This is a genomic window from Bradyrhizobium cytisi, assembly GCF_008123515.1.
Classification (GTDB): domain Bacteria; phylum Pseudomonadota; class Alphaproteobacteria; order Rhizobiales; family Xanthobacteraceae; genus Bradyrhizobium; species Bradyrhizobium cytisi.
In genome coordinates this window covers 1-112,427 of the sequence record NZ_VSSR01000032.1, presented here as the reverse complement: position 1 = coordinate 112,427, position 112,427 = coordinate 1, and the positions used below count along the sequence as shown (strand labels likewise).

Annotated in this window: 112 protein-coding genes and 1 tRNA gene (1 of these 113 running past the window's edge); 63 read left to right on the top strand and 50 right to left on the bottom strand. The window is 64.5% G+C overall.

The genetic code is table 11. The annotated features are described in order from the left end of the window. Together ggt and FXB38_RS20520 are read left to right on the top strand one after the other, a co-directional pair. Positions 1-1,369, top strand: the 3' portion of a protein-coding gene (gene ggt / locus FXB38_RS20525) for a gamma-glutamyltransferase (RefSeq protein WP_148752796.1). It extends 383 nt beyond the left edge of the window; the window shows 1,369 of its 1,752 coding nt (coding positions 384-1,752); its start codon lies off the left edge, out of view; it ends in the stop codon at positions 1,367-1,369. Positions 1,370-1,463: 94 nt separating this feature from the next. Then, the gene (locus FXB38_RS20520) at positions 1,464-2,759 is read left to right on the top strand and encodes an MFS transporter (protein ID WP_148752795.1); all 1,296 of its coding nucleotides are present in this window, start codon (positions 1,464-1,466) and stop codon (positions 2,757-2,759) included. A 20-nt stretch (positions 2,760-2,779) separates the two neighbouring features. Here FXB38_RS20520 and FXB38_RS20515 read toward each other — a convergent pair whose 3' ends face one another. Then, positions 2,780-3,445: a glutathione S-transferase family protein gene (locus FXB38_RS20515; RefSeq protein ID WP_148752794.1), complete on the bottom strand. Its 666-nt coding sequence runs from the start codon at positions 3,443-3,445 to the stop codon at positions 2,780-2,782. Positions 3,446-3,595: 150 nt separating this feature from the next. Between FXB38_RS20515 and FXB38_RS20510 the strand changes: the two genes are divergently transcribed. From FXB38_RS20510 to panE, 4 genes are all read left to right on the top strand, one after another. Further along, positions 3,596-4,192, top strand: a complete 597-nt coding sequence (locus tag FXB38_RS20510; RefSeq protein ID WP_148752793.1) for a DUF2239 family protein — start codon at positions 3,596-3,598, stop codon at positions 4,190-4,192. 93 nt (positions 4,193-4,285) lie between these two features. Further along, positions 4,286-5,635, top strand: coding sequence for an MATE family efflux transporter (locus FXB38_RS20505; protein ID WP_187435018.1), 1,350 nt, complete (start codon positions 4,286-4,288; stop codon positions 5,633-5,635). 90 nt (positions 5,636-5,725) lie between these two features. Beyond that, positions 5,726-6,340 carry a 2-hydroxychromene-2-carboxylate isomerase gene (locus tag FXB38_RS20500; protein WP_187435017.1) on the top strand — a complete coding sequence of 205 codons (615 nt, stop codon included), beginning with the start codon at positions 5,726-5,728 and terminating at the stop codon, positions 6,338-6,340. A gap of 91 nt (positions 6,341-6,431) precedes the next feature. Further along, positions 6,432-7,355, top strand: a complete 924-nt coding sequence (panE, locus tag FXB38_RS20495) for a 2-dehydropantoate 2-reductase (protein WP_148752790.1) — start codon at positions 6,432-6,434, stop codon at positions 7,353-7,355. A 38-nt stretch (positions 7,356-7,393) separates the two neighbouring features. On the opposite strand, the gene FXB38_RS20490 is transcribed toward panE, so the two are convergent. The 4 genes from FXB38_RS20490 to FXB38_RS20475 form a co-directional block, all read right to left on the bottom strand. Further along, positions 7,394-7,987 (bottom strand): c-type cytochrome, encoded by a 594-nt coding sequence (locus FXB38_RS20490; protein ID WP_148752789.1) that lies wholly within the window; start codon positions 7,985-7,987, stop codon positions 7,394-7,396. A 95-nt stretch (positions 7,988-8,082) separates the two neighbouring features. Beyond that, positions 8,083-9,351, bottom strand: a complete 1,269-nt coding sequence (locus tag FXB38_RS20485) for a PQQ-dependent sugar dehydrogenase (protein ID WP_148752788.1) — start codon at positions 9,349-9,351, stop codon at positions 8,083-8,085. Between the two features lie 343 nt (positions 9,352-9,694). Continuing rightward, entirely contained in the window at positions 9,695-10,681 is a 987-nt protein-coding gene (locus FXB38_RS20480) for an NAD-dependent epimerase/dehydratase family protein (RefSeq protein ID WP_148752787.1), read from the bottom strand. Between the two features lie 116 nt (positions 10,682-10,797). Further along, positions 10,798-11,484, bottom strand: a complete 687-nt coding sequence (locus FXB38_RS20475; protein WP_148752786.1) for a glutathione S-transferase family protein — start codon at positions 11,482-11,484, stop codon at positions 10,798-10,800. A gap of 106 nt (positions 11,485-11,590) precedes the next feature. Here FXB38_RS20475 and FXB38_RS20470 point away from each other — a divergent pair, with 106 nt between their 5' ends. Next, positions 11,591-12,163, top strand: a complete 573-nt coding sequence (locus FXB38_RS20470; protein WP_148752785.1) for a TetR/AcrR family transcriptional regulator — start codon at positions 11,591-11,593, stop codon at positions 12,161-12,163. A gap of 65 nt (positions 12,164-12,228) precedes the next feature. Here the strand turns inward: FXB38_RS20470 and FXB38_RS20465 are convergent. Continuing rightward, positions 12,229-12,303, bottom strand: a tRNA-Gly gene (locus tag FXB38_RS20465). 273 nt (positions 12,304-12,576) lie between these two features. Here FXB38_RS20465 and trxA point away from each other — a divergent pair. Together trxA and FXB38_RS20455 are read left to right on the top strand one after the other, a co-directional pair. Next, positions 12,577-13,500 (top strand): thioredoxin, encoded by a 924-nt coding sequence (gene trxA, locus FXB38_RS20460; RefSeq protein ID WP_187435016.1) that lies wholly within the window; start codon positions 12,577-12,579, stop codon positions 13,498-13,500. 33 nt (positions 13,501-13,533) lie between these two features. Next, complete coding sequence (locus FXB38_RS20455) at positions 13,534-14,211, top strand: LON peptidase substrate-binding domain-containing protein (RefSeq protein ID WP_148752783.1); 678 nt, start codon at positions 13,534-13,536, stop codon at positions 14,209-14,211. Between the two features lie 12 nt (positions 14,212-14,223). On the opposite strand, the gene FXB38_RS20450 is transcribed toward FXB38_RS20455, so the two are convergent. The 6 genes from FXB38_RS20450 to FXB38_RS20425 form a co-directional block, all read right to left on the bottom strand. Next, positions 14,224-16,725 (bottom strand): EAL domain-containing protein, encoded by a 2,502-nt coding sequence (locus FXB38_RS20450; RefSeq protein WP_148752782.1) that lies wholly within the window; start codon positions 16,723-16,725, stop codon positions 14,224-14,226. Between the two features lie 234 nt (positions 16,726-16,959). Next, positions 16,960-17,550 carry a cytochrome b/b6 domain-containing protein gene (locus tag FXB38_RS20445; protein ID WP_148752781.1) on the bottom strand — a complete coding sequence of 197 codons (591 nt, stop codon included), beginning with the start codon at positions 17,548-17,550 and terminating at the stop codon, positions 16,960-16,962. 82 nt (positions 17,551-17,632) lie between these two features. Further along, positions 17,633-17,911 carry a PepSY domain-containing protein gene (locus FXB38_RS20440; protein ID WP_187435015.1) on the bottom strand — a complete coding sequence of 93 codons (279 nt, stop codon included), beginning with the start codon at positions 17,909-17,911 and terminating at the stop codon, positions 17,633-17,635. Positions 17,912-18,120: 209 nt separating this feature from the next. Further along, positions 18,121-18,933 (bottom strand): SDR family oxidoreductase, encoded by an 813-nt coding sequence (locus tag FXB38_RS20435; protein ID WP_148752779.1) that lies wholly within the window; start codon positions 18,931-18,933, stop codon positions 18,121-18,123. Between the two features lie 3 nt (positions 18,934-18,936). After that, positions 18,937-19,734, bottom strand: coding sequence for a crotonase/enoyl-CoA hydratase family protein (locus tag FXB38_RS20430; RefSeq protein ID WP_148752778.1), 798 nt, complete (start codon positions 19,732-19,734; stop codon positions 18,937-18,939). A gap of 40 nt (positions 19,735-19,774) precedes the next feature. Beyond that, the gene (locus FXB38_RS20425; protein ID WP_148752777.1) at positions 19,775-20,125 is read right to left on the bottom strand and encodes a hypothetical protein; all 351 of its coding nucleotides are present in this window, start codon (positions 20,123-20,125) and stop codon (positions 19,775-19,777) included. A gap of 91 nt (positions 20,126-20,216) precedes the next feature. On the opposite strand from FXB38_RS20425, the gene FXB38_RS20420 reads away from it, so the two are divergent. Then, positions 20,217-20,747, top strand: a complete 531-nt coding sequence (locus FXB38_RS20420) for a TetR/AcrR family transcriptional regulator (RefSeq protein WP_187435014.1) — start codon at positions 20,217-20,219, stop codon at positions 20,745-20,747. A gap of 69 nt (positions 20,748-20,816) precedes the next feature. Further along, positions 20,817-21,014, top strand: a complete 198-nt coding sequence (locus FXB38_RS20415) for a Trm112 family protein (RefSeq protein WP_148752775.1) — start codon at positions 20,817-20,819, stop codon at positions 21,012-21,014. Positions 21,015-21,042: 28 nt separating this feature from the next. Here the strand turns inward: FXB38_RS20415 and FXB38_RS20410 are convergent, their stop codons facing one another. Next, a complete protein-coding gene (locus FXB38_RS20410) occupies positions 21,043-22,260 on the bottom strand; it encodes a ubiquinone biosynthesis hydroxylase (RefSeq protein ID WP_148752774.1) in 1,218 nt (405 codons plus the stop codon). 139 nt (positions 22,261-22,399) lie between these two features. Here FXB38_RS20410 and tesB point away from each other — a divergent pair, with 139 nt between their 5' ends. Beyond that, on the top strand, positions 22,400-23,263 hold the full coding sequence (gene tesB / locus FXB38_RS20405) for an acyl-CoA thioesterase II (protein ID WP_148752836.1): 864 nt from the start codon (positions 22,400-22,402) through the stop codon (positions 23,261-23,263). Between the two features lie 3 nt (positions 23,264-23,266). Here tesB and FXB38_RS20400 read toward each other — a convergent pair whose 3' ends face one another. Further along, positions 23,267-24,154, bottom strand: coding sequence for a DUF4339 domain-containing protein (locus tag FXB38_RS20400; RefSeq protein WP_148752773.1), 888 nt, complete (start codon positions 24,152-24,154; stop codon positions 23,267-23,269). 235 nt (positions 24,155-24,389) lie between these two features. Between FXB38_RS20400 and FXB38_RS20395 the strand changes: the two genes are divergently transcribed. The 13 genes from FXB38_RS20395 (at position 24,390) to FXB38_RS20335 (ending at position 37,831) form a co-directional block, all read left to right on the top strand. Continuing rightward, complete coding sequence (locus tag FXB38_RS20395; protein ID WP_008142802.1) at positions 24,390-24,728, top strand: P-II family nitrogen regulator; 339 nt, start codon at positions 24,390-24,392, stop codon at positions 24,726-24,728. A 137-nt stretch (positions 24,729-24,865) separates the two neighbouring features. After that, on the top strand, positions 24,866-26,167 hold the full coding sequence (locus tag FXB38_RS20390; RefSeq protein WP_148752772.1) for an ammonium transporter: 1,302 nt from the start codon (positions 24,866-24,868) through the stop codon (positions 26,165-26,167). Between the two features lie 41 nt (positions 26,168-26,208). Beyond that, entirely contained in the window at positions 26,209-26,523 is a 315-nt protein-coding gene (locus FXB38_RS20385; RefSeq protein WP_148752771.1) for an ArsR/SmtB family transcription factor, read from the top strand. A 41-nt stretch (positions 26,524-26,564) separates the two neighbouring features. Further along, complete coding sequence (locus FXB38_RS20380) at positions 26,565-26,915, top strand: SRPBCC family protein (RefSeq protein WP_148752770.1); 351 nt, start codon at positions 26,565-26,567, stop codon at positions 26,913-26,915. 40 nt (positions 26,916-26,955) lie between these two features. Next, complete coding sequence (locus FXB38_RS20375; RefSeq protein ID WP_148752769.1) at positions 26,956-27,558, top strand: ATP-dependent Clp protease proteolytic subunit; 603 nt, start codon at positions 26,956-26,958, stop codon at positions 27,556-27,558. A 393-nt stretch (positions 27,559-27,951) separates the two neighbouring features. Continuing rightward, positions 27,952-28,290, top strand: coding sequence for a P-II family nitrogen regulator (locus tag FXB38_RS20370; protein ID WP_027535364.1), 339 nt, complete (start codon positions 27,952-27,954; stop codon positions 28,288-28,290). Between the two features lie 38 nt (positions 28,291-28,328). Continuing rightward, positions 28,329-29,777: an ammonium transporter gene (locus FXB38_RS20365; RefSeq protein WP_148752768.1), complete on the top strand. Its 1,449-nt coding sequence runs from the start codon at positions 28,329-28,331 to the stop codon at positions 29,775-29,777. A 220-nt stretch (positions 29,778-29,997) separates the two neighbouring features. Beyond that, positions 29,998-30,402: a GFA family protein gene (locus FXB38_RS20360; protein WP_148752767.1), complete on the top strand. Its 405-nt coding sequence runs from the start codon at positions 29,998-30,000 to the stop codon at positions 30,400-30,402. Between the two features lie 306 nt (positions 30,403-30,708). Next, complete coding sequence (locus tag FXB38_RS20355) at positions 30,709-31,923, top strand: aminotransferase class I/II-fold pyridoxal phosphate-dependent enzyme (RefSeq protein ID WP_148752766.1); 1,215 nt, start codon at positions 30,709-30,711, stop codon at positions 31,921-31,923. A gap of 8 nt (positions 31,924-31,931) precedes the next feature. Further along, a complete protein-coding gene (locus tag FXB38_RS20350; RefSeq protein WP_148752765.1) occupies positions 31,932-34,403 on the top strand; it encodes a DNA translocase FtsK in 2,472 nt (823 codons plus the stop codon). 152 nt (positions 34,404-34,555) lie between these two features. Further along, positions 34,556-35,314 carry an outer membrane lipoprotein carrier protein LolA gene (locus FXB38_RS20345; RefSeq protein ID WP_148752835.1) on the top strand — a complete coding sequence of 253 codons (759 nt, stop codon included), beginning with the start codon at positions 34,556-34,558 and terminating at the stop codon, positions 35,312-35,314. A gap of 128 nt (positions 35,315-35,442) precedes the next feature. Then, the gene (xth, locus tag FXB38_RS20340) at positions 35,443-36,258 is read left to right on the top strand and encodes an exodeoxyribonuclease III (RefSeq protein ID WP_148752764.1); all 816 of its coding nucleotides are present in this window, start codon (positions 35,443-35,445) and stop codon (positions 36,256-36,258) included. Between the two features lie 16 nt (positions 36,259-36,274). Next, positions 36,275-37,831 carry a hypothetical protein gene (locus FXB38_RS20335; RefSeq protein ID WP_148752763.1) on the top strand — a complete coding sequence of 519 codons (1,557 nt, stop codon included), beginning with the start codon at positions 36,275-36,277 and terminating at the stop codon, positions 37,829-37,831. A gap of 42 nt (positions 37,832-37,873) precedes the next feature. Here FXB38_RS20335 and FXB38_RS20330 read toward each other — a convergent pair whose 3' ends face one another. Beyond that, positions 37,874-38,317, bottom strand: a complete 444-nt coding sequence (locus FXB38_RS20330; RefSeq protein ID WP_148752762.1) for a cyclic nucleotide-binding domain-containing protein — start codon at positions 38,315-38,317, stop codon at positions 37,874-37,876. Between the two features lie 58 nt (positions 38,318-38,375). After that, on the bottom strand, positions 38,376-39,062 hold the full coding sequence (locus tag FXB38_RS20325; protein ID WP_007598630.1) for a response regulator transcription factor: 687 nt from the start codon (positions 39,060-39,062) through the stop codon (positions 38,376-38,378). Between the two features lie 235 nt (positions 39,063-39,297). On the opposite strand from FXB38_RS20325, the gene FXB38_RS20320 reads away from it, so the two are divergent. Then, the gene (locus FXB38_RS20320; protein WP_246230005.1) at positions 39,298-39,834 is read left to right on the top strand and encodes a L,D-transpeptidase family protein; all 537 of its coding nucleotides are present in this window, start codon (positions 39,298-39,300) and stop codon (positions 39,832-39,834) included. A gap of 6 nt (positions 39,835-39,840) precedes the next feature. Next, the gene (locus tag FXB38_RS20315) at positions 39,841-40,614 is read left to right on the top strand and encodes a 2-keto-4-pentenoate hydratase (protein WP_148752760.1); all 774 of its coding nucleotides are present in this window, start codon (positions 39,841-39,843) and stop codon (positions 40,612-40,614) included. 139 nt (positions 40,615-40,753) lie between these two features. Here the strand turns inward: FXB38_RS20315 and FXB38_RS20310 are convergent, their stop codons facing one another. Then, complete coding sequence (locus FXB38_RS20310) at positions 40,754-41,443, bottom strand: YggS family pyridoxal phosphate-dependent enzyme (RefSeq protein WP_148752759.1); 690 nt, start codon at positions 41,441-41,443, stop codon at positions 40,754-40,756. Between the two features lie 104 nt (positions 41,444-41,547). Between FXB38_RS20310 and FXB38_RS20305 the strand changes: the two genes are divergently transcribed. From FXB38_RS20305 to holA, 4 genes are all read left to right on the top strand, one after another. After that, complete coding sequence (locus tag FXB38_RS20305; protein ID WP_148752758.1) at positions 41,548-43,245, top strand: diguanylate cyclase domain-containing protein; 1,698 nt, start codon at positions 41,548-41,550, stop codon at positions 43,243-43,245. A gap of 257 nt (positions 43,246-43,502) precedes the next feature. Next, positions 43,503-46,154 (top strand): leucine--tRNA ligase, encoded by a 2,652-nt coding sequence (leuS, locus tag FXB38_RS20300; RefSeq protein WP_148752757.1) that lies wholly within the window; start codon positions 43,503-43,505, stop codon positions 46,152-46,154. Next, the gene (locus FXB38_RS20295; protein WP_148752756.1) at positions 46,141-46,692 is read left to right on the top strand and encodes an LPS assembly lipoprotein LptE; all 552 of its coding nucleotides are present in this window, start codon (positions 46,141-46,143) and stop codon (positions 46,690-46,692) included. Before leuS ends, FXB38_RS20295 begins: the two co-directional genes overlap by 14 nt. 29 nt (positions 46,693-46,721) lie before the next feature. After that, on the top strand, positions 46,722-47,750 hold the full coding sequence (holA, locus tag FXB38_RS20290; protein ID WP_148752755.1) for a DNA polymerase III subunit delta: 1,029 nt from the start codon (positions 46,722-46,724) through the stop codon (positions 47,748-47,750). Positions 47,751-47,897: 147 nt separating this feature from the next. On the opposite strand, the gene FXB38_RS20285 is transcribed toward holA, so the two are convergent. From FXB38_RS20285 to hemJ, 7 genes are all read right to left on the bottom strand, one after another. Then, entirely contained in the window at positions 47,898-48,785 is an 888-nt protein-coding gene (locus FXB38_RS20285; protein WP_187435013.1) for a ParB/RepB/Spo0J family partition protein, read from the bottom strand. A gap of 154 nt (positions 48,786-48,939) precedes the next feature. Continuing rightward, the gene (locus FXB38_RS20280) at positions 48,940-49,794 is read right to left on the bottom strand and encodes a ParA family protein (protein ID WP_148752753.1); all 855 of its coding nucleotides are present in this window, start codon (positions 49,792-49,794) and stop codon (positions 48,940-48,942) included. A 25-nt stretch (positions 49,795-49,819) separates the two neighbouring features. Further along, on the bottom strand, positions 49,820-50,491 hold the full coding sequence (rsmG, locus tag FXB38_RS20275; RefSeq protein WP_430640181.1) for a 16S rRNA (guanine(527)-N(7))-methyltransferase RsmG: 672 nt from the start codon (positions 50,489-50,491) through the stop codon (positions 49,820-49,822). 111 nt (positions 50,492-50,602) lie between these two features. Further along, positions 50,603-52,507: a tRNA uridine-5-carboxymethylaminomethyl(34) synthesis enzyme MnmG gene (gene mnmG, locus FXB38_RS20270; RefSeq protein WP_148752751.1), complete on the bottom strand. Its 1,905-nt coding sequence runs from the start codon at positions 52,505-52,507 to the stop codon at positions 50,603-50,605. A gap of 278 nt (positions 52,508-52,785) precedes the next feature. Continuing rightward, on the bottom strand, positions 52,786-54,090 hold the full coding sequence (gene mnmE, locus FXB38_RS20265) for a tRNA uridine-5-carboxymethylaminomethyl(34) synthesis GTPase MnmE (protein ID WP_148752750.1): 1,305 nt from the start codon (positions 54,088-54,090) through the stop codon (positions 52,786-52,788). A 327-nt stretch (positions 54,091-54,417) separates the two neighbouring features. Continuing rightward, positions 54,418-55,683: a transcription termination factor Rho gene (gene rho, locus FXB38_RS20260; RefSeq protein WP_027535007.1), complete on the bottom strand. Its 1,266-nt coding sequence runs from the start codon at positions 55,681-55,683 to the stop codon at positions 54,418-54,420. A gap of 247 nt (positions 55,684-55,930) precedes the next feature. After that, entirely contained in the window at positions 55,931-56,365 is a 435-nt protein-coding gene (gene hemJ / locus FXB38_RS20255; RefSeq protein ID WP_148752749.1) for a protoporphyrinogen oxidase HemJ, read from the bottom strand. Between the two features lie 460 nt (positions 56,366-56,825). On the opposite strand from hemJ, the gene FXB38_RS20245 reads away from it, so the two are divergent. From FXB38_RS20245 to dnaQ, 4 genes are read left to right on the top strand one after another with little or no spacing between them, the layout of a single operon-like run. Then, positions 56,826-57,665 carry a pyruvate, water dikinase regulatory protein gene (locus FXB38_RS20245; protein WP_148752748.1) on the top strand — a complete coding sequence of 280 codons (840 nt, stop codon included), beginning with the start codon at positions 56,826-56,828 and terminating at the stop codon, positions 57,663-57,665. Positions 57,666-57,702: 37 nt separating this feature from the next. Next, positions 57,703-58,311: a Maf family protein gene (locus FXB38_RS20240; protein WP_148752747.1), complete on the top strand. Its 609-nt coding sequence runs from the start codon at positions 57,703-57,705 to the stop codon at positions 58,309-58,311. A 23-nt stretch (positions 58,312-58,334) separates the two neighbouring features. Then, entirely contained in the window at positions 58,335-58,934 is a 600-nt protein-coding gene (coaE, locus tag FXB38_RS20235) for a dephospho-CoA kinase (protein ID WP_148752746.1), read from the top strand. A 41-nt stretch (positions 58,935-58,975) separates the two neighbouring features. Beyond that, positions 58,976-59,695 carry a DNA polymerase III subunit epsilon gene (gene dnaQ / locus FXB38_RS20230; protein WP_148752745.1) on the top strand — a complete coding sequence of 240 codons (720 nt, stop codon included), beginning with the start codon at positions 58,976-58,978 and terminating at the stop codon, positions 59,693-59,695. A 9-nt stretch (positions 59,696-59,704) separates the two neighbouring features. On the opposite strand, the gene secB is transcribed toward dnaQ, so the two are convergent. Then, the gene (gene secB / locus FXB38_RS20225) at positions 59,705-60,190 is read right to left on the bottom strand and encodes a protein-export chaperone SecB (RefSeq protein ID WP_148752744.1); all 486 of its coding nucleotides are present in this window, start codon (positions 60,188-60,190) and stop codon (positions 59,705-59,707) included. A gap of 417 nt (positions 60,191-60,607) precedes the next feature. Between secB and FXB38_RS20220 the strand changes: the two genes are divergently transcribed. The 3 genes from FXB38_RS20220 to FXB38_RS20210 are packed head-to-tail and all read left to right on the top strand — an operon-like array spanning position 60,608 to position 63,415. Continuing rightward, the gene (locus FXB38_RS20220) at positions 60,608-61,312 is read left to right on the top strand and encodes a Tim44/TimA family putative adaptor protein (RefSeq protein WP_148752743.1); all 705 of its coding nucleotides are present in this window, start codon (positions 60,608-60,610) and stop codon (positions 61,310-61,312) included. Then, on the top strand, positions 61,290-62,825 hold the full coding sequence (gene mltA / locus FXB38_RS20215) for a murein transglycosylase A (RefSeq protein ID WP_187435012.1): 1,536 nt from the start codon (positions 61,290-61,292) through the stop codon (positions 62,823-62,825). Before FXB38_RS20220 ends, mltA begins: the two co-directional genes overlap by 23 nt. After that, the gene (locus FXB38_RS20210) at positions 62,822-63,415 is read left to right on the top strand and encodes a Smr/MutS family protein (RefSeq protein WP_148752741.1); all 594 of its coding nucleotides are present in this window, start codon (positions 62,822-62,824) and stop codon (positions 63,413-63,415) included. The genes mltA and FXB38_RS20210 overlap by 4 nt, the downstream gene beginning before the upstream one ends. Here FXB38_RS20210 and FXB38_RS20205 read toward each other — a convergent pair. Genes FXB38_RS20205 through hslV form a run of 5 tightly spaced genes read right to left on the bottom strand, consistent with a single transcriptional unit; the run spans position 63,412 to position 67,600 of the window. Continuing rightward, entirely contained in the window at positions 63,412-64,536 is a 1,125-nt protein-coding gene (locus FXB38_RS20205) for a hypothetical protein (RefSeq protein ID WP_148752740.1), read from the bottom strand. The two genes, FXB38_RS20210 and FXB38_RS20205, sit on opposite strands and share 4 nt — an antisense overlap. A gap of 28 nt (positions 64,537-64,564) precedes the next feature. Further along, positions 64,565-65,869: an ATP-dependent protease ATPase subunit HslU gene (gene hslU / locus FXB38_RS20200; RefSeq protein ID WP_148752739.1), complete on the bottom strand. Its 1,305-nt coding sequence runs from the start codon at positions 65,867-65,869 to the stop codon at positions 64,565-64,567. A gap of 52 nt (positions 65,870-65,921) precedes the next feature. Continuing rightward, positions 65,922-66,554: a DUF2585 domain-containing protein gene (locus FXB38_RS20195; protein WP_148752738.1), complete on the bottom strand. Its 633-nt coding sequence runs from the start codon at positions 66,552-66,554 to the stop codon at positions 65,922-65,924. Next, positions 66,551-67,036, bottom strand: a complete 486-nt coding sequence (locus FXB38_RS20190) for a GNAT family N-acetyltransferase (RefSeq protein ID WP_148752737.1) — start codon at positions 67,034-67,036, stop codon at positions 66,551-66,553. Before FXB38_RS20190 ends, FXB38_RS20195 begins: the two co-directional genes overlap by 4 nt. A 3-nt stretch (positions 67,037-67,039) precedes the next feature. Beyond that, positions 67,040-67,600 carry an ATP-dependent protease subunit HslV gene (hslV, locus tag FXB38_RS20185; protein WP_148752736.1) on the bottom strand — a complete coding sequence of 187 codons (561 nt, stop codon included), beginning with the start codon at positions 67,598-67,600 and terminating at the stop codon, positions 67,040-67,042. A gap of 192 nt (positions 67,601-67,792) precedes the next feature. On the opposite strand from hslV, the gene hisB reads away from it, so the two are divergent. The 7 genes from hisB (at position 67,793) to coaA (ending at position 72,535) form a co-directional block, all read left to right on the top strand. Continuing rightward, a complete protein-coding gene (gene hisB, locus FXB38_RS20180) occupies positions 67,793-68,386 on the top strand; it encodes an imidazoleglycerol-phosphate dehydratase HisB (protein WP_148752735.1) in 594 nt (197 codons plus the stop codon). 67 nt (positions 68,387-68,453) lie between these two features. Continuing rightward, positions 68,454-68,984 carry a DUF2628 domain-containing protein gene (locus FXB38_RS20175; protein WP_148752734.1) on the top strand — a complete coding sequence of 177 codons (531 nt, stop codon included), beginning with the start codon at positions 68,454-68,456 and terminating at the stop codon, positions 68,982-68,984. Beyond that, entirely contained in the window at positions 68,981-69,631 is a 651-nt protein-coding gene (gene hisH, locus FXB38_RS20170; protein ID WP_148752733.1) for an imidazole glycerol phosphate synthase subunit HisH, read from the top strand. The genes FXB38_RS20175 and hisH overlap by 4 nt, the downstream gene beginning before the upstream one ends. Then, positions 69,628-70,365 (top strand): 1-(5-phosphoribosyl)-5-[(5-phosphoribosylamino)methylideneamino]imidazole-4-carboxamide isomerase, encoded by a 738-nt coding sequence (gene hisA / locus FXB38_RS20165; RefSeq protein WP_148752732.1) that lies wholly within the window; start codon positions 69,628-69,630, stop codon positions 70,363-70,365. The genes hisH and hisA overlap by 4 nt, the downstream gene beginning before the upstream one ends. Before the next feature lie 3 nt (positions 70,366-70,368). After that, a complete protein-coding gene (gene hisF, locus FXB38_RS20160; RefSeq protein ID WP_148752731.1) occupies positions 70,369-71,145 on the top strand; it encodes an imidazole glycerol phosphate synthase subunit HisF in 777 nt (258 codons plus the stop codon). A 78-nt stretch (positions 71,146-71,223) separates the two neighbouring features. Continuing rightward, positions 71,224-71,550, top strand: a complete 327-nt coding sequence (locus FXB38_RS20155; RefSeq protein ID WP_148752730.1) for a phosphoribosyl-ATP diphosphatase — start codon at positions 71,224-71,226, stop codon at positions 71,548-71,550. A gap of 28 nt (positions 71,551-71,578) precedes the next feature. After that, positions 71,579-72,535 (top strand): type I pantothenate kinase, encoded by a 957-nt coding sequence (coaA, locus tag FXB38_RS20150; RefSeq protein ID WP_148752729.1) that lies wholly within the window; start codon positions 71,579-71,581, stop codon positions 72,533-72,535. A gap of 104 nt (positions 72,536-72,639) precedes the next feature. Here coaA and FXB38_RS20145 read toward each other — a convergent pair whose 3' ends face one another. From FXB38_RS20145 to FXB38_RS20135, 3 genes are all read right to left on the bottom strand, one after another. Next, positions 72,640-74,865: a PAS domain-containing hybrid sensor histidine kinase/response regulator gene (locus FXB38_RS20145; RefSeq protein WP_187435011.1), complete on the bottom strand. Its 2,226-nt coding sequence runs from the start codon at positions 74,863-74,865 to the stop codon at positions 72,640-72,642. 124 nt (positions 74,866-74,989) lie between these two features. After that, positions 74,990-75,460 carry a hypothetical protein gene (locus FXB38_RS20140; RefSeq protein WP_148752727.1) on the bottom strand — a complete coding sequence of 157 codons (471 nt, stop codon included), beginning with the start codon at positions 75,458-75,460 and terminating at the stop codon, positions 74,990-74,992. Between the two features lie 95 nt (positions 75,461-75,555). Next, positions 75,556-77,094: a YifB family Mg chelatase-like AAA ATPase gene (locus FXB38_RS20135; protein ID WP_148752726.1), complete on the bottom strand. Its 1,539-nt coding sequence runs from the start codon at positions 77,092-77,094 to the stop codon at positions 75,556-75,558. Positions 77,095-77,322: 228 nt separating this feature from the next. On the opposite strand from FXB38_RS20135, the gene FXB38_RS20130 reads away from it, so the two are divergent. After that, positions 77,323-77,568, top strand: a complete 246-nt coding sequence (locus tag FXB38_RS20130) for a PilZ domain-containing protein (protein WP_148738150.1) — start codon at positions 77,323-77,325, stop codon at positions 77,566-77,568. Positions 77,569-77,651: 83 nt separating this feature from the next. After that, positions 77,652-78,446: a tetratricopeptide repeat protein gene (locus tag FXB38_RS20125; protein WP_148752725.1), complete on the top strand. Its 795-nt coding sequence runs from the start codon at positions 77,652-77,654 to the stop codon at positions 78,444-78,446. A 45-nt stretch (positions 78,447-78,491) separates the two neighbouring features. Here the strand turns inward: FXB38_RS20125 and FXB38_RS20120 are convergent, their stop codons facing one another. The 7 genes from FXB38_RS20120 to rsmI all read right to left on the bottom strand — a co-directional run bounded on the left by FXB38_RS20120 (position 78,492) and on the right by rsmI (position 85,503). Beyond that, on the bottom strand, positions 78,492-79,781 hold the full coding sequence (locus tag FXB38_RS20120; protein WP_148752724.1) for a CpaE/TadZ family protein: 1,290 nt from the start codon (positions 79,779-79,781) through the stop codon (positions 78,492-78,494). After that, positions 79,778-80,512, bottom strand: coding sequence for a CpaD family pilus assembly protein (locus FXB38_RS20115; RefSeq protein ID WP_148752723.1), 735 nt, complete (start codon positions 80,510-80,512; stop codon positions 79,778-79,780). The genes FXB38_RS20120 and FXB38_RS20115 overlap by 4 nt, the downstream gene beginning before the upstream one ends. A gap of 55 nt (positions 80,513-80,567) precedes the next feature. After that, entirely contained in the window at positions 80,568-82,085 is a 1,518-nt protein-coding gene (locus tag FXB38_RS20110; protein WP_148752834.1) for a type II and III secretion system protein family protein, read from the bottom strand. 10 nt (positions 82,086-82,095) lie between these two features. Continuing rightward, positions 82,096-82,914 carry a Flp pilus assembly protein CpaB gene (gene cpaB / locus FXB38_RS20105; RefSeq protein WP_148752722.1) on the bottom strand — a complete coding sequence of 273 codons (819 nt, stop codon included), beginning with the start codon at positions 82,912-82,914 and terminating at the stop codon, positions 82,096-82,098. A gap of 283 nt (positions 82,915-83,197) precedes the next feature. Beyond that, positions 83,198-84,142, bottom strand: a complete 945-nt coding sequence (gshB, locus tag FXB38_RS20100) for a glutathione synthase (RefSeq protein ID WP_148752721.1) — start codon at positions 84,140-84,142, stop codon at positions 83,198-83,200. A 10-nt stretch (positions 84,143-84,152) separates the two neighbouring features. Next, a complete protein-coding gene (locus FXB38_RS20095; RefSeq protein ID WP_148752720.1) occupies positions 84,153-84,566 on the bottom strand; it encodes a YraN family protein in 414 nt (137 codons plus the stop codon). Then, complete coding sequence (gene rsmI, locus FXB38_RS20090) at positions 84,553-85,503, bottom strand: 16S rRNA (cytidine(1402)-2'-O)-methyltransferase (RefSeq protein ID WP_148752719.1); 951 nt, start codon at positions 85,501-85,503, stop codon at positions 84,553-84,555. The genes FXB38_RS20095 and rsmI overlap by 14 nt, the downstream gene beginning before the upstream one ends. A gap of 350 nt (positions 85,504-85,853) precedes the next feature. Between rsmI and FXB38_RS20085 the strand changes: the two genes are divergently transcribed. After that, positions 85,854-87,089: a penicillin-binding protein activator gene (locus FXB38_RS20085; RefSeq protein WP_187435010.1), complete on the top strand. Its 1,236-nt coding sequence runs from the start codon at positions 85,854-85,856 to the stop codon at positions 87,087-87,089. A gap of 114 nt (positions 87,090-87,203) precedes the next feature. Here FXB38_RS20085 and hemW read toward each other — a convergent pair whose 3' ends face one another. From hemW to rph, 3 genes are read right to left on the bottom strand one after another with little or no spacing between them, the layout of a single operon-like run. Beyond that, positions 87,204-88,388, bottom strand: a complete 1,185-nt coding sequence (hemW, locus tag FXB38_RS20080) for a radical SAM family heme chaperone HemW (protein ID WP_148752833.1) — start codon at positions 88,386-88,388, stop codon at positions 87,204-87,206. A 16-nt stretch (positions 88,389-88,404) separates the two neighbouring features. Further along, complete coding sequence (rdgB, locus tag FXB38_RS20075) at positions 88,405-89,040, bottom strand: RdgB/HAM1 family non-canonical purine NTP pyrophosphatase (RefSeq protein WP_148752717.1); 636 nt, start codon at positions 89,038-89,040, stop codon at positions 88,405-88,407. 11 nt (positions 89,041-89,051) lie between these two features. Then, positions 89,052-89,765: a ribonuclease PH gene (gene rph / locus FXB38_RS20070; RefSeq protein WP_148752716.1), complete on the bottom strand. Its 714-nt coding sequence runs from the start codon at positions 89,763-89,765 to the stop codon at positions 89,052-89,054. Positions 89,766-89,944: 179 nt separating this feature from the next. Here rph and hrcA point away from each other — a divergent pair, with 179 nt between their 5' ends. Continuing rightward, the gene (gene hrcA / locus FXB38_RS20065; protein WP_148752715.1) at positions 89,945-91,033 is read left to right on the top strand and encodes a heat-inducible transcriptional repressor HrcA; all 1,089 of its coding nucleotides are present in this window, start codon (positions 89,945-89,947) and stop codon (positions 91,031-91,033) included. Between the two features lie 98 nt (positions 91,034-91,131). Further along, entirely contained in the window at positions 91,132-91,752 is a 621-nt protein-coding gene (gene grpE, locus FXB38_RS20060; protein ID WP_148752714.1) for a nucleotide exchange factor GrpE, read from the top strand. Positions 91,753-91,834: 82 nt separating this feature from the next. Here the strand turns inward: grpE and pncA are convergent, their stop codons facing one another. Together pncA and FXB38_RS20050 are read right to left on the bottom strand one after the other, a co-directional pair. Beyond that, entirely contained in the window at positions 91,835-92,557 is a 723-nt protein-coding gene (gene pncA, locus FXB38_RS20055) for a bifunctional nicotinamidase/pyrazinamidase (RefSeq protein ID WP_148752713.1), read from the bottom strand. Positions 92,558-92,675: 118 nt separating this feature from the next. Beyond that, a complete protein-coding gene (locus tag FXB38_RS20050; RefSeq protein ID WP_187435009.1) occupies positions 92,676-93,617 on the bottom strand; it encodes a hypothetical protein in 942 nt (313 codons plus the stop codon). A 409-nt stretch (positions 93,618-94,026) separates the two neighbouring features. Here FXB38_RS20050 and dnaK point away from each other — a divergent pair, with 409 nt between their 5' ends. From dnaK to FXB38_RS20005, 8 genes are all read left to right on the top strand, one after another. After that, positions 94,027-95,928: a molecular chaperone DnaK gene (gene dnaK / locus FXB38_RS20045; protein WP_148752711.1), complete on the top strand. Its 1,902-nt coding sequence runs from the start codon at positions 94,027-94,029 to the stop codon at positions 95,926-95,928. Positions 95,929-96,171: 243 nt separating this feature from the next. Next, the gene (gene dnaJ, locus FXB38_RS20035) at positions 96,172-97,308 is read left to right on the top strand and encodes a molecular chaperone DnaJ (protein ID WP_148752710.1); all 1,137 of its coding nucleotides are present in this window, start codon (positions 96,172-96,174) and stop codon (positions 97,306-97,308) included. A 93-nt stretch (positions 97,309-97,401) separates the two neighbouring features. Beyond that, on the top strand, positions 97,402-98,001 hold the full coding sequence (locus FXB38_RS20030; RefSeq protein ID WP_148752709.1) for a class I SAM-dependent methyltransferase: 600 nt from the start codon (positions 97,402-97,404) through the stop codon (positions 97,999-98,001). A gap of 57 nt (positions 98,002-98,058) precedes the next feature. After that, entirely contained in the window at positions 98,059-98,637 is a 579-nt protein-coding gene (locus FXB38_RS20025) for an NADPH-dependent FMN reductase (protein WP_148752708.1), read from the top strand. Positions 98,638-98,643: 6 nt separating this feature from the next. Beyond that, positions 98,644-99,354, top strand: a complete 711-nt coding sequence (gene pyrF, locus FXB38_RS20020; RefSeq protein WP_148752707.1) for an orotidine-5'-phosphate decarboxylase — start codon at positions 98,644-98,646, stop codon at positions 99,352-99,354. A 22-nt stretch (positions 99,355-99,376) separates the two neighbouring features. Beyond that, entirely contained in the window at positions 99,377-99,688 is a 312-nt protein-coding gene (locus FXB38_RS20015; RefSeq protein ID WP_148752706.1) for a DUF1330 domain-containing protein, read from the top strand. A 116-nt stretch (positions 99,689-99,804) separates the two neighbouring features. After that, positions 99,805-100,620 carry a 4-hydroxy-tetrahydrodipicolinate reductase gene (gene dapB, locus FXB38_RS20010; RefSeq protein ID WP_148752705.1) on the top strand — a complete coding sequence of 272 codons (816 nt, stop codon included), beginning with the start codon at positions 99,805-99,807 and terminating at the stop codon, positions 100,618-100,620. A 25-nt stretch (positions 100,621-100,645) separates the two neighbouring features. Further along, complete coding sequence (locus FXB38_RS20005; RefSeq protein WP_148752704.1) at positions 100,646-101,269, top strand: 2,3-bisphosphoglycerate-dependent phosphoglycerate mutase; 624 nt, start codon at positions 100,646-100,648, stop codon at positions 101,267-101,269. A 112-nt stretch (positions 101,270-101,381) separates the two neighbouring features. Here FXB38_RS20005 and FXB38_RS20000 read toward each other — a convergent pair whose 3' ends face one another. Further along, entirely contained in the window at positions 101,382-102,278 is an 897-nt protein-coding gene (locus FXB38_RS20000) for a methylated-DNA--[protein]-cysteine S-methyltransferase (RefSeq protein WP_148752703.1), read from the bottom strand. Between the two features lie 54 nt (positions 102,279-102,332). Next, positions 102,333-102,866 carry a DUF2244 domain-containing protein gene (locus FXB38_RS19995; RefSeq protein ID WP_148752702.1) on the bottom strand — a complete coding sequence of 178 codons (534 nt, stop codon included), beginning with the start codon at positions 102,864-102,866 and terminating at the stop codon, positions 102,333-102,335. Positions 102,867-102,888: 22 nt separating this feature from the next. Between FXB38_RS19995 and nth the strand changes: the two genes are divergently transcribed. From nth to FXB38_RS19980, 3 genes are read left to right on the top strand one after another with little or no spacing between them, the layout of a single operon-like run. Beyond that, on the top strand, positions 102,889-103,692 hold the full coding sequence (gene nth, locus FXB38_RS19990; RefSeq protein WP_187435008.1) for an endonuclease III: 804 nt from the start codon (positions 102,889-102,891) through the stop codon (positions 103,690-103,692). Between the two features lie 37 nt (positions 103,693-103,729). Next, positions 103,730-104,863, top strand: a complete 1,134-nt coding sequence (locus tag FXB38_RS19985) for an HlyD family secretion protein (protein WP_148752701.1) — start codon at positions 103,730-103,732, stop codon at positions 104,861-104,863. Beyond that, positions 104,850-106,478, top strand: a complete 1,629-nt coding sequence (locus FXB38_RS19980) for an MFS transporter (protein ID WP_148752700.1) — start codon at positions 104,850-104,852, stop codon at positions 106,476-106,478. Before FXB38_RS19985 ends, FXB38_RS19980 begins: the two co-directional genes overlap by 14 nt. A gap of 6 nt (positions 106,479-106,484) precedes the next feature. Here FXB38_RS19980 and FXB38_RS19975 read toward each other — a convergent pair whose 3' ends face one another. The 3 genes from FXB38_RS19975 to FXB38_RS19965 all read right to left on the bottom strand — a co-directional run bounded on the left by FXB38_RS19975 (position 106,485) and on the right by FXB38_RS19965 (position 110,038). Then, positions 106,485-107,225: a sulfate transporter family protein gene (locus FXB38_RS19975; protein WP_148752699.1), complete on the bottom strand. Its 741-nt coding sequence runs from the start codon at positions 107,223-107,225 to the stop codon at positions 106,485-106,487. A 248-nt stretch (positions 107,226-107,473) separates the two neighbouring features. Beyond that, the gene (locus FXB38_RS19970; protein ID WP_148752698.1) at positions 107,474-108,889 is read right to left on the bottom strand and encodes an MFS transporter; all 1,416 of its coding nucleotides are present in this window, start codon (positions 108,887-108,889) and stop codon (positions 107,474-107,476) included. Between the two features lie 222 nt (positions 108,890-109,111). Continuing rightward, positions 109,112-110,038, bottom strand: coding sequence for a LysR family transcriptional regulator (locus FXB38_RS19965; protein ID WP_148752697.1), 927 nt, complete (start codon positions 110,036-110,038; stop codon positions 109,112-109,114). Between the two features lie 101 nt (positions 110,039-110,139). Here FXB38_RS19965 and FXB38_RS19960 point away from each other — a divergent pair, with 101 nt between their 5' ends. Together FXB38_RS19960 and FXB38_RS19955 are read left to right on the top strand one after the other, a co-directional pair. Further along, entirely contained in the window at positions 110,140-111,315 is a 1,176-nt protein-coding gene (locus FXB38_RS19960; protein WP_148752696.1) for a CoA transferase, read from the top strand. Continuing rightward, entirely contained in the window at positions 111,312-112,259 is a 948-nt protein-coding gene (locus FXB38_RS19955; RefSeq protein WP_148752695.1) for a hydroxymethylglutaryl-CoA lyase, read from the top strand. Before FXB38_RS19960 ends, FXB38_RS19955 begins: the two co-directional genes overlap by 4 nt. The last annotated feature ends 168 nt before the right edge of the window (positions 112,260-112,427 follow it).

Sequence of the window (112,427 nt, the reverse complement as noted above, 5' to 3'; positions counted from 1 at the left end):
CCTTGGACCCGACGGCAAGCCTGATCCCGCCAAGTCGCGCGATTCCGGACTTGGCATCGGTGTGCCCGGCACGGTCGCGGGCCTGGCGCTCGCGCTCGAGAAATATGGCTCGGGCAAGTTCGCGCTGGCGCAATTGCTCGAACCCGCGATCATGCTTGCGCGCGACGGATTTATCGTCACCGATGACATCGCCGATACCCTGCCGGGCTGGTACCCGCGGCTGGCACGCTGGCCGTCCTCGGCCAGGATTTTCGCAAAGCCGGACGGCGCGCCCTTTGGCGAAGGCGACAGGCTGGTGCAGAGCGATCTCGCCGACACGCTGGCGAGTGTCGCTACGCAAGGGCCGCGCGGCTTCTACGAGGGTCCGGTGGCGGAGAAGCTCGCCAAGGCGGTGTCCGACGCCGGCGGCATCATGACTGCCGCTGATCTGAAGGCCTATCAGGCTGTGATCCGCGCGCCGGTGCGCGGCAACTATCGCGGCTATGACATCGTCTCGATGCCGCTGCCATCGTCCGGCGGCGTCGTGCTGGTGGAATCGCTCAACATCCTGGAAGGCTTTCAGCTCGCCGATTTGAAGCGGGGCTCACCGGCATCGCTGCATCTGCTGATCGAAGCCATGAAGCGCGCCTATGCGGATCGCGCGCGCTATCTCGGCGATCCCGCCTTCGTCAATGCACCGATCGAAACGCTCACGGCGAAGAGCTATGCGGCCAAGCTGCGTGCGAACATCTCGATCGATCGCGCGACGCCGTCGAAAGAGATCGTTTCCGCCCCGCCCGCGCCGCGCGAAGGCAGCAACACCACGCACTTCTCCGTCGTCGATGCCAGCGGCAACGCTGTCAGCAACACCTATACGCTGAACTTCAGCTACGGCGTCGGCCTCGTCGCCGACGGCACCGGCGTGCTGCTGAACAACGAGCTCGACGATTTCACTGCCGCCGTTGGCGCCTCCAACGCCTATGGCCTCGTCGGCTACGAGGCCAATCTGCCCGGGCCCGGCAAGCGGCCGCTGTCCTCGATGTCGCCGACCATCGTGCTCAGGGGCGGCAAACCGGTGCTGGTGACGGGCTCGCCCGGCGGCAGCCGCATCATCTCGACTGTGCTCCAGGTGATCGTGAACGTGCTCGACTACAAGATGGACGTCGCGGCCGCAGTGGCCGCGCCGCGGCTGCATCATCAATGGCTGCCGGACGAGGTCCGCGTCGAGCGCGGCTTTCCCGACGATGTGCTGTTTGAGCTGAAGGCGATGGACCATCTCATCGTCGAGCCGATGGGACAGACCTCCGCCAACTCGATCCTCGTGACGCCGAACGGCCCCCTCGGCGCGCCGGATCCGCGCTCGCGCGGCGCGGAAGCAGCAGGACAGTAACGCTGTCCCTGCATGGTACGACCGTGCGCCGGCTTGCGCCCGGCGCCGCGCGTGCTACCACCGCCCGGCCAAAGACACTGCCGGGGAAACGCACATGACCACAGCCGATCCGACTGAGCGCATCGAACGCGCCGAGATCGAGGACACCAGCCTTCTCGCCTTCTACCGCGACATGAATGCGCCGGAGCGAAGGACGTTCTGGGCCTGCGCGGCAGGCTGGGCGCTCGACGGCATGGACTTCATGATCTATCCGCTGGTGATCGGCACCATCATCGCACTGTGGAAGGTCGATGCGGCCTCGGCCGGCCTTGCCGGCACGGTGACGCTGCTGGCCTCCGCCATCGGCGGTTGGCTTGGCGGTTATCTCTCCGACCATATCGGCCGGGTCAGGACGCTCCAGATCACCATCATCTGGTTCTCGTTCTTCTCGCTGGTCTGCGCGATCGTGCAGAATTTCGAGCAGCTTTTGATCGCGCGCGCGGTGCTTGGCCTCGGCTTCGGCGGCGAATGGGCCGCTGGCGCCGTGCTGATGGGCGAAGCGATCCGGCCGCAATATCGTGGACGCGCGGTCGGCTCGGTGCAATCGGGCTGGGCGGTCGGCTGGGGCCTTGCCGTGCTGTCGCAGGCGATCCTGTTCTCGGCTCTGCCGGCGGAAACGGCGTGGCGCTGGATGTTCGTGATCGGCGCGCTGCCCGCGCTGCTGGTATTCTATATCCGCCGCTCCGTCGCCGAGCCGGAGATCGCGGCGGAGGCCCGTGCAAAGCAGGCCGCGAGCGGCCATCGTCCGGCGCTCTGGGAGATCTTCTCCGGGCCGATCCTGAAGACCACCATTCTGGCGTCCCTGATGGCGACGGGCTGCCAGGGCGGTTACTACGCCGTCACGTTCTGGGTGCCGCAATTCCTGACCAAGGAGCGTCATCTGTCGATCGTCGGCTCGACCGGCTATCTGTCGACGCTGATCATCGGATCCTTCATCGGCTATCTCGTCGGCGCCTGGCTCGCCGACCGGATCGGACGGCGCAATCTGTTCCTGATCTTCTCGATCGGAGCGATGGCAATCGTGCTGCTCTACACGCAACTGCCGCTGACCAACGAGATCCTGTGGGTGCTCGGATTCCCGCTCGGCTTCTTCGCCTCGGGCTATTTCTCCGGCATTGGCGCGTTTCTGACCGAGCTCTATCCGACGCGGCTGCGCGGCTCCGGCCAGGGCTTTTGCTACAATTTCGGCCGCGGCATCGGCGCGCTGTTTCCATTCCTCGTCGGCGCTCTGTCAGCGTCGACATCGCTTGCCGATGCGATCGCGATCTTCGCGGTTGTGGCTTACGTGCTGTTCTTCGCCGCCGCCTTCGCGCTGCCGGAGACGCGTGGCCGCGTGCTGCACGCGGACTAGTGTTGGATCGGTGAGACCAACTACCGTCCCACCTGGTACGGCCCGCCCTTCTCGAGGGCACGCGCATAGGCCGGCCGCGCGTGGATGCGTTCAAGAAACGCCATGGCCTTGGGATGGCCTTGCTCGAGCCCGCCGCGCGCTTGCGCTGCTTCAAGCGGAAAGCTCATCTGGATGTCGGCTGCAGTGAATTCATTGCCGGCAAACCACTCGCTCTTGCCGAGCTCGCCTTCCCAATAATCCATGTGCTGCTTGAGCTGCGGATTGACCAGCGCGGTCAGCGCCTGGTTCGAGACCTTGCGCACCAGCGGGCGAAGCAGCGCCGGCGCGCGCTTCGGCATCAACGTGAACAGCAGCTTCAGCAGCAGCGGCGACATCGCCGATCCCTCCGCATAGTGCAGCCAATAGGTGAAACGCAGCCGCTCCGGCGTGTTCGGCGGCGGGATCAGCCGGCCGTTGCCGTAGGTCGCGATGAGATATTCGATGATCGCGCCTGATTCCGCGATGGTGTTACCGTTGTCGGTGATGACGGGCGACTTGCCGAGCGGGTGGATCGCGCGCAGCTCTTTCGGCGCGCGCATATCGGGCTGGCGCTGGTAGCGCACGATCTCGTAGGGCACGCCCAACTCCTCGAGCAGCCACAGCACCCGCTGCGAGCGCGAATTGTTGAGGTGGTGGACGGTCAGCATCGCGAGATCCTTAGGTTACTAGGCGTGGTCGGTCGGTCGCGTACCTGCCAGCCCGAGACCGCAATGTCGAGCCATCCGGATGGATGTTTTCATCCGGGTATATTGACCTTCGCAATTTACCCGGATATTAAAGCGGCCAACGTCGTCAATATGGCAATGATTTCAATGCAGAGAACTTTCACCGCCTTTCAGGGTCAGCGTCGCCTGGTGTCCGGGCCGGCAGGAGAGGTCGCGCTGGTCGTCAAGCGCGTGGCGCCACGGCCGGACGAGCCCATCATCATCTTCGAGGACGCCACCGGCAGATCGATCGACTTCGATCTTCGCGGCGGGGACCGCGAGGTCCTGGCGCGTCTGGCGAAGCTGATCCCGCCGCCAGTTGAGGAGACCGCTTCACCAACCGAACCGCGCGGCCGCGGCCGGCCGAAGCTCGGCGTGGTCGCGCGCGAGGTGACGCTGCTGCCGCGGCACTGGGAATGGCTCGGCGCGCAGCCCGGCGGCGCTTCGGTCGCCTTGCGAAAGCTCGTCGACGAGGCGCGACGCGCGAGCGGCGACAAGGACCGCGACCGGCAGGCGCGCGATGCCGCCTATCACTTCATGTCGACCATGGCCGGCAATCTTGCGCAGTTCGAGGAAGCCTCGCGTGCGCTGTTTGCGGATGACCGGCGGCGCTTCACCGGACTGATCGCCGACTGGCCGGCCGACATCCGCGACCACATCGTCAAGCTCGCCTACAGCGACCGCGCGTAAACCGCGCGCCGCTCTCCAACGACCCCATCGACAGCCAAGCCGCGCGTGCTGCGCGCGGCAACGGCTTTGCCCGCCCCGATGAAAGGCTCATCCATGTCCGCTCCAAAACCGCTCTGGAAAAGCTTCCTGCGCTTCCTCGCGCCATTGATGCTGAGCAACGCGCTGCAATCGCTGTTCGGCACCGTCAGCAATGTCTATCTCGGCCAGATGATCGGCGTCGACGCACTCGCCGCAGTCTCGACGTTCTTCCCGGTGTTTTTCTTTCTGTTCGCCTTCGTCATGGGCCTGAGCACCGGCGCCACCGTGCTGATCGGCCAGGCCTTCGGCGCGGGCGAGCACGGGCGGATCAGAATCGTGGTCGGCACGACGCTCGCAGTCGGCCTGCTGCTCTCGATGTCTGTCGGATTGGCCGGCGGCCTGTTCAGCCGGCAATTGATGATGGCGCTCGCGACGCCCGCAGACATTCTCGACCAGGCAAGCGCCTATGCCCGCATCATGCTGCTGACGATGCCGCTCGGATTCGTGTTCCTGCTGATGACGGCGATGATCCGCGGCGTTGGCGACGCAGTGACACCGCTGCTCGCGCTGGCATTGTCGACTGCGATCGGCCTGATCCTGACGCCGATGCTGATCCGCGGCGCATTCGGGCTGCCGGCGCTCGGCATCGCCAGCCCGGCCTGGGCGGCTGCGATCTCCAATGCAGTGGCGCTGCTCGCGCTGGCGGCCTATTTGCTGCGCAAGAAGCACGCGCTCGCACCGGACGTCGCACTGCTGCGCCATGTGAGGCTCAATCGTGCTGTGATCAGACAAATCCTTGGCATTGGATTGCCCAGTGCGGTTGGCATGGTCGTGATGGCGATCGCCGAACTGGTTCTGCTCGGCCTCGTCAACGGCTTCGGCTCGGACGCAACGGCGGCTTACGGCGCGGTCAATCAGGTGATGGGCTACACGCAGTTCACGGCGATGTCGATTTCGATCGCGGTCTCGATCCTCGGCGCGCAAGCCATCGGCGGCGGCGACCGGGCGCGGCTCGACGGTATCGTCCGTACGGGCCTTGCGTTCAACCTCGTCCTGACTGGCGGGCTCGTGGCGCTGATTTATCTCGCGCCGTGCGCCGTGCTTGGCATCTTCATCACCGACGGCACCGTGCTCGACTTGGCGAAGGGACTACTGTTCATCGCCTTGTGGAGCTCGGTGCCGTTCGGCCTTGCGACCACGTTTTCCGGCGCGATGCGTGCCGCCGGCGTTGCGCTGACGCCGATGCTGCTGTCGATCTTCGCCATTGTCGCGATCGAGCTGCCGGCTGCGGTGATCCTGAGCCGCACCGTGGGACTAAAGGGCGTGTGGGCGGCCTATCCGATCGTGTTCTGCGCCATGTTCGGTTTGCAGATGGGCTATTACCTGCTGGTGTGGCGCAAGAAGGCGATCCGGCGCCCGGTCTGATCAGCGAGATATTATGACCATCATTAAACGGTAGACCTGTGGCGCGCGCTGCGCCACAATGGGTGAAAAGTGACTTTAGGGAGAACGAATTTGACCCGCACAGCCCCGCAATTCCTGTTCGATTTCGGCAGTCCGAACGCCTATCTCAGCCATCTGGCGATCCCGGCGATCGAGCAGCGCATCGGCGTCAAGTTCGAATATGTGCCGATCCTGCTCGGCGGCATCTTCAAGTCGACCAACAACAGGTCGCCGGCCGAGACGCTCGCCGGCATCAAGAACAAGCGCGAATTCCAGCAGATCGAGACCGAGCGCTTCGTCAAGCGCTTCAAGGTCCAGCCTTACGTCTTCAATCCCAACTTCCCCGTCAACACGTTGAACCTGATGCGCACCGCGATCGCGGCGCAGCTCGAGGGCGTGTTCGAGACATATGTCGACGCCGCCTTCCACCACATGTGGCGCGAGCCGAAGAAGATGGACGACATCGAGGTCGCAGCCAAGGCGCTGGCGTCGTCGGGCCTCGATGCCCAAAAGCTGTTCGCCCGCGCCCAGGAGCCCGAGGTGAAAGGCAAGCTGATCAAGAACACCGAGGCGGCGGTCGGGCGCGGCGCGTTCGGCTCGCCGACCTTCTTCGTCGGCAACGAGATGTTTTTCGGCAAGGAGCAGTTGCGGGAGGTCGAGGAGATGGTGCTGGAAGGTGGCGAATAGCGAGTCGTGAAATTGTGACTCGTCATTTGCGGCCTCTCGCCCTATTCGCTATTCCCTACTCGCCATTCGCCTCGTTCAACGGAGCTTTACAATGCGTATCCTCGTGGTCGGCGCCGGCGCCATCGGCGGCTACTTTGGTGGCAGGCTGTTGCAGGCCGGCCGCGACGTCACATTCCTGGTCCGGCCGCGCCGCGCCAGCGAGCTTGCGAGCGCCGGTCTCGTCATCAAGAGCCCGAATGGCGACGTGACGCTGAAGAACCCGCCGACCGTGCAGGCCGAAGCGCTCAAGGAGATATTCGACGTCGTGCTGCTCAGCTGCAAGGCGTTCGACCTCGACGATGCCATCAAGTCATTCGCCGCCGCAGTCGGCCCGAACACCGCGATCATCCCGATGCTCAACGGCATGAAGCATCTCGACACACTCGATGCCAAGTTCGGCGAGGAGCGCGTGCTCGGCGGTCTCTGCGCCATCGCCGCGACCTTGAACGAGAAGCGCGAGGTGGTGCAGCTGCAGCCGATGCAGTCGATCAACTACGGTGAGCGCGACGGCAAATTGTCGGATCGCGTCAAGGCGATCGACGAAGCCTTCAAGAGCGGCATCGCTGGTGCCACTGCCAGCCAGAACATCATGCAGGACATGTGGGAGAAGTGGGTGTTCCTGTCCTCGCTCGCCGCAAGCACCAGCCTGATGCGCACCTCGGTCGGCAACATCCTCGCCGCGCCCGGCGGCCGTGACTTCTTGCTCGGCATGCTCGATGAAACCAGCTCGATCGCCACCGCGTCGGGCTACACGCCGGGCGGTCCGTTCTTCGAGCGCGTCAAGGGCAACCTTACCACCGAGGGTTCGCCGATGACGGCCTCGATGTTCCGCGACATCAAGGCGGGTCTTCCGGTCGAGGCCGATCATGTGATCGGCGACCTGATCGCACGCGCCGACGCCGCCAAGGTCCCGGTTCCGAAGCTGCGCATCGCGTATACGCATCTCAAGGCGTATGAGAAGCAGCGGGCGGGGTAAACTGCTGTCGTCCCGGACAAGCGCAGCGAAGCGGAGCGCTATTTGAAGTACGCGAGATAGTGCGAGACGGCGGTGATTTCCTCATCGCTCATGTGATAGGCGACATCGGCCATCGCGGCGACGCCGCCGCCGACGCGCTGGCTGGTCTTGTAGTCGTGCAGCGCCTTGACCAGATATTCCTCGCGCTGACCCGCGAGCCGCGCGACGGCCTTGGTGCCGGCAAAGCTATCCGTGTGGCATGAGGCGCAGCGGCGGCCGGCGGCCACTTGCGCGCCTTTTTTCGACAGGTCCGGATCCTTGTCGTCTGCTGCCTTCGGCGGCGTCATGGCCGCGAAATAGGCGCCGAGACTGCGAACGTCTTCGTTGGTGATCTCGGCGGCAATCGGCTGCATCTGCTCGTTCTTGCGCGAGCCGGCGCGGAAGAACACGAGCTGCCATTGCAGGAATTGGTCGGGCTGACCGGCCAGCGAGGGAATGTTCTCGGTCTGCGAGATACCGTTCTCGCCGTGACAGCCGGAGCAAACGGCAGCCTTCTCCTGGACGGCAGTATTGTCCGCGGCGCTTGCGGAAAGGGCGCCAAGCGTGAGGAGCGCAGCCGCGCTGATTGTGTGCGAGATGAACTGCCGGCGCATGGAAGGAATTCCGATCTAGGAACGACAGCGTGAGACTTTGAAATGAAAGAGGCTGCGGCGCCTCTCGGCCACCGCAGCCTCCTGGTCATGTCGCGCTACTTCTTGCTGTAGCTGATGCGATAGATCGCGCCGGCCCAGTCGTCGGCGACGAGGATCGAGCCGTCCTTGGCGAGGATGATGTCATCGGGGCGGCCGAGATAGCCCTGGTCGCCCTCGATCCAGCCGGAGGCGAACACCTCCTGCTTGGCGTTCTTGCCGTCGGGCCCGACGATCACGCGCACGATGCGGCCGCCCTGGTACTTGTGGCGATTCCAGGAGCCGTGCTCGGCGATCAGGATGTTGTTCTTGTATTCGGCGGGGAACTGGTCGCCGGTGTAGAACTTCATACCGAGCGGAGCGACGTGGGCGCCGAGATTCAGCACGGGCGGCGTGAACTCGGAGCATTTGTGGCCCATGGCGAACTTCGGATCGGGAAGGTCGCCCTGGTGGCAGTAGGGATAGCCGAAATGCTCGCCCATCTTCGAGATCATGTTCAGCTTGTCGGAGGGGAGGTCGTCACTGACCCAGTCGCGGGCGTTCTCGGTGAACCAGTATTTTCCGGTGCGCGGATCGACGTCGCCGCCGACCGAGTTGCGAACGCCGAGCGCATAGACTTCGGCATTGCCGGTCTTGGGATCGACGCGCCGGATCTGCGAGAGACTGGTCGGGGGAATGCCGACGTTGAAGGGCGGTCCGAACGGAATGTAGAACCAGCCGTCCTTGTCGGCCGCGAGGTACTTCCAGCCATGCGCGGCATAGGACGGCATGTCGTCATAGACGACCTTGCCTTCGCCGAGGTTGTCGAGCTTGTTTTCGACGTCGTCGTAGCGGATCAGCTTGTCGACCGCGATGACGTAGAGCGCACCGTCCTTGACGGCCAGACCGGTGGGCATGTTCAGCCCCTTGAGGATGGTCTTGACCTCTTTCTTTCCGTTGTTGTCCTTGATGGCATAGACGTTGCCGAGGCCAAACGAGCCGACGAACAGCGTGCCCTTGTCACCCCAGGCCATCTGACGCGCGGCCAGCACGCCGGAGGCGTAGACCTCCATCTTGAAGCCCGCCGGCAGCTTCACCTTCTTGATGATGTTGGCGAGCTCGGCATCGGAGGCGCCGGTCGGCGGACCCGAGGGCGGCGCGAGACCCTTCTGCGCCTCGTTCTCGTCGCCGAGGAACCAGTCATCCGGCGGATGGGTCCAGAATTCCTTGGTGCCGGATTCGTACTTCTTCAGCGGTTTGCTTTTGTCCTGTGCACTGCCGGCGCTGGTCCCGGCAAGAAGGGCAACCGCCGCAAGCGCCAACACGGATCGATGGATCATCGATTTCATCGCGTCACTCCCCTAAGGCAGCCGTCAGGGCTGCACGTTATTTTGTTCTGATAGTCGAGAGGCGAAGTTCGGAGTCTGTCAGAGAGGCAGACCCAAAAAGGTTAGCACATCTGCGACCGGAGAGAAGCGCGTCGCATGCGTTGCAGCTGCCCTCCGCGACGGCGACAAGCTCGCTGCAACGCGAAATCGAGATGGCGCATGCCTCTTTTGAGAGCAGCAGAATGGTCGACCAATCCAAAAACGCGAAAACAACCCCATGCACTGTAGAACGGCGGAAGCCAGACGATGCGCGGTGACACCGGCCACACGTCTGAAACATCGTGCGAATTGACGAAAGCGGCGACTATTTGGCGACGGGATACGGTCCATCGTCGAATGGCGTGTCGTGATAGCCCTTCGCTCCCACCTCGCGCGCCAGGGAGCTGCGGAAATCGGAGCCATCGCGCAGGCTGCGCAGCACATGGGCGAAATCGAATTCCGGATGCCAGCCCAGCTCGCGCCGCGCGCGATCGTTGACATAGACGCGGTCGATCCCGGGAAATAGCCGCCAGCCGCGCGTCGCATAGAGCTCGTCGCAATCCGGGTAGAGCTCGCGCACGACACCGGCCGCATCACGGGCGAGCGCCGCGAGATGGTGTTGTCCAAACGGGGTTGTAGCCGAGACGATATAGCGGGCGAACCCGATCTCCGGCGCGCGCACCGCGGCGAGCAGATGGGCGCTCACCGCGTCCGCTATATCCAGCCGTCTATAGAGCAGCTCGTTGGCTTGCGCATTGTCCAGCGGGTAGGCCGACCGCATTGCGGGATCGTCGTCGTCCTCCGGAAAGAACCGCGAGGTCCGCAACACCACGACCGGAAGCCGGCGCTCGCGAAAGAACAGCTCGCACATATTTTCCGCCATCAGCTTTGTGGTGCCGTAGATGTTCTTCGGGATCGCCGGCAGGTCCTCGGTGACCCACACCGCGGCCTGGCCCGCCTCCGGCCGGAGTTGCGAACCGAATGCACTGGTGGTGCTGGTGAAGACAAAGCTCTTCACGCCAGCCGCCGTGGCCGACTCGAGCAAATTGAGCGTGCCGGTGACGTTGGTGTCGACAAAGTCCTGCTTGCTGTGGGTCGCCACATGCGGCTTGTGCAGCGTCGCGCTGTGGATGACGGCGGTGACGCCGTCCATCTGCGCCCGGACGAAGCCGGGATCGACGATCGAGCCCACCACGTCGGTGAGGGGCGATGCCTTCAGGTCGACCCCGCGCGCAGATGACCCGCGACGCCGGAGCGTCCGGAGAATGGCCTCGCCGAGATGGCCTGCGCTGCCGGTGACCAGAATTGTCATTGCACCTCCCGAACGGCGTTCCGGCGGCACGCAGGGCGGGCTGAATTGGTCCAGCCCGCCTCACGCACCAGCCTGCCAACCGGCAATCGTTTGTGCCCGAAACTGCCGCCGGTCAATCACAGGCCGAGGCGACGCGCATCGTCGGCGAGAAACGCCTGACCGCTGCGATGCTTCACGCTGGGCAATTCGGCAACTCGTGCGCGCCAGGCGAGGAGGGCGTGAGAGTTTTCGGGAATGGTGAGGCCCGCGGCATCGGCGAACAGCAGACCGGCAAAGATGGTGATGTCCGCCATCGAGAACACCTCGCCGGCGATGTAGGGCTGCTGCCCCAGCACAGCGTTGAAATAGGTCATTCCCGCGCGAGCACGTTCGCCTTGCCGTCGTCCCCACTCGGCGCGGCCGGTCCAGTCGAGGCTCTTGAAGGCCTGAAGCTTCGGGCCGAGACCCGGTGTCGCATGATGGAAGTACTCGCCGACCGGATCGATCAGTTCGGCCTCCGCGCGCCGCTGCATCATATGGATCAGCCCTCTCTGTTTCGGCGTCGTGCCCGTCAGCGTCGGGTGGCCGTCCATGTGATCGAGATATTCGGTGATCGCCGTGGATTCCGAGATGAAGGTGCCGTCGTCCAGCTCAAGAACGGGCAAGACGCCCGAGGGGTTCTTTTGCAGGAACGCAGGGCTCTTGTGTTCGGCCCCGATAAGGTCGACCGGGATAAACTCGACCTGAGAGTCGAGCTGCTTTTCCGCAAGCACGATGCGGATGCGGGTGGGGTTGGGAAAGCCTGGACGATCATAGATTCTCATTTGTCACCTTTTATCTGTCTATCGATAGATAGGCTACTGAAAACGAATAGGCCCTTTTCATCGGGGCGGTCAACAGCTATCTATCGATCGATAGGTAATGAAACCGATGGCAAAAACCAAAACTGACATGCGGGAAGCCGTCCTGGCGGCGGCGCGGGCCACTGTGCAAGCGCGCGGATACACGGCGCTGAGCTTCCGCGAGCTGGCCAAGGAGGTCGGGATTAAGAGCGCCAGCGTGCACTACCACTTTCCCACCAAGGGCGATCTCGGCGTGGCCCTGGCGCGGCGCTACACCGAGGAGGGTGCCGCCTATCTGGAGGAGATTCTCGCCACGGCACCCGATCCGCGTACCTGTTTCGACCGCTACGTCGGGATCTTTCGTGCCGCGCTGGCCAACGGCAATCGCATGTGCCTGAGCGGCGTCATGAGCGCCGAGCTCGATGATCTCCCTGAAGAAGTGAGGCACGAGATCGATCGTTTTCCGCGCATGAATATCGCATGGATCGCGCGTGTGCTGGCAACCACCAAGCCATCTCCCAGCGAAGAGGAGAGGAACGAGCGCTCGATGGCGATTTATGCCGCGGTCGCAGGCGCACAGCTGATTGCGCGCGGTCGCAACGATATCTCGGTCTACGATCGCTCCATCGAGGCCTACCGCGTCTCGGGATTGATTCCCTGATCAGCAGCGCTCGAGACAGGCCGAAGCGAATTGCGCTTACGGGATTTTGGATGCTCTGGGAAAACTGGAGCGGGCGAAGGGGCTCGAACCCTCGACCCCGACCTTGGCAAGGTCGTGCTCTACCACTGAGCTACACCCGCATCCTGTGTCGGTCGCGTGACGCGCCGGCAACGGCTGTCGTATGCCAAAAGCGGAGGGCGAATGCAACAGCTACCGGCGGCATAGATTGGCTTTCGGAGCCCCAATATGAGCCCGAACCCGGCCGAATCGCCCCAAACCTCCCGGAACCGCCGAATCGACGCCGGTGGATTGAAATTCGGCCGACCCGGCCCAATTTTAGGGCCGACACCGAAGCATATGCGATGGCGACGTGCTAAAGACCCGCCATTCCAGACATCAGACGAGGGGATCCCGTGACGATCATCGACCAGGGTAACGGAGCCGCAGTCCCGGCTGCGGCCGATCTGATCAAGGACACCACCACCCAGACCTTCGTGAAGGACGTCATCGAGGAATCGAAGCGCCAGCCGGTGCTGATCGACTTCTGGGCGGAGTGGTGTGGTCCCTGCAGGCAGCTCACGCCCGTGCTGGAGAAGGCGGTCAAGGCCGCCAAGGGCAAGGTCAAGCTGGTCAAGATGAACATCGACCAGCATCCGGCGATTCCGGGCCAGATGGGCATCCAGTCGATCCCGGCCGTGATCGCCTTCGTCAACGGCCAGCCCGCCGACGGCTTCATGGGCGCGGTGCCGGAGAGCCAGGTCAATGCCTTCATCGAAAAGCTGACCAAGGGCGTCGCTGCGCCCGGCGAGCCCAACGTCGCCGAGATTCTGCAGGAGGCCGAGGCCGTTCTCGCCGAGGGCGACGCCGCAGCCGCCGCGCAGATCTACGCCGAAGTGCTCCGGTATGATTCGACCAACATCGCAGCACTCGCCGGCCTGGCAAAATGCTACGTCACCTCCGGTGCGATGGAGCAGGCCAAGCAGACGCTGGCCATGGTACCGGAATCCAAGCGCAACGATCCGGCCGTGAAGGCCGTGCAGGCCGCGATCGATCTCGCCGAACAGGCGGAACAGCTCGGCCCCATCACCGAGCTGGAACAGAAAGTCGCCGCAAATCCGCTCGATCATCAGGCACGCTTCGACCTCGCCACCGCGCTGAACGCGCAGGGCAACCGGGTCGCCGCCACCGAGCAGCTGCTCGCGATCGTCAAGCGCGACCGCAAATGGAACGACGACGGCGCCCGCAAGCAGCTGGTGCAGTTCTTCGAGGCCTGGGGCGGCACGGATGAGGCAACCGTCGAGGGACGCAAGCGCTTGTCGACGATCCTGTTTTCATAAGGAAAACGTGCCGGCGACGTCAGCGGGGACCAGATGCCGATCAACATCGAATATCGCGGGCCCGCCGACCTTCCGGAAATCATTCCGGTGTTTCCGCTGCCGGGCGCGTTGCTGTTGCCGCGCGGCCAGATGCCGCTCAACATTTTCGAGCCGCGCTATCTCGAGATGGTCGACGACAGTTTTCGCGATGGCCATCGCCTGATCGGCATGATCCAGCCTGATGCGGCGCATTCGCCAAAGAATTCCGACAGACCGGCGCTGTTCCGGGTCGGCTGCGTCGGCCGCATCACCCAGCTCGCCGAGTCCGGCGACGGCCGCTACATCCTCGAGCTCACCGGCGTCGCGCGCTTCAGGGTGCTCGAGGAGCTCGAGGTGCTGACCGCCTACCGCCAGTGCAAGGTCGATTTCTTCGCCTTCACCGACGATTTCACCGCGCGGATGGGCGAGGACGAGGTCAACCGCGAGGCGCTACTGGTGGCGCTGGCGGATTTCTTGAAGGCCAACAATCTCAAGGTCGACTGGGAAGGCGTCGAGAGCGCGCCCAACGAGGCCCTCGTCAACGCGCTGGCGATGATGTCGCCCTATGGCCCCGCCGAGAAGCAGGCGATGCTGGAGGCGCCCGACCTGAAGACCCGCGCCGAGATCCTGATCGCGGTCACCGAGATGGACCTCGCCAAGAAACGTACCTCGGGCGATCCGCCGCTGCAGTGACCGCCTGAATACTCACGCAGCACGGATGGCCGCCCTGGCACCTCGCCGCAGCATTTTCGCGACGCTGGATGCAGGCATCGGCCGGCTGAAATAGTAGCCCTGGGTTTCGACGCTCCCCTCTTCGCGGAGAATGTCCAGCTGCTCCTTCGTTTCGACGCCTTCGGCGGTCGTCGTCTTGCCGAGGCTGACTGCGAAACGAACCACCGCTCGCGCGAGGTGCTGCGCCTCTTCGCTCGCGCTGGATAGTTCGTTGACGAAGCTGCGGTCGATCTTGATCTTGTCGAATGGGAATCTCTGCAGAAAGCTCAGCGATGAATAGCCGGTGCCGAAATCGTCGAGCGCTACTCGTACACCGAGCTCGCGCAGTTGACCGAGTGCTGCGAAGACGGCTTCGCTATCATGCATGATCACCGTCTCGGTGACCTCGAGCTCAAGCCTGTGCGGCGCAACGCCCGAACCGGCCAGCGCGCCGATAACGACCGCGACAAGCTCCTTGCTCCTGAATTGAGCGGGAGACAGGTTGATCGCAATTCTGAGATCGGCAGGCCATTTGGCGGCTTCCGCACAGGCGGTCCTCAAGACCCATTCTCCCAGCGGCACGATCAAGCCGGTCTCTTCCGCAAGCGGGATGAATTCGCTGGGCATGACCAGACCTCGCTTCGGGTGATGCCAGCGTAGCAGGGACTCGAAGCCGCGGATCTCGCCGGTCGTGGCAACGACAAATGGCTGGTAGTGGAGCTCGAATTCACCGCCGGCAATCGCATCCCGCATGTCGCGCTCCAGGTTGCGTCGCGCATGCATGAGCTCGTCGAGTTCCGGCTCGAAGAAACGGAACGCGCCACGTCCGCCACTCTTGGCCGAGTAGAGGGCGAGATCCGCGCTCTTCATGAGCACGTCGGAATCATCGCCATCGCGCGGCGCGATGGCGATGCCAATGCTGGTGCCCACCGTGACCCGATGATCGCCGAGATCGAAGGGTTCGCGAAGCACCTTTATGATCCTTTCGGCAAGCGAGGCCGCCTCCACGGCCGGGTTGGTCACGTAGTCGATCACCGCGAACTCGTCGCCGCCGAGGCGGGCGATCAACGCGGTTTCCGTGGTGCAATCGCGCAAACGCGCCGCGACGGCGCGCAACAGGGAATCGCCCGCCGGATGTCCCAGCGTGTCGTTGACTTCCTTGAAGCGATCGAGATCGAGCATGAGCACCGCAAGATCGAGGCCGCCATTGCGCGTAACTGCGATGGCATGCTCCATCCGCTCTCTGAGCAGCACGCGATTCGGCAGATCGGTCAGCGCATCGTGTTGCGCCATATGAGTGATCTTGGCCTCGGACCGGCGTTGCTCGGTGACGTCAAGATGCGTCGCCACCCACCCGCCGCCGGCCATTGGCTGCCGCGTGACGCAGATCAATCGCCTGTCCGCGAACTCGTCGATCCTGCTCGAGACCGCATCGAACGGCAACGCGGCCAGTTTCGAGACGAATTGCTCGGCCGCGCCCTCGCTTGTGTCGCCCTTGAGGATACCGTTCACAATGCGATGCCGGATGATGTCGGTATGCGGTGTCCCCGTTCTCAGCAATTCCGGCGGCAGCCGGTAGAGCCGGGCATAACGCTCGTTGCAGATGACAAGTCGCTTCTCCGCATCGAACATGCAAACGCCCTCAACCATATTGTTGATGGCCGTATCGAGCCTGAGCTTCTGCTCCTGGAGCTCTCTTTGCGAACCTTCGAGTTGCTGCCGGGCGATCGAAAGCTGGCCGATGATTTCCTTGAATCTGCTCGTTCTGGTCGCAAGGCGCGAATCCGCCAGCACACCGACAAGGCTCATCCCGAGCACTGACAGGGCCACACCCGCGATTGCCACGGCGAGGAAGGCGGGAGAAAGCGACAAGGTATCGTTGTTCAGCGTCGGGTCCGGAACGATCTGCACGGCCCCCATGGCCGTGAAATGATGCGACACGATGGCGAGCGTCAGCAGCAATGCGGCGGCGAAGGTCCCCCACTTACCCTTGTGACCCAGGGCGATCGCGAGTGCAGCGTAGCCCAGCAACATGCCGAGGGCGATCGAGATGAACACCAGCCCGGGCGACCAGGTCACGCGACCCGGCACTTCGAGGGCCCACATGCCGAGATAGTGCATGCTCGCAATACCAGCGCCGATGATGCCGCCGCCGGCAGCCGCGCGCCATCGGCCGGAGTAGCTGACCGCAACGCCAAAACCGGCCGAGGTCAAGATCATCGCGGCCGCGAGCGACAGCCCTGTCAGCGCGATGCCGTAACCGGTCTGGACGCCAGGCTCGTAGGCGAGCATTGCAACAAAATGCGTAGCCCAGATTCCGTAGCCGATGGCGGCGCCTGCGATCGCAATCCAGATCAGCCGCCTCCTGGCTCGCGAGGCAATCGCGCGATGAAAGATACTGACGGCCACGATGCTTGCAGCGAAGCAAACCAGGCCGGCGAGCATGACAAGCCGCCAATCATGCTCGGCTGTGAGGCAGGTAAAAACGCGGAACATTGAAATCGCTCCCTCGTCAATGCTTCGACCATTGATCGGAGTGAGCTTTCGCCGCGTTAATTTTCCACAATGCCCGGTTGCATGCCTATCGTGAGGTAAACGTTGCCTGGCAAAGACGCCAATGGGCGGTAGTTCGGTGCGGGTGAGGGGTTCAGCTCCCGTGAAACTACGTGGCTTATATGCGCTGCGGGATAACGGCGGTGCAATCCTTCCGTCCAGGACAACACATCCCGCTCAGGGATGATGACGGATGCGTTTTCGTCCCGTGATCATCGCGCGAATCAGATTCTCGCGTTGGAGCATTCCCATCAGCGCTGCGCCGGCGACGTGCAGCACGACAAGGACCATGACGGCGTCCGACGCATAAGCGTGGGTGTCCTCGATCCACCAGACGCCGAAGAAGGTGACGGTCACCGACATCGCGCCCGTGATTGCCGAGACTGCGAGCGACAGCAGCAGCGCGACCAACATCAAGGTGCCGGCAGGATTGAGCCCGATATAGCGGCCGGTGATGCCGCGTCGCAGATTCCAGAGATAGAAGGGCGCCGCGCGGAGCCTGACACCAATCACGCGAAAGCGCGAATAGCGGCTTCCCCAGAATCCCCAGACCAGACGGAAGGCCAACAGCCCGATCACGCCATAGCCGACGATGCGGTGAAGCCCGTCATAGACGGTTGGCGTGAACCACGCGACCAGAACGCTGACCGCGAGGGCCCAGTGCCAGAGGCGCAGCGGAAGGTCCCAGACCTCGACCGTCCGCGAAGTGGCCTTGTCCGCGGGGGTCCTGTTGGACGCCCCGCTCGCTTCGGGTACCGCTTCGTTCATAAGCCTCGGTTCACCTTGCGCCGTTCACTTAACGCGGATCACTTGGCATCAGTTCACTTGGCATCAGATCACTTGGCGCAGATCACTTGGCAATCGTGTGCTTCAGGCTGAGATCTTCCGGGCTGTAGAACAGCTCGTAGAGCTTGCCTTCCTTGACGCCATAGACCTCATAGCACGAGCCTTCGATCTTGGAACGCCGCACCTCGTAGCCGGCCGCCTTGGCCTTGGCTTCGGCATCGCCAGCCGGCTTCCACGATGCCTTGTCGAGCTTGGTGCAGTTCTTGAAACCGTCGGCCATCGCCGCCGACCCCATGCCGATCCCGACCGTCAGTGCAATGGCAAGAACACGAATGACTCTCACGAATGTCTCCTCCTCTGTCGTGTGCGCGAAGCGCGCCCGAAGGAAACAAAGCATAGGATGAAGTCAACCGGGTTCGGATCGGCCCAGCGTTAGAGATATTCTAACCGTCGTCAAAACGTCAGCGCGCTCCGCGCGCAACGCTTATTTGGCCGCTCGCTGCGGCCTTACGCCTCACGGCTCGGATTCGTCCGCGAACGTGGCGAAGTTCGCTAGGCCGCATGGCGCGCGCCGGGATACTGGCGTCGCAGCCAGTCTGCCCAGGCGAGGCGCCCGCGCACGCCCTGACTGACGACAAAGCCCATGCGACGCGCTCTTGTCTCGGACATGGGTATCGGCAGGATTTTTCGATGCAGGCCTCGCGCATCCCGATACTGGCCGGCCAGCGCGGCGACGCTGAGATCTTCGGGACCGCCAATCTCCGCGCGCTCGCCGCGCGCCCCGTCGAAGGCGCATGCTACCACGTGATCGGCAACATCGGAGGCATCGACGGGATTGAAGGGCGTCGTCGGCATCGGCCACAGTGGAAGCCAAGCGAGGCCCGCAAGCATCTTGTCGAGCAGATAATAGAACGGCATCGCGCGAACGACGGACCACGACAGTGCGGAAGCGCGAACCAGCTGCTCGCCGGCGAGCTTGACCCGTGCATAGGGCAACGTGGCCTCGTCGAGCCCGACGATCGACACATGCAGGAAGTGCCGCACGGATTGCTCCTGGCAAAGCGACAGCAATCGCTCCGTTCCCTCGACATCCACGGCGGAAGGGGAACTGAAGAAATCGACCGGCCGAATACCGCCTCGCCGCGCGATCGGCGAATAGGTCGCCGCATTGATGACGGTGTCGACGTCACGCAACGCGTCCCGCAAGCCGGCGCCCGTGGCAAGATCGCCCCTGGTCCATTCGACGTCCGAGCGGGCCTCCGGTGATCTCGCAAACAATCGGACGCGATGTCCATCGCGAATGAGGCGATCGACGATCTCCCTGCCGAGATGGCCCGTGCCGCCGGTGACGAGTGTCAACGCCATGCTTCACCTCCATCGTGGTGCGCGGTTCTCAAGATTGCTGCTGACGGCCTCGACATGATTGGGGGTGCCGAGCAGCGCGGCCTGCTCGGCGGTCTCGGCGGCGAGGCCTGTGGCGACGTCCGAGGTCGCGGCGAGATTGAGGAGCCGCTTGGCGGCGCGGACAGCATCGGGGCTGCGGCTTGCGATCTCGTGCGCGACTGTCAAAGCGGCGGCCAGCGGATCGTCGGCAAGCCCTGTCGCAAAACCATAGGCCAGCGCTTCGTCAGCCGAAAACACGCGGCCGGTATAGGTCAGCTCGCGCACGACATCTTCGCGGGCGAGGTGGCGCATCAACTGCGTGCCGGCCATGTCAGGCACCAGTCCCCATTTGGCCTCGATGACGGCGAGCCGTGTCGCCGGCGCCAGATAGCGAAGGTCCGCGCCGAGCGCGAGCTGGAAGCCACCGCCGAAGGCGACGCCATGGACCGCGGCAATCACCGGCACTGGCAACTCGCGCCAGAGCCAGACGAGATGCTGCGCATAGTTTGCGATGCCGTGGCTTCGCTGTGTCAGGTCGGCTGACGGGATCAGCGAATCGCCTTTCGTCGTCGCCAGAAGCCGGTCCAGATCGAGGCCCGCGCAGAACGCCCGCCCTTCGCCGGAGAGAATGACGGCGCGGACCTCCCTGCGCGCACCGAGCTGCGTTCCGGCCGCGATGAGCGCCTCGAACATCGCGGGGTCGAGAGCATTCATCTTGTCCGGGCGATTGAGCCGGACATGGGCCACGCCGTCCACGATGGTCAGCCGAACACGATCTTCCATGACACCGCTCCACTCGAATGCGTGACCGGCCGTTCCGGCGTCAGTAGCCGGCCACCGCCATCACCACGACCACACTCAGCGCCATCCAGCCAAAGTGCCGGCCGCGTGTCGCCCATGCGTTGGCGCAGGCAGAGAAGCCGAACACGCAGACCATGGTGATGACGATCCAGCGGCGCGCCGGCGCGGACTCCATCCACGGCGTCGCGATCAGGAGCATGCCGCAGCCGATCCACGCGACCGTCGAGGCCTGCCAGACCAGGCGGATCAGGGTGCGGAGCCGCGGTGGCTCGATCGTGGCGCGGGGAAAGACCTTGGTCTCGCCGAGGATGCCGTGGACGAGGGCCACCAATATGGCGAGGATTCCGGCGCACTGGAGCAAGAGATCACGCATCGGGGCCTCCATACATCTGTGTACGGTGAGATAGGCGCTGGCGCGACACCTGTCAATACACTAGTGTATGGTAAAAATTTCGGAACCTGACATGACCGACCAGCTCCGCGCCGACGACTGGATCAAGGAGGGCCTCAAGGCGCTCACCAAAAGCGGCTTCACCGCGCTGAAGGCCGATCCGTTGGCAAAGGCCATCGGCGTTTCCCGCGGCAGTTTTTACTGGCATTTTGCCGATCTCGGCGCGTTCCATGCGGCCGTGCTGAAACGCTGGCGCGAGATCGCGGCCGAAGAGATCATCGCTGGTGTCGAGGCCGACACCGACGAGGCGCTGACGGCGCTGCTGCGCAGGACTTTTGGCGCCCGGCTCGATCTGGAGCGCGCGGTGCGCAACTGGGCGGCGTTCGATCCGGCGGCGCAAGCGGCCGTCCGGGCCATCGACCGCCGCAGGCTCGACTATATCGAGGCGCTGCTGCAACGACGCGGATTCTCCGCGGCAACCGCGCAAGGACGAGCGCAGATCCTGTACTGGACCTTCCTCGGCTTCGCGCTGTCGGGCCCGCCGGTGCCGCCCGCGCGGCTCCAGGGCCTGCTCGACGAGATCCAGAAGATGATTTCCACCTGAACGCTCCGGCCGCCGCAATGGGCGGAGGCGATTTTCTATGCTACATGCAACCGATCGCCGGAGATCCTGATGAACGCGCCCACCGAACGCCCCGAACCTAGCGTCGATCCAAAACTGCTGGAGATCCTGGTCTGCCCGCTGACCAAGGGCCCGCTGGAATTCGATTCCGCCAAGCAGGAGCTGATCTCGCGCAGCGCCAGGCTCGCTTACCCGATCCGCGACGGCATCCCGATCATGCTGCCGGAAGAGGCGCGCAAGATCGATTGAGGATAGCGAACAGGGAATGGCGAGTAGCTCACAGCGCCTCGCCCTTCAGCAACTTCGGTATCTCACCCGTCAAGCCCGCCGCCTGGCGGATGAAGAGATTTTTCAGCGGCGGGGTGCGGTCGACGATGCCGAGGCCGATGTCGCGCAACGAGCGCAGCAATGTCGACTTGTTCGAGAACAGGAAGTTGAGCGAGTTGGTGGCGACGCCCATCGCCATGGTGTCGAAACGGCGCCAGCGCTGGTAGCGATCGAGCACGTCGGCGCCACCGAGATCCATGCCGAGCCGCGCGGCATCGACCACGACCTCGGCCAGTGCGGCGACATCCTTCAGCCCCATGTTGAGGCCCTGTCCGGCGATGGGATGAATGACGTGCGCGGAATCGCCGACCAGCGCCAGGCGCTCGGCCACGAAGGAGCGCGCCACGAAATAGGACAACGGGAACGCGCGCGGCTTGTCGAGCGCCTTCACCTCACCGAGATGCAAACCAAAGCGCTGCTCGAGCTCGCCGTGAAACTCTTCTTCGCTTAAGCCAATGATGCGCGCGGCCTCTGCGCGGCGCTCGGTCCACACCAGCGACGATCGCTTGCCGGTCAACGGCAGGATCGCAAACGGACCCGCGGGCAAAAAGTGCTCTTCGGCGCGGCCTTCGTGATCGCGCTCGTGGCCGACGGTGACGACGATGCCGGATTGATCGTATTCCCAGCCATGGGTGGCGATGCCGGCGCGCTCGCGCAGCTTTGACTTGGCACCATCGGCCGCGACCAACAGGCTTGCGGCAATCCTGCTGCCATCGCCGAGCATGACGTCAATGCCGCCGGCGCTGGTATCGTACGACGCAACGGTCGTCGCGCGAAGATCGATGCCTTCAGCTTCGGCGCGGACAACCAGTGCATCGATCAGGCGGCGGTTCTCGACCATGTGCGCAAAGGGCTCGCCGGGCGCGACATCGCCGGCGAAATTCAGGAATGCCGGACGCGTGGCGTCCTCGAGCTTGGAATCGGTGACGACCATGTCGAGGATCGGCTGGGCCTCAGCCTTGACATCGTCCCAGGCGTCGAGCGCCTCGAACAGCCGGCGGCAGGCCGCGACGATGGCGGTCGCGCGGGGATCGCGGCTCGGCCGTGTGGCGAGCGCGGGGTCGGCGACGATGACGGGAATCTCGGATCCGAGCCCTTGGCGCAGCGCCAGCGCGAGCGCCAGGCCGGCAAACGCGCCGCCGCCAATGACTATGCTACTCTGTGACATACAAAAAATTCCCGGCCAATTCTTGGACTTGCTAGCAGACTTGAGGTGGGCGAAACAGTGCGGTGAAACAAGGGCGGAACGCCCCATTGTGTCATTCCGGAGCAGCGAGCCGGCACTGACGATGCGAAAGCTGAATCCGATGTCCAAAGGCCTGATCGACCTGATCTCGATCCTCGATCTCGAGCAGCTCGAGGTGAACTTGTTCCGCGGCAACAGCCCGAAGACGAGCTGGCAGCGGGTGTTCGGCGGGCAGGTGATCGGACAGGCGATGGTCGCGGCCTGCCGCACCGTCGAGGGCCGGCTGCCGCATTCGCTGCATTGCTATTTCATCCTGCCGGGCGATCCGCAGATCCCGATCATCTACCAGGTCGAACGGCTGCGCGACGGCAAGAGCTATTCGACGCGCCGCGTCACCGCGATCCAGCATGGCAATGCGATCTTCTCGATCATGGTGTCATTCCATGCCGAGGAGGAGACCGCGTTCGACCACCAGGAGAAGATGCCCGAGGTGCCGCCGCCGGAAAAGCTGACGGCGGAGGAGGTGGCAAAGCAGCCGATGTTCCGCGAGATGCCGGACTTCATCCGCCGCTACTACGAATCGGATCGCCCGATCGAGCTGCGCCCGGTCGAGCTCGGCCGTTATTTCGGCCAGAAGATAGAGGACGGCCGTATCCATGTCTGGATCAGGACGGCGGCGACGCTGCCGGACGATCCGGCGCTGCACATGTGCGCTCTCGCCTATGCCTCGGACTTCTCGCTGCTCGACGCCATCATGGCGCGCTACGGCCGCACGCTGTTCGACAAGCGCATGATGCCGGCGAGCCTCGACCACGCGATGTGGTTTCACCGCCCGTTCCGCGCCGACGAATGGCTGCTCTACGCGCAGGATTCGCCGAGCGCCCAAGGCGGCCGCGGCTTGACCCGCGGCTCGATCTTCAAGCCCGACGGCACACTGGTCGCCTCCGTCGCGCAGGAAGGCTCGGTGCGCGAGCGGAGGAGCTGATCGCTAGAGCGACCCGCGCGGCGCGAGCTCGGTCTGGGATGCGAACCAGTTCATGATCCAGCGATAGACCCACGGGATCGGGATGATGAAGCCGCACAGGATCGCCGCCACGATCCCGCGCCAGAGAATCCCGAGCCCGCTGCCCCTGAAGATGATCTCGCGCCGCGTGCCCTGGATGTTGCGATAGACCCAACGCAGCTGGGCTGCGGCGACCCAGGCCCATCCAATGATGGTGATGATGGAGATCGCGAACAGCAGGTTCCAGCCGATATAGCCCAGCACCGAACCGGTGAAGCTCAGGCCGACCGGCTGCCCGTTGGAGGCGATGTTCGCGACCATCCATTTCAGCAGCATCCAGTAGAGAACGATCTGGGCGATGTAGAGTGCCGTGCTCAAAATCTGGATGCCGGTGTAGCCGACGACAATCGCCAGAACGATGAAGCCGAAGAACCACGGCACGATCGCCATGGCAGTGCCGGTGAAGGAGAGGTTCGGCCGGCCCGGGACCCTCACGCAGGACACGATCCATTGCGTGTACCAGACGAACAGCCACGGAATCGGGATGATGAAGCACGAGCCGATCAGCATCACCAGCGTTCGCCAGGTGAAGTCGAGGATACCGAAATCGACCGACAGCGATCCGCCGGCAGCGCTACCCGCACCGGTATAGCCACCGCCGCCCATCATCGGCGGCCCTCCGGCCGGAGTGATCGGCGGCGCGCCGCCACCAATCAATCCCGGAATTTCGGCCGCCTTCTGCCAGCCCGCCATGCCCTCGGACCACACCAGCGTATCGCCGCGCACGACGCCCTGGGTAATGAGGTCGCGGAACTGTCCCTCCGGGTAGGGCCCCTGCTGCTTGCCTTCGGATGCGTAGAACCAACTCGCCATGACGCGCCCCCCAAAATACTTTTGTACCGCTGGGCAGGTGCGGGTTCACCACATCCATGCCAAAAATGCATTGTGAAGGATGAACGGCTGCCCTGTACAGAGGCGGCCGTTCACACCTCCGAACGTTTTTCCGCTTCAACCTGCAAGTTTTTTGTGCCATTTGCCCGGAAAGATGCCAAATTGACGCAGCGCCGGGGACATACGGCGCGGCGCATCCCGGGAAACAGGCCTGACCATGAAACTTGTCGTCGCGATCATCAAACCTTTCAAGCTCGATGAGGTCCGTCAGGCCCTGACGGCGATCGGCGTCCACGGCATGACCGTGACCGAGGTGAAGGGCTATGGCCGCCAGAAGGGTCACACCGAGATCTATCGCGGCGCGGAATATGTCGTGAACTTCCTGCCGAAGCTGCGGATCGAGATCGCGGTCGCCTCCGACGTCGCCGACAAGGCGGTCGCCGTGATCACCGCGACCGCCCGCACCGGGCAGATCGGCGACGGCAAGATCTTCGTCACGCCGATCGACCACGCGCTGCGCATCCGCACCGGCGAGACCGACAGCGACGCGCTCTAAACTTCTTGTCTTGACGCGTTTTCTTCACGCGAACCGGTATCCACTTCGCTCGAAAACGCTCTGATACAGCCTTGTTCGATCGCACCGGGCAACGATGCCACAGCGTGCGACGTCAATTGATGCCCGGGGGGAATGACATGGCGGGATTGTTACGCCGCGCAGCTGCTATGGCTGCGCCGATCGGATTTGCTTTGGTCATGGCGTCGCCGGCGCACGCCGCAGGCTCCGAGATCAACACCGCCGACACTGCCTGGATGATCGTCGCCACCGCGCTGGTGCTGATGATGACGATCCCAGGGCTTGCGCTGTTCTATTCCGGCATGGTGCGCAAGAAGAACGTGCTCGCGACCATGGCGCAAAGCCTTGCCGCGGTGACGATCATCTCCATTCTCTGGGTCGCGTTCGGCTATTCGCTGTGCTTCGTCGGCGGCGGGCCGTGGATCGGTTCACTCGACCGCTGGTTCCTCGCCGGCATGACCATGGACAGCGTCAACCCGGCAGCGAAGACGATCCCGGAAGCGCTGTTCATGCTGTACCAGATGACGTTCGCCATCATCACGGTGGCGCTGGTGGCGGGCTCGGTCGCCGACCGGATGCGTTTCTCCGCCTATCTGCTGTTCTCGGTCGCCTGGTTCATCTTCGTCTACATTCCACTGGCACATTGGGTGTGGGGCGGCGGCTTCCTCAACAGCATGGGCGTGCTGGATTTCGCCGGCGGCCTCGTCGTGCATCTGTCGGCCGGCACCGGCGGCCTCGTGGCGGCGAAGGTGATGGGACGCCGGCACGGCTACGGCACCGAAAATCTGTCACCGTTCGATCTTTCGCTCGCGGTGATGGGCACCGGCCTGCTGTGGGTCGGCTGGTTCGGCTTCAACGGCGGCTCGGCCGGTGCTGCCAATTCGCGCGCGGTGATGGCGATCATCGCGACGCATCTGGCGGCCTGCTCCGGCGCGCTGACCTGGGGCGCGATCGAATGGTCGACGCGGCGCAAGCCCTCAGTGCTCGGCATGATCTCGGGCGCAGTGGCAGGCCTCGGCACCATCACGCCGGCTTCCGGCTTCGTCGCGCCGTGGCACGGCATCGTCATCGGCATCGCCGCGGGCGGGATCTGCTACTGGGCCTGCACGTGGCTGAAGCACCGCTTCGACTACGACGATTCGCTCGACGTGTTCGGCGTCCACGGCATCGGCGGACTGACCGGCACGCTGCTCGCCGGCGTGTTCGCGACCAGCGCGATCGGCGGCACGGCCGGCCTGCTCGAGGGCCATCCGCAGCAGCTGCTGATCCAGCTTTACGGCGTCGCCGTCACCTTCGTCTGGTCGGCGGGCGTGAGCTTTGTCCTGCTCAAGCTGGTCGGCCTGTTCGTGCCCCTGCGCGTGTCGCGCGAGCACGAGCTCGAGGGCCTCGATATCTCGCAGCACGGCGAGGCGCTTCAGTAATCGGGCTTGCGCAACACATAAGTACGTGCTTATGTGTTGGCATGATCGAAGCCGATATCTTCAAGGCGCTGGCCGACCCGACCCGCCGTAAAGTCTTTGAGAAGCTCGCTGGTGGCAGCCTGAATGCCAGCGCTTTGCGCGACGGCTTGGAGATCAGCCAGCCGGCGATGTCGCAGCACCTTTCGGTGCTGCGCGCGGCTGGCCTGGTGCGCGAACAGCGGCAGGGCCGTTTTGTGAATTACGCAGTCGACCCGGACGGGATCGTGGCCATCGGGGCATGGCTTGCGCGCTACCGCGCCTACTGGCCGAAGCGCATGGAAGCACTCGCCGATCTCCTCAAGGACATGGATCAATGAGGACTTGGATCAATGATTTGGATCAATAAGGACCTGGTTCAATGAGCGACGCAGCAAAGCCTGATCCCTCCGACGCAGACCTTGTGCTCGAATATGACTTCGATGCACCGCCGGCAAAGGTCTGGCGCGCCGTGACCATTCCGGCCTTGCGCGAGCGCTGGCTGCCGGATTGCGACCTTGCGGGCGCCGAGCCGGAATCTACGATCGCAGGCGAAGAGGTGCGCTATCGGCTTCGTGATTCAGAGCCGCCGTTTCGCGAGAGCCACGTCATCTTCCGGATCGAGCCGAACGAAGACGGCGGCACCCGCTTCCGCATTATTCAGCAGGCCTGCGATGTAACGCTGCCGCAGCCGGCCAACAGCAATTGCTGCCTGATGCGCGCGGCGGCCTAACAACAAAAGACTTCATCACCTGCAGACATGGAGGTCGCCGATGCGCGACATGCTTCAGCTCGTCCCTATGGTTGTCGAACAATCCGCCCGCGGCGAACGATCCTTCGACATCTATTCGCGGCTCCTGCGCGAGCGCATCATCTTCCTCAACGGCGAGGTCAATGATGCGATGTCGGGACTGGTCTGCGCGCAGCTGCTGTTCCTGGAGGCGGAGAATCCGAACAGGCCGATCAATCTCTACATCAACTCCTATGGCGGCGTGGTCACCAGTGGCCTCGCCATGTACGACACCATGCAGTTCGTCAAGGCGCCGGTTCATACGCTGTGCATGGGCACTGCGCGCTCGATGGGCTCGTTCCTGCTGATGGCCGGCGAGCCCGGTCACCGCGCCGCGCTGCCCAATGCGAGCCTTCACGTGCACCAGCCGCTCGGCGGCTTCCAGGGCCAGGCGTCCGACATCCTGATCCATGCCAACGAAATGCAGGAAACCAAGCGGCGCATCACCCGGCTCTACGCGCAGCATTGCGGGCGCTCCGAGGCGGAGGTGGAACGGACCCTGGACCGCGACCACTTCATGACCGCGCAGCAGGGGGTCGAATGGGGATTGATCGACCGGGTCTTTGCGGAGCGCGAGCCGGCCTGACGGTCCAGGTCGGTTGCGCGTATCCCGTGAGCATGCCGGGAGCCGCTTCGATATTTCACAGCACGGCGACGCCCTTCCGCTAGCATCTTCCGTAGTCAGTTACCTCTCAGCTGCCCGACGCGTGAGCAGCAAATGTGTCGACAGCCTGTCATGCCTGCTTTTTGATCAGGCCTGACCAGGGATTGAGCGCGACGTAATGGCGCACTGCACCGCAATGCCCGCCAAACGCGAAAAGCCCCGCTTTCATAGTCCGTTAGGCAAGCCGCCCGATCTGGCACGGCATTTGATTCTAACGGTCCTGGCTGTGCCCGCGTAGTGAACTTCTCCCTCGTGGCGAACCAGTCGAGAAACGCCCGGCCACGTCCGGACCGGGCCCAAGCGGGGATAGGACCCATGAAAATTGTTATGGCGATTATCAAGCCATTCAAGCTGGAAGAAGTCCGTGACGCCCTGACCGCCATTGGCGTTCACGGTCTCACGGTGACGGAAGTCAAGGGATATGGCCGCCAGAAAGGCCATACGGAAATCTACCGCGGCGCCGAATATGCCGTGAGCTTCCTGCCCAAGATCAAGATCGAAGTCGCTGTCGCCTCCGAGCAGGTCGACAAGACCATCGACGCCATCACCTCGGCTGCGAAAACCGGACAGATCGGCGACGGCAAGATCTTCGTCATCAACCTCGACCATGCGGTCCGCATCCGCACCGGCGAGGCCGACGCCGCGGCCCTTTGATTTCGCGCTCAACCAAAATTCAATCAGGAGTAAATGAAATGACGTTTAAGCGTCCCTATGGCGCGGGATTGGCGGCTCTCGCAGTCGGCCTGTTCGCTGCGACCGCAGCCTATGCCGAGCCAACGGTCAACAAGGGGGATAACGCCTGGATGCTGACATCGACAGTGCTCGTGCTGTTGATGACGATCCCGGGTCTCGCGCTGTTCTACGGCGGCCTCGTTCGTTCCAAGAACATGCTCTCGGTCCTGATGCAGGTGTTCTACACCGTCTGCATCGTCACCGTGATCTGGGCCGTGTACGGCTACAGCCTCGCCTTCACCGGCGGCTCCGACTTCATCGGCGGCTTCTCCAAGGCCTTCATGATGGGCGTCACCACCGACTCGAAGGCCGCGACCTTCTCGGTCGACGCGAACATCTCGGAGCTCGTCTATGTGTGCTTCCAGATGACGTTCGCGGCGATCACGCCCGCCCTCATCGTCGGCGCCTTCGCCGAGCGCATGAAGTTCTCGGCGATCGCCCTGTTCATCCCGCTCTGGGTCACGCTGATCTACTTCCCGATCGCGCACATGGTCTGGTACTGGCCCGGCCCGGACGCGATCCAGGATGCAGCCAAGGCTCTCGCTGCCGCGGCTGATGGCGCAGCGAAGACTGCGGCTCAGGCCAAGCTCGACGAGATCAACGCCGACGCCGGCTGGATCTTCAAGAAGGGCGCGATCGACTTCGCTGGCGGCACCGTGGTGCACATCAACGCCGGCATCGCAGGTCTCGTCGGCGCGCTTCTGATCGGCAAGCGCACCGGCTACGGCAAGGAGCTGATGGCTCCGCACTCGCTGACCATGTCGATGATCGGTGCCTCGCTGCTCTGGGTTGGCTGGTTCGGCTTCAACGCCGGCTCCAACCTCGAGGCCAACGGCGGCGCAGCCCTCGCCATGACCAACTCCTTCGTCGCCACCGCAGCCGCAGCGCTGTCGTGGATGTTCGCGGAGTGGATCGTGAAGGGTCATCCGTCGGTGCTCGGCATCATCTCCGGCGCTGTCGCGGGCCTCGTGGCCGTCACGCCTGCCGCCGGCTTCTCCGGCGTGATGGGTGCGATCGTCCTCGGCCTCGTGGTCGGCGTGGTCTGCCTGTTCTTCTGCACCGTGGTGAAGAACGCGCTCGGCTATGATGACTCGCTCGACGTGTTCGGCGTGCACTGCATCGGCGGCATCATCGGCGCCCTCGGCACCGGCATCCTGGTCAATCCGGCTCTCGGTGGCGCGGGCATCATCGACTACACCGCGATCCCGCCCAAGGTTGCCGATTACGACTTCGCGGCGCAGATGATCTCCCAGATCGAAGCCGTCTGCACCACGCTGGTGTGGTCGGGCGTCGGTTCGGCGATCCTCTACAAGGTCGTCGATGTGATCGTTGGCCTCCGCGCCAATGTCGAGAGCGAGCGTGAAGGTCTCGACATCACCGACCACACCGAGCGCGCCTACAACATGTAACCAGTCCTCCCGGACGCGATCTCTCCTCGGGGATCGCGTCCACAACTACGGTTTGGGCACATACCCGGCAATGCCCCGACCGTTGAGGGGCTCCAGCGCAAGTTGGAGCCCCTTTTTTTGGCGGGATTCTTTTTGACTGCGCAAGGAAGAAAAGGATTGCCATTCCAGATTGCCGGCGCAGAAATAACGACCATAACGAACAACAAAACGGGAGGTCGTCATGCGTTTGGCAGGCGGATGTTATTGCGGCGAAGTGCGCTACGTGGCCGAGGGCGATCCGATGATGCAGGCCCAATGTCACTGCCGCGAGTGCCAGTACATTTCGGGCGGCGCGCCCAACACCTTCATCGCGATGCCGGCGGCCGGCTTTAGCTACATCACCGGCCACCCCAAGCAGTTCACCCGCAAGGATCTGGAGCGCGCCGTCACCCGTGAATTTTGCGCAGAATGCGGCACCCATCTGGTGACCAAGGTTCCGGGACTGCCGGCCGCGATCCTCAAGGTCGGCACACTGGACGAACCCAAGCAGTTCCATCCCCAGATGGCGATCTACACCTGCGACAAGCAGGAGTTCCACGCGATCCCCGCGGGCATGGCGACGTTCGAGAAGCTGCCAGCGCACTGAACGGGCCTATGTCGGGAAACTCGTCATGCCCGGGCTTGTCCCGGGCATCCACGTTCTTGGTGCGGCAGGAAAGGCCGTGGATGGCCGGGACTAAGCCCGGCCATGACGTCGCGTCCCGTGTGACGAGAAGCGGGGGCCCTGAGCACCATGCATCCCGTTGTTATCCGGCCTCATTATTCCCGCTCTGGACGGGTCGGCCTGCCGATGGTTAATCGCGTCTTAACCTCGCCCTATCTATGGTGAACTGAACCGCTTTCCCGCCGGCATATCCATGTGCCGGCCGTTCCAAGAGTGCTGGCGCCCAGAATGGCTATGACCGCTTCATCCCGTGCGCCGCTAGCCGGTGGAAGCTCCGACGACGAACGCTCGCCCTTCGTCCGGCTGAACGAGCTGTTGGCGCCGCACCAGCCTGGCAAGCCCTTGATTTCGCTCGCAGTCGGCGAACCCCAGCATCCGGTGCCTGACTTCGTCGGTCCGGTGCTGGCCAAGCACATCGCCGATTTCGGCCGTTACCCGATGAACCAGGGCACCGAGCCGTTCCGGCAGGCAGCGGGCGCCTGGTTGTCGTCGCGCTTCAAGCTGCCGCGACCGCTCGACCCCAAGAGCGAGATTCTCGTCCTCAATGGCAGCCGAGAGGGGCTATTCCTCGCCGCGATCGCAGCAGCGCGCTATGTCGGCCCGCGTCCCGGCAAGCCCGCCATCCTGATGCCGAACCCGTTCTATCCGGTCTATGGCGCCGGCGCCGGCGCCGCGGCCTGCGAGCCGGTCTATCAGCCGACCACCGTCGAAAACGGCTTCCTGCCCGATCTCGACGCCATCGACGAAGCGACGCTCGCGCGCACGGTGGCGTTCTATCTGGCGTCACCCGCCAATCCGCAGGGCTCGGTCGCGTCGCGCGATTATTTCACGCGCCTGAAGAGCCTCGCCGATCGCTACAACTTCGTGATCCTCAGCGACGAGTGTTACTCCGAGATCTACACCCGCGAAGCACCAGGCAGCGCACTCGAATGCGCGGGCCCCGATTTCACCCGCGTGGTCGCGTTCCAGTCGCTGTCGAAGCGCTCCAACCTGCCGGGCTTGCGGGTCGGCTTCGCTGCCGGCGACAGGAAGTTGATCGGCATGTTCCTGGAGCTGCGCAACATCGCGGCGCCGCAGGTGCCGGTGCCGCTTCAGCATGTCGCGACCGTTGCCTATGGCGACGAGGCGCATGTCGAGGAGAACCGCAGGCTCTACCGGATCAAGTTCGATCTCGCCGACCAGATCATCGGCAATCGTTACGGCTATCGCCGGCCCGACGCCGGTTTCTGCGTCTGGCTCAATACGTCCGAGATCGGCGACGATGTCTCCGTGACTCTCAGGCTTTTCAGGGAAGCCGGCGTGCGCGTGGTGCCCGGTTCCTATCTGGCGCGGCGTCAGCCCGACGGCTTCAATCCCGGTGCCGGCTACATTCGCCTGGCGCTGGTGCAGGATAGTGAGACCACGGCGCAGGCGCTGCACCGGCTGGTCGAAACTCTGGGTTAGGCGGGCCCATGAGCATGTCGGCAATCGAACGTGTCATTCCCCTGGTCGGCCATCTGCCGCCCTCGATCCGCGAGGCGCTGAGCCGGCGCGTGCGCGAGCTCACCGGCTTCGGCCTGATCACGCTCTCGGGCGTCGCGTCCGCCGCGCTGATGACCTGGTCGGTGCAGGACCCGAGCCTCAGCCACGCGACCTCGCGGCCGATCCACAACGTTCTCGGCTATGCCGGCGCCATCGGCGCCGACCTCGCGATGCAGATCCTCGGCCTCGGCGCGATCATGCTGATCCTGACGGTTGCGGTGTGGGGCTGGCGCATGATGACCCATCGCCCATTCGATCGCGAGGCGCTGCGGCTCGGCTGCTGGATTCTCTGCACCGTGATCGCGGCAGGCTTTGTCAGCTGCTGGCCGCATGGTGGCGCCTGGCCGCTGCCGACCGGGCTTGGCGGCGTGGTCGGCGATGCGCTGGTGCGCGCACCCGCGGTGATCTTCGGGCCGCCCGGCGCAATCTATCGCATGGTGCTCGGAATCATCCTGTTCGTCGCGCTGGCTGCGACCTTCCTGATCGCCTGCGGGCTCGGCGCACGCGAGCATGACGAAGAGCTCGCGGAGATCGAGGACGACGACAAGCCGCTCGACGGAGACGAGGAGAGCGATCGTGGCTCGGTGTCGCTGGGCTGGCTGTTCCACGCGCTGATGAGCACCAAGGCGCGGTTGATCTGGCTATTCGGCGCGGCCTATCGCTCGCTGGTCTCGAGCGGATCGAAGACCAAGGCAGTTTCGTTCAGCCGGCAGGAACCCAATCTCGGCGGCCGCGCCGCGCCCCCGATCTCACCGCAGTCCGCGGACGAGGATTACGACCACGAGCACGAAGAAGAGGAAGACGAGGAGGAGGAAGAGGAAGCGCCCGCGCGCGCGTCGCGCAAGAAGGCTGCACCGAAACCCGCGTCCAGGAAATCCTCCGACAAGTTCGAGCTACCGTCCGTGTCCGTTCTGGCTGCGCCCAAGGCCGGCGATCGCCAGCCGCTCAGCAAGGCCGAGCTGGAAGCCAATTCGCGTGCGCTCGAGGGCGTGCTGCAGGATTTCGGCGTGCGCGGCGAGATCGTGAAGGCCAATCCAGGTCCGGTCGTCACGCTGTACGAGCTCGAACCGGCACCCGGCATCAAGTCGTCGCGCGTGATCGGGCTAGCCGACGACATCGCGCGTTCGATGAGCGCATTGTCTGCGCGCGTCGCCGTCGTTCCCGGTCGCAATGCCATCGGCATCGAGCTGCCGAACGCGCATCGTGAAAAGGTCTATCTGCGCGAGCTGCTGGTTGCCAAGGAGACCATCGACACGGTTGCAAAACTGCCGCTCTGCCTCGGCAAGACCATTGGCGGCGATCCCGTCATCATCGACCTCGCGCGCACGCCGCACATGCTGATCGCCGGTACCACCGGCTCCGGCAAGTCGGTCGCGATCAACACCATGATCCTCAGCCTGGTCTATCGGCTGCGCCCGGATCAGTGCCGGCTGATCATGGTCGATCCGAAGATGCTCGAACTCTCTGTCTATGACGGCATTCCCCATCTGCTCACTCCCGTCGTGACCGATCCGAAGAAGGCGGTGGTCGCGTTGAAATGGGCCGTGCGCGAGATGGAAGAGCGCTACAAGAACATGGCCAAGCTCGGTGTGCGCAACATCGACGGCTACAACACGCGCCTGGGCGAGTTGAAAGCCAAGGGCGAAGAGCCGACGCGTACCGTGCATACCGGCTTCGACAAGGAAACCGGCAAGGCGATCTACGAGGAAGAGAAGCTCTCGCTCGACCCGCTGCCCTACATCGTCATCATCGTCGACGAAATGGCCGACCTGATGATGGTCGCCGGCAAGGACATCGAAGGCGCCGTTCAACGTCTCGCGCAGATGGCGCGCGCCGCCGGCCTGCATGTGATCCTCGCGACGCAGCGTCCGTCGGTCGACGTCATCACCGGCACCATCAAGGCGAACTTCCCGACCCGCATCGCCTTCCAGGTCACCTCGAAGATCGACAGCCGCACCATTTTGGGCGAGATGGGCGCTGAGCAGCTGCTCGGCCAGGGCGACATGCTCTACATGGCCGGCGGCGGCCGCATCAGCCGCGTGCACGGCCCCTTTGCCTCGGACGAGGAAGTCGAGAAGGTGGTGCGCCACCTCAAGACGCAGGGCCAGCCGGAATATCTGGAAGCGGTCACGGCCGAAGAGCCGACCGAGGACGAGGACGGCGCCGTGTTCGACGCCAGCGGCATGGGCGCGGATGGTGGCGGCGACCTGTTCCAGCAGGCCGTTGCCATCGTCAAGCGCGACCGCAAGGCCTCGACCAGCTACATCCAGCGCCGCCTGCAAATCGGCTATAACCGCGCCGCATCGCTGATGGAGCGCATGGAACTGGAAGGCATCGTCGGACCCGCCAATCACGCCGGCAAGCGCGAGATTCTGGTCGAGGAAGAAGACAGCCATATGTGAGGCAAGCCGCCTCAAAATCCTATTTCACGCAAAAACGTTATCTGCTTTTGCCCGAAATCACGCTAAAACGACGCCCAGCCACACAGGACGACGCGTTGACCCAACATCCGGACATTCGATTCGCCGCCTCTTTCGCTGCGCGCAGCGCGCGCGTGGCGGGCGTGCTTCTCGTCACCGCCGCGATGGTGACCGCGGCGTCGTTTGCACAGACCGTGCCCGTGCCGAAACCCGCGCCGAAGGGCCGCGACGCTGCTCCGCCGTCGGGCGGACCGTCGATCACGGGCGCGACGCAGGCGCCACCGAATCCGGTCATTCCCGATCCGCGCCGCAACGTACCTAGCAGCATCTTCCAGACCTTCGATGCGAACCAGAAGGCGCAGGCGGCCAAGGTCAGCGCCTATCTGTCCTCGCTGTCGACGCTGGTCGGGAATTTCGTCCAGGTCGGCCCCGACGGCAGCAAGACGCAGGGCGATTTCTACATCCAGAAGCCCGGCAAGATGCGCGTCGAATATGATCCGCCGAGCCCGATCGACATCGTTGCCGATGGATCCTCCCTCGTGGTGCGGGACCGCAAGCTCGCGACGCAGGACGTCTATCCGCTGTCACAGACACCGCTCCGCTTCCTGCTATCCGATCGCATCGACCTGATGAAGGACACCAACGTCGTCAGTGTCACAGCCGACGACCTCTTCATCAGCGTCACCATCGAGGAGAAGCAGGCGCTGGTCGGCACCAGTCGCCTCTTGCTGATGCTCGGCGCCAAGGACGGCCAGTTGAAGCAATGGACGGTGACCGATCCTCAGGGCTACGACACCACATTCGCGGTTTATAATCTGGACACGAGCAAGAAGCTCGATCCCAGTATGTTCAAGATCGACTTCACCAATTACAGCGTGCCGTCACCGGGGTAAATCCCGTGGTGCCGTAGGGTAGGCAAAGCGAAGCGTGCCCACCATTCGATCCAAACCCAGAAAAGACGGTGGGCACGGCGCTTTGCGCCTTTGCCCACCCTACGAGAGCTTGCTAAGACGCAATTCTCATGCGTCTTTCCCTGACAACCTGGAACATCAATTCGGTGCGGCTGCGCATCGATCTGGTCGCGAAGCTTCTCAAGAGCGAGCGGCCGGACGTGCTGTGCCTCCAGGAGACCAAGTGCATCGACGACGCCTTTCCACTGAAGCGCTTCAAGCGGCTCGGCTACGAGCACGTCGCGTTGAACGGGCAGAAGGGCTATCACGGCGTCGCCATCGTCTCGAAGATTCCGTTTGAGTCCACGGACATCCGGACCTTCTGCGACAAGCTGGATTCGCGTCATATCTCGGTGTCGTTCGGCGAGAAGGCCAACATTGCAAAGCCGCTGGTGCTGCACAATTTCTACGTGCCCGCCGGCGGTGACATTCCGGACCCCGCGCAGAACGAGAAATTCGACCACAAGCTCCGCTTTCTCGATGAGATGAAGGCGTGCGAACCGCTGCATCCGCGCGGAGAGGATCGCCACATCCTGGTCGGCGATCTCAACGTCGCGCCGCACGAGAACGACGTGTGGTCGCACAAGCAGCTCCTGAAGATCGTCTCGCACACGCCGATCGAAACCGAAAAGCTGCAGGCCGCACTGCGCGCCGGCGAATGGGTCGACGTCGCGCGCGACCGCATCCCGCCGTCGGAAAAGGTCTATACGTGGTGGAGCTATCGTTCCGCCGACTGGACCGTCGGCGACCGCGGCCGCAGGCTCGACCACATCTGGGTCTCGCGCGCGCTGAAGGACGCTGTCAGCGATTTCAAAATCCTGCGTGATGCGCGAAGCTGGGAGCGACCGTCTGATCACGTGCCGGTGACGGTGACGCTGGACGTTTAGGCCTTCGGAGACGAGGATGGGCACGCTCGCGCCGTCAGAGCACTCAGAACCACCGGTTCGCGCATGGTGGAATTCGCGTTTCGTCGTGCCGGGATTGATGTTGCTGAGCACGATGCCCTTCTGGTTCGTGCACACGCCGCCGCTGATCGATTTCCTGGCCCATATCGGCCGCTACCATTTGCAGCTGCATCTGGCGGACTCGCCGGCGCTCCAGCAGAACTGGGATTTTCACTGGCAGCTGGTCGGCAATCTCGGCGTCGAATTGCTCATCGCTCCGCTGGCACCGATGCTCGGCGTCGAACGCGCCGCCTGGCTGATTGCGCTGGCGCTTCCGCTCCTCATGATCTCTGCGATCGGGCGTATCAGCCGGGCGCTGCATGGGGAGCTTACGCTTTTTGCCCTCGCGGCCGCATGGTTCGCGATGTCCTATCCGTTCCAGCTCGGATTCGTGAATTATTGGCTTGGCTGCTCGCTCGCGTTTCACGTTTTCGCATCCTGGGTCGAGACGACAGGGAAGAATGGCTCGGTGCTGCGCGCCGCGCTGTTCGCTGCGGCCGCCTCTCTGGTCTGGCTTGCCCACGCTTATGGCTGGGTCGTTCTGGTCGTCCTCGTCGGTGCCTTTGAGCTCTGCCGCGGCTGGAATCGCGCCCCGGCAGCGTGGCCTTCCATGGTGATGGTCATCCTGCGACGCGCCTGGCCCATCATGATTCCTGCCGTGCTCATGATTGTCTGGCGGCAAGGCAATGGCGCCGCCTTGACGGGTCATTTCTTCGACATCGGCACGAAGATCCTTGGACTGGTATGGACGCTGCGCGACCAGAATGTCTGGCTGGATACGCTGAGCCTGCTGTTGGCGATTGGCCTGCTGTACTTTGGAATCCGCAGCCGCGCCGTCAGGGTGAACCCGCCACTGCTGGTCGGAGCAGCGAGCTTCCTCGTGCTGATCCTGCTGATGCCGGGCGAGATGTTCGGCGCGGTCTATGCCGATGTCCGGCTGTGGCCCATCTTTTTCATGATCGGCCTCACCGCCATCGCGCCCACCGACGGCTTGCAGCGCGGCTCCGCCGTCATTGCCGGCACGGCGCTGACGGTTTTTGCGATACGGATCGTCGCCATGGCTGTCGGATTTGCGGCCTATGATTCCGGTTACGCGCAACATTTGCAGGCCCTGAAGGACGTCCCGCGCGGCGCGAGCATCGCGGTCCTGACAAGGCCGCCGACCTGCGAGCAATGGCGCGCACCGCGTGTCGCGCATCTGGGGTCGCTCGCCATCGTCCGGCGGGACGCCTTCGTCAATTCGCAATGGGATGCATCGGGTGGTCAACAGCTGCTGACACCCCTCCGTGCGCGCGGCACCGCGTTCAACGCAGATCCGTCTCAGTACATCGAGGTCGTCCCAGGCGACTGCGACGGCGATCTGAGCACTACGCTTGCGCAAAGGATCGCGCAGATTCCGCGCGATCGCTTCGACTATGTCTGGTTGCTCGACGTCGATGCGTCGCACCTGGCGGTTATGCCGGGACTGCGGCGGCTTTACCAGGACGACCGCAGCGCGCTGTATGAATTCGACTGAGGATGAAATCTGCGGGGCAGGGCCCGGCGAAATCCGCCGCGCTCAAGTGCTCAGCTTCGCACCGGCCATCAAGATATCGCTCGCGATCTGGCTGGAGCGAACCGCGAACTCGTCGCGAAGGCGGAGTGCGGCGGGAGGGTCGCTTTCGAGCACGCGCTGAAACAGGCTGCGCGCGACGCGGATGACGGAGGAATGCTCCAGCGCAACCGCGCCCGAGGGCCGCTTCATCGGCACGACCAGCGCGAGCTCGCCGATCAGCGTGCCGGGACCTGCGATCATCTCGGCGCCGGCGCCGTCATCGACGCGAAAGGCGCCGCGCTGGACCACGAAGCCGGCGTCGGCATCGTCGCCGAGATTGAACAGGATGTCGCCGCGGACGAAGTCACGCTGCTCGGAGCCGATCGCCAGCATGCGCAACGAGGCGTCTCCCAACAGGCGCAGTGTCGGGACCCGCTCGAGCAGCGCTACGTCGTCGTCGATTGACATTCAGATCCGAGGCTCAAGGGCACGCGATCTAAAACGATTCGCACGCCCCCCAAGCGTATCACGGCACCAGCTTGTAGCCACCGGCTTCCGTCACCAGGATCTCCGGATTGGCGGCGTCCTTCTCGATCTTCTGGCGGAGACGGTAGATGTGGGTTTCCAGCGTGTGGGTGGTGACGCCGGAATTGTAGCCCCAGACCTCCTGGAGCAGGGTCTCGCGTGAGACCGGCATCTGGCCGGCCCGGTACAGGAAGCGCAGGATCGCCGTTTCCTTCTCGGTGAGGCGGACCTTGCGCGCATTGGCGGCGGTCAGCATCTTGGAGCCGGGGCGGAAAGAGTAGGGGCCGACCGAGAACACCGCGTCCTCGCTGGCCTCGTGCTGGCGCAGCTGGGCGCGAATGCGGGCCAGCAGCACGGCAAAGCGGAACGGCTTGGCCACATAATCGTTCGCGCCGGATTCCAGCCCTAAAATCGTGTCGGAATCGGTATCATGCCCCGTCAGCATGATGATCGGCGCCTTGAAGCCGCCCTTGCGCAGCGAGCGGACAACTTCGCGACCGTCGGTGTCGGGAAGGCCGACATCCATCAGCACGAGATCGGGGGCGTTGGCCTTTGCGGCGCTGGCGCCCTTGGCGCCAGTGTCGACGGCTGAGGCTTCAAATTCTTCGTGTAGCGATAGTTGCTCCACCAACGTGTCGCGCAGATCGGTATCGTCATCCACGATCAGGATCTTGCGGGCATTGGCCATAGGGGATCATCCTTTTGGGGTCGACCGGGCGCGCATGCATGCCGCACCCAGCCGTGATGGGAAGTTTAAAGGTTGCCGTTTTTATTGTTGTTCGTGTTGAAGTAGTGGGCTGTTACCGATTCACAAGCCGGAATTACTCTAACCCAGAATAGCAGGGCGGACTGATGAATGTCCTGTAATGAATTCGACACTGCCCGTTCACATGAAAAATGACGCCAGTTCAAGCGCTTATCTTATGAATCGACGCTCCCGGCAGCTCTCGGCGATCCGCGTTAAGCCTGCCGCCGGCAATCCGCGGCGGGGCTGGCTGACAGCCGGACAGCTGACGATTCCGGTGGCGCTGGGCCGCGGCGGCATTCTGGCCAACAAGCGCGAGGGCGACGGTGGCACCCCCAGGGGCCATTTTCGGCCCCGACAGTTGTGGTGGCGGGGCGACCGGCACAGCCGGCCGCAGACTTTTTTACCGGCGCGAACCATCGGCGACGCCGACGCCTGGTGCGAAGATCCCGGCGATCGCCACTACAACCAGTGGATCCGGCGCGGGGAGGGCGAGGGCGGCGACCGGCTCAAGCGCGCCGACCAGCTCTATGACTTCATCATCGAAATCGACCACAACACCCGGCCGCGCATCGCCGGCCGCGGCAGCGCGGTGTTCCTGCATCTGGCGCGCGACAATTTCGGCCCGACCGCGGGCTGCGTCTCCATGACCAAGGCGGCGATGCTGCAACTGCTGCGGCTGATAGGACCAAGAACAAAAATCATCATCGGGTGAGGACACATGCTCGACCAGGATCAGATCGCCGCCGCCTCGCAGGTCCTCGTCCAGCATTGGCGTGACGGCAGCAAGCTTGACGCGCTCGAGACGCGGCTGCGGCCGCAGAGCCGCACTGACGGTTACGCCGTGCAGGCCGCGCTTGGCGGTCGAGTGTTCGGCTGGAAGATCGCCGCGACGAGCGAGGCCGGACAGAAGCACATCAATGTCGCAGGCCCGCTGGCTGGTCGCATCATGCGCGACACTGTCATCGCCGATGGCGGCACCGCATCGATGAAGGGCAACGCGATGCGCGTCGGCGAGCCGGAATTCTGCTTCCGCATGGGACGCGACCTGGCGCCGCGACCGGTGCCTTACAGTATCGACCAGGCGCTTGCCGCCGTCGACACGCTGCATCCCGCGATCGAGATCCCCGATTCGCGCTTCGCCGATTTTGCCAGCGCCGGCGAGGCGCAGCTGATCGCCGACAATGCCTGCGCGCATCTGTTCGTACTGGGTGCCGCGACATCAGCCAATTGGCGCGCGATGGATCTCGTCGAAGAGCGGCCGCAGATCACGTTGCGCGGCGAGCGCTATGTCGGTCACGGCAAGAACGTGCTCGGCGATCCCCGTGTTGCACTGACCTGGCTCGCCAACGAGCTGCGCGGACTCGGCATCACCTTGCGGGCAGGGGAGGTGGTGACGACAGGCACGTGCCATCCGCCACTGCCGATCCAGGCCGGCGATCACTTTGCGGTGGATTTCGGCGTGCTGGGGGAGGTGTCGGTGAGGCTCGCGTAGGTGCGGCGTACTCCGCCGTCGTTGCGAGCGCAGCGAAGCATTCCAGAATCTTTCCGCGGAGGGACTCTGGATTGCTTCGCTGCGCTCGCAATGACGAATGAGAGAGCTCGTGTTGGCTCCCGGCCCTCGCCAACGGCTATCACCGATGCCCGAAGATCGCGCTTCCCACGCGCACATGGGTGGCGCCAAGCATGATCGCGGTCGCATAATCCGCACTCATGCCCATCGACAAATTCTGCAAGCCATTGCGCGCGGCGATCTTGGCGGTCAGCGCGAAATGCGCCGCCGGCGGCTCCTCCACTGGCGGGATGCACATCAGGCCGGAGATCGTCAGCCCGTAGGTGTCGCGGCAGCTCGCGAGGAAGGCGTCGGCCTCTCCGGGCGCGACGCCGGCCTTCTGCGGCTCCTCGCCGGTGTTGATCTGGACGAAGAGTTGCGGGTGCTTGTTCTGGGATTCGATTTCTTTGGCTAACGCCTGGCAAATGCTCGGACGGTCGACCGAATGGATGGCATCGAACAGCGCCACCGCCTCTTTCGCCTTGTTGGATTGCAGCGGCCCGATCAGATGCAGCGCGATGCCGGAGTAAACAGACGTTAACGCCGGCCACTTGCCTTTGGCCTCCTGCACGCGATTCTCGCCGAATACGCGCTGTCCGGCGCCGATAACGGGGATAATTGCATCTGCCGCGAAAGTCTTGGACACCGCGATCAGCGTCACGGAGGCACGATCGCGCCGCGCATCCTTGCAGGCGCGTGCGATCTCCGCTTCGACCGCGGCGAGCGCGCTTGGTGAATCGCCGGTTAGCGGCGCGGCATTGGCTTCTGTCATGACGTCGATCAACTGCAGGAGTAACGGAGGTAGTTCCAATTTTACCAAGTTCAAGAAAGAGTTTTTGAACCCTTCGCTTTACCTTGCCCGCGGGGGCAGCGAAGATGGCAAACGTTAGTTTCAACCGCAAACGAGCAAAACTCAAGCAGGTCCTCGGCATCAGGGCCCGGCTTGCGTTGCTCGCGGTGATTCTGGTCGCGCCCTTGATGCTCGAGCGCATTCGTTCGCTCGAGGACACCCGCACCAAGCAGATTGCGCAGGCCACGGCCGAGTTCACCACGGTGGCACGGCATAGCGCCGACGCGCAACGCGAAGTAATCTCGTCGGTCGAGACCATCCTGAAATCGGAAGCCTTCATCCGCGCCTCCGCCGGCGGCGTCAGCAAGAGCTGCGACGTGCTGCGCGCGAGCCTGCCGACGAGCCTTCCCTGGATTCGCACGCTCCTGATCGCCGGCCAGGACGGCCGCATCCAGTGCGCGACCAACAATATGTATGTCGGCCTCGATCTCTCCGACCGGCCGTATTTCCAGCTGGCGCAGGAGACCGGCCGCTTCGTCCTGTCCGACTTCATCCTGTCGCGGCCCGTGCAGTCGCCGACCGTCATGGCGGTCTATCCGGTCTCCGCGTTCAGCGGCGTTGCCGATGCCGTCGTGCTCGCAACCGTCAACCTCGACTGGATGTCGAAGGTCATGAACAATCTCGGCGGCCGCGCCGGCATCACGGCGGTGCTGGTCGACAGCGCCGGCACCGTGCTGGCTGCGCCCGCCGACCAGCACAGCGCGGTCGGACGTCCGCTCGACAACATGCCGCTGATGTCGGCGATCGCCGACATGGCCTTGCGCTCCGACCAGGACGAAGGCTCGTTGTCGTTCCTCGCCGCCGATGGCTCACGCCGCGCGGTCAGCTACACCCGCATCGCCGGCACCAATGCCCGCCTGATCGCCAGCATCGACGAGGACAAGGTATCCGCGGCGGTCAGCCGCGACATCCGCACCGCCTATCTCCAGCTCGCCTTCGTCGTCGTGTTCGTGTTGCTCGGCGCGCTGATCGCCGCCGAGAAGCTGGTGATCAAGCCGATCGAGATGCTCGCGGACATGGCCAAGCGTCTCGGCGAGGGCGACCTGTCGGCCCGCGCGGCGCGCAACCGGCTGCCCTCCGAATTCGTGCCGCTGGCGCGCGCCTTCAACGCGATGGCCGCCCAGCTCAGCCAGCGCGAGCGCGAGCTGATCGCGAGCAACGACCGGCTGACGGTGATGGCCTCGATCGACATGCTGTCGGGACTTGCCAACCGCCGCGGCTTCCAGAGCCGGCTCGACTTCGAATGGATGCGCGCGCAGCAATATGGCAGCGAGCTCGCGCTGTTGATGATCGACGTCGATCATTTCAAGCTGTTCAACGACACCTACGGCCATCTCGAAGGCGATTCGTGCCTGACCCGGCTCGGCGAGTCGCTGTCCGGCATCGCGGGCGACACGATGGGCTTTGCGGCGCGCTATGGCGGCGAAGAATTCTGCCTGCTGCTGCCGAACACCGACGTGATACGCGCCGTCGAGATCGGCGAACAGGTCCGCGCCGCCGTGCTGAAGCTTTGCCTGCCGCACATCACCTCCGCCCACATGGTGGTCACGGTGTCGATCGGCGTTGCGGCGACACGGCCGAACGAGGCGTTGCGTCCGGGCGACCTGATCGAAGCTGCTGACGCTGCGCTCTACGCCGCCAAGCATCGCGGCCGCAACAAGGTCGTCGAGCACGGCATTCTGCGGATCGAGGGCAGCCCCGCTGGAATCGCGATGGCGGGCTAGCGGTTATTGTTTGAGCATGATCTTTTCGGAAAACCGCTGCACACTTTTCCGGATCATGCTCTAGCCCACAGCCTCGGCGCGATCGAGCTCGCTCTCCGCACCCACCCCTTAATCCGATCCCAATCCCCTCATCCGCACTTTTGCGGAACAGCATTGCGGGGCATAGCGTCCAGCGGCAACCCATTGACCGCCCGAGGACTTCTATGGCCTAGTCCGGCCAATTCAGCCGGCCGAAACCACGAAAACGCAACGATTCCATGACCTCCGAACGCTATAACGCCCGTGACGCCGAACCGCGCTGGCAACGCCAATGGGACGAACAGGCGATCTTCGTCTCGAAGAATGACGATTCGCGGCCGAAATATTATGTGCTGGAGATGTTCCCCTACCCGTCCGGGCGCATCCATATCGGCCATGTCCGCAACTACACGCTTGGCGACGTGCTGGCCCGCTTCATGCGCGCCAAGGGCTTCAACGTGCTGCACCCGATGGGCTGGGACGCCTTCGGCCTGCCGGCCGAGAACGCCGCCATCGAGCGCAAGGTTGCGCCGAAAGCCTGGACCTACGACAACATCGCCGCGATGAAGAAGCAGCTCCGCTCGATCGGGCTGTCGCTGGACTGGTCGCGCGAATTCGCGACCTGCGATCCCGGCTACTACAAGCATCAGCAGAAGATGTTTCTGGACATGCTGGCCGCAGGTCTCGCCGAGCGCGAGAAGCGCAAGCTGAACTGGGACCCGGTCGACATGACCGTGCTCGCCAACGAGCAGGTGATCGATGGCCGCGGCTGGCGTTCGGGTGCCGTCGTCGAACAGCGGGAAATGAGCCAGTGGGTCTTCAAGATCACGAAGTACGCGCAGGAATTGCTGTCCGCGCTGGACGGGCTCGACCGCTGGCCCGACAAGGTGCGGCTGATGCAGCGCAACTGGATCGGCCGCTCTGAAGGCCTGCTGATCCGCTTCGCGTTGGATCAGGTGACCACGCCTGCCGGCGAGAGCGAGCTGAAGATCTTCACGACGCGCCCCGACACGCTGTTCGGCGCGAAATTCATGGCGATCTCGTCGGATCATCCGCTGGCGCAGGCGGCAGCCGCGAAGAACCCCGAGCTTGCGCGGTTCATTGCCGACATCAAGAAGATCGGCACCGCGCAGGAGATCATCGACACCGCGGAGAAGCAGGGTTTCGATACCGGCATCCGCGCGGTGCATCCGTTCGATCCGAGCTGGAAGCTGCCGGTCTATGTCGCCAACTTCGTGCTGATGGAATACGGCACCGGCGCGATCTTCGGCTGCCCCGCGCATGACCAGCGCGACCTCGATTTCGTCAACAAGTACAATCTCGGCAACACGCCGGTCGTGTGCCCCGAGGGCCAGGATCCCAAGACATTCGTCATCACCGACACCGCCTATGATGGCGACGGCCGCATGATCAATTCGCGCTTCCTTGACGGCATGACCATCGAGCAGGCGAAGGAAGAAGTTGCAAAACGCCTCGAGGCCGAACTACGCGGCAATGCGCCGGTCGGCGAGCGACAGGTCAATTTCCGCCTGCGCGACTGGGGCATTTCGCGCCAGCGCTATTGGGGCTGCCCGATTCCTGTCATCCACTGTCCAAAGTGCGACGTGGTGCCGGTCCCGGATGCCGACCTGCCGGTTGTGCTGCCGGAGGATGTGAGCTTCGACAAGCCGGGCAACGCGCTCGATCATCACCCGACCTGGAAGCACATCACCTGCCCGAAATGCGGGGCTAAGGCGTTGCGCGAAACCGACACCATGGACACCTTCGTGGATTCGTCCTGGTATTTTGCGCGCTTCACCGATCCCTGGAACGAGAACGCGCCGACGACGCCTGCGGTCGCCAACCGGATGCTGCCGGTCGACCAGTATATCGGCGGCGTCGAGCACGCGATCCTGCATCTGCTCTACAGCCGCTTCTTCACCCGCGCCATGAAGGCGACCGGGCACATCGCGCTGGACGAGCCGTTCGCCGGCATGTTCACGCAAGGCATGGTGGTGCACGAGACCTACCAGAAGGCCGACGGCACCTGGGTGCAGCCGGCCGAGGTGAAGGTCGAGGTTGGCGGCAACGGACGCCGCGCGACGCTGCTTGCGACCGGCGAGGACATCCAGATCGGCGCGATCGAGAAGATGTCGAAGTCGAAGAAGAATACGGTCGACCCCGACGACATCATCGCGACCTACGGCGCCGATGTCGCCCGCTGGTTCATGCTGTCGGACTCTCCGCCCGACCGCGACGTGATCTGGAGCGACGAGCGCGTCCAGGGCGCCTCGCGCTTCGTGCAGCGGCTGTGGCGGCTGGTGAACGACTCGGTGGAACTCGGCAAGATCGCGCCGGCGACCCGGCCGGCCGCCTTCGGTCCGGACGCGGCCGCCTTGCGCAAGGCCGCCCACGGCGCGCTCGACAAGGTCACGACCGGCGTCGAGCGGCTCCACTTCAACGTCTGCCTCGCCCATATCCGTGAATTCACGAATACGTTCTCGGAGGTGCTGCAGCGCCCCGGCCAGCCAGCCGCTGACCTCACTCCAGATTTGGCTTGGGCAATCCGGGAAGCCAGCCAGATCCTGGTTCAGCTGTTCTCCCCGATGATGCCGCACCTGGCCGAGGAGTGCTGGCAAGTCTTGTTTCAAAATGGTCTGGGCCAGCCCGGGCTGGTTTCCGAGGCCAATTGGCCGCAAATCGAACGCGATTTGCTGGTCGAAGACAGCGTGACCCTGGTGGTTCAGGTCAACGGCAAGAAGCGGGGTGAGGTCACGGTTGCAACAGCGGCCCAGAATCCGGAAATCGAGGCTGCCGCTTTGACCCTCGATGCTGTAAAGCTGGCGCTGGACGGCAAGCCCGTCCGCAAGGTGATCATCGTCCCCAAGAGGATCGTGAATGTTGTCGGCTAGGATCCGTATCGCAGCCCGCTTGCTGGCGGTCGCCGCATTGGCGGCGCTGACGGCTGGCTGTTTCCAGCCGATGTATGCCGAGCATACCGACGGCACCCCCGGCTTGCGTGAGAAGCTGATGGGCGTCGAGCTGCCGCCGATCGACAAGGCGAACGCCTCCCGCGAAGCCCGGGTCGGGGTCGAGGTCCGCAACGCGCTGGCGTTCAAGCTCTACGGCTCGGCCACGGGCATGCCGCCGACCCACCGCCTGGTGATCCGCTTCACCTCCACCAAGTCGTCCCTGATCGTCGATCCCGCCACCGGCCTGCCGAACAGCGAGAATTACGGCATCGACTGCCAGTACAATCTGATCGAGGTCGTGACCGGCAAGTCGGTGATGACCGGCACGACGTTCTCGCGCGTGTCCTACGACATGCCCGGCTCCTACCAGCGCTTCGCCCGCAACCGCGCGGTGCGTGATGCCGAGGATCGTGCCGCCAACGAGATCGCCGAGAACATCAACACCCGGCTCGCCGCGTTCTTCACCGCAGGCACTTGAGCTTGCTTCCTGGCATGACGATCTAGGTCATGGTCGCACTGCGCGGAAAAGAGATCGATGCCTTCCTCGCCCGCCCCGATGCGGGCCGCCCGATCATCCTGCTCTATGGTCCCGATGCCGGCCTCGTGCGCGAGCGCGCCGATGCGCTGATCGCCTCTGGGGTCGATGATCCCAATGATCCATTCTCGCTGGTCAAGCTCGATGGCGACGAGCTCTCCGCCGAGCCTTCGCGCCTGGTCGACGAGGCCATGACCGTGCCGCTGTTCGGCGGTCGCCGCGCCATTCGCATCCGCGCCGGCTCGCGCAGCTTTGCCAGCGGCGTCGACACGCTGGCTGAGATGCCGGTGAAGGATTGCCGCATCGTGATCGAGGCCGGCGAGCTGCGCCCGGAGTCTCCGCTGCGCAAGGCCTGCGAGAAGGCGAAGACCGCCGTGGCGATCGGCTGCTATCCCGACACCGAGCGCGACCTGGCAAAACTGATGGAGGACGAGCTCCGCATCGCCAATTTGCGCATCGCCAAGGATGCCCGCGCCGCGCTGATGTCGTTCCTCGGCGGCGACCGCCAGGCTTCGCGCAACGAGCTGCGCAAGCTCACGCTCTACGCCCACGGCAAAGGCGAGATCACGCTGGATGACGTGATGGCGGTCGTCGCCGACGCGTCCGAGCTGAAGCTCGATCCGATCGTCGACGGCGCCTTCGCCGGCCGGCCCGATATCGTCGAGACCGAATTCGCAAAGGCCATGATCGCCGGCACCTATCCCGGCGTAATCATCTCGGCGGCACAGCGCCAGGCGGCATGGCTGCACAAATCCGCGCTCGCGATTGCCGACGGCACGCCGGCCTCCGCCGTGCTCGACGGCGGATATCCGCGGCTGCATTTTTCACGAAAGCCTGCGGTCGAAACCGCGCTGCGCAATTTCAGCGTGGCAAGGCTCGCCGGCATCATCGAGCAGCTCGCAACCGCCGCGCTCGACACCCGCAAGCAATCGACGCTGGCCGCCGCCATCGCCCAGCGCACGCTGATGGCTATCGCCGCGAACGCGAAGCGGCGGGGCTAATTAGGACCGCGCTCTCTCCCCGTCATTGCGAGGAGCTCTTGCGACGAAGCAATCCAGAATCCGTCCGCGGAGAGATTCTGGATTGCCTCGCTTCGCTCGCAATGACGAGTGGGGAGAGTTGCGCGTCCTACCAACATTGAAGGTGAATTACAGCGCGCCCTTCGCCAGCCGCTTCATCACCTCGTCGAGCTGATCGAGGTTGCGGTAGCTGATCTGGACCGAGCCGCCGGGATCGCGATGACTGACGGTAACCTTGAGGCCGAGTGCGTCGCTGACGCGCTTCTCCAGATCGATCGTATCAGGATCCTTTTCCTTGCCCGCGGTTGTGCGCGCCTTTTGCGGCTTGCGCTCCGGCACACCCTCTTCATGCGCGAGCGCTTCGGCCTGGCGAACGTTGAGGCCCTCCGCGACGATGCGCTTGGCGGCGGCGAGCGGATCGGGCACGCCGATCAGCGCGCGGGCGTGACCGGCGGTCAGCTCGCCGGTCGCGATGAAGGCCTGCACCTCGGCCGGCAGTTTTGTCAGTCGCATCATGTTGGCGACGTGGCTGCGGCTCTTGCCGACGACTCTTGCGATGTCGTCCTGGCTGCGTTTGAACTCATTGGCGAGTGCGTGATAGCCCTGCGCCTCTTCCATCGGGTTGAGGTCTTCGCGCTGCACGTTCTCGACGATCGCGAACTCCAGCGCATCGCTGTCGCTGATGTCGACCGGCACGATCGGCACTTCATGCAGGCCGGCCATCTGCGAGGCGCGCCAGCGCCGCTCGCCGGCGATGATCTCAAAGCGATCCTGCGCGCCCTTCACGGGGCGCACCACGATCGGCTGGATCACGCCGTGCTGCTTGATCGATTCGGAGAGCTCCTTGAGCTCGGTGTCCGAAAAGGTGCGGCGCGGGTTGCGCGGATTGGCCTTGATGAATTCGATCGGCACCTTGCGCTGCGCGCGCGGCCGGTCGACGTGCTGAGCTTCGCCGCCGACATCGCCGATCAGACTCGCAAGACCTCGGCCCAATCGCGAACGTGCTTCGTCGGCCATCGCCAGCTCCCTTGGATTCACGCTGCAGCACTCCAGAACTGAATTTCGAATCGTAGGGCGGGTTAGCGAAGCGTAACCCACCATTGTTTTGTTCGCGGCGGCAGAATGGTGGGTTACGCCTTCGGCTAACCCACCCTACGGACCGACATCGTCGTCAATGCGTGACGCGCAGCTCGCGCTCGCGCTGGATCACTTCGGTGGCGAGCCGCAAGTACGCTTCGCTGCCGACGCATTTGAGATCGTAGACCAGCACCGGCTTGCCGTAGGACGGCGCCTCCGAAATGCGCACGTTGCGCGGGATCATGGTCTTGTAGACCTTCTCGCCCATGAACTGGCGGACGTCGGCGACGACCTGGTTCGAGAGGTTGTTGCGCGAGTCGAACATGGTCAGCACGATGCCGTGGATCGACAGGTTCGGGTTGAGCGTCGAGCGCACCTGCTCCACCGTCTGCAGCAATTGCGACAGACCTTCGAGCGCGAAGAACTCGCATTGCAGCGGCACCAGGATCGCATCCGACGCAGCCATCGCGTTGACCGTGAGCAGGTTGAGCGACGGAGGGCAGTCGATCAACACGTAGGTGTAGTCGGCCTCCGGCGAGACGTTGTTGTTGAGCGCGCCGATCGCGTCGCGCAGCTTGAAGGCGCGGCCCGGCGTGGTGCCAAGCTCGAGCTCGAGGCCCGAGAGATCCATGGTCGAGGGCGCGATGTGCAGCCGCGGCACCGCGGTCGAGACCACCGCTTCGCGCAAGCTGGATTCGCCGATCAGCACGTCATAGGTCGAGCACGAGCGGTTGCGGCGATCGATGCCGAGACCGGTCGAGGCGTTACCCTGCGGATCGAGATCGACGATCAAAACGCGCTCGCCGATCGCTGCGAGCGCCGTGCCGAGATTGATCGCTGTGGTTGTTTTTCCCACTCCGCCCTTCTGATTCGCCAGCGCCAGGATGCGCGGGGGACCATGCGGGACCTCGGCGGTCTGGTCTTGCTGCGGCTCGTCAATCACGGTCATCGAAATTTCCCCAACCCCTGAACGTTCACCCGCGCCGTTCGACTGAAGTCAGCTCGACGATCCAACCGTCACCGGTCCGGCTTTGGTAGAGCTGCGGCTGAATATTCCAATATTTAGCGGCGTCGGTCAATTCAGCCTCTACATCTTGACCCTTGAGAAACAGCGCTTTTGCGCCCTGGCGCATCAGCGGCTCCGCAAAGCCGATGAGCTGATGTAGCGGAGCCAGCGCACGGGCGGTGACGCAATCGACGGGGCCGGTGATTCTATCCACATTATCCCCGATCTCAGCGAGATGTACGACCCCCGGAGATGCGCTGACGCGAATGGCTTCACGCAAAAAGGCGGCTTTCTTGGCGATTCGCTCGACGAGGTGGACGCTGGCGCCCGGTGTCCCCGCCATGGCGCAGGCCAGCACGACGCCGGGAAAGCCGCCACCGCTGCCGAGATCGGCCCAGCGTTTAGCTGACGGCGCGAGATCCACGAGCTGTAGCGAGTCGGCGATATGCCGGGTCCAGAGCCGCGGCAGAGTCGAGGGCGCGACCAGATTGGTCTTGGCCTGCCATTCCCGCAGCAGCGCGATGTAGCGATCGAGCCGCACCTCCGTTTCATGTGAAACGGGCGCGAGCTTCAACGCCTCACGCTTGTCGGCGGCGATGATGGCGTCGAGCGCCTGATCGTTGGCGTTGGCCTTGTCGATCTTCGGCTTGGTCGATGCCGGCTCGGATCGACGAGCCGCGCCCTCACCTGCTCCGGGTCGTCGGGTTAGCGGTTTGTCCCCGCCCGGTCCGCGCTGTTTCACGTGAAACGCCTATGCGATTGCCTTGGAAGTTACCTTGGAAGTCACATTGGTACTCTTGCGCGCCTCGCGGCGGAGATAGGCCGCGAGGATGCCGAGCGCCGCTGGCGTCATGCCGTCGATCCGGCCGGCTTGGCCGACCGTGAACGGCCGCGCCTTCTCCAGCTTGGCGCGGACCTCGTTGGAGAGACCCGGAACCTGCTGGTAGTCGACCTCCGACAGCACCATCCCCTCGTCGCGGCGGAAGGCTTCGACGTCGGCGGTCTGGCGCTCCAGATAGACGTCGTACTTGGCGTCAATCTCGAGATGGGTGGCGATGACGGGATCAATGGAGGACAGCTCCGGCCAAATCGTGCGGATCTGGCTCCAGCCGATATCCGGGTAGGCCATGAGCTCGAAGGCCGAGCGGCGCTGGCCATCCCGGTTTAGGGACAGTCCGTGCTTGATCGCCTCGTTCGGGGTGATGGTGAGCGACTTCGACAGCGTCCGCGCCGCGTTCAGGGCATCCATCTTGGCGCGATGATGCCGGGTCCGGGCACTGCCGACACAACCCAGCGCAATGCCCTTCTCGGTCAGGCGCTGATCGGCATTGTCGGCCCGCAGGGTCAGCCGGTATTCGGCCCGCGAGGTGAACATCCGATAGGGCTCGCTGATCCCGCGGGTCACGAGGTCGTCGATCATGACCCCGAGATAGCCATCTGCACGGTCAAACACCGTCAGTGCAGCCCCACTGGCGGACAGTGCCGCGTTGAGACCGGCTACGATGCCCTGCCCGGCGGCCTCTTCGTATCCCGTCGTGCCGTTGATCTGCCCGGCCAGGAAGAGACCACGCAGACGCTTGGTCTGGAGGGTCGGATCGAGTTCGCGGGGATCGACGTGGTCATACTCGATGGCATAGCCCGGTCGGACCATCTTCACCCGCTCCAACCCGGGGATGCTGGCGAGGATCGCGAGCTGGACCTCCTCCGGCAGCGAGGTCGAGATGCCGTTGGGATAGACGGTGGTGTCGTCGAGCCCTTCCGGCTCCAGGAAGATCTGATGGCCATCGCGATCGCCGAAGCGGACGATCTTGTCCTCGATCGAGGGGCAATAGCGCGGACCGGAGCTCTTGATCTGGCCGGAATACATCGGGGAGCGATGAACATTGGCCCGGATCACCTCGTGGGTGGCGGCCGTCGTCCGGGTTATCCCGCACTGGATCTGTGGGGTCGTGATCCGCTCGGTCATCACCGAGAACGGCTCCGGCGGCTCGTCTCCGGGCTGCATCTCGACCGCGGACCAGTCGATGGTGGAGCCATCCAGACGGGGCGGCGTCCCGGTCTTCAAGCGTCCAAGGGTGAAGCCGGCGCGCTCAAAGGAGGCGGAAAGACCCATTGCCGGGGCCTCGCCGACGCGGCCGGCGGGCCAGTTCTTCTCGCCGAGATGGATCAGACCGCGGAGGAATGTGCCGGTGGTGATGACGACAGCCCCTGCCCGGAGCACCCGACCGTCCGCCAGGCGCAGTCCGGTGACCCGGCCATCGATCACGATCAGCTCGTCGGCCTCGCCTTCGATGACGACGAGGCCCTCGGTCTCCCGGATCGCGGCCTGCATCGCAGCCGCATAGAGCTTTCGGTCGGCCTGAGCCCGCGGGCCACGAACCGCCGGACCCTTCCGGCGATTGAGAACGCGGAACTGGATGCCGCCGGCATCGCCGACCCGCCCCATCAGGCCATCGAGTGCATCGACCTCGCGGACCAGATGGCCCTTGCCGAGACCGCCAATGGCGGGATTGCAGGACATCGCGCCCACGGTGGAGAAACGGTGCGTCACCAGAGCGGTCGTCGCACCCATCCGAGCGGAGGCAGCCGCAGCTTCACAGCCGGCGTGGCCGCCGCCAATGACGATGACGTCGAAACTATCTCGCTCTGGTCGCATGTGCGGTCTTCTAGCTCAGCGGCAGGAAAGCCGGAAGTAGAAACTGGGCGAGGTGGCTGTTTCACGTGAAACGGGGTCGCGGAGAGAGCCGGCGCGTCTTCGCGAAAACAACCCCATGCACAGTAGGAAGTGCGCTGGGATGGCTATTGTTTCACGTGAAACGCGAGCGCCCGGCGGAACTGCGGACGGCGCGCGAGCCAAGAGGGGAATGTGTTTCACGTGAAACCCTAAAACCCAAGCAACGGAACAAGGACTAGTTCTACACTAAAGAACTAGCGCTACTTTCCGATACAGAACTTCTGGAAAATGGCGCCAAGGACGTCCTCGACGTCCACCCGGCCGAGCAGCCGGCCCAGGGCATAGGCGGCAGCTCGCAGCTCTTCGGCGGCGAGCTCTTCGCCCTCTTCTACAAGCTCCAGACTCCGGCGCAAGCTGTCCGACGCCCGGCCCAACAGATCTCGTTGCCGGGCCCGGGTCACCAACGCGCCCTCGGTGGTTCCGAAAAACTCGGCCGCGAATTTGACGAGGGCCTCGACCAGCTCTGGAATGCCGTCGCCTCGGCTCGCCGAGATCCCGAACTCGCCGGGTGACCCTACTCCCCCGAGATCGATCTTGTTGCGCACGATCCAGATCTGGCCGCCGGACGGATCGACGGCGCGCTCGCCCTCCACCAGCCACAGCACGAGGTCGGCGTCCTCAGCCCGTGCCCTCGCCCGGCGCACGCCTTCCTGCTCGACAGGATCGTCGGTCTCGCGAATGCCGGCAGTGTCGATGACGGTAACGGGATAGCCATCGAGATCCAGCTGCACCTCGATCACATCACGCGTGGTGCCGGCGTGGGGCGACACGATCGCGACCTCGCGGCGCGCGAGCTGATTCATCAGCGTCGACTTGCCGACGTTCGGCTCGCCTGCGATCGCAACCACCAGGCCGTCACGCAGGCGTTCAGAATGTCCCTGTGCCGCAAGGACTTTTGTAATTTCATCGTGCAGCACCTGGATCGCTTTCACGGCCGGCGCCGTCAATTCCGCGGGCACATCGCCCTCGTCGGAAAAATCGATGCCCGCCTCGATCAGCGCCGACGCCTCGATGATGCGCTCGCGCCAGTCGCGTGCGCGATTGCCAAGCAGGCCTTGCAGCTGCCGTAGCGCCTGGCGGCGCTGGCGATCCGTGTCGGCGTGAATGAGATCGTCGAGGCCCTCGGCCTCGGTGAGATCGAGCTTGCCGTTCTCGAACGCGCGCCGCGTGAATTCCCCGGGCTCGGCTGCGCGTGTATTCGGAATTAGAGAAATAGCGGCGAGGAGCGCGGCCAGCACCGCGCGTCCGCCATGGACGTGGAATTCGGCGACGTCCTCGCCGGTCGCAGTCCCCGGCCCCGGAAACCAGAGCACGACCGCATCGTCGATCGGTTGGTCCGCGCCGTCCCGAAGCAGCCGGCGGCTGGCCTGCCGCGGCGCCGGCAGCTTGCCTGCGAGCGTCGTCAGCACCAGGCCGGCCTGCGGGCCTGAGACGCGCACCATGGCGATTGCGCTCGGCGGACGGCCGGACGACAGCGCAAAGATGGTCTGGTCTCGCGGGTGCATGGCCTATTTGTCCGGCTCGACGGAAAAAGGCAAACGGCCCGTTCTCGGGCGACCGCAACCCGTGTTGCTGCATCCCAACCCGCAGCAACGACCATATTGCACCGCAACATAACCGCAGCGCTTTGCTGCTGCAAAAAAAGCCTTCGCGCACCAGGTCGGCTAAGGAGAAGTCAAGTATTATTCAGATATATCAATAGGCTAAGACAGACTTGGCTCCGACGCCGATCCCACCGTAATGCTACGCAATCGCTGCAGCAAAGCCGCACAAAAAAGGGCGCCCGAAGGCGCCCTTAAAGCTCTTGATGCACCCTGGCTCAGGTGTTGATCTCAGGTGTTCATGGAATCGAAGAACTCCGAATTGCTCTTTGTCGAGCGCAGCTTGTCGAGCAGGAAGTCGATCGCGTCCATGGTGCCCATCGGGTTCAGGATGCGGCGGAGCACGTACATCTTCTTCAGCACCTGATTGTCGGTAATGAGCTCCTCCTTGCGGGTGCCGGAGCGCGAGATGTCGATGGCCGGGAAGGTGCGCTTGTCCGAGACCTTGCGGTCAAGGATCAGTTCCGAGTTACCGGTGCCCTTGAACTCTTCGAAGATGACCTCGTCCATGCGGCTGCCGGTATCGACCAGCGCGGTCGCGATGATGGTCAGCGAGCCGCCCTCCTCGATGTTGCGGGCGGCACCGAAGAAGCGCTTCGGGCGCTGCAGCGCGTTGGCGTCGACACCGCCGGTCAGCACCTTGCCGGATGACGGCACCACGGTGTTGTAGGCGCGGCCGAGGCGCGTGATCGAATCGAGCAGAATGACGACGTCGCGGCCGTGCTCGACCAGACGTTTTGCTTTTTCGATCACCATCTCGGCGACCTGGACGTGACGCACGGCCGGCTCGTCGAAGGTCGACGACACGACCTCGCCCTTCACCGAGCGCTGCATGTCCGTGACTTCTTCCGGACGCTCGTCGATCAGCAGCACGATCAGATAGCATTCGGGATGGTTGTGCGTGATCGAATGCGCGATATTCTGCATCAGCACGGTTTTACCCGTGCGCGGCGGCGCGACGATCAAAGCGCGCTGGCCCTTGCCGATCGGGGCGACGATGTCGATCACCCTTGCAGACAAGTCTTTTCGCGTCGGATCGTCGATTTCCATGCGGAAACGCTGATTCGGAAACAGCGGCGTGAGGTTGTCGAAATTGACCTTGTGCTTGGCCTTTTCCGGGTCCTCGAAATTGAGTGTGTTGACCTTCAGCAGCGCAAAATAACGCTCGCCCTCTTTCGGGCTGCGAATGTGGCCTTCGATGGTGTCGCCGGTGCGCAGGCCGAAACGGCGGATCTGGGAGGGCGAAACGTAGATGTCGTCCGGGCCAGGCAGATAATTCGCGTCGGGCGAGCGGAGGAAGCCGAAGCCGTCGGAGAGCACCTCGACGACGCCCTCGCCGACGATGTCGGTCTCGGCCAGCGCAAGCTGCTTGAGGATGGCGAACAGCAGCTCCTGCTTGCGCATGGTGCTGGCATTCTCGACCCCGTTCTCTTCCGCGAACGAGACAAGCTCGGCCGGCGTCTTCGACTTGAGGTCCTGAAGTTTAATTTCCCGCATTGGGGTGGTCCTGTGGGGTAACCTTGGGAGGGGGTGCGAGGAGGCTCTGAAATGCGGACGCGAGAAGGTAAGGTCCGCAGGTCTGGCAAGGAGAGCGCCGGTGGGGGCTTCAAACCTGATGCGGTGTCCGGCCTCTGGAAAGCTCGGACCAACCACATCCGCCTGCGTTGGGTGGGATATCGCTAATATAGAAAATCGCTTGTCACTCCGCAAGCCGAAGCGCTGAGCGATCATTCACGATTCCTGCCTAGAACGGCTTCACGATCACCATGATGACGATGATGATCATCAGGACGGTCGGCACCTCATTGATAATCCGGAAGAATTTCTGGCTGTGCGGGCGCTTGTCGGCGGCGAATTGCTTGAGCCAGCGGGAAAAAAAGCCGTGGGCGGCGGACATCGCCAGCACCAGTGCCAGTTTTACGTGCAGCCAGCCGAAAGTGAACCAATGGCCGGCCCAGGCGAGGTAGAGCCCGGCAAGCCAGGTGACGATCATGGCGGGGTTGATGATCGCCTTGAGCAGACGGCGTTCCATGACCTTGAACGTTTCCGACTGCTTCGAGCCGATCTCGGCCTCACAGTGATAGACGAACAGCCGCGGCAGATAGAGCATGCCGGCCATCCATGAGATGACCGCGATCACGTGCAGCGCCTTGATCCAGAGGTAGACGTCTTCAAACATGTCCGGCGTCCGCCTTTGCGCCCAGCCGTCCGGCGATCTGGGGATAGTAAGAACTCGTTAAGGTCTCACCTGCACACATATCTCTCTGGAGCGCCCTTCTCCAATAAAGAATCTTAGATTCTTAAGGTTTGAGTCTGAGTGACGGTGGATTGGACTCACACAATGCCGTCCGCCACTTCGCAGACGCTTGTTCACATCCATCAACATGTCCAATGCGGTTCCTGCCAGACCCCGATAAGTCACCCGGGCTCAAAGGCTTGCGCGTTTTGATCCGCAGTTTATCAAGGGACTTGTCCGCGCAATCCCGTTTCCCTCTCGGAAGGCTCCCAAACTTGTTCCGATGGGCAGTGGTGTGAAGAAAATTGGCACTTGTCCCGCCCCTGGTGTCGCGCAACCCTTTCCGAGCGGTTAAGGTCCACAGAAATCCACAAACCACACCGCCTTCATACAAAGAGTTTTTGTGCCGACCTCGAACAATTATTTCCATCTGCACCTCGTCTCGGACTCCACCGGTGAGACCCTGATCACGGTCGCCCGCGCCGTCGCCGCGCAGTACGCAAACGTCACGCCGGTCGAGCATGTCTATCCGTTGGTGCGCAGCCAGAAGCAGCTCGATCGCGTGCTCGACGAGATCGAGGAAGCGCCCGGCATCGTGCTGTTCACGCTGCTGGAGAAAGACCTGGTGTCCCGGCTCGAGGACAAGTGCAAAAACATCAACGTTCCGAGCCTCTCGATCATCGGCCCGGTCATGCAGTTGTTCGAAGCCTATCTCGGAGCAGCGACCACGGGTCGCGTTGGCGCGCAGCACGTGCTCAATGCCGAATATTTCAAGCGCATCGACGCGCTGAACTACACGATGATCCACGATGACGGCCAGCACGTCGACGGGCTCGAGGAGGCCGACGTCGTCCTGGTCGGCGTGTCCCGCACCTCGAAAACGCCGACGTCGATCTACCTCGCCAACCGCGGCATCCGCACCGCCAACGTGCCGCTGGTTCCGGGCATTCCCGTGCCGGCGCAATTGGAGACGCTGACCCGGCCGCTGGTGGTAAGCCTGCATGCGACGCCGGAGCGTCTGATCCAGATCCGTCAGAACCGCCTGCTCTCCATGGGCGCCGAATCCGGCAGCGACACCTATACCGACAGGCAGTCGGTCACCGAGGAGGTCGCGTTTGCGCGCAAGCTGAGCGCCAAGCATGACTGGCCGCTGCTGGACGTCACGCGGCGCTCGATCGAGGAAACCGCGGCGGCGATCATGAAGCTCTATAGCGATCGCCAACGCAACCGGCCATCTGAATAGTCTGCCATCTGAATAGCCTTGGGAATAGTTCTCGAAAATGGGTCTGTGGCGCGGCAAAACTCCGTTGATCCTGGCCTCGCAGAGCGGCGCACGAAAGATGCTGCTGGCGAACGCCGGGCTCGAATTCGAGACCGTTACCGCTGACATCGACGAGCGCGGCATTCAGGCTGCGTCAAAACTTTCAAACCCGCGCGAAATCGGCCTGCTGCTCGCGTGCGAGAAGGCCAAGGCGGTTTCGGCCCATCGTCCCGGAAGTTATGTGATCGGCGCCGACCAGACGCTCGCCCTCGGCGACCGTCTCTTCAACAAGCCTGCCGGTCGCATTCAGGCGCTGGCACAATTGCGCGATCTCGCCGGCCATAGCCACGAGCTGAATTCGGCCGTCGCGGTGGCCCGTGACGGCAGGATTGTCTTCGAGGATGTGTCGGTCGCCCGCATGACCATGCGGCAGATGTCCGAGGGCGAACTTTCGGCCTATCTCGACGCCGCCGGCGATGCCGTCACCACGAGCGTCGGCGCCTATCAGCTCGAAGGCCTCGGCATCCATCTGTTCGAGCGCATCGAGGGCGACCATTTCACCATTCTCGGCCTGCCGTTGCTGCCGCTGCTTGCGTTCCTGCGGCGTGAGCGGCTCATTGCGGTGTAACTGACAGGGATGGTTTTGCGCTGATGCGGATTCTCGGACTGACCGGCTCGATCGGTATGGGCAAATCCACCACCGCAAAATTGTTCGCGGAGGCTGGCGTGCCCGTCTACGACGCCGATGCCGCCGTCCATCAGCTGTATGAGGGCGAGGCCGCGCCTGCGATCGAGGCCGCCTTCCCCGGCACCACCGCGAACGGCAAGGTCGATCGTCCCAAACTGTCGGCGCGCGTTGTGCACGATCCGGCCGCGATCAAGCAGCTCGAGCAGATCGTTCACCCCATGCTTGGCGCCTCCCGGCAAAAATTCTTTGCCGATGCGGAAGCCGCCAAGGCGCCGGTTGTGGTTCTCGACATACCGCTGCTGTACGAGACCGGCGGCGAGAAGCGCGTCGACGCCGTCGTCGTGGTCTCGACCTCGCCGGAACTGCAGCGCGAGCGGGTGCTGGCGCGGGGAACCATGGATGAGACCAAGCTCGACGCCATCATCGCCAAGCAGATGCCGGACGCTGAAAAGCGCAAGCGGGCCGATTTCGTCGTGGATACCTCACACGGACTGGAGCCGGTGCGCGCGCAAATCACGCACATCCTGGCCGAGGTCGTTAAGATGCCGCAGCGGCGAGCCTGATTCGCCGACTTACAAGGCTTCTTGCACGGCACCTCAAAATCATGCGTGAAATCGTTCTCGATACCGAAACCACCGGCCTCGATCCGCTCCGCGGCGATCGGCTGGTTGAAATCGGCTGCGTCGAGATCTTCAACCGCATGCCGACGGGACAGACGTTTCACGTCTATATTAATCCTGAAAGGGACATGCCGGCGGAAGCCTTTGCCGTACACGGATTGTCGGCCGAGTTCCTGTCGACCAAGCAGCTGTTCCACGAGGTCGTCGACGATTTCCTGGCGTTCATCGGCGATGCGCCGCTGGTGATCCACAACGCCTCGTTCGACATCAGCTTCATCAATGCCGAGCTCGACCGGATCAAGCGCGCCGCGATCCCGCGCGAGCGGCTGGTCGATACGCTGCTGCTGGCGCGGCGCAAGCATCCCGGTGTGTCGAACCGGCTCGACGATCTCTGCTCGCGCTACGCGATCGACAATTCACACCGCACCAAGCACGGCGCGCTGCTCGATTCCGAACTGCTCGCAGAAGTCTATGTCGATCTGGTCGGGGCGCGGCAGTCGCAGCTGCTGCTGGCGTCGGACTCCCAGGACATTCGCGTCAATGCCGCCGGCGATGCGCCGCGGCGGCAGCGGTCGGTGCCGCTCGCGCCGCGGGTTTCAGACGCCGAGCGCGAAGCCCATCGGGCTTTCATCGCAACGCTCGGCGACAAGGCGATCTGGAACGAGTTCTTGCCCGCTCCAGCTGCCGTCAATCCGGCTGGTTAGGCCTATTAGTTAAGCCTGGCCGGCCTGACCACCGGCGGCCATTTGCCGCTCCATGTTCTGGCGATAGAGACCGACGAAATCGACCGGGTCCAGCATCAGCGGCGGGAACCCGCCGTCGCGCACGGCGGTCGCGATGATCTCGCGGGCGAACGGGAACAGCAGGCGCGGGCACTCGATCATGACCAGCGGGTGCAGGTTCTCCTTCGGCACATTGACGATCCGAAACACGCCGGCATAGGCGAGCTCGAACGAGAACATCACCTTGCCCGCGTTCTCGGCCTTGCCCTCGACCGACAGCGTCACCTCGAACTCGGATTCGCTGAGATTGTTGGCGCTGACATTGATCTGGATGTTGATCTGGGGCGCCTGGCTCTGCGGCTGGAGCGAGGTCGGTGCGTTCGGATTTTCGAACGAGAGGTCCTTGGTATATTGCGCCAGCACGTTGAGCTGGGGAGCCTGGGCCGCCTCGGGAGGGGTACCGTTACCGTTGGTCATCGAAGTGTCTCCTTACCCGATTTGGGCTGAACCCGATTTGGGCTGAATTTCGCGGCGGTTGGCTAACATAGGGCCGCCTCATTCCACAAGGACGAACGGCTCCGGAGGATCGATCCGGCCCGCGCCCGCAACTGTGACGCCTGATCCGCCCGGAACCCGAAATCGCAGGTTAAACGCTTGAAGATGCGCGATTTCCGGGCAGGATCGGGTTTCCCCTTAAGCATAAAACGCGCTACACTCCGCGCTGTGCCAAAAGGCGCCATTGGCCGGGCCAAATTTCGTGCCTACATCCGGCGGACGTAACGCGCGGACCCAAAAGGGCGATGTAGACTTGCCGTTCCCGTATGGAACGGTCTACTGGCCGGATCGATTTTCCCGGCGACCCCCTTCTCGAGAAGACCAGAAAGCGAATACCACGTGGACATCTACACCATCATTTTCCTGGCGTTGGCGGTCTTTATTTTCCTGCGACTGCGTAGCGTGCTGGGCCAGCGGACCGGCAACGAGCGGCCGCCGTTCGACCGCGCGGCTCGCAATGCGCTGGGTGGTGCGCCGGACAAGAACGTCGTGACCATGCCGGGCAAGGTGATCGACCAGGCGCCCTTGGCCCCGACGGCCGAGCCGACCCCGCCTTCCGACCGCTGGAAGGGCCTGACCGAGCCCGGCACTGCGCTCGCCCAGGGCCTCGACGCGATCGTCGAGCGGGATTCCACCTTCGATCCGCGCCACTTCATCTCGGGCGCCCGCGGCGCCTATGAGATGATCGTGCTGGCCTTTGCCAATGGCGATCGCCGCGCGCTGCGCGACCTCTTGTCATCCGAGGTCTATGAGAGCTTCGACGCCGCGATCAAGGACCGCGAGAAGAACGAGCAGAAGACCGAGACGCGCTTCGTCTCGATCGACAAGGCCGAGCTGGCCGGCGCCGAGCTGCGCGACCGCACGGCACAGCTGACCATCCGCTTCGTCTCGCAGATGATCTCGGCCACCCGTGACAAGGCCGGCAACATCGTCGACGGCAGCGCCGACACGGTCGCCGACATCACCGACATCTGGACTTTCGCCCGCGACACCACCTCTCGCGATCCGAACTGGAAGCTGGTTGGCACCGGAAGCGCGAACTAAGATCTTTCTGAAGAACAGCGCGACGGCGCTTTGCGCAGGTGTCGTCGTGCTGGCTTCGTTTTCGCTTGGCGCCGAGGCTGCGCGGCGCCATTCCCGCAGCCATTACCATCGCCTTCCCGAAGTCGCCGCGATCCCGCCGCGCGCGTTGCCCTATCCGCAGCTCCCTCTGCCGTTCGAAATTCCCGGCGCACAATACCTGCCGCTGGCTTGGGCGGATGTGAAGGGGTGGAGCGACGACGATCATCTCGCGGCTTACAAGACCTTTCGCGCCAGCTGCCGATCGATCAACGCGCAGACCGGCGCGGGTGAACAGAAGGCACTGGGCGGCTCGTTGAGCGAACCGTGCCGGGCCGCCAAATCACTCGAGCCGGCCGACGACACCCAGGCAAGGACTTTTTTCGAAGACAATTTTTCGCCGCTGCGGATCTCGCGTCTCGGCGAGCCCGACGGCTTCGTCACCGGCTATTACGAGCCGGTGCTGGAGGGATCGCGCACGCAGACCGATGTCTACAACGTCCCGGTCTATCGCCGGCCCTCGAACCTGTTCGTGCGCGGCTACAATCAGGCCTCCGTCAGCCTGCCCAACAAGGGATCGGTCTATCGCAAGATCGGCCGCCGCAAGCTCGTGCCCTATTACGACCGCGGCGAGATCGAGGACGGCAAGATCGCCGGCCGCGGGCTCGAGATCGCCTGGCTGAAGGACCCGACCGATTTGCTGTTCGCCCAGATCCAGGGCTCGGCGCGGATCAAGTTCGACGACGGCGGCACCATCCGGCTCAACTACGATTCCTACAACGGCTATCCCTACACGGCCGTCGGGCGTGTCCTGATCGAGCGTGGCATCATTCCCAAGGAAGAGATGTCGATGCAGAAGATCAGGGAGTGGATGGCGCAGAACCCCGACGGCGCCAAGGAGCTGCGGCGCCAGAACCGCGCCTACATCTTCTTCCGCGAGGTCAATCTGTCCGACAAGGACGAAGCCGTCGGTGGGCAAGGCATCCCGCTGACCGCCGGCCGTTCGATCGCGGTCGACAAATCCCTCCATGTCTACGGCACGCCGTTCTTCATCGAAGGCGAGCTGCCGATCGAGTCCGACCGTGCCAGGACCCCGTTCCATCGGCTGATGATTGCGCAGGATACCGGCTCGGCCATTATCGGCCCCGCGCGCGCCGATCTCTATTTTGGCGCGGGCGCTGACGCGGGCCGCGTCTCGGGCCGGCTGCGCCACCCCATGCATTTCGTGATGCTGGTGCCGAAGAGCCTCGACCCCGGCGTCCGCGCCGCAAGGCTGCCGGTGCCGGATCCGCGGCCGTCGGAGAAGATCGCAAAGCTGTTTCCGCAGACCGGTCCCAAGGATCCGGCCAAGGATCCGGCCAAGAATCCGGCCAAGGACCCAGCGAAGGGCGAGACCGTCGCGATTGCCGGCCCGGTGCCGCTGCCGGCGCCGCGTCCTGTGATAGAACCTGTCCGCGAACCGCGCAGGCACATGAAAAGTCGTTCCCACCAGCAATGAAACGATCGTCCCGTCCGCCCGTGCTGGATCCTCCGCGTCCTTTGTCGCGCCGGCGTGGACTCAGCGAGGAAGACCGCGAGCTGTGGGAGCTCGTTGCAAAGCAGGTCAAGCCGCTGCGGAAGCATCGCGCGACGAAGGTGCCGACTGCGCCGCGCGCTGAGCCCTCGCCCACAGCGGTTGTTGCCAAGCCAACGCCGTCGCCGCGGCCATTGACGCAAGCGCCCGCCCCGCGTCCGTCAAAACCGGCGATGCCGCCGCTCGCCCCGCTCGGCAAGCGCGAGCGGACAAAACTGTCGCGCGGCCGCAGCGAGATCGAGGCGCGGCTTGATCTGCATGGCATGACCCAGCTGCGCGCGCACCGCGCGCTGACCGGCTTTCTGCACCGCGCGCACCACGACGGCTTGACCTTTGTCCTGGTCATCACCGGCAAGGGCCGCAGCGGCGGCGAAAGCGGCGTGCTGCGCCGGCAGGTGCCGGAATGGCTGAGCCTGCCGGAATTCCGCGCCTTCGTGGTCGGGTTCGAGGAAGCCGGGATCGGCCATGGCGGCGAGGGCGCGCTCTATGTGCGGATCAGACGGGCAAGATTCTAGAACGGCCGGACGATTCCGACGCGCGGGATCAGCGTGATGATCAAGCCGAAGATGTTGGTCTTCTGGTCTTCGGCCGGAATCAGCGGGGCCTCCTTGCTGGTCGGCAGCATCTTCACCGCATGCAGGATCAGGAACATGCAGACCGCCCAATTCGAGATCCAGCGCGAATAGTCGAACACCATCGCGAACATCATGAGATAGGCGAAGCTGACGCCGATTAGCGCCGCGATGACGAGGCGTCGGTGGGCCTCGTGCGCGAGCGAGCCGATCAGGTCAGCAAAATAACGCCATAGCGGCGTGTGCAGCCAGATCAATAGGGCGAACACGGGAATGCCAGGGATGTTGTGCGGCAGCCAAGCCCAGGTGTCCGAAATCTCCTTCGCCAGCGGCTGATACCAGATGTAGCTGAACTGTAAGAGATCGGTGCGCGAGGGATCGGCCGTCCGGGTCTTCAGATAGGCGACGAAATCCGCTTCGGGGATCGGCATCGTCCCCAGGAACTGCGCGGCGAAGAACAGCGCAGAGATCGCGGCGAGGGCGACGATGCCGAACGCGAGATTGCCGCGATTGAGGCCGCAAGCGAGATAGTGCCTGACTACGACGATGGTGATGATCGTCGGCACATACATCAGCAGATGAATGTGGTGGATCAGGACGAGGATGATCGAGAACAGCGCGGCCGTCGCCACGAACAGCAATGAGCCCGCGGGCATCAGCAGCAGGATGATCGCCAGCACGCAGCCATAGATGTCGAAATGGCCGAGCGTGTGCATGAAGTTCTTCAGGAAGAACGGCGATCCCGCGATGAAGACGAACAGCGGCAGCGTCTTCGCCGTGAAGCCGAACGTCTTCTGAAACAGTCTTGCGTACAGCCCCAGCGTCGCCAGCCACGTCGCGCCACCGAGCGCGAACACCAGCCAGACCGGCACCTTGGCCGTGAACAGCGCGACGATCGCCCCGATCAGCGCGCGCTTGATGAAACCGAAATGGTAGTCGACGAGGAGGTGGATGTAGGGGACGTAAGGCGGCAGCTGGATCTTGTGAACGAGCACGCCGACGATCACGGCGGCGTTGATCGCGAGCAGAAGGCGCCAGGGGTTTTGCAGGATGCGTGCGGTCACGCCGCATCAATAGCGCGGTCGCCCGGAATTACAAAATAAACCGGCTCAGATCAGCGTTCTTGGCGAGGTCGCCGACGTGCGTCTGCACGAAATCGGCATCGATCCGGACGGTCTCGCCGTTGCGGTCGGGGGCGGTGAAGGAGATTTCGTCCAGCACCCGCTCCATCACGGTCTGGAGCCGCCGCGCGCCGATGTTCTCGACGGTCGAATTGACGGCGACCGCGACGTCGGCGAGCGCGTCGATGGCGCTGTCGGTGATGTCGAGCGTGACGCCTTCGGTCTGCAACAGCGCGACATATTGCTTGATCAGCGAGGCCTCGGGCTCGGTGAGGATGCGGCGCATGTCGTCGCGGGTCAGCGCCTGCAGCTCGACGCGGATCGGTAGCCGGCCCTGCAATTCCGGCAGCAGGTCGGACGGCTTTGCGACGTGGAAGGCGCCGGAGGCAATGAACAGGATGTGGTCGGTCTTGACCGCGCCATGCTTGGTCGAGACCGTTGTGCCCTCGATCAGGGGCAGCAGGTCGCGCTGCACGCCCTCGCGCGAGACGTCGCCGCCGACGCGGCCGTCGCGGGCGCAGATCTTGTCGATTTCATCCAGGAACACGATGCCGTTGTTCTCGACCGCGCTGATCGCCTCCAGCGTCAGCTGATCGGTATCCAGCAGCTTGTCGGATTCCTCGTTGATGAGGATCTCGTGCGAGCCCTCGACCGTCAGCCGCCGCGTCTTGCTGCGGCCGCCCATCTTGCCGAAGATGTCGCCGATCGAGATCGCACCCATTTGCGCGCCCGGCATGCCCGGGATCTCGAACATCGGCATGCCGCTGCCGGACGACTGGGTCTCGACCTCGATCTCCTTGTCGTTGAGCTCGCCGGCGCGCAACTTCTTGCGGAAGGATTCCCGCGTCGCTGCGCTGGAATTGGCGCCGACCAGCGCGTCGAGCACGCGCTCTTCGGCTGCGAGCTGGGCGCGCGCCTGAACGTCCTTGCGCTTGCGCTCGCGCACCTGGGCGATCGCGACCTCGACGAGGTCGCGCACGATCTGCTCGACGTCGCGGCCGACATAGCCGACCTCGGTGAATTTTGTCGCCTCAACCTTCAGGAACGGTGCGTTGGCGAGCTTGGCGAGCCGCCGCGCGATTTCCGTCTTGCCGACGCCGGTGGGCCCGATCATCAGGATGTTCTTCGGCAGCACTTCCTCGCGCAAGGAACCTTCGAGCTGCTGCCGGCGCCAGCGGTTGCGCAGCGCGATCGAGACGGCGCGCTTGGCGTCGGCCTGGCCAACGATGAAACGGTCGAGTTCGGAAACGATTTCGCGGGGAGAGAAGTCTGTCATGGGATCTTAGCTAGGGCGGGAGGGGGCCAAGGACAAGCCGCTTTTTTGACCGTCAAATGATCGGCGGACCGGATTGCCATTGCTTCACGGCCTCGATCGGATGGATGAGCATCAGGATATTGAGCGTCAGATTGTCGCGAATATGGAACGCCAGCATGATTTCGAAGGCGAGCCCCAGAAGGACCGTCACCGGGACCGGCAGCGTGCGTGCGGCGAGGAACCCCAGCACCATGAACAGCGTGTCCGAGAGCGAATTGACGATGCTGTCGCCGAAATAGTCCAGCGAGATCGTGCCGGCGCGGTAGCGCTCGATGATGAATGGTGAATTCTCGACGACCTCCCAGGCGCCCTCGATCAGCATGGCCATGATCAGCCGCGCCGGCCAGGAAAGACTTGGAAGGGCGAGTGCCAGGAACGCGACGCGCGCGAACAGCAGCCAGGTCAGCCCGTAGAACAGGAAGCCGTGCAGGACGTGCGAAAAACTGTACCAGTCGGCAATGTGCTGCGAATTTTCCGAGCTGTTGACGATGCCATGCCACAGCTTGACGTAACCACAGGTGCAGATCGGCACCCGGCCCATCGCAAGCAGGATCGAGGCCTGAAGCGCCAGCAGGAGCAGTGCGATGCCGGCCCAGGCGAGCGGCGGGACGGCGAGCTTGCTTTCGTGCGTGCTTGTTAGCGTCAATTCTCGCGCACCATCAGCAGCGCTGCTCCGTCCGGCGTATCGACCATGCGATCGCGGACGAAGCCTGCCTTCTCGTAGGCACGCACGGCGCGTCGGTTGCGCGGGTCCGGATCAGTGACGATGCGCGGCAGGCCGTGCCGCAACTGCTCCTCGGCGAATTGGCGAATGAACGACGAACCGTGGCCCTGCCCGATCATGTCGCTTTCGCCGATGAACTGATCGATCCCACGCGTGCCCTCCGATTGCGGCCCGAAGCCCGTATTCCAGGCGGTCAGGTCGTAGCATTGAAGATAGCCGAACGGCCGCATCCCGGCCAACACGATGAACTGGTCCATTGCGGGTTCGTCGAGGTCGCCGCTGACGAGCGCGAACTGCTCGTCCGGATCGCCCCACCATTCCCGCACATGCGCCTCGCCCAGCCATCGGCGGACCAGCGGCAGATCGGCCGCGGTCATCGGGCGGAACGTGTAGGCGGGGGCCATGCCCTACCCGGCCGACAGCGCTTCGATGGTCACGTTGCGGTTGGTGTAGACGCAGATGTCGGCGGCGATGTCGAGCGAGCGGCGGACGATGGTCTCGGCGTCCTTGTCGGTGTCGATCAGGGCGCGGGCGGCGGCCAGCGCGTAATTGCCGCCGGAGCCGATCGCCATGACGCCGGCCTCGGGCTCGAGCACGTCGCCGGTCCCTGTCAGCACCAGGGAGACGTCCTTGTCGGCCACGATCATCATGGCCTCCAGCCGCCGCAGGTAGCGGTCGGTGCGCCAGTCCTTGGCGAGCTCGACCGCGGCCCGGGTCAATTGCCCTGGATATTGCTCGAGCTTGCTTTCCAACCGCTCAAACAGGGTGAAAGCGTCGGCGGTGGCGCCGGCAAAGCCGCCGATAACGTCGCCCTTGCCGAGTTTCCGGACCTTTTTGGCGTTGGACTTGATCACAGTCTGGCCGATCGAGACCTGGCCGTCGCCGCCGACCACCACCTTGCCGCCCTTGCGGACGGTCAAAATCGTGGTGCCGTGCCAGACCGGCGAGCTGTTCTGGGAATCCTGCATAAATGACCCTCGTTGTCCGGCCTGATTTAGGGGGTCGAGAGCGGGCGCACAACGGGCCGCTCCGGGCCCAATTTCGCTCACCATAGGCAGAAGTAGAGCCCGGCCAGCCGTTCCCGCAGTAGCGAAGGCGTCATTTGGCTGTTAATAGACTGGCGTTTTCGGCCCTCAAGCCAGGATGGAAACCAGCTTTCAATGCGCACCGCGACGATCAAGCGCAAGACCAAGGAAACCGACATCGAGGTCACCGTGAACCTCGATGGCACCGGCGTGGCCAATATCGCGACCGGCATCGGCTTTTTCGACCATATGCTCGATCTCCTCGCCCGCCATTCCCGCATCGACCTCACGGTCAAGGCGGTTGGCGACCTCCACATTGATCATCACCATACCACCGAAGACACCGGCATCGCGCTCGGCCAGGCGGTCAAGCAGGCGCTCGGCAACATGGCGGGCATCACCCGCTATGCCGGCGTGCACATGCCGATGGACGAGACGCTGACGCGCGTGGTCATCGACATCTCGGGCCGCCCGTTCCTGGTGTTCAAGGCCGACTTCCCCCGTGACAAGATCGGTGAATTCGACACCGAGCTGGTGCGCGAGTGGTTTCAGGCCTTCGCCATCAACGCCGGCGTGACTCTCCACGTCGAGACCCTATATGGCGATAACAGCCACCATATCGCCGAGTCCTGCTTCAAGGGCCTGGCGCGGGCGCTACGCACGGCGGTTGCGATCGATCCCAAGGCGGTGGGAGAGATCCCGTCCACCAAGGGCTCGCTCGGCGGCTGACATCTCCGTCGGTTAATCAAACGCCGCCGGCGGCATCTGCTCAATTCTCGAGAACGGGGCATCGAAAATGCCTGTCTACACAGTTCATGCTCCCACCCCAGCCGGGGCCGACCTGCGCGCGACCGACAGATTCGTGTTCGTGCGCGACGGCTTCCATTTCTGGGCGATGATCTTTGGGCCGTTCTGGCTGGCCTGGAACAGGCTTTGGCTGGCCCTGATCGGCTGGATCGTCTTTCTCGCCGCGTTCGATGCCGGGCTGCACAGCCTCGGCGTCGGCCGCAGCTCGATCTTCTTTGCCAACACCATCGTCGCGCTGCTGATGGGTTTCGAGGCCTCGAGCCTGCGCCGCTGGACGCTGTCGCGCGGCAAGTGGCGGCAGCTCGACGTCGTCGTCGCTGACGACGAGGACACCGCCGAGCGGCGCTTCTTCGACCGTTGGAGCAAGACACAGCGCGGCATCGTCAACGATCAATGGGCCGTCGATCGCGGCGGGCCGCCGCCTACCCGCAATCTGCCGGGTCAGCAATTTTCCAACCCGCCGCCGATTCCGGCCGGCGGCATCATTGGATTGTTTCCAGAACCGGGAGGGTCAAGATGAGCATCGCCATCATCGATTACGGTTCCGGGAATCTGCATTCCGCCGCCAAGGCGTTTGAGCGTGCTGCGCGCGGCATGGAGAATCCGCAGAAGGTCTTCGTGACCAGCGATCCGGATCAGGCCTACGGCGCCGATCGTCTGGTGCTGCCGGGCGTTGGCGCCTTTGCCGATTGCCGGCGCGGGCTCGATGCCGTCAACGGCATGGTCGAGGCGATCACCGAAGCCGTGCGCGTCAAGGCGAGGCCGATGTTCGGCATTTGCGTCGGCATGCAGCTGTTCGCCACCCGCGGCAAGGAGCATGTCATCACGCAAGGCCTGAACTGGATCGGCGGCGACGTCGAGAAGATCACGCCGCGCGATGAAAGCCTGAAGATCCCGCACATGGGCTGGAATACGCTCGATGTGCTCAGGGAGCACCCGGTGCTGAACAAGCTGCCGCTCGGGCCCAAGGGCCAGCACGCTTATTTCGTGCACTCCTATCACCTCAACGCTGCCAACGAGGCGGACGTGCTCGCGCGCGCTGACTACGGCGGGCCTGTCACCGCGATCGTCGCGAAGGACACCGCCATCGGCACGCAGTTTCACCCCGAGAAGAGCCAGCGTTTTGGCCTGGCCCTGATCTCGAACTTTTTGCGATGGAAGCCGTGATTCTCTTTCCTGCCATCGACCTCAAGAACGGCCAGTGCGTGCGCCTCGAGCAAGGCGACATGGCTCGCGCGACCGTGTTCAATCTCAACCCCGCAGCCCAGGCCGAGAGCTTTGTCTCGCAGGGCTTTGAGTATCTCCACGTCGTCGATCTCGACGGCGCGTTCGCCGGCAAGCCGGTGAATGCGCAGGCCGTCGAGGCGATGCTGAAGACGATCAAGATTCCGGTGCAGCTCGGTGGCGGTATTCGCGATATTGCGACCGTCGAGGCCTGGCTCGAGAAGGGCATCACCCGCGTCATCATCGGCACGGCCGCGGTGCGGGATCCGGAGCTGGTGAAGGTGGCCTCGAAAAAGTTCCCCGGCCGCGTCGCGGTCGGGCTGGACGCGCGCGACGGCAAGGTCGCGGTCGAAGGCTGGGCCGAGACCTCGCGAGTGACGGTGCTTGAGATCGCGCAACGTTTCGAGGACGCCGGCGTTGCCGCCATCGTCTTCACCGACATCGCGCGCGACGGCCTGCTCAAGGGCCTCAACCTCGATGCGACCATTGCGCTGGCAGACAGCATCACGATTCCCGTGATTGCTTCCGGCGGTCTTGCCTCGATCGAGGACGTCAAGGCGATGCTGACGCCGCGCGCCAAAAAGCTCGCCGGCGCGATCGCCGGCCGTGCGCTCTATGACGGCCGCCTCGATCCCGCCACCGCCCTCACCTTGATCCGCAACGCGCCCGGGAGCTGACACATGTTCAAGGTGCGCGTGATCCCCTGCCTCGACGTCAAGGACGGCCGCGTCGTCAAGGGCGTCAACTTCGTCGATCTGCGCGATGCCGGCGACCCCGTCGAAGCGGCGATCGCCTATGACGCCGCCGGCGCCGACGAGCTCACGTTCCTCGACATCACCGCGACCCATGAGAACCGAGGCATCATGCTGGACGTGGTCCGCCGCACGGCCGAAGCCTGCTTCATGCCGGTCACCGTCGGCGGCGGCGTCCGTGAGGTCAACGACATCAAGACGCTGCTGCGCGCCGGCGCCGACAAGGTCTCGATCAACAGCGCCGCGGTGTCGCGGCGCGAGTTCGTCAAGGAAGCCGCCGAAAAATTCGGCGAGCAGTGCGTCGTGGTCGCGATCGACGCCAAGCGGGTCAAGCGCGCCGGCGGCGGCGAGCGCTGGGAGATCTTCACCCATGGCGGCCGCAACTCGACCGGTATCGACGCCATCGAATATGCCCAGGAAGTGGTCTCGCTCGGCGCTGGTGAAATTCTGCTCACCTCGATGGACCGTGACGGCACCAGGCAGGGTTTTGATATTCCGCTGACCCGGGCCATTGCCGACAGCGTTCCCGTTCCCGTGATCGCCTCCGGCGGCGTCGGCAATCTCGACCACCTCGTCGATGGCATCCGCGACGGGCGTGCCACCGCCGTACTGGCCGCCTCGATCTTCCACTTCGGGGAATTCACCATCCGCGAAGCCAAGGAGCACATGGCCCGGCGCGGACTACCCATGCGGCTGGATGCCTGACGACTTCCGTTCATAAAAGTGCTACATCAACCGGCGGGACTGGCCCAACCGGCCAGACGCGCGTTTCGAGTATTCAGTATGCCGCGTTTCACGATCCACGATCTCGCCGTAACCATCGATGCCCGCGCGGCCTCCGGTGGGGAGGGCTCCTATACCCGCAAGCTCCTCGACAAGGGCGCCGAACATTGCGCCAAGAAGTTCGGTGAGGAAGCAGTCGAAACCGTAATCGCAGCAGTCGAAAACGATCGCGATCATCTGATCGCCGAGGGTGCCGACCTGCTCTATCACTTCCTTGTGCTGCTCAAGGCGCGCGGCGTAAAACTGGAAGAGGTGGAGGCGGCGCTGGACAAGCGTACGAACATGTCCGGGCTGGAAGAGAAAGCGTCTCGCAAGAGCGGCAGCTAGCCAAGTTCTTTACGGAGAAGGTCGCGTCATGGATATCCGCGCACCCGAGCAGCAATATAATCCATACCGCGTCTATTCGCGCGAAGAATGGGCGCGGCTGCGCGACGACACGCCGATGACGCTGGAGCCGGGCGAGTTCGACCGGCTGCGCTCGCTGCACGATCGCCTCGATCTCAAGGAGGTCGAGGACATTTATCTGCCGCTGTCGCGGCTGCTCTCGATCTATGTCGATGCGATGCAGCGCCTGTACTACGCGGAGCGCCAGTTCCTCAACATCCGCGACCGCAAGGTCCCATACATCATCGGCGTCGCCGGCTCGGTTGCGGTCGGTAAATCCACCACGGCCCGCGTGCTCCAGGCCTTGTTGGCGCGCTGGTCGCCGCGTCCGAAGGTCGACCTGATCACCACCGACGGATTCCTTTACCCGAAGGCCCTGCTCGAGCAGCAAGGCATTCTGCAGAAGAAGGGCTTTCCGGAGAGCTACGACCTGCCGCTGCTGCTCAACTTCCTGTCCGACATCAAGTCGGGCCGCCGCCACGTGCGCTCGCCGGTCTATTCGCATCTGACCTACGACATCGTACCGAACGAATGGGCCGAGATCGACCAGCCCGACATCCTGATCGTCGAGGGCGTCAACGTGCTGCAGACCGGCAAGCTGCCGCGCGACGGCAAGGCGGTGCCCGTGGTCTCCGACTTCTTCGACTTCTCGGTCTATATCGACGCCGACGAGGCGGCGCTGCGGCGCTGGTACATCAAGCGCTTCCTGGCGTTGCGCGACACCGCGTTCACCAATCCAAAATCCTACTTCAACCGCTATGCGCTCCTGTCGGACGAGGAGGCCACCGCCACCGCCACCGCGATCTGGGAGCGCACCAACCTCGCCAATCTCGAGGACAACATTTTGCCGACCCGCCCCCGCGCGACGCTGATCCTGAAGAAGGCCGCGGATCACGCGGTAGAGAGCGTGGCGCTGCGAAGGCTGTAGGCAACACACTCGTCATTGCGAGCGCAGCGAAGCAATCCAGAATCTTTCCGCGGTGAGAGTCTGGATTGCTTCGCTCCGCTCGCAATGACGGCGGAGAGACCTCCCTACACCACCAGACGCCGTGATGCCGCTAGCCCGGCCAGCGCCTCGTCCAGCTTCTCCCGATCGAGCGGCTTGATGAGAAACCCGTTCATGCCCGCCTCGAAGCAGGCGTAGCGATCTTCCACCAGCGTGTTCGCGGTCAGCGCGAGGATCGGCGTGTGGTGGCCGCCGGTGGCGGCCTCATGGGCGCGGATGCGTTTGGTTGCTTCGATGCCGTCGAGCTGCGGCATCTGGATGTCCATCACAACCAGATCATAGGGCGTACCGGCGGAGCTGGCCGCGAGCCAGGATTCCAGCGCGGCCTCGCCATGGACCGCGATGACGACGCGGTGACCGAGTTTTGTGAGCAGCGATCGCATCAAGAGCGCGTTGATCTCGTTGTCCTCGGCGACAAGGATCGAGAGGCCGTTGGCAGGCGTTCTGACCGCGGCCCGCTCGACAGGCTCGGGCGCGAGATCGGGCGAGGCGACTTCCGGCGTCAGCGCGAGACGCGCGGCGAGGGAGGCTGCGCGCAGTGGCTTGACCAGGAAGCCGGTGAACGCCGGCGAAAGCTTGTCATGACGCGAGCTCGGCGTCAGCAGCACGAGCCGCTGCGTCGCGTGAGCACGGGCGACTTCGCCCAGGCGATCGGCAACAGCCGGACCGAGCGCACGATCGACCACCACGGCATGCCATGGGCGTTCCGGCAGCAGCGCTTCGGCCACAGCCGCATCCGCGACCAGGCAGGTCTGGCCGCCCCAGCGCTCCAGCCGCCGTGCGATCAGAGACGCCTCGATGCCGTCAGCCACCAGCAGGATCGACTTGCCGGCGAGGTCCGGGCTCGGAAACGCGGTCTGTCCGGTGTTTCCATGCGACGGCGCGAGCGGGATTGCGACCTCGAAGGTCGAGCCCTGAGCCGGTGCGCTCTCCAGCGTGATGCGACCGCCCATGCGCTTGACGATGCGCTCGCTGATGGCAAGGCCAAGCCCGGTGCCGCCATAGGTGCGGGCGACACGGTCGTCGGCCTGCTCGAATTCGCGGAAGATGCGCGACTGTGCTTCTGGCACGATGCCAATGCCGGTATCGCGGACCAGAAAGCTGATCTCGTTCGGCCAGATGCCGGGCTCGACGATCAGCGCAACGCCGCCGCTTGCGGTGAATTTGATGGCGTTGCCGGCGAGATTGAGCAGCACCTGGCGCAGCCGTGCGGCATCGCCAACGACTTCCAGCGCAAGGCGCTCGTCGACATAGGAAGCGATCTCGAGGTTTTTCGCCTGCGCGCGCGGTGCCAGCAGCTCGGTGACCTCCTCGATCAAGGTCGAGAGCGCAAAGGGACGTTGGTCGAGATCGAGCTTGCCGGCTTCGATCTTGGAATAGTCGAGCAGCTCCTCGATCAGCGCCATCAGCGCTTCGCCCGAGGTTTTCACGGCCCTGGCGTAGGTCGTCTGCTCCGGCGTCAACGTGGTGTCGAGCAACAGCCCGCCCATGCCGATGATCCCGTTCAGGGGGGTACGGATCTCGTGCGAGGCCATCGCGAGGAAGCGCGACTTGGCGCGGTTGGCGGCGTTGGCCTGGTCGCGCGCATCCGACAGCGCGCGTTCGGTCTCGGTGCGGTCGGTGACGTCGCGGCCGACACTCTGCAGTTCGGCTGGCTGGCCGGCATCGAGCCGCACGAATCCTTCGCGCCAGGCTATCCAGCGCGCGCCGAGCGGGGTGGAGATTCTCTGGTCGTGGATGCGCGTGCCGTTGCTCTCGCGCGCGCTATCGCCCTGCTCCAGCACGTCGAAGTCGAACCGCGTGCCGACCAGCGCACCGCGCGTCTGCCCGGCCAGCGCGCAATAGGCGTCGTTGGCAAAGGTGATGCGGCCCTGATGGTCACGCAGCACGATCAGATCGCCCTGCGATTCGAACAGGCTGCGGGCGCGCTCTTCGGCTTCCTTCAGCTCCCAATTGCGGTCGATCAGCGCCTCGTTGTGGGCGGCGAGCTTGCGCATCCGCTTGTTGACGAAGCGCAGCCGCATGCTGAGCGTCGCGAGACCGAGGCAGGCCAGCGCAAACAGGAAGCTCGCGCCGATCGCAAAGGTGTTGGGATCGTAGCCGGAATTCGGCGCGCGGCTGCCGGTGACGAAGCCATAGGCGCCGCCGAACGTCGCCGAGAAGATCATGAAGGAGCGGATCGCGAAGGCAATTCGGGGGTGCTGTCGTCTGAAGCGGCGCATGCGCACCTTGATCCGGAACGTCCGACCCATTGCCACCGACCCCGACTCTTGTCCGAAACCCGCCACCGCCGCTTGCGACGATGTCTCGCCGACCTTGCGAACAGCTTGAGGCTTTGCGGCGAGCTCCAAACAGGGTTGACGAGGTGTTAACGCTTCAGAGCGAAGCGGCCTGGAGGGGGAGTGGGTGGGGGCCATGAGCGCCGACGATCAGGGCTGCGGCCTCCTTCTGCGTAAATGTCTTCGAACGGACGTAAACACGGAAGTCAGCGGGACCATCTGCGGAGAGATAAATGACCGGGCCGTCATCGACCGGCTGCGCGGCAATCGTGATGAGGCGCGTCGCCGGATTGGCCTGGCAGGCGCTCGGCTCGTCGCTCGCGCCGTCGTCCACGACTGCGAAGTCGGCGGCATCCGCATCGTCGGTGATCTGGACCCGCACCGTGGCCCGCGACACATCGTCGGTGAAGGCGACATGGACGCCGGCCGTCCAGAACAGGGATGTCAGCTCGACCGAGGTGTCGCCGAGGGCGATGCAAGGATGCGAGACCGATGTGATCTCGTTGCGGGCGAACACCGCAGCCGCCAACAGGGGAACCACCGAGGCCAGGATCTTGAAACGCAACATGACGCTCTACTCGCCGGGCCCGGACTGGACTTGTGGGCCTATGGTTTGCAGAGCGTAAAGGAAACTCGTTACCGCCGGGTTGATGCGCTGCGCGATCACGCCATCTGGCGCATATCCTCCGCGAGTGCGCGGTAGGACAGCGCCTCGGCAAGATGCAGCCGGCCGATCTTGTCGGCGCCGTCGAGGTCGGCGAGCGTGCGGGCCACCCGCAGCACGCGGTGATAGCCGCGCGCCGACAGCCGCATGGTCTCGGCCGCATCGCGCAGCAGCTTCTGGCCCTGTGCGTCCGGCCTGGCGATGTCCTCTAGAACGGACGCCGGCGCCTCAGCATTGGTGCGGACCTGCGGCAGGCCGGCATCGGCGTAGCGTTTGAGCTGGATGTCGCGCGCCGCCGCCACGCGCGCGGCGACTTCGGCGGAGCCTTCCGCCGCCGGCGGCAGGATCAGATCGGCCGCGGTCACGGCCGGGATCTCGATGCGCAGATCGATGCGGTCCATCAGCGGACCGGAGATGCGCGCCTGGTAATCGCCGGCGCAGCGATCGATGCGGCCGCGCTTGCAGGAATAGCCCGGCTCGAACGCATGGCCGCAGCGGCAGGGGTTCATCGCTGCGATCAGCATGAAGCGCGCGGGGTAAGTCACGCGGTGGTTGGCGCGGGAGACCGAGACCTCGCCGTTCTCCAGCGGCTGGCGCAGCGAATCCAGCACGCGCGGGTCGAACTCGGGCAGCTCGTCGAGGAACAGCACGCCCTGATGCGCCAGCGAGATCTCGCCGGGCTTTGCGCGCGCGCCGCCGCCGGTCAGCGCGGCCATGCTGGCGGAATGATGTGGCGAGCGAAACGGCCGCTGCGATGTCAGCGCGCCGCCCTCGATCTCGCCGGCGACGGAGGCGATCATCGAGACCTCGAGCAATTCGCCCGGCGACAGCGGCGGCAGGATCGAGGGCAGGCGCGCCGCCAGCATCGATTTGCCGGCACCGGGCGCGCCGATCATCAACAGGTGATGGCCGCCCGCGGCCGCGATCTCCAGCGCCCGCTTGGCGCTCTCCTGGCCCTTGATGTCGCGCAGATCGAGCAGCGAGCTTGCTGCCTCGTGGACTTTCGGCACGGGCCGCGACAACACCTGTGTGCCCTTGAAATGGTTGGCGATCTGAATCAGCGAGTGTGCGGCGACGATCTGGATGTCCGGGCTCGCCCACGCCGCTTCCGAGCCGCAGGCCGCCGGACAGATCAGACCTTCCTCGCGCACATTGGCGCCGATCGCGGCGGGCAGAACGCCGGCCACCGGCGCGATCGAGCCGTCGAGGCCGAGCTCGCCAAGCACGGTAAAACCCGTCAGCGCATCCGGCGGGATCGCGCCGATCGCCGCCATCAGCCCGAGCGCGATCGGCAGGTCGTAATGGCTGCCTTCCTTCGGGACGTCGGCAGGGGCGAGATTGACGATGATCCGCCGCGCCGGCAGCGCCAGCCCCGAGGCGATCAGCGCCGAGCGGACCCGCTCACGCGCCTCCGATACCGCCTTGTCGGGCAGGCCGACGATGGCGAAGGCCGGCAGGCCCGGGGCGACCTGCACCTGCACGTCGACCGCGCGGGCCTCGATCCCTTCAAAGGCGACTGTCGAAACCCGCTGGACCATGATGCCCCCTCGCACAATTAGGGGTAGCAGAGCGCGACGGGCCTGACAAGAACAATACAAGAACGAAAGGCGAGGGCGCCGCGATTCCTAACGACCCGTAAACGGGACGACGACACTAAGCTTCGACTACGCCTCGAATGCGATCGGCTGCGCTCAGCACATTCCAACAAATGTCCGCTACTCCTAGGGCTGCGGGATGGGCCGTGATCTAACGGGTGAACAATTCAAATGCTTGCAAATCGCCGCAGAAGCGAACGCCGGATGTGCACGCGGCTCGCCAAGATCCATTTTGGCGCGGGGTCGCTGCCACGGGACTGCACGATCACGGATATCTCGGATGGCGGCGTCAAGGTCGTGGCGGAATTCCTGGAACTGCCGCCGCAATTCACCATCATCTTCGCACCCGACTATTCCCGCCAATGCCGCCTGCGCTGGCGCATCGGCTGCGAATTCGGCGCGGAATTTACCGACTAAGCCCAAGAGGCGGGCGTCCTTAACGGGAATTTAGCGTTAATCGGCAAAGCATCTCTGATCAGTCCGCCGGCGGTGATCAGAGTATGTCCAAGCGTTCGTCCCTTGCCTCTCCCCCGGCGAGATTCCTGCTTCCCGCGTTCGTGGTGCTTGCCCTCGGTGGCTGCCAGACCACGAGCCTGGAGGATGTGACCGGCGCGCTCGGCGTCGGTGGCAAGCCGGAAGCTGCCGCTACGGCGGACGCCAAGCCCGACATCAAGCCCGACATGGACGGCTTGCGGGAGCGCTATCGCGCCAGGCCCAGCGATCCCGCCATCGCCCTCGACTATGGCAAGGCGCTGCGCGAGACCGGCCAGCGCGCCCAGGCGGTCGCGGTGATGGAGCAGGCCGTGCTCGCCCATCCCAGCAACAAGGCGCTGCTCGCCGGCTACGGTCGCGCGCTCGCCGACAACGGCAATTTCCAGCAGGCCTTCGACGTGCTCAGCCGGGCGCATACGCCGGAGGATCCGGACTGGCACATCCTGTCGGCGCAGGGCGCGGCGCTCGATCAGCTCGGCCGCAACGAGGAAGCGCAGCAATATTATGCGTCGGCGCTGAAGATCGTGCCGGACGAGCCGCAGGTTTTGTCCAATCTCGGCCTGTCCTACATGCTCCAGAACAATCTGCCGCGGGCCGAGGACACCATGCGCCGCGCCTATCGGCGCAACCCGGCCGATTCCCGCGTGCGGGGTAATCTCGCACTAGTGCTGGGGCTGGAAGGCAAGCAGGCCGAGGCCGAGACCATCGTGAAGGCCGATCTGCCGCCGGATCAGGCGGCGGCAAAGGTCACGGCCCTACGCCAGCTGCTGTCGAAGAAGCAGCAGCAGCAGGCGGAGAAGTAATCCGCCGCCGCCGAGAGCACTGCGCGCTCGAGAACGTTTTCGCGCTTACGACGCCTTGCGATGCGGAGCGGATGCGCGTCCGGTCCTGCCCTTCAGCTTCTTCAGCAGCGGTCCGAGCAGCGAACGCTTCGGCTTCTTCACTTCGCCGCGCCCGGCGAGGCGGTTGGCCATGTTCTGGAACAGCTCGGTGGTGCGGTGGCTCTTGGAGACCTCCGCAATCATCTGGCCGTTATTGGCGGCGGTCGAGAACAGCTTTGAATCGAACGGGATCACCGCCAGCGGCTGGCTTTCCATCGTCTTGGCGAACGATTTGACGTCGATCTCGGCGCGCTTGTGCATGCCGACCTGGTTGATGCAGTAGAGTGGCGGCCGGTCGTTCGGCCGTGCCGCCTTGAGCACGGTCAGCATGTTCTTGGTGTTGCGCAAGTTCGCGAGATCCGGCTCGGCCACGATGACGATGTCGTCGGCATTGACCAGCGCTCGCTTGGTCCACGCCGACCATTGATGCGGCACGTCGAGCACGATGCAGGGCGTGGTCATGCGCAGCGTGTCGAAGATCGCATCGAACGCCTCCGCGCCGAAATCATAGACCCTATCAAGCGTAGCCGGTGCGGCGAGAAGGCTGAGGCGGTCGGTGCATTTGGCGAGCAGGCGCTCCATCAACGCCGTGTCCGGCCGGTCCTGCGACAGCACCGCGTTCGCGATGCCCTGCGCCGGATCCTGGTTGTAGTCGAGGCCGGCGGTGCCGAAGGCGAGGTCGAGATCGATCACGACGGAATCGAGCGCGAGGTCGCGCGCGATGGTCCAGGCCACGTTGTGCGCGACGGTGGAGGCGCCGACGCCGCCCTTGGCGCCGACCACCGCGATGACGCGGCCGGTGATGATGGCTTCGGAGGCCGAGAACAGGCTGCAGATCGAGCGCACGACGTCGAGGGTTTCGACCGGCCCGACCACGTAGTCGTTGACGCCGCGACGCACCAGCTCACGGTAGGGCGCGGTGTCGTTGGGGTTGCCGATCACGACCACGCGGGTGCCGGGATCGCAAACGCCGGCGAGGTCGTCGAGGCCCTCGAGGATGTCGCGTGTGCCGTCGGATTCGATCACGATGACGTTCGGCGTCGGCATCGTGTCATAGACATCGATTGCCGCGGCGAGGCCGCCGCTCCTGGCGGTGAGATGCGCCTTGGCGAGACGGCGGTCCTGCCCGGCCGCGGTCACCGCGGCGAGCGTCTGCTCGGTCTCGCAAAAGGCCTGCACCGAGATCCGGGGAACCGGCGCAATGTGCTCCTCGGGGTGCTGCGGATCGTCCGCCTCTTCGTCGTGGATGCCCGTCATTTGCCTGTTTCGCTGAGTTTGGCCTTGTCAGCCTCGGGATAAGCGGTCGCGGTGGAGGTGCCCTTGCGGTAGCGGTCGAAGGCGATGTCGCGCCGTGCGGTATAGGCCGGCGTCTCCGCGCGCGGCTGCTCGAGGTCGGCGGGGTTGTCGATCATCGCGGCAAGATTACGTTGGGTGGCGCAGCCGAGATTGAAGTAAGGCCGGTTCTCGTTGTAGCCGGGGTCGAGGATCGACGGTCCCATGTCCTCTGGCCACAGCCCGCAGGGGCCGGCCACCGCCGCGATCTTGGAATAGCTCAGCCGGATGGTCGGCAGCAGGGCGGGGTCTTCGGGACGATAAGGATGCTGGACGATGGCGCGCGACGGCACGCCGCCGCTGCCCAGCACGGTGCGGATTTCGTGGTAGGTCGCAGCCGCCGCGCGCGAATTCGCGGTGTCGATGGGCACGTCGACGACGACGGAGCCGGTGCCTTCGCGCACCCAATCCTGGGCGATGCCCGTCACGTCGGCGTGCTGCGCGGTCGAAAGTCCGCCGCGCGCCTTGCCGACGAAGATCACGATCGAGCGCTTGGCTTCCTGCACCGCGATCGGGTGACGCATGCGGTAGTCGGTCGGTACCGTCTGGGTGGTGACGACGTCGCCCGTGGTGTTGCAGGCTCCCAGCATGACGGAGAGCCCCGTCAGCGCGAGCGCGATGCGCAAATTGCGACGTCGATCATTTGTCTTCGTCATCGCTTCATCCCCTCTTGTCCGTGTCGTGTCTTGCCCGGTCCCCAAACCGTTGGTGTCAGTCGATGATGAAGCCGAAATCACCGCGATCGCCGTCGATCGGATCGGCGCGGCGGGCGATGCCGTAGAGGCGGTTCATGCGGCCGAGCAGCGCCGACTGCGCATCCGAGGACGGCGCGAAGCCGTCATCGGGCCGCGACAATTCCTTCTGGGCGACCGCGCGCACCACATAGGGGGTCACGATCACCATCAGCTCGGTCTCGTTGTTGACGAAGTCCTGGCTGCGGAACAGCGCGCCGAGGATCGGCACCTGGTCGACGCCGGGCAGGCCGTTGACGGCCTGCTTGGTCTGCTGCTGGATCAGGCCGGCCATCGCCATCGAGCCGCCCGAGGGAATTTCCAGCGTCGTCTCGGCGCGACGGGTCTGGACCGAGGGGATGGTGATCGAGTTGGTCGAGCTCGAGGACAGTGCCTGCGACACGGTGATGGCGTTCTGGTTCGACAGCTCCGAGACCTCGGTCATCACCCGCAGGCTGATCCGGCCTTCGCTCAGCACGACCGGCGTGAAGTTCAGGGAGATGCCGAATTTCTTGTAGGAAATCTGGGTGGTACAGACATGCGTGGTCGGATCGCAGGAATAGCCTGCGGGGATCGGGAATTCGCCGCCCGCGATGAAGGTCGCGGATTCGCCGGAGATCGCCGTCAGGCTCGGCTCGGCCAGGGTGCGCATCACGCCGGCGCTTTCCATCGCGCGCATCGTGGCGCTGACGGTGGCGACGCCCTTGGCGAGGCCGGCGACGCCGAGCCCGTTGCCGCTGACCAGCGGTCCGCCACTGGCCGAGAACGGGTTGGAATTGTTGAAATTCACCACCGCGGTGCCGGCGTTCAGGCTGGCGCTGAGATCGACGCCCAGCTGCTTGACGATGTCGCGGCGGACTTCGCCGACCACGACCTTCAGCATCACCTGGTCGCGGCCGCGCACCACGATGTTGTTGACGACCTTGTCGGCGCCGCCGACGAGCTTGGCGGCGACGTCTCCGGCATGCTGGGCCTCGACCGGGCTCGACACCGAGCCGGTCAGCATCACGCTGTCGCCGACGCCCTCGATCTGCACGCCCGGCAGCGATGCGCGCAGCGCCGTGCGCATGCCGTTGAGGTCGCGCTTGACCGCGATGTCGTAGGAAGCAACCTGCTGGCCGTCGGCGCCGAAGAACACCACGTTGGTCTGGCCGACCTGGCCGCCGATGATATAGGCGCGCTGCGCTGAGCGGATCACAGCATTGGCGATCTTGGGATCGGCCACCAGCACGTCCTTGACCTCGCGCGGCAGGTCGATGACGACCGACTTGCCGACGCCGAGCGACAGCGAACGCGTCCGCGCCGGCGCGATGGTTGCGACCGGCGACACGCCGAGATCCGGCGCCTGCATCGGCGCCTGGTCTCCGACCGGCGCATCCGCAGCGCGGACGAGATCGGGGACTGCGAGCAGCCCCAGCATCAGCATTGCCCCTGCCCGGAACGAGCCAGCGCGCTTCCCCCGAATGCGCAGGCCCATCCGATTACCCCCGTAGTTCATCATGTCCCCATCACTTCTGTGACGTCAGTTGTCGCGCCTGCACGCCGTAGCGGATCACGTTCACGCCGCTCGAGCGTTGTTTGAGCGCCTGGTCCTCGGGCGTGCCGTCGGAGGCGCTGGCATCGGCGATGCTGCGCAATGCAAGTGTCAGCGCGCCGCCCTGGCGCGAGGCCGAGAGCGTCGCGACCTGGTCGGGCCGGAGCTCGAGCGTGACCGTCTTGCCGAGCACGGCGTTCTGGCCGTCCTTCTCCTTCGGCGCCTGGTCGATCGCGAGCACGCGGATGTTGGTCAGGATGACTTCCGACAGGATCAGGTCATTGCCGCCGGTCGAGCTGTTGGCGCCATCAGGGTTCTTCAGGCGTCGCGTCAGGACGATGTCGACGCGGTCGTTCGGCAGGATGAAGCCGCCGGCCGCGGTCTCGGCGGAGATCTCGGTGGACACGGCCCGCATGCCGGACGGCAGGATCGCGGCCATGAAGCCGGAGCCGTCGGCCTTCACCAGCTTCTGCTCGCGGATCGGCTCGCCCTGCATCAAGGGCACGCGCGCGATCGAGCCGGCGATCTGGGTCTGCGCGTCGGGCCTGCTGTCGCGGCGGATGAAGGCGCCGCTCGCGGTCGATTGCGGCCAGGTCTGCCATTGCAGATCCTCGGCCTTCACGGCCTGGCCGAGCTGAATGTCGGATTTGGCGACGAGCACCTCGACCGTCGGCAGCTTCTCGGCCACCGGGAGCGCGGGCGCGGGCTTGTTGTCGTAGCCGCTCGCCAGATACGCGGCGACGCCGCCGGCGCCGAGTGCGATGACGAGAACGACAATGCGTGCGGTGTTCATACGCTTCTACTCTTACGCGGGGCACTCGAACCGCACGTGGCGGGTTCCCCGGCATCGATGAGTAGGGAGTAAAAGTATAAGGGGTGTTGCGAGGCCGAGTGTGATGGTCAGTGACGGCGCGGGTTCTGGGCAGATGGTGAATGCCGCGTTAGCCGCGCGGCCAGCGGCCCCGTAGATTCACGCAGGCGCGCTCGTGCGTTCGCACGAGGCGGGGAGCGTCATGGTGAATGGGTGGTTAGTGAAGCGCGGTCAATGTTTCCGTTGATGTCTGTAGCGCCGCTGCTTACTTCGCCCGCTTCTGCTCGATCGCGTCCCAGATCTTCGCCGCAACATCGGGGCCGCCTAGCCGCGCGATGGCGCGGATGCCGGTCGGCGAGGTCACGTTGATCTCGGTGAGGTTGCCGTTGATGACGTCGAGGCCGACGAACACCAGGCCGCGCTCGCGCAACGCCGGGCCGACGGTGGCGCAGATCTCGCGCTCGCGCGGCGTCAGCTCGGTCTCCTTTGCGGCGCCGCCGCGCACCATGTTGGAGCGGAGGTCGTCGGCGGCCGGCACGCGGTTCACCGCGCCAGCGAACTCGCCATTGACCAGGATGATGCGCTTGTCGCCGAGCTTCACCTCGGGGATGAACTGCTGGATCACCCAGGCCTCCTTGAAGGTGACCGAGAACATGTCGTAGAGCGAGCCGAAATTCATGTCCTGCGGCATCACGCGGAAGACCGCGGCGCCGCCATGGCCGTGCAGCGGCTTCATCACGACGGCACCGTACTTGTCGCGGAAGGCGTTGATCTCATCGAGGTCGCGCGAGATCAGGGTCGGCGGCATCAACTGCGGAAAGTTCATCACGAACAGCTTTTCGGGCGCGTTGCGCACCGAGGCCGGATCGTTGACGACCAGCGTCTTCGGATGGATGCGCTCGAGCAGGTGCGTCGAGGTGATGTAGGCGAGATCGAACGGCGGATCCTGGCGCAGCAGCACCACGTCAAAGCCGTTCAGCGCCTCGCGCCTGGGCTCGCCGAGCGTGAAGTGATCGCCGGGCTCGTCGCGCACGGTCAGGAGCTGCACGGGTGCGACGATCTCGTCGCCGACCATCGAGAGCTTGTCGGGTGTGTAATAGGACAGGCCATGGCCGCGCTTCTGCGCCTCCAGAAGCAGCGCAAAGGTGGAATCGCCCTTGATGTGGATGCGGGCGATGGGGTCCATCTGGACGGCGACGTTCAGTTTCATGGTCTGCCTTTCAGGTCGAGGCGTCGAATGCCGCCAACACATGGCGTGGAAGTGATCGCGGCGCAATCAGCATGGCGTCGAATCGCAATTCGAATTCCGCATGCTCGGGATGCGTGGCAAGCCAGCCCTGCGCGGCGTCGATGATGCGCTGCTGCTGGCGCGGCGTCACCGCATAGGCGGCCTCATCGAGGCTGGCACGCGCCTTGACCTCGACAAAGGCGATCAGGTTGCGGCGGCGCGCCACGAGGTCGATCTCGCCATGCGGGGTGCGGTAGCGCTTGGCCAGAATACGGTAGCCTTTCGCCATCAGATAGGCGGCGGCGCGGCTCTCGGCCGAGATGCCGGTGCGGAACGCGGCGACGCGCTCGGGCGAGGCGATCTTAGGTTCCGGTTTCGGCTCCGCTGCGTCCTTAGGCTTCGCCATCGCCGCCCCGCAAATCTTTTGCGAGCTCGAGCACGCGGGCATAGACCTCGCGCCGCGGCCGCCCCGAGAGTGCGACTGCGTGCGCGACGGCGTCCTTGACACTGTGGGTGGCGAGCTGCTCGCGCAGGAGATGGTCCAGCGCGTCCGGTGTCAGCACGTCGGCATCCGCGGCCGGCGGAGCGATCACCAGCACGAATTCGCCGCGCGTCTCCAGCGTGTCCGCCTCGCGCGCCAGCTCATCGAGCTTCGCGCGCGAGATCTCCTCGTGCAGTTTTGTCAGCTCGCGGCAGATTGCGGCCTCGCGCGTGCCCATGATCTCGGCGAGCTCGGCGAGCGTATCCTGCACCCGATTGCCGGATTCGAACATGACCAGCGTCGCGTCGATGCGGGCAAGTTCGGTGAGGCGCGACCGCCGTGCGGCGGATTTCGCCGGCAAAAATCCCTCGAAGAAGAAACGGTCGGTCGGCAGGGCCGCGACCGACAGCGCCGCCAGCACCGAGGATGGGCCGGGTAGCGCATAGACCGCATGGCCGGCTGCGCAGACATCGCGGACCAGCTTGAAGCCGGGATCGGAGATCAGCGGCGTGCCGGCGTCCGACACCAGCGCGACCGAGCCGCCTGCGGCAAGCGCCTCCAGGATCCTTGGGCGGGCGGCCTCGGCATTGTGCTCGTGATATTGCTTGAGCGGCGCCGAGATATTGTAACGCTCGGTCAGGCGCCGCGTGATGCGGGTGTCCTCGCAGCAGATGACGTCGACCCCGGCCAGCGTCTGCAGCGCACGCAGGGTGATGTCGCCGAGATTGCCGATCGGGGTCGCGACCAGATAGAGGCCGGCCGCCGCCTTCGGCACCGCGAGCCGATGGGCGTCGATGGAGAAACCGCGCGGGGCGGCGTCCGTAGCTTCAGTCGTATTTATCGAGGCCGGCTTTGCGCGCATAATCAGACGAACTTAGGCATGATCCCCGGGGCTGGGAACCGGTCCCCCGAAAAAGATCGTGCCGGGCAAGATACTGAACTGGGGCGAGGAAAGACTGGAATGTGATCCATCCGGCATCACATTCCCTAGGAAATGAAGCGTCAGCGCCATATTCGTGGCGGAAACCCCGCTTTGATGCTGGATGACGGACGGCGAGCAGCCAACCAGGAACGTAAGGCAGTCGCGTTAAGCGGGCATTATCCTTTTGTTTTGGTTAACTATTTGCCGACAATATGCCTGAATCCGCGGCTTCTGTCGCGGCAAGATTTGCTGTGATCGGCCGGCGACGGAAGATCAGAAGAAGAGCTGCCATGGTGGGCCCGCGTGATCTGAAGTCTCCCGTTGACGGGTCCCGTTTGTCGGGGACGACCCGGCGGAGTGCGCTTGGCCTGCTGCTCGGCACGCCCTTGCTGTCGGCCTGCGCCGGCGTGCAGCAGAGCCTCAGCCAGTTTTCCAACCCGTTCAGCAGCTCATCCCCGCCGCCGGCCCAGCCGGCCGGGCCGCCGCAACAGGCGACGACCGCCGGCACCGGCGGGGTGAAGGTCGCCGTGATCCTGCCGCTCTCGGCCGCCGGCAATGCCGGACTTGCCGCGCAGTCGATGCGCAACGCCGCCGAGATGGCGCTGGCCGAGTTCCAGAACCCGAACATCCAGCTCTTGATCAAGGACGACAATGGCAGCCCGCAAGGCGCGCAAGCTGGTGCGCAGCAGGCGGTCGACGAAGGTGCCGAGATCATTCTGGGGCCGCTGTTCGCACAGTCGGTCCCGGCCGTGGCCCAGGTCGCGCGCACGCGCGGCATCTCGGTGATGGCGTTCTCGACCGATTCGAGCGTCGCCGGCCGCGGCGTCTATCTCTTGAGCTTCCTGCCTGAGTCCGACGTCAATCGCATCGTCGAATATTCCGCCAGCATCGGGAAACGCTCCGTCGCCGTGCTCGTGCCCGACAATGCCTATGGCAATGTGGTCGAAGCCGCGGTGAAGGCCGCAGTGCCCAGGCGCGGCGGACGCATCGTCGCGTTCGAGAAATACGGCGCCGATCGCGCGACGCCGGCGCGCACCGTCGCGCAGCAGCTCGGCAGCGCGGATGCACTGTTCATTGCCGATGACGGTGATGCCGTCGTCGCGGTCGCGGATGCAATGACCGCAGCGGGCGCGAATTTGCGCAACATCCAGCTGCTCGGCACCGGCCTGTGGGACAGCCCGCGTGTCTATGCCAGCCCAAGCCTGCAGGGTGGCCTCTATGCCGCACCCGATCCGGCCGGCTTCCGCGCGTTCTCCGGCCGCTACCGTACCAAATATGGTGCCGAACCGATCCGCACCGCGACGCTCGCCTATGACGCGGTGGCGCTTGTCGCAGCGCTCGCGCGCACGCAGGGCACCACGCGCTTCTCGTCCGACGTGCTCACCAATCCCTCCGGCTTCGCCGGCATCGACGGCCTGTTCCGCTTCCGCGCCGACGGCACCAATGAGCGTGGGCTCGCGGTGATGAAGGTGACGACGGGCGGCGGCGTTGCAGTCGCGGGCTCACCGAAGAGCTTTGGGGCTTAACGAGCTGCTGTAGGGTGGGCAAAGGCGCGCGCTTGCGCGCCGTGCCCATCATCTCTCAACAAATTTTCATGGAATGGTGGGCACGCTCCGCTTTGCCCACCCCACGAGATCTCATTATGCTGCGAGATCCGCGACCACTGCGTCGAGCACTGGGAATCCGCTGCTCGTGACGCGCAAACGGCCCGTCGCATCCACCGTGATCGCGCCTTCCTCGCGCAGTAGCGCGATGCGTTTGGGATCGAGCGGGCGGCCGGAGAGCGCGGTGTAGCGCTCGGGGTCGATACCTTCGGCCAAGCGCAGTCCCATCAGCAAGAATTCGTCGGCGCGTTCTTCGCTGTTGAGAAGATCGTCGGTGACGACGCCATGGCCGCTGCTTTCGACGCGCATCACCCAGGCTTCGGGACGCTTCTCGGTGGCGGTGGCATGGCGGATGCCGTCGATATCGAGGCGGCCATGGGCGCCGGGACCGATGCCGGCATATTCCTCGCCGCGCCAGTACACCAGATTGTGCCGGCACTCGGCACCGCGCCGCGCGTGATTGGAAATCTCGTAGGCAGGCAGCCCCAGCTTGTCGCAGGTCTCCTGTGTCACGTCGTAAAGCGCGCGCGCGACCGCTTCGTCGGGCGTCTTCAGCTTGCCGGCCTGGTGTAGGCCGAAGAACGGCGTGCCTTCCTCGATCGTCAACTGATAGAGCGACAGATGCTCGGCCGCTTCGTCGATTGCGAGACGCAGTTCATCGGCCCACATCGCCGGCGTCTGGTCCGGCCGGGCGTAGATCAGGTCGAACGAATAGCGATCGAACGAACGACGCGCGATCGCAACGGCATCGAGCGCCTCGCGCGCGCTGTGCATGCGGCCCAGCGCCTTCAGCGAGGTATCGTCGAGCGCTTGCACGCCGAGCGAGACGCGGTTGACGCCGGCTGCGCGATAGCCGGCAAAGCGCGTGGCTTCGACACTGGTCGGGTTCGCCTCGAGTGTCACCTCGACGTCGTTGGCAACTTTCCAGTGCTTGCCGATCGCGTCGAGCACGGCGCCGACGGTTGCCGGCTGCATCAGCGACGGTGTCCCGCCGCCGAGGAAGATCGAGGTCACCTCGCGGCCGGGCGAGCGCTGTGCGGTGGTTTCGATCTCGCGGGCGAAGGCGGATGCAAAGCGCACCTCGTCGATCGCGGCGTGGCGGACATGGCTGTTGAAGTCGCAATAGGGGCACTTCGACAGGCAGAACGGCCAGTGCACGTAGACGCCAAAGGCTTCGGATTCCTGTTTTGACGCGTTTTCCTGGCGCGAACCGGTATCCACTTCGCTCGAAAACGCTCTAGCGCGGCTCAAGGCAGATCTCCGCCAGTTTCACAAACGCACGGGCGCGGTGCGACAGGCCGAGGCCGAGCGGTGGCAGGCCGTGCTTCTCGATGCCGGTCATCTCGCCGAAGGTGCGATCGTAACCATCCGGCAGGAACATCGGATCGTAGCCGAAGCCGGCGGTGCCGCGCGGCGGCCACACCAGCGTGCCGTCGACGCGCGCCTCGACCTCTTCGAGATGATCGTCGGGCCAGGCGACGCAGAGCGCGGACACGAAATGCGCCTTGCGCTTGTCCGGCGTGGTGGCGCCACGCTCCTGCAACAGGCGCTCGATCTGCGCCATTGCGGCAGCGAAATCCTTGGACGGTCCGGCCCAGCGCGCGCTGTAGATGCCGGGCGCGCCGTCGAGCGCATCGACCACGATGCCGGAATCATCGGCGAAAGCGGGCAACTTCGACGTCTGCGCCGCCGCGACCGCCTTGATCGCCGCATTGCTGCGGAAATCGTTGCCGGTCTCGTCTGGCTCGGGCAGGCCGAGCTCGCCGGCCGACACCACCTCGATGCCATGAGGCGCGAGCAGCTCCTTCATCTCGGCGAGCTTGCCGGGATTATGGGTCGCGATGACGAGCTTTCCGGTGATTCGGCGGTGCATGGGCCTATTGACTACGCGACAGCCAGTTTCTGCAAGTCCACGAGACGCGCGATGCCCTTTTGCGCCAGGGCGATCAGCGCTAGGAACTCGTCCTGGGTAAACGGCTCGCGTTCCGCCGTGCCCTGCACCTCGATGATGCGGCCATCGCCGGTCATGACGAAATTGGCGTCGGTCTGGGCTTCCGAATCCTCGGCATAGTCGAGATCCAGCACCGGCTTGCCCTGATAGATGCCGCAGGAGATCGCGGCGACGTTGTCGCGCATCACGTTGGCCTTGATCATGTTGCGCGTCTTCATCCAGTTGATGCAGTCGGCGAGCGCGACCCAGGCGCCGGTGATCGAGGCGGTGCGGGTACCGCCGTCGGCCTGGAGCACGTCGCAATCGACCGTGATCTGGCGCTCGCCGAGCGCTTCGAGATCGACGATGGTGCGCAACGAACGCCCGATCAGGCGCTGAATCTCGACGGTGCGGCCGCTCTGCTTGCCGGCGGCGGCTTCGCGGCGGGTGCGTTCGGAGGTCGCGCGCGGCAGCATGCCGTATTCGGCGGTGACCCAGCCGCGGCCCTGGCCCTTCAGCCAGGGCGGCAAACGGTCTTCCAGCGTAGCGGTGACCAGCACATGGGTGTCGCCGAACTTCACGAGGCAGGAGCCTTCCGCATATTTGACCACGCCACGCTCCAGCGTCACGGGGCGCAATTCGTCGGGCGCACGGCGGCTTGGCCGCATGGGAATTCCTCCAAAACTCTCGGAAAAGGGCTATTCGCGGTGCTTGTAGGTGGGGTGAGGGTGGGCGGCAAGGGGGGAAGACAAGGCTTTTTCACCCCCGGTTTTCCACCCCGCAAACGCCACGCTTGTCAGAACCCTCGGGGATGGACAAATTCTCAGCATCTGAGAGGAGTTACCCTGTGGCCCATCACGATCCGATCCATCTGATCGCGCCGCGCGCAGGCCTCGCCCAGCTCAACGAGCGTTCCCGCGACATCTTTCGTCAAATTGTCGAAAGCTATCTCGCGACCGGCGAGCCGGTGGGCTCGCGCAACATCTCACGGCTGATCGCGATGCCGCTGTCGCCGGCCTCGGTCCGCAACGTCATGGCCGATCTGGAGCATCTCGGCCTGATCTATGCGCCCCACACCTCTGCTGGCCGGCTGCCCACGGAACTCGGCTTGCGCTTCTTTGTCGACGCCCTGATGCAGGTCGGCGACCTCAATGACGCCGAGCGGCAGTCGATCCAGAGCCAGCTGACCTCGGTCGGGCAGGCGCAGTCGGTCGAGGCGGCGCTCGACCAGGCGCTGACGCGGCTGTCGGGTCTCACCCGTACCGCTGCTGTCGTTCTAACGCCGAAATCGAATACCCGGCTGAAACACATCGAATTCGTCCGGCTGGAACCCGAGAAGGCGTTGGTGATCCTGGTCGGCGAGGACGGCCAGGTCGAAAATCGCGTGCTGACGCTGCCGCCGGGGGTTCCCTCCTCGGCCATCACCGAAGCCGGCAACTTCCTCAATTCGCGGATTCGCGGCCGGACACTCGCCGAGGCGCGACTCGAGCTGGAAACCGCGCTCGGCGAGGCTCGCGCCGAGCTCGACCAATTGACGCAAAAGGTGATCTCGGCCGGGATTGCGAGCTGGTCCGGCGGCGATAATGAAGACCGCCAGCTCATCGTTCGCGGCCACGCCAATCTGCTGGAGGATTTGCACGCGCTGGAGGATCTCGAGCGGGTGCGGCTGCTGTTCGACGATCTCGAGACCAAGCGCGGCGTGATCGACCTGCTCGGGCGCGCCGAAACCGCCGAAGGCGTGCGGATTTTCATCGGTTCGGAGAACAAGCTGTTCTCGCTGTCGGGGTCCTCCACCATCATCTCGCCCTATCGGGACGCGGCCGGCCACATCGTCGGCGTTCTGGGCGTGATCGGGCCGACGCGGCTGAATTATGCCCGTGTGATCCCGACCGTGGACTATGCCGCCCGCATCGTCAGCCGCCTGCTGGGGGGCTGACCGGCATTTGAGCCGATCACGGGCGCTTGATTTTCAGCGCCCGAAGCACGATATCCGGGCCAGCAAAATCCCGTAAGACGAGCTTGAAAAGAGAGCCGATGACCGATCGAGACCGGCAACCTGAAGACACGACTGCCGCGACCGGCGAGCCGGTGGTGTCAAAACCCTACATCATGCCCGACGATCCCGAGCCGGGTTCGGTGGAATTGCTGCAGAAGGAAGCCGCCGAGGCGCGCGACCGCATGCTGCGGACGCTGGCCGAGATGGAAAATCTGCGCAAGCGCACCGCCAGGGAGGTCGCTGACTCCAAGCTCTACGGCGTTACCGGCTTTGCCCGCGACGTGCTCGACATCGCCGACAATCTTCAGCGCGCGCTCGACGCCGTTCCGCCCGAAGCGCGTGCGGCCGCCGATCCCGGCCTGACCGCGCTGATCGAGGGCGTCGAGCTCACCGAGCGCTCGCTGCTCAACGCGCTGGAAAAGCACGGCGTGAGGAAGTTCGATCCGCAGGGCCAGAAGTTCGATCCGAACTTCCAGCAGGCGATGTACGAGGTGCCCGATGCGTCGGTGCCCGCGGGCACCGTGGTGCAGGTCATGCAGGCCGGCTACACCATCGGCGATCGCGTGCTGCGTCCGGCGCTGGTCGGCGTCGCCAAGGGTGGCACCAAGCCCGCGCCCGCGGCGAACAGCAACGAGGCGAACAGCAGCGAGGCGAACTGAGCGGCGTCAGCTCCGTTCCGTAAATTGAGATGTCATTCCGGATTCGGCTCCGTGAGCCGCCCGGAATGACCGTGCGAAAACCCTACGCACTCGCCGCGATATCCGCAGACTGAATCCGCTTCACGCCGGCCTTGGCCATATCGGCCCAGGCCTTCGCGAGCGAGCCCTGATTGTCGATGCCGCGGCAGGCGTCTTCCACGACATAGACCTCAAAACCCGCCTTGCGCGCATCGAGTGCGGTCCAGGCGACGCAGAAATCCGTTGCGAGACCCGCAACGAAGACGCGCTTGATCTTGCGACCCTTGAGATAACCGGCCAGGCCGGTCGAGGTCTTGCCGTCGGCTTCAAGGAACGCCGAATAGCTGTCGACGTCCTTGTGGAAGCCCTTGCGGATAATGAGCTCGGCCTGCGGGATCGAGAGGTCCTTCGACAGCGAGGCGCCGTCGGTGCCCTGCACGCAATGGTCGGGCCACAGCACCTGCTTGCCATAGGGCAGGTCGATGGTCTCGAACGGCTTCTTGCCGGAATGCACCGAAGCGAACGAGACGTGGCCGGGCGTGTGCCAGTCCTGCGTCATCACCACGTTCGAGAACGCTTTCGCCATCTTGTTGATCACAGGCACGACCTGCTCGCCTTCCTTTACCGCGAGGCTGCCGCCGGGCAGGAAGCAGTTTTGCACGTCGATCACGAGCAGCGCGGATGTGTCGTCGGGCTTGATCGTGGCCGCTGCGAAAAGTGCGGATGGAGCGAGGCCCGCGAGGGCCGTGGTCCCCAGCGCCGCCAAGATCTGTCGTCGGTTTAGCATCGTCGGCCTCCCCTCCAGGATGATCCAATGGAGGGAAGCCTAGTTCCGTTCGTGTACGAACAAAAGCCCGAAAATGCAGCCGGCTCTGGTGAGCGGTTGGGCTGTCAGCCCCAAGAAACTAGCCCTTGGGCTGGATGCCGTCGCGCACGGCGCGGAAGCGGGTGAAGGCGTCCGGCCACTGGTCGCGCGGCGCGCTGGCGATGATGCGGAGCGAAGCACCGCCGGGCGCGAAGCGGATCCACTGCACCACGGTCACCGGCGTCTTGTCCTTGCCACTGACGCCGTCGATCCGGGTCTCGAAGCCCGGCTGGCCGTTGATGCGGATCGGCTCCGACATGGTGACGCGGGACTCGCGCACCCCGGGGATCTGGAGCGCCGCCTCCTGGGCAAAGCGGGCGCGGTCGTCAGCCTGCTGCGGCGTCGCGCCGATCAGGCCGAGGATCATGAACGGCTTAGATTCATAGCCCGAGCTCTCGTTGCCGTCGGCCAGGATGATGCTCGAGCCCGGGACCAGCGTGCGGATGTCCTTGAAGCTGGCGAGATCGGTGATCTTGAACGGCATCAGCCCGATCTGCTCGTCAGCCGACACCTCCTTGCGGGTCACGGCGGTGGCAAACATCTGCCGCACCGCCTCATCGGTGTAGATCTTCGACGCGTTCTCGGGCACCTGCACGGCGACATAGCCGGAGAAGCCGGTGCCCGGCACGATCATCGAATAGCGCTTCACCGGGGTCGTGCCGGCCTTGCCGCTCTCGGTGGTGAAATAGGCAAGGCCCGCGAGCGTCTCAATCTTGTCCGGCTTGATGCCGTTGCTGCCGGCCGGATTGGCGTTGAAGGCGCCCACGACCTCGCCATAGGCCGCCGGCGGCAGCTCGGTGATCAGCACCTTGACGCTGCCGTCCTCACTCTCGAAGCCCGGAAAGGTCTTGGCCGTGTTCAGCCCGACCAGCGGTACCATGCCGAGGCGCAAGCCAGGCGGAAACACGGCGTCGGCGGAGAGCGCCGGAAATGCTGTGGCAACGAGCAGGGCGAGCGCGGCGAGGGGGCGGGTCAGCTTCATGGGCACTCTGATTGGTTCACATTGAGGCCGTTCAATGTTCGGCGATTGGGCCGCTTTGTCGCGCGAAGCAGCCCCATGGGAGGCAGCCCATGGCGAGGCTGTCCGGCCGGCGCCTTTTAGCGGGTTTGGCGCGCCGGCAACAGGGCCGGGCCAATCACGGCGGCGGGGCTGGCAGATGGCCGAACCTGTTAATATTTCCTCACCCGCAAGGGCGGTGAGGCCCGGATATGATCTTCCAAAACCCAATGTTTTCACGGCCGAAACTTGCGCTCGGTCCTTGCGGGCCCCTCCCCCCCTCCTATATGAGCGTCAACCATCGCAATATCGCGAATGTTTGATCTTAGGGGGTTTCGGTTCGGGTGCCTTCTGGGCCCAGCCAACCTGCCGCAAAAACAAGGATATCAGGACCATGGGAAAGGTCATTGGGATCGACCTCGGCACCACGAATTCGTGCGTCGCCGTAATGGATGGCAAGAACGCCAAAGTCATCGAGAATTCCGAAGGCATGCGCACGACGCCTTCGATCGTCGCCGTGACGGACGACGGTGAGCGCCTCGTCGGCCAGCCTGCCAAGCGCCAGGCCGTTACCAATCCAGAGCGTACGTTCTTCGCAGTGAAGCGCCTCATCGGCCGCCGCTACGACGACCCGATGGTCGAGAAGGACAAGAAGCTCGTTCCGTACAAGATCGTGAAGGCTTCCAACGGCGACGCCTGGGTCGAGGCCGACGGCCAGACCTACTCGCCCTCGCAGGTCTCGGCGTTCATCTTGCAGAAGATGAAGGAGACCGCGGAAGCCCATCTCGGCCAGAAGGTCGACCAGGCGGTCATCACCGTTCCCGCCTACTTCAACGACGCCCAGCGCCAGGCGACCAAGGACGCCGGCAAGATCGCGGGCCTTGAAGTGCTGCGCATCATCAACGAGCCGACCGCGGCTGCGCTGGCCTATGGTCTGGACAAGACCAAGACCGGCACGATCGCCGTGTACGACCTCGGCGGCGGCACGTTCGATATTTCCATTCTCGAGATCGGCGACGGCGTGTTCGAGGTGAAGTCGACCAACGGCGACACCTTCCTCGGCGGCGAAGATTTCGATATGCGCCTCGTGGGCTATCTGGCCGACGAGTTCCAGAAGGAGCAGGGCATCAACCTGCGCAACGACAAGCTCGCGTTGCAGCGCCTGAAGGAAGCCGCTGAAAAGGCCAAGATCGAGCTGTCGTCGACGACGCAGACCGAGATCAACCTGCCCTTCATCACCGCGGACCAGACCGGCCCGAAGCATCTGACGATGAAGCTCACCCGCGCCAAGTTCGAGGCGCTGGTCGACGACCTCGTCCAGAAGACCGTCGAGCCCTGCCGCAAGGCGCTGAAGGACGCCGGCGTCACCGCCGGCGAGATCGGTGAAGTCGTTCTGGTCGGCGGCATGTCGCGCATGCCGAAGGTCCAGGAAGTCGTGAAGCAGCTGTTCGGCAAGGAGCCGCACAAGGGCGTCAATCCGGACGAGGTCGTGGCGATCGGTGCCGCGATCCAGGCCGGCGTGCTCCAGGGCGACGTCAAGGACGTGCTGCTGCTCGACGTGACCCCGCTGTCGCTGGGCATCGAGACGCTGGGCGGCGTGTTCACCCGCATCATCGACCGCAACACCACGATCCCGACCAAGAAGAGCCAGGTGTTCTCGACCGCCGAGGACAACCAGAACGCGGTCACCATCCGCGTCTTCCAGGGCGAGCGTGAAATGGCGGCCGACAACAAGATGCTCGGCCAGTTCGATCTGATGGGCATCCCGCCGGCTCCGCGCGGCATGCCGCAGATCGAGGTGACCTTCGACATCGACGCCAACGGCATCGTCAACGTTTCGGCCAAGGACAAGGCGACCGCCAAGGAACAGCAGATCCGCATTCAGGCCTCCGGTGGCCTGTCGGAAGCCGACATCGACAAGATGGTCAAGGACGCCGAGGCCAATGCCGCGGCCGACAAGCAGCGCCGCGAGGCGGTCGACGCCAAGAACCACGCCGACGCGCTGGTGCACTCCACCGAGAAGGCACTGGCCGAGCACGGTTCGAAGGTCGGCGAGACCGAGCGCCGCGCCATCGAGGATGCCGTCAGCGACCTCAAGGAAGCGCTGAAGGGCAGCGATGCCGAGGCGATCAAGACCAAGACCAACACGCTGGCCCAGGCTTCGATGAAGCTCGGTGAGGCCATGTACACGCAGCAGGCCGAGGCCGACGCCAAGAGGGATGCGGCCAAGGACGACGTCGTCGACGCGGAATTCACCGAGGTCGACGACGACAAGAACAACAAGAAGTCTGCATAAGCCCGAGAGGGTATGATGCGGACGGCTTGGACCCCACACGCTGCACAGGCCTCCCCTCTCAAGGGGGAGGCCGCCGTGTCGGGCTCGACGGGACGAGCGCCCGTTACGATCGATCAATTCCCAGCCGTTATTCTCGACGTTGCCATGCAGTCCTCTGCCGCAAGGCGGAAGGCTGCCTATATCGTCACGTGGCGACGTTGCTTCGCCCCGACTTGAATCGCGATTGGATAGACCGAGTTGAACATGTCCACGTCCGCCAAGCGCTGCTATTACGAAACCCTCGAAGTCGAACGTGACGCCGACGAATCCAGGTTGAAGTCGTCGTTCCGCAAGCTGGCGATGAAGTTTCACCCCGACCGCAATCCCGGGGATGACACCAGCGAGGTCAAGTTCAAGGAAATCAACGAGGCCTACGAGGTCCTGAAGGACAAGGACAAGCGCGCGGCCTATGACCGTTTCGGCCATGCCGCCTTCGAGCAGGGCGGTCCCGGCGGCGGCGGTGCCGGTTTCGGTGCGGGCTTCGCCTCCTCGTTCTCCGATATTTTCGAAGATCTGTTCGGCATGGCCGGACAGCGCGGCCGCGGCGGCCGCGAGCGTGGCGCCGACCTCCGCTACAACATGGAAATCACTCTCGAGGAAGCCTTTGGCGGCAAGACCGCGCAGATCGAGATTCCGGTCTCGGTCACCTGCGAGGCCTGCTCGGGCATCGGCGCCAAGGCGGGCACCAAGCCCAAGATCTGCTCGACCTGCGGCGGTGCCGGCCGCGTGCGGCAGTCGCAGGGCTTCTTCACTCTCGAGCGCACCTGCCCCGGCTGCCAGGGCCGCGGCCAGATGATCGAGGACGCCTGCCCGTCCTGCTCGGGCCAGGGTCGCGTCACCCGCGAGCGGAATCTGTCGGTCAACATCCCCCAGGGCGTCGAGGACGGCACCAGGATCAGGCTCGCCGGCGAAGGCGAGGCCGGCGTCCGCGGCGGCCCGCCCGGCGATCTCTACATCTTCCTGTCGCTGGCCCAGCACCAGTTTTTCCAGCGCGACGGCGCCGATCTGCATTGTCGCGTGCCGATCTCGATGGTGACCGCGGCGCTTGGCGGTGAATTCGAGGTGCCGACCATCGACAAGGGCAAGGCCAAGGTGAAGGTCCCCGCCGGAACCCAGTCCGCCCGCCGATTCCGCATTGCATCAAAGGGCATGCCGGTGCTGCGCTCGCGCCAGATGGGCGACATGTACGTTCAGGTCGTGGTCGAGACCCCGCAGAACCTCACCAGGAAGCAGCAGGAATTGCTGGCCGAGTTCGACAAGCTCTCCTCCGGCAACACCCAGCCGGAATCCGAGGGCTTCTTTACCAAGGTCAAGGATTTCTTCGGTAATCGGGCGAGTTGAGCCGTCTTGACCGTATCGCCTTCGGCCTATACCTCTTTGTGACCATTTTCTGACACGCCGCGGTCACGCGGTCTCGTCCCGTCCGGTCCAGACATGCCATTGCCGTCGTCCGCGCGTGCGTTGAAGAAGCCTCGTCTTGACGACGAGGTGCGCTTTCTGAGGTCGTGGATCGAAAAGCCCCTCCACATGGGCGCGGTGATGCCGTCGGGCAAACTTCTCGCCCGGACCATGGCTCATTACGTCGATGTCAATTCGGATGCTCCGGTGGTCGAGCTCGGGCCCGGCACGGGCGCCATCACCTCGGCGCTGGTCGAGCGCGGCGTCGACCAGAAGCGCCTCGTCCTCGTCGAATACAATCCCGGCTTCTGCGCGCTTTTGCGCGACCGCTATCCGCAGGCCAAGGTGGTGCAGGGCGATGCCTATCGCCTCCGAGACACGCTCTGGAACGTGCTGAGCGCGCCGGCTAGCGCGGTGGTCTCCGGCCTGCCGCTGGTCACAAAACCGATGCTGACGCGGCTGCGGCTCATTCGCGACGCCTTCACGGCGCTCGCACCCGGTGCGCCCTTCGTCCAGTTCACCTATGCGGTGGTGCCACCGATCCCGAAATCGCTGCCCGGCGTGACCACCGAGGCCTCGGAACGGATCTGGATGAACCTTCCGCCGGCCCGCGTCTGGGTGTATCGCAAGGACTAATTCCGCCGGCTTCCTCTAATGCGCGGCGGGCTCGTTTCGCCGAACGTATTGGATCGGATGTCAGCCCCGAAAATCCTGGTCATTCCCGGCTCGCTCCGCACCGGCTCGCACAATGCGAAGCTGGCGGCGGTCGCCGCGTATGAATTCGCCCGGGCCGGCGTTGACGTCACGCGCATCTCGCTCGCCGATTTTCCGCTGCCGATTTACGACGGCGATCTCCAGGCCAAATCCGGCGTGCCCAAGCACGCGATCAATCTCAAGCGCATGATCGGCGCGCATCATGGCGTGCTGTTCGTCTCGCCCGAATACAACGCCTCGGTGCCGCCGCTGCTGAAGAATGCGATCGACTGGGTGAGCCGCGTGCATGAGCTCCACGAGGCGCGCGGCGAAGTGTTCCGCAACCGCGCCTTTGCGCTTGCCGGTGCTTCGCAGAGCCGGCTCGGTGCGGCGCGCGCGCTGCAGGCGTTGCGGCTGATCCTGACCTCCTGCCACGCCAATGTGATCGCCAGCCAGCTCACGCTCGCCTTTGCCGACCAGGCCTATGACGATATGGACAGGTTGAAGAACGAGGGCGATATCGCTTCGTTGAAGGAGTTGGTGCGGCAGTTGATCGACATTTCCCAACACATGATGTGAGGTGACATGACGCCAGCCGAAATCGCCCCGAAGGACCGCCTGATCGTTGCGCTCGATCTGCCGAGCGTTGATGCCGCGGAAGCGATGATCGCAAGGCTTGGCGACAGCGTCACGTTCTACAAGATCGGCTATCAGCTCGCTTATGCCGGCGGCCTGCCGCTGATCGGCAAGCTCGCCGACAAGGGCAAGAAGGTGTTTGCCGATCTCAAGCTGCACGACATCGGCAACACGGTGACGCGCGGTGTCGAGAGTGTCGCCAGGCTGGGTGCGACCTTCCTCACCGTGCACGCCTATCCGCAGACCATGAAGGGCGCCGTCGAAGGCCGCGGCACGTCGCGCCTGAAGATCCTCGCCGTCACGGTGCTGACCTCGTACAACGAGGACGATCTGCACGCGGCCGGCTACCGGCTCGGCGTCTCCGAGCTCGTCGAAGCGCGCGCGCAGCAGGCGCAGGTGCTCGGCGTCGATGGGCTGGTGTCCTCGCCCGAGGAAGTCGGAGCCTTGCGCAAGATCGTCGGCCACCAGATGCATCTCGTCACTCCCGGCATTCGCCCGGCGGGCTCGGCAACCGGCGACCAGAAGCGCATCATGACGCCCGGTCGCGCGATCACCGCGGGTGCCGATTACCTCGTCGTCGGGCGCCCGGTGGTGGAAGCCACGGACCCCAAGGCAGTCGCAGACGCCATCCACGCCGAGGTCGCGCAGGCGCTCGGCTGACGAGCAACCAAGGAGAAGAACAATGGCAAAAGGCTACTGGATCGGGCGCGTCGACGTGAGCAATGACGAGGGCTACAAGCCCTACGCCGTCGCCAACGGTCCCATCTTCAAAAAATGGGGTGGCCGCTTCGTCGTCCGGGCCGGCAAGTTCACCACGGTCGAAGGTGCCAGCCGGACCCGCAACGTCGTGATCGAATTCCCGGACTACCAGACCGCGATCGCCTGCTACAACTCGCCGGAATACCAGGCCAACATCAAGGTGCGCCAGCCGCACGCGATCGCCGACCTCATCATCATCGAGGGCTATGACGGCCCACAGCCGTCGGACGGTTGAGGTTCGATCTTCTCTTTCCTACCCTCCAGGGGAGGGTGGGAGCGCGCCGCGTGCTGGTGGGCTTCGGTTGCCGGAACTGCATCCCGCCGCTACAACGGCCCTGAGAGGATCACACCATGTCTGACATGCGCTTGATTGTTGCTGGAGCCGGCGGCCGGATGGGTCGTGCGCTGACGCGGGCGATTTCCGAGAGCAAAGGCGCGGTGCTGGCTGGCGCCCTGGAGGCGCCGGGCTCGGAGCTGCTCGGCAAGGATGCCGGCGTGCTCGCCGGCCTGCCCGCCAACGGCATCACGGTGTCCGCCGATCTCTGGGCGATGTCGAAGGAGGCCGACGGCATTCTGGATTTCACCGTGCCGGCGGCCACCATCGCCAATGTCGCAATCGCAGCCGAGCGCGGGCTCGTCCATGTCATCGGCACCACGGGGCTTTCCAATTCCGATAATGCCGTGATCAGGAGCGTCACCAACCGCGCGGTCGTGGTGCAATCGGGCAATATGAGCCTGGGCGTCAATCTACTCGCCGCCGTGGTCAAGCGCGTCGCCAAGGCGCTCGACGAGAATTTTGACATCGAGATCGTCGAAGCCCATCACCGCATGAAGATCGATGCGCCCTCCGGCACCGCGCTGATGCTGGGCCAGGCTGCAGCGGCCGGCCGCGGCATCTCGCTCGAGGACAATGCGGAACGCGGCCGCGACGGCATCACCGGCGCGCGCAAGCCGGGCGCGATCGGCTTTGCCTCCTTGCGCGGCGGCACCGTCGCCGGTGAGCACAGCGTGACCTTCCTCGGCCCGTTCGAGCGCCTGACGCTGTCGCATCTCGCCGAGGACCGCATGCTGTTCGCGCACGGCGCGCTGAAGGCGGCGCTGTGGGCGCATGGCAAGAAGCCGGGGCACTACTCCATGGCCGACGTGCTCGGCCTTTCAGACATCTGAGCAAAGCAAGCAACGGAACTAGTCAATGAGCGAACGTCTTCTCGTGCTGGTGCGGCACGGCCAGAGCGAATGGAATCTGAAGAACCTGTTCACCGGCTGGAAGGATCCTGATCTCACCGAGCTTGGTATGAAGGAGGCCTCGGAAGCCGGCCGCAAGCTGAAGGTGCAGGGCCTCGTGTTCGATGTCGCCTACACCTCGGTGCTCACGCGCGCACAGCACACGCTCGATCTCATTCTCGGCGAGCTCGGCCAGACGGGCTTGCCGACCTCGAAGGACCTCGCCCTGAACGAGCGCGACTACGGCGATCTCTCCGGCCTCAACAAGGACGACGCGCGCAAGAAATGGGGCGAGGACCAGGTGCTGATCTGGCGCCGCTCCTACGACGTGCCGCCGCCCGGCGGCGAAAGCCTGAAGGACACGCTGGCGCGGGCACTGCCGTATTATGTGCAGGAAATCCTGCCCGGGGTGCTCAACGGCAAGCGCACGCTTGTTGCCGCTCACGGCAACTCGCTGCGCGCTCTGATCATGGTGCTGGAGAAGCTGTCGCCCGAAGGCATCTTGAAGCGCGAGCTCGCCACCGGCGTGCCGATCATCTATCGCCTCAACGCGGATTCGACGGTGGCATCGAAGCTGGATCTGGCGGGCTGAGCTCGGTCCCGTAGGGTGGGCAAAGCGAATAGCGTGCCCACCATCCGTCGGCGATCGCGGAAGCATGGTGGGCACGGCGCTGTGCGCCTTTGCCCACCCTACTGCATCTCGCCTACTGCATCCCCAGCTGCCCGGCTTCCCAGCCCAGCATCGCCTGCTTGCGGGTGATGCCCCAGTGATAGCCGGTGAGCGTGCCGCTCTTGCCGAGCGCGCGGTGGCAGGGCACGACGAATGAGACCGGGTTCTTGCCGACGGCTGCGCCGACGGCGCGCGACGCCTTCGGATTGTTGATGTTGCAGGCGATGTCGGAATAGGACACCGCGCGTCCCATCGGGATCTTCAACAGCGTCTCCCACACCCGCACCTCGAAATCGGTGCCGATCATGACTACGCGCAGCGGCTGATCCGGCCGCCAGAGTTTCGTGTCGAAGATGCGCTGCGCGAGCGGTGCGGTGCCTTCGTGATCCTCGACATAGGTTGCGTTTCGCCATCGTCGCGTCATGTCGGCGAGTGCGATCTTCTCTTCGCCGGGGTCGGCGAAGGCGAGACCTGACAGACCGCGATCGGTGGCGATCACGATCGCGGTGCCGAACGGCGAGGGGTGGAAGCCGTAGCGCAAGGTGAGGCCCGCGCCGCCGTTCTTCCATTCGCCCGGCGACATCGCTTCGTGGGTGACGAAGAGATCGTGCAGCCGGCCCGGCCCCGAGAGGCCTGAGTCGAGCGCGGCATCGAGGATGCTCGCGGAGTCCCGCAGCAACCCCTTGGCGTGATCGAGGGTGAGCGCCTGCATAAAGGCCTTCGGCGTGATCGAGGCCCAGCGGCGGAACAGATGGTGCAGCTCATCCGGCGTGACGCCAGCTGCATCCGCCATTGCCTCGATGGCCGGCTGCGCGCGCCAGTTCTCCGAGATGAAGGCGATCGCCCGGCGCACCGAATCGTAGTCGCGCAGCGCGGCGTTCTGAGAGCCCGGCCTGGCCAGGCGCTGGTCATGTATGGCGAGTGTCATCATGACCGGAAATGTAGGCGCGACAGGGGTACTAAACCACCCGATTTCCGACTGCGATCAGGTGACCGGATTGTAGGTCGGGCCGCGCTTGGCAGCATTCAGCGCCTCAACCAAGCCTTTGTAGAAACTTGCCTTTTCGTCCGGTCCCAGGAAGCGGGCGATCTGGATCTGGTGGCCGCGCGAGATCAGGTAGAGGTGCTCGATGCCAAAATCCTCGTCCATTTCCATGTCGAGGCGGACCCAGAGCGGATTGAAGGTCCATTCTGCAACCCGGCCGCGATGGCTGACGCGCCGGACGCGCATTTCGGTGGTCGTGACCGTGATCTCCTCGCGCGCTCGCGCGGTGCGGAAATTGACCTTGAAGGCCCACCAGATCACCAGGACGTCGAGGCCGAAAAAGCCGAACACCGGCCAGGCGCCCTTCATCAGGAAGACGATGCCGGTGACGAAGCTGACGACGCTCAGGAACAGCATCACGGCGAGAAAGCCGGTGCGGTTCAGCGAGCGATGCGGCGTCAGCAGCGCGGAGAAGATCTGCTGCTCGGCATGACCTTCAAGATCTTGGCGCTCAATTTCGTTGCCTGTGCTCATCGTCCCTCAGTATATCCCGATCATGGCCAAAATCACCCGCAAGCCCGCCCCGCGCAAAGCGACTATGCCGAAGAAAAAGGCAAAGGCAGCCAGCGCGAAGCCCAAGCCTTCCGCCAAAAAATCGCCTTCAGCGAAGAAATCGGCGCCGGCCAAAAAATCGCTCAAGGCGATAAAGCCCAATTCTATCAAACCCTGGACGCCCGCGGAGATCCACGAGGTCTTCAGCCGTTTCCGCAAAGCCAACCCGGAGCCGAAGGGCGAGCTCGAGCACCTCAATCCGTTCACGCTGCTGGTCGCCGTGGTGCTGTCGGCGCAGGCGACCGATGCCGGGGTCAACAAGGCGACACGCGCATTGTTCGCGGTCGCGGATACGCCGCAGAAGATGCTCGATCTCGGCGAAGAACGCCTGCGCGACTACATCAAGACTATCGGCCTCTACCGCACCAAGGCCAGGAACGTGATCGCGTTGTCGGCAAAGGTGCTCAGCGATTTCGGCGGCGAGGTGCCGCGCACGCGTGCCGAGATCGAATCGCTGCCGGGCGCGGGACGCAAGACCGCGAACGTCGTGCTCAACATGGCCTTCGGCGAGCACACCATGGCGGTCGACACGCATGTTTTTCGCGTCGGCAATCGCACCGCGCTGGCGCCCGGCAAGACGCCGCTCGAGGTCGAGCTTGGTCTCCAAAAGGTGATCCCGGCCGAATTCATGCTGCATGCCCATCATTGGCTGATCCTGCACGGCCGCTATACTTGCCTCGCGCGAAAACCGCGCTGCGAGGTATGCCTGATCAACGATCTCTGCCGGTGGCCGGAGAAGACGGTGTGAGCATGGCGCTCGGGCAAAGGGGTTTTGGGGGACCATCGTGAGTCAGCAGGAACAAGTTTCGCCGTCGCCGACCGCCACACCGGCTCCGCCGCCCAAACCGACGCAGCGGCCGGCGAGCTCGCTCTGGAGCCGGCTCGCGATCCCGCTGCTTGCCGTGATCGTTGCGCTCGCCTTCGTCGCGCTGGCGACGTTGCGGTTCGACGAATGGGTCGGCAATGCCGTGGTCCAGACTACCAATGACGCCTATGTGCGCGCCGAGCTGACGCGGCTTGCAAGCCGTGTCTCCGGCGAGGTGCTGACTGTCGCCGTGACCGACTTCCAGCGCGTCAAGGCCGGCGACCTCCTGATCCAGATCGATCCCGCCGATTACCAGGCCCAGGTCGCGCAGTCCGAGGCGGCCGTGGCCGCCGCGCAAGCCGTGCTCGACAATCTCGCCAACCAGATCGAGCTGCAATATGCGACGATCGCCCAGGCCGAGGCTTCGCGCCTGTCGGCCGAGGCGCTCGAAGTCGAAGCCAAGCAGGAGCAGGAGCGCCAGCAATCGCTGTCGCAGTCCGAAGCCGGCACGCGGCAGCGGCTTGAGCAGGCGGTCGCGGGCCTCGCCAAGGCGCAGGCCGATGTGCGCGCGAGCCGCGCGGTGATCGCGGCCCAGCAGCATCAGCTCGAGGTCCTGCAAGGCACGAAGAAGCAGCGCGCCGCCGATCTCGACGCCACCAAGGCGACGCTGGCAAGCGTCAAGCTCAAGCTCGGCTACACCAGGATCACCGCGCCGTTCGACGGCGTCGTCGGTGAGCGCCAGGTGCAGCCCGGCGACTACGTCAACATCGGGACCAACCTCATCAACGTGGTGCCGCTGCCACAGGTCTATGTGATCGCGAATTACAAGGAGACCCAGCTCACGCACGTCGAGCCGGGCCAGCCGGTCGAGATCACCGTCGACAGTTTCCCGCGCGAGAAGCTGCGCGGCAGGGTCGAGCGTATCGCACCCGCGACCGGTGCGCAGGTCGCGCTGCTGCCGCCTGATAATGCGACCGGCAATTTCACCAAGGTCGTGCAGCGCATTCCCGTGCGCATCCAGTTCGACGACAATCAGCCCTTGCTGGCGCGGCTCGTGCCGGGCATGTCCGTCGTGACCAGCATCGACACGAAGGACGCGAATGGCGGGAAATGACGACGCCGGCCGTGGACCGGTCTCGCGCGGCAGCATTGCGGCGCAGCCGCTGTTCGCGGTCGCGGCCGTCCTGCTCGGCTCGTTCCTGGCCAATTTCGACAGCCGGCTGACCACGGTCGGCCTGCCCGATCTGCGCGGCGCATTCGGGCTTACCTTCGACGAGGGCGCCTGGCTCTCCACCGCCGGCATCGGCTCGCAGATCTTCATCGCACCCGCGGTGGCGTGGCTTGCGACCGTGTTTGGCCTGCGCCGCGTGCTCGGCATCCCGAGTCTTGTCTATGCCGTCGTTTCGCTGATCGTTCCCTTCGTGCGCGATTATCCGACCCTGATCGCGCTCAGCGTCGTGCATGGCCTGCTGCTCGGCACCTTCGTGCCGGCGACGCTGATGATCGTGTTCCGCAATCTGCCGATCCGCTGGTGGCTGCCGGCGATCGCGCTTTATTCGATCCGCGTCGGCTTTGCCTTGGACTCATCGACCTCGCTGGTCGGCTTCTATGTCGATCATCTCGGCTGGCAGTGGCTGTATTGGCAGAGCGTCCTGATCGCGCCGCTGATGGGCCTGATGGTCTATCTGGGCACGCCGAACGAGCCGGTCAATCGCGCGCTGCTGCGCGAGGCCGACTGGGGCGGCATGCTGCTGCTCGGCGCCTCCGTCGGGATGATCTATGCCGGGCTCGATCAGGGCAATCGCCTGGACTGGCTCGGCTCCGGCACGGTGATGGCGTTGCTGGTCGGCGGCGGCGTGCTGTTCGTGGCTTTCCTCCTCAACGAGTCGCTGGTGCGGCAGCCCTGGGCGCATGTGAACGTGCTGTTCTCGCGCAATATCGGGCTGTCACTGGTGGTGATCCTGCTCTACACGCTGACCTCGCTCTCCAACTCGTCGCTGGTGCCGAACTTCCTCGGCAACGTCGTTCTGCTAAGGCCGGAGCAGAGCGGGCTGTTGCTGCTCACCTATGGCGCGCTGCCGATGTTCGTGCTGGTGCCTGTTTCGATCTGGCTGCTCCGCCATTTCGATGCGCGCGCGGTGACGGTGCTGGGATTTGCCTGTTTCGCGGCTGCCAATCTCTGGGGCACCCAGCTTACTCATGACTGGGCGCGCGAGGATTTTGTCGGCATCGTCCTGCTGCAGGCCGTCGGCCAGTCGACGACGCTGCTGCCGCTCATCATCATCGCGTTGTCCAATTCCGATCCGAGCCGCGCGACCTCGTTTGCCGCCTATATCCAGATCATGCGGCTGGGCGGCGCCGAGATCGGCGTGGCCCTGATGGGAACGTGGCTGCGCGTCCGCGAGCAGATCCATTCCTTCTATCTCGGCCAGAACCTCGAAATCGGCGACGTCAATGTGGTGCGCGCGCTGAAGCAGCTTGCCGATCACTTCGCCGCCCACGGTGCCGGCTCGGCGTCGGCGCGCGCGGTCGGCACGCTCGCGAGCTTCGTCGCGCGCGAGGCCAACGTGCTCGCCTATATCGACGGCTTCTGGCTCTGTTTCTGGCTGGCCATGGCCGCGCTCGGCTTCATCGCCCTGATCACCCGCGCGCCGCCGGGCCCGTTCACCCCGGCGCCGTTCGGCTTCGCCAAGATGCTGCTGCGAAAGTGCGGGGTGAAGGTCGCGTAATCTCCGTCACCGTGTCTGCCGCGCGGGCGCGATCAGCTCGGGCCGCGACCCGGACAGGCGCTTGTGCATGTGGACCATGAAGGCCATGCCGAAGATCGGCGTCGCCAGGTTGACGACCGGGATCGAGACGAAGGCCGCGATGAAGAGGCCTGCGGTGAAGATCGTCGCGGCGTTGTCGCGCCGCATTGCCTTGGCGTCTTCCGGCGAGCGGAAGCGCATCGCTGCGAGCTCGAAATATTCGCGGCCCAAGAGCCAGGCGGCGGCGAGGAAGAAGATCAGGAAGCCGGCGCCGGCCAGGAACACGAACGGTAGCGCGATCAGATACACCACGATGGTCAGCAGTGCGGTCTTGATGCCCTCTAGGATCGCCTGGTTGAACGGCAGCGCGCTGCCCGGCCGCTCGGCGGGATAATATTCGCGCTCGACGATGTCGGCGACGTCGTCGACGAACAGGCTTGCAACCAGTGAGGTGATGGCGGGCATCAGGAACACACTGCCGAACACGACGCCAAGACCGGCCGCAATCGAGATGATCCAGGCGAGCACCTCTAGCGACGAGTGCCAGCTCGGCCCGAGCAGGCCTTCCAGCCAGACCTCGCCATAGGTCGCGAACCAGCTCAGCAGCCGCTGCAACCCGATCGCCAGCACGACGATCAGCACCAGTGCAAGCCCGATCGACCGCCACAGGATCGAGCGCATTGGCGGCGATATCATTTGCGACAGCGCCTTGACGGCGGCATCCAGCATGGGAACCTCTCACGAAACCACCCGCGAGAGGTAGACACCCCGGGCGGCTTCGGCAAGAGAGGCTGACCCGTGGGCGGCCGCGGCTTATGGCTCCGCCACGATACTCGCCCAACACGTGATGGCGCTGCAGACCGTGCTCCAGCGGCCGAACCCCTTGTAGATCTGGGCGGCCACCTGCTCCTGCTGCTTCAGCGTGCCTCAGCCTTGATCTGCGGGTCGGAGACGTTGCGGATCGCGAGCCACCGGAGTCACATCGTGTCCAGCGCCTTGCCGCGCACGTTGGGGCCGAACAGCGCCATCGCGATCACCACGATCAGCATTGCCACGGTGATCAGGCCGAACACGCCGACGACGCCGGCCTCCTTCAGCATGTAGGCGACGATGAATCCGGAGAACGTCGCGCTCAGCCGGCTCATGGAATAGACGAGGCCGGACGCCCGCGCACGGATCTGGGTTGGAAACACTTCTGTCTGGTAGGCGTGATAGGCGTAGGACATCGTCGTGTTGCAGGCCGTCAGCAGCACGCCGCAGACGATCAGCAGTCCAGGCTCGGTCAATTGCGCGAACGCCAAGCCGAAGGCGATGATGGCGATGCAGGCACCGGCGATGATCCATCGGCGTTCGTATCGGTCGGCGAAGCTTGCGGCCAGCAGCGGTGCGATCGGATAGGCGAAGGCGATGATGAAGGAATATTGCAGGCTCTTGGTGATGGTGATCCCCTTCTCGACCAGCAGCGTCGGCACCCAATTGGCGAAGCCATAGAAGCCGAAGGCCTGGCACAGGTTGAACACCATGAAGAGGATGACGAGCGACAGATAGGGCGGACGGAACAGATCGGCGAAGTTGATGCGCGCGGCTGTTTGCGCCGCCGGCCGCGCGAGCAAGGCTGAGGGGCCCGGCGCGGCGGCCCCGCCCCTGGCTTCCAGCGTCGCGAGAATCCTGAACGCCTCCTCGGTGCGGCCATGACGCGCGAGCCAGAGCGGACTCTCGGGCACGAACAGTCTTACCACCCAGATAATCATGCTGGCGGCGGCGCCGATCAGCACCACCCAGCGCCAGCCCTCGACACCGTAGGGCGCGAGCGGCACCAGCCACCAGGCGACAAAGGCGACGACCGGCACGGCAACGAACATGATCGACTGGTTGACCGCAAAGGCGCGCCCGCGCACCCGGCTCGGCACCAGCTCGGTGATATAAGCGTCGATGGTGATGACCTCGACGCCAATGCCGATGCCGGCGAGGAAGCGCCAGAACAGCAGGCCTTCCGAGGAGGCTTGGCAGGCCATGATCACGGACGCTGCGCTGTAACCGAGCAGCGCGTAGGTGAAAATTGCGCGGCGGCCGAAACGGTCGGCGAGGAAGCCGAGGAAGAAGGTGCCGACGAACAGCCCGGCGAACGTCGCGGCGACGAAGGCGCCGATGCCGGAGAAGCCGAAGAAGGCCGTGGTCGTCGTCGAGAGCAATCCGCTGCGGCTCAGCCCCGGCGCGATGTAGCCGGTCAGGAACAGATCGTAGACCTCGAAGCAGCCGCCGAGCGAGAGCAGGATGACGAGGCGCCAGACATAGCCCGTCGCCGGCATCGCCTCGAGCCGTCGCGAGATCTCGTCCGGTCCGGATGGTGCAGTGCCGAGCTCAAAGCCCGTGTCGATGCCGACAACGCTCATGATGTCCTCCCCGTGGCGCGCGGATCGCGCGCGGTTCCCGGCGACTCATCTCTGTCTTTTTCTCGCGAGCCTTGCCGGACCGCGCTATGTTGGCCGGCCGAAGCCAGAAATCCAGACGAACATATCGATCGAAGCGTTCTATATTTTCGAACTCGCGTGTTCTTCGCCTCTCCCCGTGTGCTCCCCGTAAGAACAGCGAGAGGGGACAGCAGCGCCGCCGCTCTACCCCACCAATGTCGCTTGCCAGCCGCCGCTGCGGACCTGCTCGGCGATCAGGGCGAGCATCAGGCGGCTCATCTCTTCCATCGCATAGGTCATCGGGCGGTTGCGCAGGCGGCACAGATACAGCGTGCGGATCAGTTTTGGCGCGACCACCTCGCGCGCGACCAGGCGGCCGGCGTCCAGCTCCTCCCGCGCGAACAGCTTTGTGGCGATGGCACAGCCGAGCCCCTCCACCAGCGCGCCGGTCATGCCGGTGATCGAGTTGGCGTGCAGGATAGCGTTCGCCTCCAGGCGCTTGAGCAGCACCGGATCATCCAGCAGCGCGCGCGAGGAGAGGCCGTAGCGCAACAGGATCAGCGGCAATCTGCTCAGCTCCTCGAACCGGATCGGGGCCTTGCTCCTGCCCACCAGCTTCGGAATGCCGACACAGAACATCTCCTCTTCCAGCACCGGTTCGGCGATCAGCTCCTTCTCCGACGGTGGATTGTAGACCAGCGCCAAATCGACGTTGGACGCCATCAGATGCATCAGCGTCGCGCCGGACATGCTTTCGGTGAGCGACAGCTTCAGCTTGGGATATTGGGAGAGCACCGTACGCATCAGGGCCACGCCGATCGCCTTGACGGCGGAATTGGCCATGCCGATCGAGATATTGCCGGCGATGACGCGCGCGCCCTCACGCACCTCGGTCTCGGCCTCGGTCATCGCGCGCAGGATGATGCGGGCATGTTCGTAGAGCCGCTCGCCCGCCGCCGTCGGTTCCATTCCGCGCGGCTTGCGCTCGAACAAGCGCGTTGCGAACTCGGCTTCCAGGTTCGAGATATGATGGCTGAGCGCGGACTGCGCGACGCTGACCTGGTCGGCCGCGCGCGACAGGTTCCGCTGCTCGTAGACGGCGATGAAATAACGGAGCTGGCGTGAATCCATGGCGAAGCGTTCTATAAGCACGAAGGCAATCTTCGATAGATTATATTTTTCAGAAGGCTTGTGAAGGCCTAGTTTTCGAGGCGAAGAACAGGGAGAGACGCATGATTGAGGCCGGATTGCCGCTTGAGGGCGTGCGGGTCGTCGAGATGACCCACATGGTCATGGGCCCGACCTGCGGCATGATCCTCGCGCAATTCGGTGCCGAGGTGATCAAGGTCGAGCCGCCCGCCGGCGACAAGACCCGCACGCTTGGCGGCATGGGGACAGCGTTCTTTCCGCTGTTCAACCGTGGCAAGCGCAGCGTCGTGCTGGATCTAGCGATCCCTGCTGACCGCGACACCATGCACCGGCTGCTCGAGACGGCCGACGTGTTCCTGGAAAATTTCCGCGATGGTCAGCTCGAGAAGCAGGGGCTGAATACCGAGGAGTTGCGCCGCCTTCATCCGCATCTGATCGTCGCCGGCCACAAGGGTTTTCTGTCCGGGCCCTACGAGCATCGGCCCGCGCTCGACGAGGTGGTGCAGATGATGTCGGGGCTCGCCGCCATGACCGGCACGAAAGAGAAGCCGCAGCGCGTCGGCTCCTCGGCCAACGACATCATGGGCGGCATGTTCGGCGTTATCGCGATTTTGGCCGCGCTCTATCAGAAGCGCGGGGGCAAGCGCGACGGCGCTGACATCCGCATCGGCCTGTTCGAGAACTGCCTCTTCCTGGTCGCCCAGCATATGGTCGACTACGAGATGACCGGCAACAAGCCGCGCTCGATGCCGGAGCGCGAGCATGCCTGGCCGATCTACGACATCTTCGATGCCGCAGACGGCGGGCGCATCTTCATCGGCGTCGTCACCGAAGGTCACTGGCAAAGCTTTTGCCGCGAGTTCGGCCTTGCGGAATTCCTTGATGATCCGGCCTTGCGCACCACGACCGACCGCATCCTGGCGCGGTCGCGGATCATTCCGCGTGTCGCGGAGATCATTCGGCAGCGGAATGTCGGAGAGCTTTCGCAAAGGCTCGACGCGCTCAACATCTGCTTTTCGCCTATCAACCGTCCCGAGGATCTCTTGACCGATCCGCATGTGCTGCGGCCGGGCGGTCTCGTCAACAACATCAATGCCGACGGCAAGCCGTTCCGCGTGCCGGCGCTACCGGTCGAGTGGAACGGCAGCCACATCGGCGAAGGTCTGAAGGTCGCGCCGCTCGGTGCCGACACGTCGGCGGTTCGCGCCGAGATCGACAACAACGACGTCACGTCAAAAGCCGCTGGGAGGCGCGCATGAGCCGGATCGAGACAATTTACCCCGCGGATCGCGTCAGCCTGCGCGAAGTCGGCTTGCGCGATGGGCTCCAGCTCGTGAAACAGTTTCCGTCCACCGAGGCCAAGCAGCGCTGGCTGCGCGAGGAATATGCCGCCGGCGTGCGTCATTTCGAGGTCGGCTCGTTCCTGCCGGAAAAGACGTTTCCGCAATTTGTCGACGTTCGCGATGTGATCGGAACGGTGGCAGGTCTGCCCGGTGCCCACGGCATCGCGCTTGCGCTCAACGAGCGCGGGGTCAACGAGGCGCTGGAATCCGGCGTCGGCGAGATCGCCTCCGTGGTCTCGGCGACCGAAGAGCACAGCCAGGCCAACACACATCGCTCACGCGACTCCGCGATCGCCAATGTGAGGCGTCTCTGCGGGATGCGCGACGCCAGCGCCCACAGGCCGCTCGTGAACGCCGCGATCTCGATGGCGCTGGGCTGCTCGATCACCGGCGCGGTCGATCCGAAAGAGGTGCTGCGCCTGGTCGACAAATGCCTTGAGGCCGGCGTCGATTTCGTCGCGATCGCCGACACTGTCGGCTATGCCGGACCGAAGCAGGTGGGTGAATTGTCGCGCGCCGCAGTCAAGCTCGCCGGCGCAAAGCCGATCTGCATCCATCTCCATGACACCCGCGGCATGGGCATCGCCAACGCCGCGGCTGCGCTGGACGAGGGCGTGCGCATCCTCGACGGCTCGCTCGGCGGCCTCGGCGGTTGCCCGTTCGCGCCCGGTGCGACCGGCAATGTCGTGTTCGAGGACCTCGTGTTCCTCTGCGAGAGCAAAGGCTTTGCGACGGGGATTGATTTGGAGCAGCTGATCGCGGTCCGCAAGATTCTGCGTGAGGAGATGCCGAACGAGCAGCTCTACGGCGGCGTGGCGCGGGCGGGCCTGCCCGGTGGGAGTGCTGCGAAGGCGGCGTAAAGCCACGAGCACAGTGCTCTTCCCTTCTCCACTTGTGGGAGAAGGTGGTGCGAAGCGCCGGATGAGGGGTTTCTCTCCGCGAATTCAAATCGTGAGCGATGCTCTCGCGGAGAGAGACCCCTCACCCGTCTCGCCGCTTTGCGGCGAGCCACCCTCTCCCACAAGGGG

Coding starts and splice junctions, on each gene's coding strand:
- FXB38_RS20520 (WP_148752795.1), top strand. CDS start 1,464: ATGACCACAGCCGATCCGACTGAGCGCATCGAACGCGCCGAGATCGAG.
- FXB38_RS20515 (WP_148752794.1), bottom strand. CDS start 3,445: ATGCTGACCGTCCACCACCTCAACAATTCGCGCTCGCAGCGGGTGCTG.
- FXB38_RS20510 (WP_148752793.1), top strand. CDS start 3,596: ATGGCAATGATTTCAATGCAGAGAACTTTCACCGCCTTTCAGGGTCAG.
- FXB38_RS20505 (WP_187435018.1), top strand. CDS start 4,286: ATGTCCGCTCCAAAACCGCTCTGGAAAAGCTTCCTGCGCTTCCTCGCG.
- panE (WP_148752790.1), top strand. CDS start 6,432: ATGCGTATCCTCGTGGTCGGCGCCGGCGCCATCGGCGGCTACTTTGGT.
- FXB38_RS20490 (WP_148752789.1), bottom strand. CDS start 7,987: ATGCGCCGGCAGTTCATCTCGCACACAATCAGCGCGGCTGCGCTCCTC.
- FXB38_RS20485 (WP_148752788.1), bottom strand. CDS start 9,351: ATGAAATCGATGATCCATCGATCCGTGTTGGCGCTTGCGGCGGTTGCC.
- FXB38_RS20480 (WP_148752787.1), bottom strand. CDS start 10,681: ATGACAATTCTGGTCACCGGCAGCGCAGGCCATCTCGGCGAGGCCATT.
- FXB38_RS20475 (WP_148752786.1), bottom strand. CDS start 11,484: ATGAGAATCTATGATCGTCCAGGCTTTCCCAACCCCACCCGCATCCGC.
- FXB38_RS20470 (WP_148752785.1), top strand. CDS start 11,591: ATGGCAAAAACCAAAACTGACATGCGGGAAGCCGTCCTGGCGGCGGCG.
- FXB38_RS20455 (WP_148752783.1), top strand. CDS start 13,534: ATGCCGATCAACATCGAATATCGCGGGCCCGCCGACCTTCCGGAAATC.
- FXB38_RS20450 (WP_148752782.1), bottom strand. CDS start 16,725: ATGTTCCGCGTTTTTACCTGCCTCACAGCCGAGCATGATTGGCGGCTT.
- FXB38_RS20445 (WP_148752781.1), bottom strand. CDS start 17,550: ATGAACGAAGCGGTACCCGAAGCGAGCGGGGCGTCCAACAGGACCCCC.
- FXB38_RS20435 (WP_148752779.1), bottom strand. CDS start 18,933: ATGGCGTTGACACTCGTCACCGGCGGCACGGGCCATCTCGGCAGGGAG.
- FXB38_RS20430 (WP_148752778.1), bottom strand. CDS start 19,734: ATGGAAGATCGTGTTCGGCTGACCATCGTGGACGGCGTGGCCCATGTC.
- FXB38_RS20425 (WP_148752777.1), bottom strand. CDS start 20,125: ATGCGTGATCTCTTGCTCCAGTGCGCCGGAATCCTCGCCATATTGGTG.
- FXB38_RS20420 (WP_187435014.1), top strand. CDS start 20,217: ATGACCGACCAGCTCCGCGCCGACGACTGGATCAAGGAGGGCCTCAAG.
- FXB38_RS20415 (WP_148752775.1), top strand. CDS start 20,817: ATGAACGCGCCCACCGAACGCCCCGAACCTAGCGTCGATCCAAAACTG.
- FXB38_RS20410 (WP_148752774.1), bottom strand. CDS start 22,260: ATGTCACAGAGTAGCATAGTCATTGGCGGCGGCGCGTTTGCCGGCCTG.
- tesB (WP_148752836.1), top strand. CDS start 22,400: ATGTCCAAAGGCCTGATCGACCTGATCTCGATCCTCGATCTCGAGCAG.
- FXB38_RS20400 (WP_148752773.1), bottom strand. CDS start 24,154: ATGGCGAGTTGGTTCTACGCATCCGAAGGCAAGCAGCAGGGGCCCTAC.
- FXB38_RS20395 (WP_008142802.1), top strand. CDS start 24,390: ATGAAACTTGTCGTCGCGATCATCAAACCTTTCAAGCTCGATGAGGTC.
- FXB38_RS20390 (WP_148752772.1), top strand. CDS start 24,866: ATGGCGGGATTGTTACGCCGCGCAGCTGCTATGGCTGCGCCGATCGGA.
- FXB38_RS20385 (WP_148752771.1), top strand. CDS start 26,209: ATGATCGAAGCCGATATCTTCAAGGCGCTGGCCGACCCGACCCGCCGT.
- FXB38_RS20380 (WP_148752770.1), top strand. CDS start 26,565: ATGAGCGACGCAGCAAAGCCTGATCCCTCCGACGCAGACCTTGTGCTC.
- FXB38_RS20375 (WP_148752769.1), top strand. CDS start 26,956: ATGCGCGACATGCTTCAGCTCGTCCCTATGGTTGTCGAACAATCCGCC.
- FXB38_RS20370 (WP_027535364.1), top strand. CDS start 27,952: ATGAAAATTGTTATGGCGATTATCAAGCCATTCAAGCTGGAAGAAGTC.
- FXB38_RS20365 (WP_148752768.1), top strand. CDS start 28,329: ATGACGTTTAAGCGTCCCTATGGCGCGGGATTGGCGGCTCTCGCAGTC.
- FXB38_RS20360 (WP_148752767.1), top strand. CDS start 29,998: ATGCGTTTGGCAGGCGGATGTTATTGCGGCGAAGTGCGCTACGTGGCC.
- FXB38_RS20355 (WP_148752766.1), top strand. CDS start 30,709: ATGGCTATGACCGCTTCATCCCGTGCGCCGCTAGCCGGTGGAAGCTCC.
- FXB38_RS20350 (WP_148752765.1), top strand. CDS start 31,932: ATGAGCATGTCGGCAATCGAACGTGTCATTCCCCTGGTCGGCCATCTG.
- xth (WP_148752764.1), top strand. CDS start 35,443: ATGCGTCTTTCCCTGACAACCTGGAACATCAATTCGGTGCGGCTGCGC.
- FXB38_RS20335 (WP_148752763.1), top strand. CDS start 36,275: ATGGGCACGCTCGCGCCGTCAGAGCACTCAGAACCACCGGTTCGCGCA.
- FXB38_RS20330 (WP_148752762.1), bottom strand. CDS start 38,317: ATGTCAATCGACGACGACGTAGCGCTGCTCGAGCGGGTCCCGACACTG.
- FXB38_RS20325 (WP_007598630.1), bottom strand. CDS start 39,062: ATGGCCAATGCCCGCAAGATCCTGATCGTGGATGACGATACCGATCTG.
- FXB38_RS20320 (WP_246230005.1), top strand. CDS start 39,298: ATGAATCGACGCTCCCGGCAGCTCTCGGCGATCCGCGTTAAGCCTGCC.
- FXB38_RS20315 (WP_148752760.1), top strand. CDS start 39,841: ATGCTCGACCAGGATCAGATCGCCGCCGCCTCGCAGGTCCTCGTCCAG.
- FXB38_RS20310 (WP_148752759.1), bottom strand. CDS start 41,443: ATGACAGAAGCCAATGCCGCGCCGCTAACCGGCGATTCACCAAGCGCG.
- FXB38_RS20305 (WP_148752758.1), top strand. CDS start 41,548: ATGGCAAACGTTAGTTTCAACCGCAAACGAGCAAAACTCAAGCAGGTC.
- leuS (WP_148752757.1), top strand. CDS start 43,503: ATGACCTCCGAACGCTATAACGCCCGTGACGCCGAACCGCGCTGGCAA.
- FXB38_RS20295 (WP_148752756.1), top strand. CDS start 46,141: ATGTTGTCGGCTAGGATCCGTATCGCAGCCCGCTTGCTGGCGGTCGCC.
- holA (WP_148752755.1), top strand. CDS start 46,722: ATGGTCGCACTGCGCGGAAAAGAGATCGATGCCTTCCTCGCCCGCCCC.
- FXB38_RS20285 (WP_187435013.1), bottom strand. CDS start 48,785: ATGGCCGACGAAGCACGTTCGCGATTGGGCCGAGGTCTTGCGAGTCTG.
- FXB38_RS20280 (WP_148752753.1), bottom strand. CDS start 49,794: ATGACCGTGATTGACGAGCCGCAGCAAGACCAGACCGCCGAGGTCCCG.
- mnmG (WP_148752751.1), bottom strand. CDS start 52,507: ATGCGACCAGAGCGAGATAGTTTCGACGTCATCGTCATTGGCGGCGGC.
- mnmE (WP_148752750.1), bottom strand. CDS start 54,090: ATGCACCCGCGAGACCAGACCATCTTTGCGCTGTCGTCCGGCCGTCCG.
- rho (WP_027535007.1), bottom strand. CDS start 55,683: ATGCGGGAAATTAAACTTCAGGACCTCAAGTCGAAGACGCCGGCCGAG.
- hemJ (WP_148752749.1), bottom strand. CDS start 56,365: ATGTTTGAAGACGTCTACCTCTGGATCAAGGCGCTGCACGTGATCGCG.
- FXB38_RS20240 (WP_148752747.1), top strand. CDS start 57,703: ATGGGTCTGTGGCGCGGCAAAACTCCGTTGATCCTGGCCTCGCAGAGC.
- coaE (WP_148752746.1), top strand. CDS start 58,335: ATGCGGATTCTCGGACTGACCGGCTCGATCGGTATGGGCAAATCCACC.
- dnaQ (WP_148752745.1), top strand. CDS start 58,976: ATGCGTGAAATCGTTCTCGATACCGAAACCACCGGCCTCGATCCGCTC.
- secB (WP_148752744.1), bottom strand. CDS start 60,190: ATGACCAACGGTAACGGTACCCCTCCCGAGGCGGCCCAGGCTCCCCAG.
- FXB38_RS20210 (WP_148752741.1), top strand. CDS start 62,822: ATGAAACGATCGTCCCGTCCGCCCGTGCTGGATCCTCCGCGTCCTTTG.
- hslU (WP_148752739.1), bottom strand. CDS start 65,869: ATGACAGACTTCTCTCCCCGCGAAATCGTTTCCGAACTCGACCGTTTC.
- FXB38_RS20190 (WP_148752737.1), bottom strand. CDS start 67,036: ATGGCCCCCGCCTACACGTTCCGCCCGATGACCGCGGCCGATCTGCCG.
- hslV (WP_148752736.1), bottom strand. CDS start 67,600: ATGCAGGATTCCCAGAACAGCTCGCCGGTCTGGCACGGCACCACGATT.
- hisB (WP_148752735.1), top strand. CDS start 67,793: ATGCGCACCGCGACGATCAAGCGCAAGACCAAGGAAACCGACATCGAG.
- FXB38_RS20175 (WP_148752734.1), top strand. CDS start 68,454: ATGCCTGTCTACACAGTTCATGCTCCCACCCCAGCCGGGGCCGACCTG.
- hisH (WP_148752733.1), top strand. CDS start 68,981: ATGAGCATCGCCATCATCGATTACGGTTCCGGGAATCTGCATTCCGCC.
- hisF (WP_148752731.1), top strand. CDS start 70,369: ATGTTCAAGGTGCGCGTGATCCCCTGCCTCGACGTCAAGGACGGCCGC.
- FXB38_RS20155 (WP_148752730.1), top strand. CDS start 71,224: ATGCCGCGTTTCACGATCCACGATCTCGCCGTAACCATCGATGCCCGC.
- coaA (WP_148752729.1), top strand. CDS start 71,579: ATGGATATCCGCGCACCCGAGCAGCAATATAATCCATACCGCGTCTAT.
- FXB38_RS20145 (WP_187435011.1), bottom strand. CDS start 74,865: ATGGGTCGGACGTTCCGGATCAAGGTGCGCATGCGCCGCTTCAGACGA.
- FXB38_RS20140 (WP_148752727.1), bottom strand. CDS start 75,460: ATGTTGCGTTTCAAGATCCTGGCCTCGGTGGTTCCCCTGTTGGCGGCT.
- FXB38_RS20135 (WP_148752726.1), bottom strand. CDS start 77,094: ATGGTCCAGCGGGTTTCGACAGTCGCCTTTGAAGGGATCGAGGCCCGC.
- FXB38_RS20130 (WP_148738150.1), top strand. CDS start 77,323: ATGCTTGCAAATCGCCGCAGAAGCGAACGCCGGATGTGCACGCGGCTC.
- FXB38_RS20125 (WP_148752725.1), top strand. CDS start 77,652: ATGTCCAAGCGTTCGTCCCTTGCCTCTCCCCCGGCGAGATTCCTGCTT.
- FXB38_RS20120 (WP_148752724.1), bottom strand. CDS start 79,781: ATGACGGGCATCCACGACGAAGAGGCGGACGATCCGCAGCACCCCGAG.
- FXB38_RS20115 (WP_148752723.1), bottom strand. CDS start 80,512: ATGACGAAGACAAATGATCGACGTCGCAATTTGCGCATCGCGCTCGCG.
- FXB38_RS20110 (WP_148752834.1), bottom strand. CDS start 82,085: ATGAACTACGGGGGTAATCGGATGGGCCTGCGCATTCGGGGGAAGCGC.
- cpaB (WP_148752722.1), bottom strand. CDS start 82,914: ATGAACACCGCACGCATTGTCGTTCTCGTCATCGCACTCGGCGCCGGC.
- gshB (WP_148752721.1), bottom strand. CDS start 84,142: ATGAAACTGAACGTCGCCGTCCAGATGGACCCCATCGCCCGCATCCAC.
- FXB38_RS20095 (WP_148752720.1), bottom strand. CDS start 84,566: ATGGCGAAGCCTAAGGACGCAGCGGAGCCGAAACCGGAACCTAAGATC.
- rsmI (WP_148752719.1), bottom strand. CDS start 85,503: ATGCGCGCAAAGCCGGCCTCGATAAATACGACTGAAGCTACGGACGCC.
- FXB38_RS20085 (WP_187435010.1), top strand. CDS start 85,854: ATGGTGGGCCCGCGTGATCTGAAGTCTCCCGTTGACGGGTCCCGTTTG.
- rdgB (WP_148752717.1), bottom strand. CDS start 89,040: ATGCACCGCCGAATCACCGGAAAGCTCGTCATCGCGACCCATAATCCC.
- rph (WP_148752716.1), bottom strand. CDS start 89,765: ATGCGGCCAAGCCGCCGTGCGCCCGACGAATTGCGCCCCGTGACGCTG.
- grpE (WP_148752714.1), top strand. CDS start 91,132: ATGACCGATCGAGACCGGCAACCTGAAGACACGACTGCCGCGACCGGC.
- pncA (WP_148752713.1), bottom strand. CDS start 92,557: ATGCTAAACCGACGACAGATCTTGGCGGCGCTGGGGACCACGGCCCTC.
- FXB38_RS20050 (WP_187435009.1), bottom strand. CDS start 93,617: ATGAAGCTGACCCGCCCCCTCGCCGCGCTCGCCCTGCTCGTTGCCACA.
- dnaK (WP_148752711.1), top strand. CDS start 94,027: ATGGGAAAGGTCATTGGGATCGACCTCGGCACCACGAATTCGTGCGTC.
- dnaJ (WP_148752710.1), top strand. CDS start 96,172: ATGTCCACGTCCGCCAAGCGCTGCTATTACGAAACCCTCGAAGTCGAA.
- FXB38_RS20030 (WP_148752709.1), top strand. CDS start 97,402: ATGCCATTGCCGTCGTCCGCGCGTGCGTTGAAGAAGCCTCGTCTTGAC.
- FXB38_RS20025 (WP_148752708.1), top strand. CDS start 98,059: ATGTCAGCCCCGAAAATCCTGGTCATTCCCGGCTCGCTCCGCACCGGC.
- pyrF (WP_148752707.1), top strand. CDS start 98,644: ATGACGCCAGCCGAAATCGCCCCGAAGGACCGCCTGATCGTTGCGCTC.
- FXB38_RS20015 (WP_148752706.1), top strand. CDS start 99,377: ATGGCAAAAGGCTACTGGATCGGGCGCGTCGACGTGAGCAATGACGAG.
- dapB (WP_148752705.1), top strand. CDS start 99,805: ATGTCTGACATGCGCTTGATTGTTGCTGGAGCCGGCGGCCGGATGGGT.
- FXB38_RS20005 (WP_148752704.1), top strand. CDS start 100,646: ATGAGCGAACGTCTTCTCGTGCTGGTGCGGCACGGCCAGAGCGAATGG.
- FXB38_RS20000 (WP_148752703.1), bottom strand. CDS start 102,278: ATGATGACACTCGCCATACATGACCAGCGCCTGGCCAGGCCGGGCTCT.
- FXB38_RS19995 (WP_148752702.1), bottom strand. CDS start 102,866: ATGAGCACAGGCAACGAAATTGAGCGCCAAGATCTTGAAGGTCATGCC.
- nth (WP_187435008.1), top strand. CDS start 102,889: ATGGCCAAAATCACCCGCAAGCCCGCCCCGCGCAAAGCGACTATGCCG.
- FXB38_RS19980 (WP_148752700.1), top strand. CDS start 104,850: ATGGCGGGAAATGACGACGCCGGCCGTGGACCGGTCTCGCGCGGCAGC.
- FXB38_RS19975 (WP_148752699.1), bottom strand. CDS start 107,225: ATGCTGGATGCCGCCGTCAAGGCGCTGTCGCAAATGATATCGCCGCCA.
- FXB38_RS19970 (WP_148752698.1), bottom strand. CDS start 108,889: ATGAGCGTTGTCGGCATCGACACGGGCTTTGAGCTCGGCACTGCACCA.
- FXB38_RS19965 (WP_148752697.1), bottom strand. CDS start 110,038: ATGGATTCACGCCAGCTCCGTTATTTCATCGCCGTCTACGAGCAGCGG.
- FXB38_RS19960 (WP_148752696.1), top strand. CDS start 110,140: ATGATTGAGGCCGGATTGCCGCTTGAGGGCGTGCGGGTCGTCGAGATG.
- FXB38_RS19955 (WP_148752695.1), top strand. CDS start 111,312: ATGAGCCGGATCGAGACAATTTACCCCGCGGATCGCGTCAGCCTGCGC.